The organism is Couchioplanes caeruleus, assembly GCF_003751945.1.
Lineage (GTDB): Bacteria > Actinomycetota > Actinomycetes > Mycobacteriales > Micromonosporaceae > Actinoplanes > Actinoplanes caeruleus.
This window is the reverse complement of record NZ_RJKL01000001.1, coordinates 2,964,813-3,080,155: the sequence shown is the minus strand read 5'-3', so window position 1 is coordinate 3,080,155 and position 115,343 is coordinate 2,964,813. Positions and strand designations below refer to the sequence as shown.

The 115,343-nt window shown below is 71.7% G+C and carries 94 protein-coding genes, 2 tRNA genes and 2 pseudogenes (2 of these 98 cut by a window edge); 59 read left to right on the top strand and 39 right to left on the bottom strand.

From position 1 onward, the window contains the following. The 8 genes in view from EDD30_RS13575 to EDD30_RS13540 are tightly spaced (at most 26 nt apart) and all read left to right on the top strand, a layout consistent with a single transcriptional unit that may run on beyond the window. Positions 1-133, top strand: the final stretch of a protein-coding gene (locus EDD30_RS13575; RefSeq protein WP_071802765.1) for a cytochrome P450 family protein. Its footprint begins 1,067 nt before the window's first position; only the last 133 of its 1,200 coding nucleotides appear in the window; the start codon falls outside the window, past its left edge; it ends in the stop codon at positions 131-133. Then, the gene (locus tag EDD30_RS13570; RefSeq protein ID WP_244945239.1) at positions 130-726 is read left to right on the top strand and encodes an FcoT family thioesterase; all 597 of its coding nucleotides are present in this window, start codon (positions 130-132) and stop codon (positions 724-726) included. The genes EDD30_RS13575 and EDD30_RS13570 overlap by 4 nt, the downstream gene beginning before the upstream one ends. Continuing rightward, entirely contained in the window at positions 723-1,112 is a 390-nt protein-coding gene (locus EDD30_RS13565) for an acyl carrier protein (protein ID WP_084556037.1), read from the top strand. The genes EDD30_RS13570 and EDD30_RS13565 overlap by 4 nt, the downstream gene beginning before the upstream one ends. After that, complete coding sequence (locus EDD30_RS13560; RefSeq protein ID WP_084556036.1) at positions 1,109-7,489, top strand: type I polyketide synthase; 6,381 nt, start codon at positions 1,109-1,111, stop codon at positions 7,487-7,489. The genes EDD30_RS13565 and EDD30_RS13560 overlap by 4 nt, the downstream gene beginning before the upstream one ends. Before the next feature lie 3 nt (positions 7,490-7,492). Further along, positions 7,493-8,932, top strand: a complete 1,440-nt coding sequence (locus EDD30_RS13555) for a beta-ketoacyl [acyl carrier protein] synthase domain-containing protein (protein ID WP_071802764.1) — start codon at positions 7,493-7,495, stop codon at positions 8,930-8,932. Positions 8,933-8,958: 26 nt separating this feature from the next. Beyond that, entirely contained in the window at positions 8,959-10,536 is a 1,578-nt protein-coding gene (locus tag EDD30_RS13550) for a long-chain-fatty-acid--CoA ligase (RefSeq protein ID WP_244945238.1), read from the top strand. 26 nt (positions 10,537-10,562) lie between these two features. Further along, on the top strand, positions 10,563-11,408 hold the full coding sequence (locus EDD30_RS13545; protein WP_071802762.1) for an alpha/beta fold hydrolase: 846 nt from the start codon (positions 10,563-10,565) through the stop codon (positions 11,406-11,408). A 10-nt stretch (positions 11,409-11,418) separates the two neighbouring features. After that, the gene (locus EDD30_RS13540) at positions 11,419-18,441 is read left to right on the top strand and encodes a type I polyketide synthase (RefSeq protein WP_071802761.1); all 7,023 of its coding nucleotides are present in this window, start codon (positions 11,419-11,421) and stop codon (positions 18,439-18,441) included. Between the two features lie 49 nt (positions 18,442-18,490). Here EDD30_RS13540 and EDD30_RS13535 read toward each other — a convergent pair whose 3' ends face one another. After that, a complete protein-coding gene (locus EDD30_RS13535) occupies positions 18,491-19,429 on the bottom strand; it encodes a beta-ketoacyl-ACP synthase III (protein WP_071802760.1) in 939 nt (312 codons plus the stop codon). A gap of 262 nt (positions 19,430-19,691) precedes the next feature. On the opposite strand from EDD30_RS13535, the gene EDD30_RS13530 reads away from it, so the two are divergent. Continuing rightward, on the top strand, positions 19,692-20,222 hold the full coding sequence (locus EDD30_RS13530; RefSeq protein ID WP_071802759.1) for a snapalysin family zinc-dependent metalloprotease: 531 nt from the start codon (positions 19,692-19,694) through the stop codon (positions 20,220-20,222). 45 nt (positions 20,223-20,267) lie between these two features. Here the strand turns inward: EDD30_RS13530 and EDD30_RS13525 are convergent, their stop codons facing one another. Further along, the gene (locus tag EDD30_RS13525; RefSeq protein WP_084556035.1) at positions 20,268-20,585 is read right to left on the bottom strand and encodes an STAS domain-containing protein; all 318 of its coding nucleotides are present in this window, start codon (positions 20,583-20,585) and stop codon (positions 20,268-20,270) included. A 183-nt stretch (positions 20,586-20,768) separates the two neighbouring features. Between EDD30_RS13525 and fxsT the strand changes: the two genes are divergently transcribed. Next, positions 20,769-23,192 carry an FxSxx-COOH system tetratricopeptide repeat protein gene (fxsT, locus tag EDD30_RS13520; protein ID WP_071802815.1) on the top strand — a complete coding sequence of 808 codons (2,424 nt, stop codon included), beginning with the start codon at positions 20,769-20,771 and terminating at the stop codon, positions 23,190-23,192. A 7-nt stretch (positions 23,193-23,199) separates the two neighbouring features. Here the strand turns inward: fxsT and EDD30_RS13515 are convergent, their stop codons facing one another. From EDD30_RS13515 to fxsA, 3 genes are read right to left on the bottom strand one after another with little or no spacing between them, the layout of a single operon-like run. Then, complete coding sequence (locus EDD30_RS13515) at positions 23,200-24,876, bottom strand: putative bifunctional diguanylate cyclase/phosphodiesterase (protein WP_071802758.1); 1,677 nt, start codon at positions 24,874-24,876, stop codon at positions 23,200-23,202. A gap of 46 nt (positions 24,877-24,922) precedes the next feature. Next, on the bottom strand, positions 24,923-26,404 hold the full coding sequence (locus EDD30_RS13510; RefSeq protein ID WP_244945237.1) for an aKG-HExxH-type peptide beta-hydroxylase: 1,482 nt from the start codon (positions 26,402-26,404) through the stop codon (positions 24,923-24,925). A 9-nt stretch (positions 26,405-26,413) separates the two neighbouring features. Continuing rightward, positions 26,414-26,620, bottom strand: coding sequence for an FxSxx-COOH cyclophane-containing RiPP peptide (gene fxsA / locus EDD30_RS13505; RefSeq protein ID WP_084557394.1), 207 nt, complete (start codon positions 26,618-26,620; stop codon positions 26,414-26,416). A gap of 185 nt (positions 26,621-26,805) precedes the next feature. Between fxsA and EDD30_RS13500 the strand changes: the two genes are divergently transcribed. After that, a complete protein-coding gene (locus EDD30_RS13500; RefSeq protein ID WP_071808804.1) occupies positions 26,806-27,012 on the top strand; it encodes a hypothetical protein in 207 nt (68 codons plus the stop codon). Beyond that, positions 27,002-27,397, top strand: coding sequence for a hypothetical protein (locus EDD30_RS13495; protein WP_244945236.1), 396 nt, complete (start codon positions 27,002-27,004; stop codon positions 27,395-27,397). The genes EDD30_RS13500 and EDD30_RS13495 overlap by 11 nt, the downstream gene beginning before the upstream one ends. A gap of 42 nt (positions 27,398-27,439) precedes the next feature. On the opposite strand, the gene EDD30_RS13490 is transcribed toward EDD30_RS13495, so the two are convergent. Beyond that, positions 27,440-27,724: a DUF427 domain-containing protein gene (locus EDD30_RS13490; RefSeq protein ID WP_071808803.1), complete on the bottom strand. Its 285-nt coding sequence runs from the start codon at positions 27,722-27,724 to the stop codon at positions 27,440-27,442. 155 nt (positions 27,725-27,879) lie between these two features. Between EDD30_RS13490 and EDD30_RS13485 the strand changes: the two genes are divergently transcribed. The 3 genes from EDD30_RS13485 to EDD30_RS13475 are packed head-to-tail and all read left to right on the top strand — an operon-like array spanning position 27,880 to position 31,131. Continuing rightward, positions 27,880-28,473, top strand: coding sequence for a hypothetical protein (locus tag EDD30_RS13485; protein ID WP_071808802.1), 594 nt, complete (start codon positions 27,880-27,882; stop codon positions 28,471-28,473). A gap of 34 nt (positions 28,474-28,507) precedes the next feature. Continuing rightward, entirely contained in the window at positions 28,508-29,635 is a 1,128-nt protein-coding gene (locus EDD30_RS13480) for a hypothetical protein (protein ID WP_071808801.1), read from the top strand. After that, complete coding sequence (locus EDD30_RS13475) at positions 29,632-31,131, top strand: hypothetical protein (RefSeq protein WP_071808800.1); 1,500 nt, start codon at positions 29,632-29,634, stop codon at positions 31,129-31,131. The genes EDD30_RS13480 and EDD30_RS13475 overlap by 4 nt, the downstream gene beginning before the upstream one ends. 35 nt (positions 31,132-31,166) lie before the next feature. Here the strand turns inward: EDD30_RS13475 and EDD30_RS13470 are convergent, their stop codons facing one another. After that, positions 31,167-31,835 (bottom strand): SRPBCC family protein, encoded by a 669-nt coding sequence (locus EDD30_RS13470; protein WP_071808799.1) that lies wholly within the window; start codon positions 31,833-31,835, stop codon positions 31,167-31,169. A 132-nt stretch (positions 31,836-31,967) separates the two neighbouring features. Further along, the gene (locus EDD30_RS13465) at positions 31,968-32,822 is read right to left on the bottom strand and encodes a bifunctional DNA primase/polymerase (protein ID WP_244945594.1); all 855 of its coding nucleotides are present in this window, start codon (positions 32,820-32,822) and stop codon (positions 31,968-31,970) included. Positions 32,823-32,972: 150 nt separating this feature from the next. Here EDD30_RS13465 and EDD30_RS13460 point away from each other — a divergent pair, with 150 nt between their 5' ends. Beyond that, positions 32,973-33,842 (top strand): AraC family transcriptional regulator, encoded by an 870-nt coding sequence (locus EDD30_RS13460; protein ID WP_071808797.1) that lies wholly within the window; start codon positions 32,973-32,975, stop codon positions 33,840-33,842. A gap of 155 nt (positions 33,843-33,997) precedes the next feature. Here the strand turns inward: EDD30_RS13460 and EDD30_RS41460 are convergent, their stop codons facing one another. Next, on the bottom strand, positions 33,998-34,300 hold the full coding sequence (locus EDD30_RS41460) for a DUF6334 family protein (protein ID WP_084557380.1): 303 nt from the start codon (positions 34,298-34,300) through the stop codon (positions 33,998-34,000). Here EDD30_RS41460 and EDD30_RS42010 point away from each other — a divergent pair. The 4 genes from EDD30_RS42010 (at position 34,246) to EDD30_RS13440 (ending at position 37,514) form a co-directional block, all read left to right on the top strand. Further along, entirely contained in the window at positions 34,246-34,647 is a 402-nt protein-coding gene (locus EDD30_RS42010; protein WP_071808796.1) for a transposase, read from the top strand. The two genes, EDD30_RS41460 and EDD30_RS42010, sit on opposite strands and share 55 nt — an antisense overlap. 60 nt (positions 34,648-34,707) lie before the next feature. Continuing rightward, complete coding sequence (locus EDD30_RS13450; protein WP_071808795.1) at positions 34,708-35,181, top strand: MarR family winged helix-turn-helix transcriptional regulator; 474 nt, start codon at positions 34,708-34,710, stop codon at positions 35,179-35,181. 495 nt (positions 35,182-35,676) lie between these two features. Next, positions 35,677-36,321 (top strand): ANTAR domain-containing protein, encoded by a 645-nt coding sequence (locus tag EDD30_RS13445; protein ID WP_084556377.1) that lies wholly within the window; start codon positions 35,677-35,679, stop codon positions 36,319-36,321. Next, on the top strand, positions 36,318-37,514 hold the full coding sequence (locus EDD30_RS13440) for an ANTAR domain-containing protein (RefSeq protein ID WP_071805255.1): 1,197 nt from the start codon (positions 36,318-36,320) through the stop codon (positions 37,512-37,514). Before EDD30_RS13445 ends, EDD30_RS13440 begins: the two co-directional genes overlap by 4 nt. 62 nt (positions 37,515-37,576) lie before the next feature. On the opposite strand, the gene EDD30_RS41455 is transcribed toward EDD30_RS13440, so the two are convergent. Further along, positions 37,577-37,699 carry a hypothetical protein gene (locus EDD30_RS41455; RefSeq protein WP_280526147.1) on the bottom strand — a complete coding sequence of 41 codons (123 nt, stop codon included), beginning with the start codon at positions 37,697-37,699 and terminating at the stop codon, positions 37,577-37,579. A gap of 631 nt (positions 37,700-38,330) precedes the next feature. Between EDD30_RS41455 and EDD30_RS13430 the strand changes: the two genes are divergently transcribed. Beyond that, positions 38,331-39,575 carry a DUF805 domain-containing protein gene (locus tag EDD30_RS13430; protein WP_071807784.1) on the top strand — a complete coding sequence of 415 codons (1,245 nt, stop codon included), beginning with the start codon at positions 38,331-38,333 and terminating at the stop codon, positions 39,573-39,575. A gap of 14 nt (positions 39,576-39,589) precedes the next feature. On the opposite strand, the gene EDD30_RS13425 is transcribed toward EDD30_RS13430, so the two are convergent. Next, positions 39,590-40,624: a beta family protein gene (locus EDD30_RS13425; RefSeq protein WP_084556877.1), complete on the bottom strand. Its 1,035-nt coding sequence runs from the start codon at positions 40,622-40,624 to the stop codon at positions 39,590-39,592. Between the two features lie 114 nt (positions 40,625-40,738). Here EDD30_RS13425 and EDD30_RS13420 point away from each other — a divergent pair, with 114 nt between their 5' ends. Next, positions 40,739-42,136, top strand: a complete 1,398-nt coding sequence (locus tag EDD30_RS13420; RefSeq protein ID WP_394328292.1) for an AAA family ATPase — start codon at positions 40,739-40,741, stop codon at positions 42,134-42,136. 431 nt (positions 42,137-42,567) lie between these two features. Continuing rightward, positions 42,568-43,236, top strand: coding sequence for a hypothetical protein (locus tag EDD30_RS13415; protein ID WP_071807785.1), 669 nt, complete (start codon positions 42,568-42,570; stop codon positions 43,234-43,236). A 157-nt stretch (positions 43,237-43,393) separates the two neighbouring features. Here EDD30_RS13415 and EDD30_RS42005 read toward each other — a convergent pair. After that, positions 43,394-43,908 (bottom strand): annotated as a pseudogene (locus EDD30_RS42005) (MmyB family transcriptional regulator). 69 nt (positions 43,909-43,977) lie between these two features. Here EDD30_RS42005 and EDD30_RS38255 point away from each other — a divergent pair. Beyond that, on the top strand, positions 43,978-44,310 hold the full coding sequence (locus EDD30_RS38255; protein ID WP_071807787.1) for a hypothetical protein: 333 nt from the start codon (positions 43,978-43,980) through the stop codon (positions 44,308-44,310). A 10-nt stretch (positions 44,311-44,320) separates the two neighbouring features. Continuing rightward, complete coding sequence (locus tag EDD30_RS13405; RefSeq protein WP_123678274.1) at positions 44,321-48,538, top strand: AAA domain-containing protein; 4,218 nt, start codon at positions 44,321-44,323, stop codon at positions 48,536-48,538. On the opposite strand, the gene EDD30_RS13400 is transcribed toward EDD30_RS13405, so the two are convergent. Then, positions 48,535-50,124 carry a restriction endonuclease gene (locus tag EDD30_RS13400; RefSeq protein WP_071806001.1) on the bottom strand — a complete coding sequence of 530 codons (1,590 nt, stop codon included), beginning with the start codon at positions 50,122-50,124 and terminating at the stop codon, positions 48,535-48,537. The two genes, EDD30_RS13405 and EDD30_RS13400, sit on opposite strands and share 4 nt — an antisense overlap. A gap of 376 nt (positions 50,125-50,500) precedes the next feature. On the opposite strand from EDD30_RS13400, the gene EDD30_RS13395 reads away from it, so the two are divergent. The 5 genes from EDD30_RS13395 (at position 50,501) to EDD30_RS13375 (ending at position 55,064) form a co-directional block, all read left to right on the top strand. Next, entirely contained in the window at positions 50,501-52,261 is a 1,761-nt protein-coding gene (locus EDD30_RS13395; RefSeq protein WP_084556444.1) for an EAL domain-containing protein, read from the top strand. A gap of 60 nt (positions 52,262-52,321) precedes the next feature. Beyond that, complete coding sequence (locus EDD30_RS13390; protein ID WP_071806000.1) at positions 52,322-52,711, top strand: cupin domain-containing protein; 390 nt, start codon at positions 52,322-52,324, stop codon at positions 52,709-52,711. Between the two features lie 162 nt (positions 52,712-52,873). Beyond that, positions 52,874-53,329: a MarR family winged helix-turn-helix transcriptional regulator gene (locus EDD30_RS13385; protein WP_071805999.1), complete on the top strand. Its 456-nt coding sequence runs from the start codon at positions 52,874-52,876 to the stop codon at positions 53,327-53,329. A 50-nt stretch (positions 53,330-53,379) separates the two neighbouring features. Further along, entirely contained in the window at positions 53,380-54,465 is a 1,086-nt protein-coding gene (locus tag EDD30_RS13380; protein WP_071806002.1) for an S-(hydroxymethyl)mycothiol dehydrogenase, read from the top strand. Continuing rightward, positions 54,465-55,064, top strand: a complete 600-nt coding sequence (locus EDD30_RS13375; protein ID WP_071805998.1) for an MBL fold metallo-hydrolase — start codon at positions 54,465-54,467, stop codon at positions 55,062-55,064. Before EDD30_RS13380 ends, EDD30_RS13375 begins: the two co-directional genes overlap by 1 nt. Here the strand turns inward: EDD30_RS13375 and EDD30_RS13370 are convergent. Both EDD30_RS13370 and EDD30_RS13365 read right to left on the bottom strand, forming a co-directional pair. Then, positions 55,061-56,068 carry an MGH1-like glycoside hydrolase domain-containing protein gene (locus tag EDD30_RS13370; RefSeq protein WP_071805997.1) on the bottom strand — a complete coding sequence of 336 codons (1,008 nt, stop codon included), beginning with the start codon at positions 56,066-56,068 and terminating at the stop codon, positions 55,061-55,063. The genes EDD30_RS13375 and EDD30_RS13370 overlap by 4 nt on opposite strands. Positions 56,069-56,132: 64 nt before the next feature. After that, a complete protein-coding gene (locus EDD30_RS13365; protein ID WP_071805996.1) occupies positions 56,133-57,200 on the bottom strand; it encodes a DNA polymerase ligase N-terminal domain-containing protein in 1,068 nt (355 codons plus the stop codon). Positions 57,201-57,282: 82 nt separating this feature from the next. Here EDD30_RS13365 and EDD30_RS13360 point away from each other — a divergent pair, with 82 nt between their 5' ends. Continuing rightward, positions 57,283-57,948, top strand: a complete 666-nt coding sequence (locus EDD30_RS13360) for a helix-turn-helix transcriptional regulator (RefSeq protein WP_123678273.1) — start codon at positions 57,283-57,285, stop codon at positions 57,946-57,948. Here the strand turns inward: EDD30_RS13360 and EDD30_RS13355 are convergent. Continuing rightward, on the bottom strand, positions 57,941-58,333 hold the full coding sequence (locus tag EDD30_RS13355) for a VOC family protein (protein WP_071808545.1): 393 nt from the start codon (positions 58,331-58,333) through the stop codon (positions 57,941-57,943). The two genes, EDD30_RS13360 and EDD30_RS13355, sit on opposite strands and share 8 nt — an antisense overlap. 141 nt (positions 58,334-58,474) lie before the next feature. On the opposite strand from EDD30_RS13355, the gene EDD30_RS13350 reads away from it, so the two are divergent. The 3 genes from EDD30_RS13350 to EDD30_RS13340 all read left to right on the top strand — a co-directional run bounded on the left by EDD30_RS13350 (position 58,475) and on the right by EDD30_RS13340 (position 62,885). Further along, complete coding sequence (locus tag EDD30_RS13350) at positions 58,475-59,584, top strand: FAD-dependent monooxygenase (protein ID WP_071808544.1); 1,110 nt, start codon at positions 58,475-58,477, stop codon at positions 59,582-59,584. Positions 59,585-59,708: 124 nt separating this feature from the next. After that, complete coding sequence (gene ctaD / locus EDD30_RS13345; RefSeq protein WP_071808543.1) at positions 59,709-61,457, top strand: aa3-type cytochrome oxidase subunit I; 1,749 nt, start codon at positions 59,709-59,711, stop codon at positions 61,455-61,457. Positions 61,458-61,592: 135 nt separating this feature from the next. Further along, entirely contained in the window at positions 61,593-62,885 is a 1,293-nt protein-coding gene (locus EDD30_RS13340) for an MFS transporter (protein WP_071808542.1), read from the top strand. A gap of 16 nt (positions 62,886-62,901) precedes the next feature. On the opposite strand, the gene EDD30_RS13335 is transcribed toward EDD30_RS13340, so the two are convergent. The 3 genes from EDD30_RS13335 to EDD30_RS40600 are packed head-to-tail and all read right to left on the bottom strand — an operon-like array spanning position 62,902 to position 67,585. Continuing rightward, positions 62,902-63,486, bottom strand: a complete 585-nt coding sequence (locus tag EDD30_RS13335) for an isochorismatase family protein (RefSeq protein WP_071808541.1) — start codon at positions 63,484-63,486, stop codon at positions 62,902-62,904. A gap of 25 nt (positions 63,487-63,511) precedes the next feature. Continuing rightward, positions 63,512-64,801, bottom strand: a complete 1,290-nt coding sequence (locus EDD30_RS13330; RefSeq protein ID WP_280526146.1) for a nicotinate phosphoribosyltransferase — start codon at positions 64,799-64,801, stop codon at positions 63,512-63,514. Between the two features lie 9 nt (positions 64,802-64,810). Next, entirely contained in the window at positions 64,811-67,585 is a 2,775-nt protein-coding gene (locus EDD30_RS40600) for a helix-turn-helix transcriptional regulator (RefSeq protein ID WP_244945235.1), read from the bottom strand. 442 nt (positions 67,586-68,027) lie between these two features. Here EDD30_RS40600 and clpS point away from each other — a divergent pair, with 442 nt between their 5' ends. The 5 genes and pseudogenes from clpS (at position 68,028) to EDD30_RS13290 (ending at position 70,852) form a co-directional block, all read left to right on the top strand. Continuing rightward, complete coding sequence (gene clpS, locus EDD30_RS13310) at positions 68,028-68,318, top strand: ATP-dependent Clp protease adapter ClpS (RefSeq protein WP_071808540.1); 291 nt, start codon at positions 68,028-68,030, stop codon at positions 68,316-68,318. Positions 68,319-68,358: 40 nt separating this feature from the next. Continuing rightward, entirely contained in the window at positions 68,359-68,865 is a 507-nt protein-coding gene (locus EDD30_RS13305) for a DUF2017 domain-containing protein (RefSeq protein ID WP_071808539.1), read from the top strand. A 132-nt stretch (positions 68,866-68,997) separates the two neighbouring features. Then, positions 68,998-69,500, top strand: a pseudogene (locus tag EDD30_RS13300) (M67 family metallopeptidase). A gap of 66 nt (positions 69,501-69,566) precedes the next feature. After that, positions 69,567-69,881: a MoaD/ThiS family protein gene (locus EDD30_RS13295; RefSeq protein WP_071808538.1), complete on the top strand. Its 315-nt coding sequence runs from the start codon at positions 69,567-69,569 to the stop codon at positions 69,879-69,881. Between the two features lie 5 nt (positions 69,882-69,886). Next, a complete protein-coding gene (locus tag EDD30_RS13290) occupies positions 69,887-70,852 on the top strand; it encodes a PLP-dependent cysteine synthase family protein (protein ID WP_071808537.1) in 966 nt (321 codons plus the stop codon). A gap of 263 nt (positions 70,853-71,115) precedes the next feature. Here EDD30_RS13290 and EDD30_RS13285 read toward each other — a convergent pair whose 3' ends face one another. Beyond that, complete coding sequence (locus EDD30_RS13285; protein WP_143162961.1) at positions 71,116-71,538, bottom strand: hypothetical protein; 423 nt, start codon at positions 71,536-71,538, stop codon at positions 71,116-71,118. Between the two features lie 261 nt (positions 71,539-71,799). On the opposite strand from EDD30_RS13285, the gene EDD30_RS13280 reads away from it, so the two are divergent. The 4 genes from EDD30_RS13280 (at position 71,800) to rdgB (ending at position 75,317) form a co-directional block, all read left to right on the top strand. After that, positions 71,800-72,546: an MBL fold metallo-hydrolase gene (locus tag EDD30_RS13280; protein ID WP_071808535.1), complete on the top strand. Its 747-nt coding sequence runs from the start codon at positions 71,800-71,802 to the stop codon at positions 72,544-72,546. 57 nt (positions 72,547-72,603) lie between these two features. Further along, positions 72,604-73,818 carry a glycosyltransferase gene (locus tag EDD30_RS13275; RefSeq protein WP_084557242.1) on the top strand — a complete coding sequence of 405 codons (1,215 nt, stop codon included), beginning with the start codon at positions 72,604-72,606 and terminating at the stop codon, positions 73,816-73,818. 159 nt (positions 73,819-73,977) lie between these two features. Further along, a complete protein-coding gene (gene rph, locus EDD30_RS13270) occupies positions 73,978-74,706 on the top strand; it encodes a ribonuclease PH (protein WP_071808534.1) in 729 nt (242 codons plus the stop codon). Then, positions 74,703-75,317 carry an RdgB/HAM1 family non-canonical purine NTP pyrophosphatase gene (rdgB, locus tag EDD30_RS13265; protein WP_071808533.1) on the top strand — a complete coding sequence of 205 codons (615 nt, stop codon included), beginning with the start codon at positions 74,703-74,705 and terminating at the stop codon, positions 75,315-75,317. Before rph ends, rdgB begins: the two co-directional genes overlap by 4 nt. Positions 75,318-75,333: 16 nt before the next feature. Here the strand turns inward: rdgB and EDD30_RS13260 are convergent, their stop codons facing one another. The 8 genes from EDD30_RS13260 to EDD30_RS13225 form a co-directional block, all read right to left on the bottom strand. Beyond that, complete coding sequence (locus EDD30_RS13260) at positions 75,334-76,185, bottom strand: ATP-grasp domain-containing protein (RefSeq protein ID WP_071808532.1); 852 nt, start codon at positions 76,183-76,185, stop codon at positions 75,334-75,336. A 196-nt stretch (positions 76,186-76,381) separates the two neighbouring features. After that, positions 76,382-77,026, bottom strand: coding sequence for a fascin domain-containing protein (locus EDD30_RS13255; RefSeq protein WP_143162960.1), 645 nt, complete (start codon positions 77,024-77,026; stop codon positions 76,382-76,384). Between the two features lie 135 nt (positions 77,027-77,161). Then, a complete protein-coding gene (hutH, locus tag EDD30_RS13250) occupies positions 77,162-78,697 on the bottom strand; it encodes a histidine ammonia-lyase (RefSeq protein ID WP_071808530.1) in 1,536 nt (511 codons plus the stop codon). Further along, a complete protein-coding gene (gene hutI / locus EDD30_RS13245) occupies positions 78,694-79,842 on the bottom strand; it encodes an imidazolonepropionase (protein ID WP_071808529.1) in 1,149 nt (382 codons plus the stop codon). Before hutI ends, hutH begins: the two co-directional genes overlap by 4 nt. Continuing rightward, positions 79,839-81,113, bottom strand: coding sequence for a formimidoylglutamate deiminase (locus EDD30_RS13240; RefSeq protein WP_071808528.1), 1,275 nt, complete (start codon positions 81,111-81,113; stop codon positions 79,839-79,841). Before EDD30_RS13240 ends, hutI begins: the two co-directional genes overlap by 4 nt. Further along, positions 81,110-82,288 (bottom strand): allantoate amidohydrolase, encoded by a 1,179-nt coding sequence (locus EDD30_RS13235; RefSeq protein WP_071808527.1) that lies wholly within the window; start codon positions 82,286-82,288, stop codon positions 81,110-81,112. Before EDD30_RS13235 ends, EDD30_RS13240 begins: the two co-directional genes overlap by 4 nt. Next, positions 82,285-83,916: a urocanate hydratase gene (gene hutU, locus EDD30_RS13230; protein WP_071808549.1), complete on the bottom strand. Its 1,632-nt coding sequence runs from the start codon at positions 83,914-83,916 to the stop codon at positions 82,285-82,287. The genes EDD30_RS13235 and hutU overlap by 4 nt, the downstream gene beginning before the upstream one ends. Positions 83,917-83,927: 11 nt before the next feature. Further along, positions 83,928-84,776 carry a MurR/RpiR family transcriptional regulator gene (locus EDD30_RS13225; RefSeq protein WP_071808526.1) on the bottom strand — a complete coding sequence of 283 codons (849 nt, stop codon included), beginning with the start codon at positions 84,774-84,776 and terminating at the stop codon, positions 83,928-83,930. Between the two features lie 83 nt (positions 84,777-84,859). On the opposite strand from EDD30_RS13225, the gene EDD30_RS13220 reads away from it, so the two are divergent. The 5 genes from EDD30_RS13220 to EDD30_RS13205 all read left to right on the top strand — a co-directional run bounded on the left by EDD30_RS13220 (position 84,860) and on the right by EDD30_RS13205 (position 87,449). Next, positions 84,860-85,651 carry an MOSC domain-containing protein gene (locus tag EDD30_RS13220; protein ID WP_071808525.1) on the top strand — a complete coding sequence of 264 codons (792 nt, stop codon included), beginning with the start codon at positions 84,860-84,862 and terminating at the stop codon, positions 85,649-85,651. Positions 85,652-85,694: 43 nt separating this feature from the next. Then, complete coding sequence (locus EDD30_RS40595) at positions 85,695-86,180, top strand: RlpA-like double-psi beta-barrel domain-containing protein (protein ID WP_244945234.1); 486 nt, start codon at positions 85,695-85,697, stop codon at positions 86,178-86,180. Between the two features lie 3 nt (positions 86,181-86,183). Next, complete coding sequence (locus tag EDD30_RS40590) at positions 86,184-86,570, top strand: expansin family protein (RefSeq protein ID WP_244945233.1); 387 nt, start codon at positions 86,184-86,186, stop codon at positions 86,568-86,570. Positions 86,571-86,646: 76 nt separating this feature from the next. Then, complete coding sequence (locus tag EDD30_RS13210) at positions 86,647-87,027, top strand: helix-turn-helix transcriptional regulator (protein ID WP_071808548.1); 381 nt, start codon at positions 86,647-86,649, stop codon at positions 87,025-87,027. A 5-nt stretch (positions 87,028-87,032) separates the two neighbouring features. After that, positions 87,033-87,449, top strand: coding sequence for a VOC family protein (locus tag EDD30_RS13205; RefSeq protein WP_071808547.1), 417 nt, complete (start codon positions 87,033-87,035; stop codon positions 87,447-87,449). Here EDD30_RS13205 and EDD30_RS13200 read toward each other — a convergent pair. The 7 genes from EDD30_RS13200 to EDD30_RS13170 form a co-directional block, all read right to left on the bottom strand. Then, on the bottom strand, positions 87,446-87,964 hold the full coding sequence (locus EDD30_RS13200; protein WP_071808524.1) for a GNAT family N-acetyltransferase: 519 nt from the start codon (positions 87,962-87,964) through the stop codon (positions 87,446-87,448). The genes EDD30_RS13205 and EDD30_RS13200 overlap by 4 nt on opposite strands. Before the next feature lie 23 nt (positions 87,965-87,987). Beyond that, positions 87,988-88,071 (bottom strand) — tRNA-Leu (locus EDD30_RS13195). A 227-nt stretch (positions 88,072-88,298) separates the two neighbouring features. Then, a complete protein-coding gene (gene bcp, locus EDD30_RS13190; RefSeq protein ID WP_071808523.1) occupies positions 88,299-88,769 on the bottom strand; it encodes a thioredoxin-dependent thiol peroxidase in 471 nt (156 codons plus the stop codon). Beyond that, positions 88,766-89,758 carry a hypothetical protein gene (locus EDD30_RS13185; RefSeq protein ID WP_170208268.1) on the bottom strand — a complete coding sequence of 331 codons (993 nt, stop codon included), beginning with the start codon at positions 89,756-89,758 and terminating at the stop codon, positions 88,766-88,768. The genes bcp and EDD30_RS13185 overlap by 4 nt, the downstream gene beginning before the upstream one ends. Next, on the bottom strand, positions 89,755-90,483 hold the full coding sequence (locus EDD30_RS13180; protein WP_071808164.1) for a DsbA family protein: 729 nt from the start codon (positions 90,481-90,483) through the stop codon (positions 89,755-89,757). Before EDD30_RS13180 ends, EDD30_RS13185 begins: the two co-directional genes overlap by 4 nt. Then, on the bottom strand, positions 90,480-90,962 hold the full coding sequence (locus EDD30_RS13175; RefSeq protein WP_071808165.1) for a MauE/DoxX family redox-associated membrane protein: 483 nt from the start codon (positions 90,960-90,962) through the stop codon (positions 90,480-90,482). Before EDD30_RS13175 ends, EDD30_RS13180 begins: the two co-directional genes overlap by 4 nt. Positions 90,963-91,050: 88 nt before the next feature. Continuing rightward, a complete protein-coding gene (locus EDD30_RS13170) occupies positions 91,051-91,590 on the bottom strand; it encodes a sigma-70 family RNA polymerase sigma factor (protein WP_071808166.1) in 540 nt (179 codons plus the stop codon). Between the two features lie 138 nt (positions 91,591-91,728). Here EDD30_RS13170 and EDD30_RS13165 point away from each other — a divergent pair, with 138 nt between their 5' ends. The 4 genes from EDD30_RS13165 (at position 91,729) to EDD30_RS13150 (ending at position 98,054) form a co-directional block, all read left to right on the top strand. Further along, the gene (locus EDD30_RS13165) at positions 91,729-93,381 is read left to right on the top strand and encodes a copper resistance CopC/CopD family protein (protein WP_071808167.1); all 1,653 of its coding nucleotides are present in this window, start codon (positions 91,729-91,731) and stop codon (positions 93,379-93,381) included. 139 nt (positions 93,382-93,520) lie between these two features. Next, on the top strand, positions 93,521-96,988 hold the full coding sequence (locus tag EDD30_RS13160; RefSeq protein ID WP_123678271.1) for a hypothetical protein: 3,468 nt from the start codon (positions 93,521-93,523) through the stop codon (positions 96,986-96,988). 292 nt (positions 96,989-97,280) lie between these two features. Then, positions 97,281-97,871, top strand: a complete 591-nt coding sequence (gene orn / locus EDD30_RS13155; protein WP_071807477.1) for an oligoribonuclease — start codon at positions 97,281-97,283, stop codon at positions 97,869-97,871. A gap of 107 nt (positions 97,872-97,978) precedes the next feature. Next, positions 97,979-98,054, top strand: a tRNA-His gene (locus EDD30_RS13150). Here the strand turns inward: EDD30_RS13150 and EDD30_RS13145 are convergent. Both EDD30_RS13145 and EDD30_RS39085 read right to left on the bottom strand, forming a co-directional pair. Next, positions 98,047-98,388, bottom strand: a complete 342-nt coding sequence (locus EDD30_RS13145) for a hypothetical protein (protein ID WP_143162840.1) — start codon at positions 98,386-98,388, stop codon at positions 98,047-98,049. The genes EDD30_RS13150 and EDD30_RS13145 overlap by 8 nt on opposite strands. Before the next feature lie 285 nt (positions 98,389-98,673). After that, positions 98,674-98,817: a hypothetical protein gene (locus EDD30_RS39085; RefSeq protein ID WP_170047477.1), complete on the bottom strand. Its 144-nt coding sequence runs from the start codon at positions 98,815-98,817 to the stop codon at positions 98,674-98,676. 61 nt (positions 98,818-98,878) lie between these two features. On the opposite strand from EDD30_RS39085, the gene EDD30_RS13140 reads away from it, so the two are divergent. The 3 genes from EDD30_RS13140 (at position 98,879) to EDD30_RS13130 (ending at position 101,667) form a co-directional block, all read left to right on the top strand. Continuing rightward, entirely contained in the window at positions 98,879-99,277 is a 399-nt protein-coding gene (locus EDD30_RS13140) for a RidA family protein (protein WP_071807475.1), read from the top strand. Between the two features lie 456 nt (positions 99,278-99,733). Further along, positions 99,734-99,961, top strand: coding sequence for a hypothetical protein (locus tag EDD30_RS13135; protein ID WP_143162839.1), 228 nt, complete (start codon positions 99,734-99,736; stop codon positions 99,959-99,961). 656 nt (positions 99,962-100,617) lie between these two features. Further along, a complete protein-coding gene (locus tag EDD30_RS13130; RefSeq protein ID WP_143162838.1) occupies positions 100,618-101,667 on the top strand; it encodes a LuxR C-terminal-related transcriptional regulator in 1,050 nt (349 codons plus the stop codon). A gap of 164 nt (positions 101,668-101,831) precedes the next feature. Here EDD30_RS13130 and EDD30_RS13125 read toward each other — a convergent pair whose 3' ends face one another. Both EDD30_RS13125 and EDD30_RS13120 read right to left on the bottom strand, forming a co-directional pair. Further along, positions 101,832-102,704, bottom strand: a complete 873-nt coding sequence (locus EDD30_RS13125; protein ID WP_244945232.1) for a peptidoglycan-binding protein — start codon at positions 102,702-102,704, stop codon at positions 101,832-101,834. A gap of 11 nt (positions 102,705-102,715) precedes the next feature. Beyond that, positions 102,716-103,174, bottom strand: a complete 459-nt coding sequence (locus tag EDD30_RS13120; protein ID WP_071807472.1) for a hypothetical protein — start codon at positions 103,172-103,174, stop codon at positions 102,716-102,718. Between the two features lie 214 nt (positions 103,175-103,388). Between EDD30_RS13120 and EDD30_RS13115 the strand changes: the two genes are divergently transcribed. The 4 genes in view from EDD30_RS13115 to EDD30_RS13100 are tightly spaced (at most 44 nt apart) and all read left to right on the top strand, a layout consistent with a single transcriptional unit that may run on beyond the window. Then, entirely contained in the window at positions 103,389-103,799 is a 411-nt protein-coding gene (locus EDD30_RS13115) for a YbaB/EbfC family nucleoid-associated protein (RefSeq protein WP_084556767.1), read from the top strand. Between the two features lie 10 nt (positions 103,800-103,809). Continuing rightward, positions 103,810-104,706 carry a hypothetical protein gene (locus EDD30_RS13110; RefSeq protein ID WP_071807471.1) on the top strand — a complete coding sequence of 299 codons (897 nt, stop codon included), beginning with the start codon at positions 103,810-103,812 and terminating at the stop codon, positions 104,704-104,706. Between the two features lie 44 nt (positions 104,707-104,750). After that, the gene (locus EDD30_RS13105) at positions 104,751-115,319 is read left to right on the top strand and encodes a WXG100-like domain-containing protein (protein ID WP_148088133.1); all 10,569 of its coding nucleotides are present in this window, start codon (positions 104,751-104,753) and stop codon (positions 115,317-115,319) included. Positions 115,320-115,330: 11 nt separating this feature from the next. Continuing rightward, a protein-coding gene (locus EDD30_RS13100; RefSeq protein ID WP_071808603.1) for a type VII secretion system-associated protein crosses the window boundary here: on the top strand, positions 115,331-115,343 show its 5' portion. It continues 608 nt past the right edge of the window; 13 of the gene's 621 nt are visible here — the first part of the coding sequence; it begins with the start codon at positions 115,331-115,333; its stop codon lies off the right edge, out of view.

Sequence of the window (115,343 nt, the reverse complement as noted above, 5' to 3'; positions counted from 1 at the left end):
CGAGCTGCGGATCGCCCTGGGCGAGCTCGTCCGCCGGTTCCCGAACATCAAGTGCGCCGTTCCGCAGGAAGAGCTCGATTGGCGGCCGTCCTGGCTGATCCGGGTCCCGCGGCAGTTCCCGGTGACCGTGTGAACACAGTGACCCACGCCGCCGGCTCTGTGGTCGGGTCCGGCGGCGCGCACGCCACCGATGAGGAGCTGCTGGCCGCCGTACTGCGCCCGTACCGGGAGAACTGCAAGTATCTGCGGTCGGCGGAGGTGACCGCCGTCGGCGAACCGGCCGACGGCGGTCGGGTCACGGCGCGATGCACCTTCGTGATCCCTGAGTCCTGTTACATCGACGACACCGGACACTTCAACTCGGTCGAGTTCAACATCTGCTACAACCAGATGCTCTACTACACGGTCGCCAAGACCGTGCAGGAACGGCTGGCGGCCCCCTTCTCCCGGTGGACAATGGACGACTACTGGGCCCGGCAGCTCGCCGACTTCCTCATCACCGACTTCCGCAGCTCGTTCAAGCGCGCCATGAGCGGCCGGTACTTCCACGGCGAGCTGGAGATCAACGACATCGCCGAGTGGGGCGGCAGCGACATCCGCGACGCCCTCGTCGTGCTCCGCACCACGTGCCGCTACTGGGACGAGCAGGGCGGTGCGTCGGCAGGAGAGATCCGGGTGGCGATCACCAATCCCCCCGGCGCGACCGCCGAGGACGCGAGGACATGACCGCTGTGCCGACCGAATTCATCACCGCGTTGCAGCGGATTCCCGCGTCCGCCCGCCGTGCGGCCCTGCAGGAGGCGGTGACCGCGGAATTCCGTACCGCCCTGCTGATGACGCCGGAGGAGACGCTGCCCCTCGACGCGAACTACTTCGACCTTGGGCTCACGTCCCTGCGGGTGACGGAAATCAAGCAGCGCCTCGAGGAGAAGCTCGGGTGCGAGGTGGACGCCGCGGTCCTGTTCGCCAGCCCGACCATCGCCGACCTCACGGATAACCTCGTCGCGGCCATGCCCGGGTCGTTCCCGGCCGCGCCCGCGCCGCCGCCGGGCCCGCCCGCCGACCGTAAGCCCCTCGTCGACAGTTTGCTGAAGGACCTGTTCGAAGCATGAGCAGCAGGGAGAAGACCACCATGCCGACGTCCGACCCTGAGATCTTGCGCGAGCTCCTGCTGGAGAAGTACGAACCCATCGCCATCGTCGGGATCGGCGTACGCTTCCCGGGCGGCAACCGCACGCCCGACGGTTTCGCCGAATTCCTGCGCGCCGGCGAGTCTGGCATCGGCCCGCTGCCCGCGGACCGGTGGGACGTCGACCGCTACGCCTCCTCCGAAGGCGGCAAGGGCACCATCCAGGCCTCCGGCGGCGGCTTCCTGGAGGACATGGACCGGTTCGACCCGCGCTTCTTCGGCATTTCGCCGAAGGAAGCCCAGTACATGGACCCTCAGGGCCGTCTGATCCTCGAGACCGCGTGGGAGGCGCTCGAGCACGCCGGCATCGACCCGGTCCGGCTGCGCCGTACCGACGGCGGCGTCTACGTGGGCGTGAGCTGCGTCGACTACTCGCTCGAAGTGGACGCCCTCGAATACTCGGAGCTGGATGCGTACGTCGGCACAGGTACGGCACACAGCGCGATCCCGGGCCGCCTCTCGTACTTCCTGGGCTGGCGCGGGCCCAGCATGGCGATCGACACCGCCTGCTCCTCCTCGCTCGTCGCCCTGCACCTCGCGGTCGAGGGGCTGCGCCGCAAGGAGTGCTCGGTCGCGCTGTGCGGTGGCGTCAACGCGATCCACCACCCGCGCAACCACATCGTCTTCAGCCAGGCCGGGATGCTGTCTCCGGACGGGCACTGCAAGACCTTCGACGACAGCGCCGACGGTTACAGCCGCAGCGAGGGCTGTGGCGTACTCGTCCTCAAGCGCTACTCCGATGCCAAGCGCGACGGTGACCACGTCCTGGCCCTGGTCCGCGGCACCGCGGTCCGGCAGGACGGCGAGAGCGGCGGACTCACCGTGCCCAACGGCTCGGCGCAGGACGCCGTCATGCGCGCCGCGCTGACCGGCGCGATGCTGGAGCCCGCCGACATCCAGTACGTCGAGGCACACGGCACCGGCACATCCCTGGGCGACCCGATCGAGGTCGGGGCGATCCGCTCGGTCTTCGCCGGTTCCCACTCCACCGAGCGGCCGGTCATCATCGGCTCGCTCAAGGGCAACCTCGGGCACATGGAGTCGGCCGCGGGCATCGGCGGCGTGATCAAGACCGTGCTGCAACTGCAGCACGGCGAGGTCTTCCCGCACATCGGCATGCGCACGCCGTCCCGGCACATCCCGTGGTCGACGTATCCGGTGTCGGTGCCCGTCACCGGGCGGCCGTGGGAAGCGGACGTCCGGCGGGCCCTGGTGAACTCCTTCGGCTTCGCGGGCACGATCTCCTCGGTCGTCCTGGAGCAGGCCCCCGCGAAGGCCCCGGACCCCGAGCCGGCCGCGAGCGGCGACGAGCCACATGTGCTGGCCGTCTCCGCGCGCAACGACGCCGCTCTGGAGCGGCAGATCGCCCGGTACCGCGACCACCTCGCGGCGAATCCCGACGTGTCGGTGGCCGACTTCTGCTACACCGCGGGCGTCTGCCGCGCCGACTTCCCGTCCCGTACGGCGGTGGTGGTCCGCTCCAGGGAGGAGCTCGCCGCTGCGCTCGCCGGCCCCGCACCGGCCGCGACGGAGGCCGGTCCGTCCAAGGTCGCCATGCTCTTCACCGGTCAGGGCGCGCAGTACGTCGGCATGGGCGAGACCCTGTACCGCCGCTACCCCGTCTTCCGGCGGTACGTCGACGCGTGCGACCGCCTCTTCGCGGCGCACCTCGGCGAGTCGATCCGCGACCTGATGTTCGGTGGCGACGCCGAGCGCATCAACGAGACCCGGTACACCCAGTCGGCGCTGTTCAGCGTGGAGTACGCGACGGCCATGCTGTGGCGTTCGTTCGGCGTCGAGCCGGACATCCTTCTGGGACACAGCATCGGCGAGATCGTCGCGGCCACGGTGGCCGGGCTCTTCGAGCTCGAGGACGCCGTGCGGCTCGTGTCGGTCCGTGGCCGGCTCATGCAGTCGGTCTCCGAGCCGGGCGGCATGATCGCGGTCGCCGCTCCCGCCGACGAGGTACGACCACTGATCGCCGCAATGCCCGATGTGAGCTTCGCGGCCTTCAACGCTCCCGGGCACTGCGTGATCTCCGGCGGTCGCGACTCGCTCGCGGCCGTCAAGGAATCTCTCCTCGGCCGCGGTCACCGGATCACGGAGCTTGCCGTCTCCCACGCCTTCCACTCGCCGCTGATGCGGACGGTGACCGAGTCCTTCAGGCGTGAGCTGGCCGATCTGCGCTTCGGCGAGATCACCGTGCCGTTCGTCTCCAACCTGACCGGCGAGGTCGCCGACCCGGCTCTGGTCGCCACGGTCGACTACTGGGCACGCCACATCGCCGAACCGGTCAACTTCGCCGCCGGGATGCAGGCCGTGCAGAAGCGCGGTGCGCATGTCTTCGTCGAGGTCGGGCCCGCGCCCACCCTGACGGGACTCGGCCGCCGATGCGCGCAGCCCGGCCTGGGGCACCGTTGGCTCGCGAGCATGCGTTCCGCTGACACGGACGGGACGACGCTGCTGGGGTCGATCGTGACCGCCTACACCGGAGGGCTCGCCATCGACTGGGCCGCCGTCTTCGACGGCACGGCCGGCCGGCGCGTCGACCTCCCCACGTACCCGTTCGACCAGCGGCGGTACTGGCTGCCGATCAAGGGAGGACGCCACGACCGGCGGGCTTCGACCGACCCGGGAGCCGCCCGGCACCCGCTGCTGGGCGACGAGATCAGCACCGCCGAGCAGGCCGCGGCCGGTATCCGCGAGTTCCGGACCCAGATCGGCCCCGACCAGCCGGCGTGGCTCGCCGACCACGTGGTGATGGACCAGGTCGTCTTCCCGGCGGCCGGATACGTCGAGACGGTGCTGGCACTACAGGACGCCGTCTACGGTGAGACGTCCCGGCCGGTGCACGACGTCGAGATCCTCGAACCCCTGCTGCTGGCGGCGGACCGCCTCACCGAGGTCCGGATACGGCTGCGTCCGGCACCCGACGGCGCCGCCGGGGTGGAGATCCTCAGCGTCGACGGAGCAGGCGACGCGGCGATCGAGCGCACGCACGCCCGGGCCGGCATCGCCGCGAGCGCCGCCGGCTCCGCCGAGCTGGAGTCGCTCGGCGAGCGGTTGCGCGAGGTCGCCGCGGAGCGGGCCGGCGACGAGCGCACCGGCGACGAGCTCTATCCGGAGTGGGCCGATCTCGGGCTGATGTACGGCCCGCAGTTCCAGCGCATCGACACGCTGTCCCGGATAGACCCGGAGACCGCGGTCTCGGCGATCCGCGGGCGCGAGACGGGAGGTCTCGACCTTCTGCCACCCGAGCTGCTCGACAACGTCATCCAGACCCTCGGCGGCGTGATCGACGACGGCCGTACCTATCTGCCGGTGCGGTTCGGCCGGCTGCGGTTGTTCAAGAAGCCCAAGGGCGGCATACTGCGGGCGGTCGTCCGCCGTACGGGCGCCGCCGAGACGGCCGGTGACTTCAGCGCCGACCTCCTCCTCCTCGACGGCGACCGCGTCGTGATCGTGGTGGACGGCCTCGGGTTCCGTCAGGTCGCCCAGACCGGGGACCGCACGCGCACCCGGATGTTCCATCGGCCACGCTGGCTCAAGCGGGCGCTGGTACGCCGCGCGGAAGCCGGGGAGCGAAGGCTGATCGTCGTCAACCGGGACGCGGCTGACGCCACCGTGCTGCGCCGGCAGGCCGAGAGCACAGGTACGGAGCTCGTGTTCGCGCCGAACGCCGGCGCCGTCCGCGAGCTGTTGGACGCCGGCACGGCCGACGTCTGCTGGGTGTGGCGTCCGGCCGGGGGAGACCTCGCCGGGCGGTTGCGGGACGAGGCCGAGAGCAACTACCGGGATCTTCTCGCGCTCATCGCCGCGCTCGAAGGACGCAGTACCCGGCTGTTCCTCGTCACCGAGACGGCGCAGCAGCTCACCGGGGATGCCGGCGATGCGGTCGCGGAGCACCTTCCCGCCAGCACGTTGTGGGGCTTCAGCCTCTCACTGTGGTCGGAATACCCGGCGTACCGCGTCACCCTCCTCGACCTGCGCTCGCTGGAGGAAGACGCCGCCGCGCTGCTCGACGAGGTCGTCGCGGCCGAGGACGAGTACCAGGTGGCCTACCGCGCCTCCGGTCGCCACGTGCGGCGGCTCCTGCCGTACTCGCCGGAGCGTGCGGACGCCGGCAACGCGGAGCTGATCGTCCAGGAGTACGGCAGCTTCGCGGGCATTCGCCTCACCCCGGTGCCGGACGTCGAGCCCACCGGCGACCAGATTGCGGTGCAGGTCCGTGCGACCGGCCTCAACTTCAAGGACGTCCTCAACGCGCTCGGCATGCTCAAGCAGTACGCCGAGGACACCGGGCAGCCGTACGTGCCTCTGCCGCTGGGCTTCGAGGGCGCCGGCACCGTCGTCGCCGTCGGACCGGAGGCCGGCTTCGAGGTCGGCGACGATGTGGTCTTCAGCCACATCGGATCCATGCGCCAGCGGGTGCTGGTGCCGTCGGAGTCCGCCGTCAGCATGCCGGCCGGGATCTCCTACGCGGAGGCGGCAGCCCTCCCGACCGCCTACATCACGGCGCACTATGCGCTGCACGGGCTGGCCGGGATGAAGCGCGGCGACCGGGTTCTGATCCACGCCGCGGCGGGTGGCGTCGGTCAGGCGGCGGTCCAGCTCGCGACGGCGGCAGGTGCGGAGATCTTCGCGACCGCCAGCCCGCACAAGCACGGCCTGCTCCGCGAGCAGGGGGTGGCCCACGTGCTGAATTCGCGCAGCCTGGACTTCTCCTCCAAGGTGCTGGAGGCGACCGGTGGCGAGGGCATCGACATCGTACTCAACAGCCTCAACAAGGAGTACATCGAGGCAAGCATGCGCTGCCTGGGACGGGGCGGCCGGTTCGTGGAGCTGGGCAAGATCGGCGCCTGGTCTCCCGAGCGGGCCGCCGAGGAGCGCCCCGACGTCGCGTACCACAACTTCGACCTGAGCGAGTTCCCCGAGGCGGAGCTGCGCCGGATCAACAACGAGATCCTGCGCGAGGTGGTCGACGGGATCGACCGGGGCACGTTGTCGGCGCTACGGACGACGGAGTACTCGCTCGACGAGGTCGAGGAGGCCTTCGGGGTGCTCAGCCGGGGTGCCAACGTCGGCAAGCTCGTGCTGTCCCTGGAGGCCGGGGAGGCCGAGCAGCCGCCGCCGGCGATCCGCCCGGACCGCACCTACCTGATCACCGGTGGTCTGGGCGCGCTGGGTCTGCTCGCCGGACGCAAGCTGGCCGAGCTGGGAGCCCGCCATCTGGCTCTGGTGACCCGGCGTCCGGTCAGCGAGGAAGAACTCGCCGGCCTGCGCTCCCGCATCGGCCGCGACGTCGAGGTGCGGGTCTACCGCGCCGACGTCGCCCGAGCCGAGGACGTGCGCGAGGTGGTCGCCGAGCTCTCCGCGGGAGACTGTCCGCTGGGTGGCGTCCTGCATGCTGCCGGCGTCCTCGCCGACGGACCCATCGCGACAATGACCTGGGAGGACCTCGACACCGTCTTCGGACCCAAGGTGTACGGCACCTGGCACCTCCACGAAGCCGTCGCCGCGATACCGACCGTCGAGTTCTTCACCGCCTACTCCTCCGTCGCCTCGGTCATCGGCTCCGTGGGCCAGGCGAACTATGCGGCCGGAAACGCGTTCGTGGATGCCGCGATGTCCTGGCGCGTCGCGGCGGGGCTCCCGGGAACCTCACTCAACTGGGGACCGTGGGCCGAGGTGGGCATGGCGGCAGAGCTGGACGAGCGGCTCGTCCGCAACCTGGAGGCTCAGGGCACGCGTTTCATCCGGCCGAAGCGGGGCATGGCCGCGCTCGCCACGATCCTCGCGCACCCGGTGCCACAGGCGGTCGTCGGGGAGTTCGACTGGGACAAACTGGCCGGGGGCCGGGCGCCGAATCCGCTGTACCAGCGGCTGGCCCGGCGCACGCAGAACCGCGACGACGCGATCGACCCGGCGGTGCTGCTGGCCCTGCCCCGGTCGGAGCGGCGGACCGCGGTGAACCGGATGATCCGTGGGCACGTCGCCGACGCGCTGCACTTCGACGGCCCCGACGACGTCCCGGCCGACGCGAAGTTCCTCGAGGTGGGCCTGGACTCGCTGGGTGCCGTCGAACTGAAGAACTTCCTCGAATCGTCGCTGCGGGTGGCCCTCCCGACCAGCCTGGCCTTCGACTACCCGTCGATCGGCCTGCTCACCGACTACCTCGAGCAACAGCTCGGCGGCGCGGACTCCACGGCAGAACAGCAGGTGGACGTGGGACCGCACGACGTCACCGACATGTCCGCCGACGAGGTGGCGGCCGAACTGGCGGCCCTGAGGGACCTCTGAGCGATGAAGGACTACATCGAGTTCCTCAACTCGCTGAGCCGCGAGCAACTTGTGCTGACAGCGGCCCGGCAGCACGCCCAGGAGAATCAGGGAATCGCGGTCGTCGGCATGGCGTGCCGCTTTCCCGGCGGCATCAACGATCCCGGGGCGTTCTGGGCGGCGCTGTGCGACGAGCGGGTCGTGCCGGCCGAACCACGCGAGGCGCCGCCACGGTGGAATCCCGCGGCGCAGGATCTCAGTCCGTTCGCCGGCCTGCTCGCCCGTGGTGTGCACGTGGAGGGCGTGGACCTCTTCGAACCGGAGCGCTTCGGGATCGACGAGGAGGAGGCCCGGTACCTGGATCCGCAGCAGCGTCTGCTGCTGACCTGCGCCCAGCAGGCACTCACCGATGCCGGTATCGGTGACACGTCGGGCCGGCGCGTCGGGGTCTACACCGGTGTGAGCACTGTGGAGTTCCCCTTCGCGCACCTCCGCAACGGGATCGGGCCGGACGAGCTTTCGCCGTACATGGGTACGGGGAACGCGCTGAGCGCGACGGCCGCCCGGATCGCCACGGGCCTGCGGCTCAACGGGCCGGTGCTGACCGTGGACACCGCCTGCTCCTCCGCGCTGACCGCGGTGCACCTCGCCGTGCCGGCGCTGCGGCGCGGCGAATGCGACATCGCCGTCGTGGGGGCGTGCCATCTTCAACTCGCCCCGTTCACCAGCGTGGTGTTCGACCGCGCCGGAATGCTGTCGCCCACCGGGCGCAGCCGGCCGTTCGCCAAGGACGCCGACGGCCACGTGCGGGGCGAGGGCTGCGGGGTGCTGGTGCTCAAGCGGCTCAAGGACGTGACACCGGACGAGCCCGGACCGTACGCCGTCATCCGCGGCACCGCGCTGTGGCAGCAGGGCGACCGGGTGGCGATGACGGCGACTCCGGTGGCCGCCCAACGCCGCGTCATGGCGGACGCACTGCGGGCCGCTCGGGTCGATCCCCTCGACGTGCGCTACGTGGAGGCCCAGGCCAACGGTTCCAAACTGGGCGGCGTCATCGAGGCCGAGAGCACCGCGGCGGCCTACGGGCGCGAGAAACCCGGCGCCCCGCCGCTGTACCTCGGCTCCTGCAAGGCCAACCTCGGATACCTGGAGACCGCCTCCGGGGCCGCAAGTCTCATGAAGGTCGCGTTGGCACTCAGCCATGGTGAGATCCCGGCGCAGCCGGGTTTCGACCTTCCCGACCCCGACATCGCCTGGGACCGGCTGTCGATCGGTGTACCTCGCAAGCGGATGCCCTGGCCGGAGTCGGCCCGCCGGGTCGCGGGGGTCAGTTCGTTCGGGTTCACCGGCACCAACGCGCATGTCCTGATGGAGGCCGCAACCGGGGCGCCGCCACGGAGCGGTTCGTCGTCCGGCCCCGTCGCCGGCCGCCGCCTCTGGCCGGAAACGCACGTCTGGTCATGACCAGCCCTTCGCAAGGAGTTCGCCAGGTGTCGTTGTACTACCCGAAGCTGCGTACGTTGCAGCAGACGATCGCCTTCCACGCCGCGGAGCGTCCCGACCATCCGGCGGTGCTGTGCGAGGACCGGAGCGTCACCTACGCCGAGCTGCACCGGCGCAGCAACCGGACGGCACACGGCCTGCAAGCCCTGGGCCTGGCTCCCGGCGCCCGGGTGGCGTTCCTGGCCAAGGAGTCGGAGCACTACTACGACGTCCTCTTCGGTGCCGCCAAGGCCGGCGCGGTGCTGGTGCCGATCAACTGGCGGCTCGCCGCGGGCGAGGTTCGGCACATCCTCGGCGACTCCGGCACGGCGGTGCTGTTCGTCGAGGACGAGTTCCTCCCGGCGGCCCAGCAGGTCGTCGCCGAGCTGACCGAGGCGCCCGTCATCGTCCGGCTCGACGGGCCCGCCGGGCCCGGCACCGGCCTGCCCGACTGGCAGCGCGCGTTCCCGGACGCGGACATCGACGAGGGCGGCGCGTGGGACGACCCGGTCGCCCAGCTGTACACCAGCGGCACCACCGGGCTGCCCAAGGGCGTGGTGCTGGCGCAGCGCAGCTTCTTCGCGGTCCGCGACGCGATGGAGTCCAAGGGCCTCGACTGGATCGACCTGCGCCCCGGCGACGTGAGCCTCATCGGCATCCCGGGCTTCCACGTCGGCGGCATCTGGTGGGCGGCACAGGGCTTCAACGCGGGCGTCACCATCGTGTCGATGCGGATGTTCGTCAGCTCCTCGGCGGTGGACCTCATCCGCGATGCCGGTGTGACCATCGCCTGCGTGGTGCCGGCGATGCTGCAGATGATGCTCGCCGAGCCGCGGGCCACCAGCGCGCACTTCGCCAGCCTCCGCAAGGTGGTGTACGGCGGATCGCCCATCTCGGAGACCCTGCTGAAGCAGTGCCTCGACGAGATCGGCTGCGAGTTCGCCCAGATCTACGGGCTGACCGAGACCGGCAACACGGCGGTGTGCCTGCCTCCCGCGGAGCACGTGGCCGGCAGTCCCCGGCTGAGGGCCGCCGGGCGCCCGTACCCGGGGATCGAGGTCAAGGTCATCGACTCGGTCGGCCGGATCCTGCCGCCCGGCGAGATCGGCGAGATCTGCCTGCGCTCTCCGGCGGCGATGCTGGAGTACTGGGCGCTTCCCGAGGCGACCGCCGAGACGCTCGTGGACGGGTGGGTGCACACCGGTGACGCCGGGCACCTCGACGAGGACGGCTTCGTCTTCGTCAGTGACCGGATCAAGGACACCGTGATCGTGGCTGGTGAAAACGTATACCCCGCAGAGGTCGAGAGCGCGCTCGCCAAGCATCCGGCGGTGGCCGAGGCCGCGGTGGTCGGCATTCCGCACGAGCGGTGGGGCGAGGCGGTACACGCGTTCGTGGTCTTCCGCCCCGGGCGTACGGCGACCCCGCGAGAGCTCATGCTCTTCCTGCGTGGCGAGATCGCCGACTTCAAGGTGCCCACGTCCTACGACGTCATCGGCTCGCTTCCCCGCAATCCCAGCGGCAAGATTCTGCGACGCAGCTTGCGCGATCGGTTCTGGGCCGGAAGGGTCCGACAGGTCAACTGATCGGACAGTCGAGTTGGGAGAGAACCATGGCAGTTTCGTCACTCAGCAGCCGGTTGAACGCCGTCTCGTACGTCGCGCCCCGGCTGGCGGGGCGGCGGGCGTTCAAGCTGTTCATCGAGCCGCTGCGCCGGGCCGAGATCCGGCCGGCGCAGCAGCAGGTGATGAACGCGGCCACGGTGTCCGATCTGGACCACGATGGTGTGGCGGTGAAGACCTACCGGTGGGGCGACGGCCCGCGCCCGGTGCTGCTGGTGCACGGCTTCCAGTCGAGGGCCGCGTCCTGGGCGGGACTCGTACCGGCGCTGCACGAGGCGGGGCTGCCGGTGCTGGCGTACGACGCCCCGGGCCACGGTGACTCCGGCGGGGTGTCGGCGACGATCGTCGACCAGGCTGCGATCATCGCGCGCCTGCAGGAGAAGTACGGCCCGTTCCGCGCGATCGTGGGCCACTCGTTCGGAGTGCTGTGCGCGTACCACGCGATCCGGTCCGGGGTGCGGCCCGAGCGGCTCGTCGCGATCAGCGGCATCAGCAGCTTCGCCTACCTGGCCGACGCTTTCTGCACGCAGATGGCGCTGCGGCCCGCGATCAGCCGCGAGCTGCGGCGGCGCACCGAGATCTACTTCCGGCCGCAGACCGACATCTGGGAGCGGTTCTCGCCCACCTATCGCCCGGAACAGATCGCGATTCCGACGATGGTGCTCCACGACGAGGACGACAAGGAGGTGCCGGTGCTGCACGGGCGGCGCATCGCCGAGGCGTACCCGGCCTCCGCCGACCTGGTCTTGACGCAGGGGCTGGGCCACCGGCGCATCCTCGGGGACCCGGGGGTCATCGAGACGGTGAGCCGGTTCCTGACCAAGACGGACGAGTAGCTGGGAGATCATGAGTAACAACTCCGGTGAGAGCATGCCCGTCGCGGTGGTCGGCATGGCCGCCCGGTTGCCGGCCGCGCCGACACCCGACGACTTCTGGCGGATGCTGACCCGTGGTGGCGATGGCACCGGACCGGCCCCCGCGGGCAGGTTCGGTGCCGCCGACTTCACGGTGCTGGGGCCGCAGGAACGGCGCTCGGTGCGGACCGGCGGCTTTCTCAGCGACGCCGACCGTTTCGACGCCGCGTTCTTCGGGATGTCGGCGCGCGAGGCGGCGGCGACGGACCCGCAGCAGCGCCTCGCCGTGGAGTTGAGCTGGGCCGCGTTCGAGGACGCCCGGATGGTGCCGGGAGGACTCGGCAGTGCCCGTACCGGAGTGTTCCTGGGCGCCACGGCCGACGACTACGCCGCTCTGGTGCGAGCCGCCGGCCTGCTGGACGGCTACAGCTTCGCGGGCCTCAACCGGGCACTTCTCGCCAACCGTGTCTCCCACCTGCTGGGCCTGCAAGGCCCCAGCCTCGTGGTCGACTCCGGCCAGTCCGCCTCGCTGGTCTCGGTTCATCTCGCGTGCGCCGCGTTGCGGGCGGCGGAATGCGATCTCGCCCTGGCCGGTGGCGTCCAGCTCAACCTGGCGGCGGAGAGCTGGATCGCCGCAGCCCGGGCCGGCGTCCTCTCGCCCAGCGGCGCATGCCACACGTTCGGGGCGGCGGCCGACGGCTTCGTCCGCGGCGAGGGCGGCGCGGTGCTGGTGCTCAAGCCACTCGAGCGCGCGGAGGCCGACGGGGATCGCATCTACTGCATCATCCGGGGGAGCGCGGTCAACAACGACGGCCACACCGGGACGGTGACGGCGCCGAGCGTACGGGCCCAGGTGGAAGTCATCCGCGACGCACAGCGCCGGGCCGGGGTGGCGCCCGGCGACGTCGACTACGTCGAACTGCACGGCACCGGAACGAAGCTGGGGGATCGTGTCGAGGCGCAGGCGCTGGCGGCGGCGTTCGAGGAGCGGTCGCATCCGCTGCTCGTCGGCTCGGCCAAGCCCGCCGTGGGCCATCTGGAGGCGGCCGCGGGCATCACCGGTCTGGTCAAGACCGCCCTGAGCCTGTGGCACGGCCTGATTCCCGCCCAGCGCGCCGCCGGACCTGTGGCGGCGCACGTGCCGGCCTCGCTACGCGTCGTCACCGAGAACACGACCTGGCCGGAGTCGGGACGGCCGGGCACGGCGGGCGTCAGCGCGTTCGGCATCGGCGGTACTAACTGCCACGTGGTGGTGACCGGGCACCGGGCGGCGGACCCGGCGCCGCGCCGGCTCGACCAGCGTCCATGGCCTTTCCTGATCAGCGCTCGCACCCCGGGCGCGCTGCGGGCGTACGCCGGGCGACTCGCCGACTGGCTCGCCGCCCACCCGGACGCCGCGCCGCTGGATGTGGCGTATTCGCTCGGCACGACGAGGACGGTGCTGGCGCATCCGGTGGTGGTGAGCGCCGCGCGGCTCGACGACCTGCGGGCTGCCCTGGAATCGGTGGCGCAAGGGCGCGATGTCGACGCCGCCGAACCGCCGGAGGACTGGGACGCCGTCTTCGCCGGGCATGAACCACGCGTGCTCACGTTGCCCGGCTACCCGTTCGAGCGGGAACGGTACTGGTTCGGTGACATCGCGGCGGACCCTGCGCCGGTGCGGCCCGGCGCGGCGCCGGACGACGAGCTTCTCGAGCTGGTGCTGCGTGAGGTGGCCGCCGTGCTCGGGGAGCCCGGCACCGCCTCGCTCGATCCGGCCGCCACCTTCACCGACCTGGGGCTCACCTCGCTGACCGCGGTGGAGCTGCGGGACCGTCTCCAGGAGGCCACCGGTCGGCACCTGCCTCCCGGCCTGGTCTTCGACCGGCCGACACCGGTGGAGCTGGCCGGCCATCTGATGGTGTCGAGCACGCCGGCGGTCGCCCCGGAAGCCGCGCGGACGAGGACCGGCGAACCGATCGCCGTCGTCGCCATGGCGTGCCGGTTCCCGGGCGACGCCGACTCTCCCGAAAAGCTGTGGCAGTTGCTGGCCCAGGGGCGCGATGCCATCTCGGCCTTCCCGGAGAACCGGGGATGGGACCTCGACGCCCTGTACGACCCGCGTCCGGCCCGGCCGGGACGCACGTACGTCCGGTCCGGTGGCTTCCTGCACGACGCCGACCGGTTCGACCCCGCCTTCTTCGGGATCAGCCCGCGCGAGGCGCTCGCGATGGATCCGCAGCAGCGGCTCGTGCTGGAGGTCGCCTGGGAAGCGATCCAGAATGCCGGCATCGAACCGTCGACGCTGCGCGGCACCGACACCGGCGTCTATGTGGGAGCGATGTCGGCGGGCTACGGGCCACGTCTGCTGAACGCCCCCGCGGCCGTCGAAGGGTACGCCCTGACCGGTTCGGCGGCGAGCGTGTTGTCCGGGCGGGTGGCGTACACCTTCGGATTGACGGGTCCGGCCATCACCGTCGACACGGCGTGTTCGTCGTCGCTCGTCGCCCTGCACCAGGCCGCGCGCGCCCTCAGGAACGGCGACTGCTCGATGGCCATCGCCGGTGGTGTCACAGTGATGTCCGAGCCGGGCATCTTCGTGGAGTTCAGCCGCCAGCGCGGCTTGTCCGCGGACGGCCGCTGCCGGGCCTTCGGCGCGGACGCGGACGGCACGGGCTGGGGCGAGGGCGTCGGCCTGCTGGTCCTGGAGCCGCTGTCCCGGGCCGTCGCGGCCGGCCGGCCGGTGCTGGGCCTGCTCGCCGGCACCGCGGTCAACCAGGACGGCGCGAGCAACGGGCTCACCGCGCCGCACGGCCCGTCGCAGGAGGGCGTGGTCCGTGCCGCGCTGGCGGACGCGGGCCTGCGCCCCTCGGACGTCGACGTGGTCGAGGCGCACGGCACCGGCACCCGTCTGGGCGATCCGATCGAGGGACAGGCGCTGCTGAACGCGTACGGGACGGACCGCCCCCGGGACCGGCCACTGTGGCTGGGATCGCTCAAGAGCAACGTCGGACACACGCAGGCGGCGGCGGGCGTGGGCGGAGTCATCAAGGTGCTGCTGGCGATGCGGCACGAGACGCTGCCGCGAACGCTGCACGCCGAGCAACCCACGCCGCTGATCGACTGGTCGGCCGGGGTGATGCGGCTGCTGACCGAGCCGGTCCCGTGGCCGCGGGGCGAGCGGGTACGGCGTGCCGGCGTCTCCTCGTTCGGCATCAGCGGCACGAACGCGCACGTGATCATCGAGGAAGCGCCGGACCTGAGCGACTCCACCGCGGTCGGATCCGGGCCGGCGATGATGCCACTCTCGGCGCACGATGCCGAGGCGTTGCGCGCCCAGGCCGGGAAGTTGCTCGCTCACACCGCCGCGCTGTCCGCGGAGGATCTCGGCGGCCTGCGCGGAGCACTGGCGGCGAGCCGGTCCTCGATGCCGTTCCGGGCGGTGGTCATCGGTGAGCCCGGGCCCGGGCTCCAGGCCCTCGCCCGGGGCGCGACCCACGACAGCCTGATCACGGACCGGGTTCGCCCCGGCGGGACCGCCTTCCTCTTCAGCGGTCAGGGCAGCCAGACGCCCGGAGGCGGTCACGACCTGTACGTCGCCCACCCCGTCTTCGCCGCGGCCCTCGACGAGGTGTGCGCCCATCTCGACGCCGTCCTGGACCGTCCGCTGCGGGCGGTCATGTTCGCCCCGGCCGGGCATCCCGACGCCGCCCTGCTCGACGAGACCGTCTACACCCAGGCCTCGCTGTTCGCGCTCGAGGTCGCCCAATACCGCCTCGTCGAGAGCCTCGGGCTCGAGCCGGACGCGGTGCTGGGACATTCCATCGGGGAGCTCGCGGCGGCGTACGTCGCCGGCGTGTGGTCGCTGGCGGATGCCTGCCGGCTCGTCGCCGCCCGCGGTTCCCTGATGCAAGCCTTGCCCCGCGGAGGCGCGATGGTGGCGCTGACCGCGGCGGAACGGGAGATCCTGCCCCTCCCCGAGGGCGTCTCCGTCGCGGCGGTCAACGGGCCCGACGCGGTCGTCATCTCCGGTGCGGAGGAGCCGGTGCTGGCCGTCGCCCGGCAGTGGCGCGAGCGTGGCCGCCGGGTGGATCGCCTGCGCGTCAGCCATGCCTTTCACTCGGCTCACATGGATCCGATGCTGGATTCCTTCGCCGAGGTGGCCGCCTCGTTGCAGTACCACCCGCCGCGCATCGGCATCGTGTCGAACCTGACCGGCCGGCTCGCCACCGCGGAGGAGATCTGCACTCCGCAGTACTGGGTCCGTCATGTACGGGAGGCCGTGCGCTTCGGAGATGGAATCCGTCATCTCGTGGACACCGGCGTGCAGCGCTTCCTGGAACTCGGCCCGCGCGGCGTGCTGACCGCGCTGGGCGCCCGCTGTCTCGGCGACCCCGACGCCGTCCTCGTGCCGATCAGTCGCGGAGTCGTGCCCGCTCTGGCGCGGCTCTACTGCGCGGGTGCACGCATCGACTGGTCCCGTACGCTCAGCGGCTCGCGCGGACGGCGCAGCGAGATGCCGCCGTACCCGTTCCACCGCGAGCGGTACTGGCTGTCGGGTGCGGTTCCCGCCGCCGGCACGGCGGTCCTGCCCCCGGCGGGCCATCCACTGCTCGGTGCGGTCCTCGAGGTGCCGGGCTCCGAGACGCTGCTCGGCACGGTCCGGCTCTCCCTCGACGCGCAACCCTGGCTCGCCGACCACACGGTGTCGGGAACCGTGGTGGTTCCGGGCGCGGTCTTCGTCGAGTGGACCGCCCACCTCGCCGCCCGCCTCGACCGGGACATCGCGGAACTGGTCATCCAGTCGCCGCTGGTCCTGACCGCGGACGCGCCGGTGGACCTGCGACTGGTCGCGGACCCGACCGAGATCACGGTCTTCAGCGGAGACGATTCGGCGGGCTGGCGGCAGCACGCACGCGCGACGCTCGAGCCGCGCCGCAGGATCGTCTCCGACCGACCGGTGGACGGCATCACCGTGCCGGCGTCCGCGGCCGACGTCGGGGAGCATTACCGCCTGCTCACGGAGCGCGGTTTCGGGTACGGTCCCTCCTTCCGTGCCCTGACCAACGCCTGGCGCGACGGCGACGAGGTACACGCCGATGTCGAACTGCCTTCGCACGTGTCCGGTGACGGGTTCGCCCTGCACCCGGTGCTGCTCGACGCGGCCCTGCACGCGGCCCTGCTCACCGTCGCGGTACGGGGCGACGGCGTCCCCCTTCCGTTCGCCTGGTCCGGCGTCCTGGTGCGGCCCACCAATGCCACCAAACTCCGGGTCGAGGTACGGCCGCAGGGGCCCGATGCCGTCTCGGTGGATGTCACCGACGGCGACGGCACCCTGGTGGCCTCGGTGCGGAGCCTGCTGTTCCGGCCGGTCGACCCGGACCGCCTGGAATCCGCCGCGCCTGCCCGGGACGTGCTGCTCACCGCCGCGTGGCCGCCGGTCGAGACGGACGGCGCGACGGACGGTCCGTTGCCGAGCTGCGGGATCCTGGGCACCGATCACCTCGGTCTCAGCGGTGCGGTGAAGGACGGGTACGCCTACGCCTCCCTGCGCGAGATCGAGAGGGACCTGCGGCGTGGGGCCACGGTCCCCGGCCTGATGCTGGTCTGCGGCGGTGAAGGGACGTCCGAGGCGGACGGCAGCCTGCCCGGCGCGGTGCGCGCGGGTGCCGAACGGACCCTCGCGCTGCTCCAACACTGGCTGGACGACGTGTTCGACCACTCGACGCTGGTCTTCGTGACCCGCGGAGCGGTGGCCACGGAGCCCGGCGCGGACGTGCCCGATCCGGCCGCGTCCGCGGTGTGGGCCGTCGTGCGCAGCGCCCAGGCGGAGCATCCGGGACGCTTCCGCCTGATCGACGTCGACGACGCGTCGGCGTCCGCCGAGGGGCTGCGCCGAGCGCTGGGATCGGCGGAGCCGCAGCTCGCGGTGCGCGACGGCCGGCTACATCTCCCGCGGCTCGCCCCGGCGGGCACGCCGGACCCGGGCCGGCCGCTCGACCGTGACGGCACCGTGGTGATCACGGGCGGCACCGGTGCGCTCGGCGCGCTGATCGCCCGGCATCTGGTGCACCGGCGCGGTGTGCGTCACGTCCTGCTGCTGAGCCGGCAGGGTCCGCAGGCGCCCCTGGCGGCCGGGCTCGCCGCCGAGCTGGGCGCCGCGGCGACCATCGTGGCGTGTGACGTGTCCGACCGTGCCGACCTGGCCCGGGCGCTGCGGTCGGTGCCGGCCGACCTGCCGCTGACCGGCGTGGTGCACGCCGCGGGCGTCGTCCGCGACAGTGTCGTCACCCTCATGACGCCGGCCCGAGTCGACGCGGTCATGCGGCCCAAGGTGGACGCCGCCGTCCACCTCCACGAGCTGACCGCCGGCCACGACCTGTCCGCCTTCGTGCTCTTCACCTCGGTGATCGGGGTGTTGGGTGGGGCGGGACAGGCCAACTACGCTGCCGCGAACGCGGTCCTGGACGCGCTGGCGCACCGGCGGCGGGCGGCCGGGTTGCCCGCTACGGCCATCGCCTGGGGCCCCTGGGCCGGTGGCGGGATGGCCGGCGAGCTGACCGGCACCGATCTGCGCCGGATGGAACGTACGGGATTCGAGGCGCTGCCCGAGGTCCGCGGTCTGGCGCTGTTCGACGCGGCCCTGCACAAGGCGTACCCCGCCGTGACGGCGTTGCGGCTGGCGGGGCGGGCCGGCCCGGCGACCTCGGCCATGTTGCGTCACCTCGCTCCGGCACGTCCCGTCGCGGCGGCGACGCAAGTGACTCCGCAGGCCGACTGGGCGTCCCTCGACGGCACCGAGATCCGAGAGCTCGTCCGGGCAATTGCGGCCGCGGTTCTGGGCCACCAGGGCGCCGAGGCGGTGGACCCGGACCGGGAGCTGTGGGACAGCGGCCTGGACTCGTTGACCGCGCTGGAGTTCACCCAGCGGCTGACGCAGGCGTCGGGGGTGCGGCTGCCGCAGTCGTTCGTCTTCGACAGCCCGACGCCGACGGCGATCGCGGGGCGCCTGGTAGAGCTGCTGGGCTCTCGCTGACGGCATGGGGCCGGGCGCGACGCGCCCGGCCCCATGCGACGGCGCCCGATCACGGACAGCGCACGACCTGCCCGGCGTACGAGAGGCCGCCGCCGAAGCCGAAGAGCAGCACCGGCGCCCCGGACGGAATCTCCCTCCGCATGACCAGCTTGGACAGCGCGATGGGGATGCTCGCGGCCGAGGTGTTGCCGGACTCGACCACGTCGCGGGCGATGACCGCGTCGCCGGCCCCGATCCGCCGGGCGAGCGGCTCGATGATGCGCAGATTGGCCTGGTGCGGCACGATGGCGGCGAGGTCTTCGGGCCGGACGCCCGCCTTGTCGCACACCTGGCGCGCAATTTTCGGCAGCGAGTACGTCGCCCAGCGGAAGACACTCTGCCCTTCCTGCTGGAATGTTCCGTCGCGGCCCTCGATGCGCACCGCCTGTGACATTTCCGGAACCGAGCCCCACACCACGGGGCCGACGTGTTCCTCCTCGTCGGCGACGAGCACGGCGGCGCCGGCACCGTCGCCGATGAGCACGCACGTGCTGCGGTCGGTCCAGTCGGTGAAGTCGGAGAGCCGTTCCACGCCGATGACGATGGCCTTGGTCGCGGAGCCGGTCTTGAGGGCCTGGTCGGCGGTGGCGAGGGCGTGGGTGAAGCCGGCGCAGGCGACGTTGAGGTCGAGCGCGGCCGGGGCGGGCAGCTCCAACCGGCGGGCGACCCGGGCGGCGATGTTCGGCGAGCGGTCGATCGCGGTGCAGGTCGCCACGATCACATAGTCGATCTCGGAGGCCTGCACGCCGCTCTCCGCGAGGGCCTTGCGCGCGGCGTGCTCCGCCATCTCGTCGATGCTCTCGTCGGCGGAGGCGATGTGCCGGGTCTCGATGCCGACGCGGCTGCGGATCCATTCGTCGGTCGTCTCGACCATCTCTGCCAGGTCGTCGTTCGTCAGCACCCGGGCCGGTTGGTAATGGCCGAGAGAGACGATTCGTGATCCGGCCATGGCAACCCCTTGAGTGAATAGGTAAAAACCGCACACCATTTCCATTCGGAAAAGTAATGGGTGCACCGCACCGATGCAACCGCCGCCCAACAGTCGGACGATCCCCTCGGGCGCAGGGGCCCGGCGGCCGCACATTGTGTGATGCCCCTTGAGCATCACGTGACCATGAGGCGGCAACCGGTATGACCTCGTTGCATTGGCAGTCATCGATCAAAAGCTACGGTGTGGGAATTCCCGTCCCCCATCCCCCGGGAGGTCACCGATGCTGCTCAAGAGACTGGCCGCCACGCTGTTCGCGCTGCTGGCGGCGACCGGCGTGCAGGTCGTCGCCGCCGATCCTGCCGCCGCCGCGCCCCGCGTGCTCTACTACGACGCCAGCCAGGCGCGGGAGTTCGTCTCCGTCGTCCACCAGGGCGCACAGATCTGGAACAGCCGGGTCGCGAACGTCCGGCTCGAGCCCGTACCGGCCGGGCGTACCCCCAACATCCGGGTGTACGCCGACAACGGCTGGCCGCGGGCGTACGTGTCATCGCTCGGCAACGGCCGCTGGTACATGGGCCGGGAGGCGGTGAACGACGGCTACCACCCGCCGCGGATCGCCGCTCACGAGTTCGGGCATCTGCTCGGCCTTCCGGACCGTCGGACCGGCTTGTGCAGCGATCTGATGTCGGGTAGCAGCGCCCCGGTGTCGTGCACCAACGCCTACCCGAACGCGGCCGAGGCCGCCACGGTCGACAGCAACTTCCGCACCTCGGTGGCGGCGCCCGCCCGGGAGTTCGTCTGGGTGGAGTGACCGGCTCCGCGCAAGGCAGGGGCCGTCCGGGTGCCGGGCGGCCCCTTACTGCTGGAGTCCGACGACCTCGAGGACGCCGCTGAGGACCAGGATCTGGTGGACGCCCCTTGTCGGGCGGGCCAGGAGGAAGTCGACGCCCTCGTCGCGGGCGCGCTGGAAGCCGAAGATGATCGCGCCGAGGCCGGTGGAGTCGATGAAGGACAGCTCCGACAGGTCCACCACCAGCGTCCTTGGTCGTGCGTCGAGCGCCTCTACGAGGGCGACCCGGACCTGGTCCACGTTGAGCACGTCCACCTCGCCCCGCAGAGCCACGGTAGCCACGTCGGTGTCTCGATCGAGGCTGGTCACAGGTTCGTCGGTCACTGGGGGCCTTCCGCTAAGGGGTGAGGATTGCTCGCGACGGTGGAGACCTCGTGCCCTGCCTTTGCAAGGCGGGACTCACAAGAGCTCGCGGACAACCCTCAACTTCCGCAGTGGCGATGATTCCACGTACGGTAATCGGCAGCATGACAGTAGAGTGCTAGGTCACCAGTGGGGGAGGGCGGCGTGCCGATCCGGGGCGGTCTGCCGCCGCGTAACCCGCGTTTCGTCGGGCGCGAGGAGCTCCTCGCCGACACCCGCGGGCTGCTCGGCAACGGACCGGTCGTGCTGTTGCCTTCCGCCGATCACCAACTCGGTGGAACGGGGCGTACCCAGCTCGCCGTGGAATACGCCTATCGGTACGCGGACACGTACGAACTCGTCTGGTGGATTCCCGCCGAGCAGAACGCCGGGATGCGGGCCGCCCTGGTCGGCCTCGCGAGCGAGCTGAAGCTGCCCGAGGCCCGCGACATCAACCGCACGCTCGGTGCCGTGCGGGACGCGCTGAGCCGGGGGGAGCCGTACCGCAACTGGCTCGTCGTCTTCGAGAACGCCAACCGGCCCGAGGACATCAAGCCCTACCTGCCCAGCGGCGCCGGACACGTGCTCGTCACCTCGCGCAATCCCCGGTGGACCTCCGAGGTGGCGCAGGCCGTGCCGGTCCCGGTGTTCGACCGTACGGACAGCGTCGACTTCCTGCGCGGCCGCAACCCGGAGCTGACCGCGGAGGACGCCGATCGGATCGCCGCCCACCTCGGTGACGTGCCGATGGCCCTCGACCAGGCCGCCGCCGTCCGCACGGCGACGGGCTGGGGCGTCGACGACTACCTGCGCCGCTACGACGCCCGCGCCGCGGAACTGGCCTTCCCGACCCCGATCCGGGTCGCGTGGGGCCTGGCCGCCGACGGGCTCGCCGAGGCCTCGCCGGCGGCGTTCGAGCTGCTGGAGCTCAGCGCCTTCCTCGCCAGCGCCCCGGTCTCCTGGGAGCTGCTCTGGGCGGCGCGCGGGCTCGTCTCGCTGGAGCTGGCCCGGACGGTGCGCATCGAGCGGCGGCTCAAGGCCGCGATCCGGCTGATCGGCCGCTACGGCCTCGCCGACCTCGATCCCCCCGGCGAGAGCCTGATCGTGCATCCCATGGTCCGCGGCATGCTGGGCCAGCAGCTCAGCTCGGAGCGGCACGCCGCCCAGTTGCGGTCGGTCCGCGCGATGCTCGCCGCCGCCGACCCGGGCGATCCCGACGACCCGACGCACTGGCCGCGGTACGCCGCGCTCATCCCGCATCTCGTCCACTCCGACGTCCTCGGCGGCGAGTCCGAGGAGATCCGCCAGCTCGTCGTCAACTGCGTCCGCTTCCTGTACGCCCGCGGCGACTACGACTCCAGCCGTGACCTCGCCACCCAGGCGGTGACCCGGTGGCGGGACAGCCTCGGCGAGACCGACGAGCAGACGCTGCTCGCCAGCTTCCACCTGGCGAACGCGTTGCGGGCGGTGGGGCGTACGGCCGACGCCCGCGCCCTCAACGCCCAGACCCTGCGTTCGCAGCGCGACGCGCTCGGCGAGGACGACGAGACCACCCTGGCCACGGCCAACAGCGTCGGCGCCGACCTGCGCATGCAGGGGCACTTCGGCCAGGCCCGGCAGCTCGACGCGGACAACCTGGTCCGCTACCGGCGGCTGTTCGGCGAGAGTTTCCCGACCGCCCTGCGCTGCGCCAACAACCTTGCGGCGGACCTGCGGCTGCTCGGCGACTTCCGGGGTGCCAAGGCGCTGGACGAGCAGGTGCTGCGGCACCGGCAGACGATCTTCGTGGACGGCCATCCGGAGACGCTGTCGTCACGGGCCGCTCTGGCGTTCGACCTGTTCGGCCTCGGCGACTACGCGGGCGCGGGCGAGCTGCTCGCCGTCGCCGGGCACTTCGACACGCTGGGCGCCGACCATCCGATGGCGATGTGGGCGGGGCGTTTCGCGGCGATGGCGGCGCGGCGCTCCGGGCGTGCCGAGGCATGGGCCCTGGCCACCACCAACGTGGAGCTCTACCGGCAGAAGTTCGGCGACCTGAGTGTCGAGACGCTCGGTGCGATGGTGTCGCTGGCCAACTGTGCCCGCGACGCCGGAGACCTCGACGAGGCCCACCGGCTGCTGGAGCGTGCCGTCGCCCGCTACCACGCGGTGCTCGGCGACGAGCATCCGTTCACCCTGGCCGCCGGTGCGAACCTGACCAGCGTGGTCCGTGCGACCGGGCGGCACACCGAGGCGCGGACCATCGGCGAGGAGGCGCTCGGCGGCCTGCAGCGCAGCGTGGGCCCCGACCATCCGTTCACGCTGAGCTGCGCCAACGGCCTGGCGGCCGACCTGTTCGCCACCGGTGAGGCACAGCGGGCCCGGGAGATCGCCCTGGACACCCTGAGTCGGTCCCGCGGCGTGCGCGGCGCCGACCACCCGGACACCCTGGCGTGCGCGTTCAACGTCGCCCTGGACGCCGGCGACGACCAGTCGGCCCACGCCGCGGTCGAGGAGTTGCAGAAGGCCTACGGCGAGGGCCACCCGACCCTGTCCCGGGCGCTGGCCGGCGTCCGGCTGGAGACGGAGATCGAGCCTCCGCCGCTGTAGGGACGCCTCAGCCGGCGATCGCGGACTGGCGGGCCAGCAGCTCGGTCAGGGCGCCGGCCGGCATCGGCCGGGCGAAGTGGTAACCCTGAGCCTGCGCGCACTCGAGTTCGCGCAGCCGGGAGGCCTGGGTGGCGTCCTCGACGCCCTCGGCGACCGGCGACAGCTTGAAGGTCCGGGCGATCTGGAGCACGGCCTCGGCCACCGACGCGCCCGAGGAGTTCTCCTGCATCGCCTGCACGAACGACTTGTCGATCTTCACGACGTCGACCGGCAGGGTGCCGAGGTGGCTCAGCGACGAGAAGCCGGTGCCGAAGTCGTCCAGCGCGATCCGCACCCCGAGGGTCTTCAGCGCGCCCAGCACCCGGGCCGACTCGACCAGGTCGACCAGCGCGACGGACTCGGTCAGCTCCAGCACGAGCAGCGACGGCGGGAGGCCGGTGCGCTCGAGCACGCTGCGTACCTCTTCGACCAGGTTCGGGTTGCCGAGCTGGCTCGCCGAGAGGTTCACGTTGAGCTCGAAGCCGGGGTTCTGCCGCTGCCAGACGGCGGCCTGCTTGCAGGCCTCTTCCAGCACCCAGCCGCCCAGGCGGGGCAGCAGGCCGAGCGACTCGGCGATGTCCAGGAAGGCGATCGGCGGGATCATGCCGCGCTCCGGGTGGTTCCAGCGGATCAGCGCCTCGACGCCGACCGTACGCTCACCCTCGAGGTCGACGATGGGCTGGTAGTGCACCTCGAACTCGCCGGCGTCGAGGGCGCGGCGCAGGTCCGCCTCCTCCCGGCGGCGGGCCTCGGCCGCGGCGAACTGCGCCGGGTCGAAGCGACGGGCGACGTTCTTGCCCTCTTCCTTGGCCTGGTAGAGCGCCAGGTCGGCCTCGCGCATGACCTCGTCGACGGCCCGGCCGCTGCCGCGGGTGATCGCGATGCCCGCGCTCGCCGGGATGCTCAGCACGTGGTCGCCGATGAGCAGCGGCTGTGCCAGGTCCATCAGGATGCGGTTCGCCACCGTGTCGGCGATCTGGTCGTCGATCAGGCGGGGGAGCAGCACCACGAACTCGTCGCCGCCGAGACGCGAGACGGTGTCGTTGGTACGGACGTTGGCGAGCAGCCGGGACGCGGCCGTGCGCAGCAGCTCGTCGCCGGTGGCGTGCCCGTACGTGTCGTTGACCTCCTTGAACCCGTCCAGGTCGAACAGGATCACGGCGGTCATCGTGTCGTCGGCGTCGGCCAGCGCGTCGGTGGCGTGGTCGAGGAAGAGCTTGCGGTTGCCGAGCTCGGTCAGCGGGTCGCAGGACGCCTGCCGGGCGAGCTGGGCCCGCTGCCGGGTGAGGTCACGCACGATGCTCTCGTTGGAGCGCGCGCCGAGGAACTGCCGGCACAGGATGATCGCGGCGACGGCGACGGTGAGCCACATCAGTCCCTGGCTGATCGCGTCCTGCCGGCCGAACCAGAAGCCGGCCATGAGCACCGCGACGGCCACCGGGACGTAGCGCACCAGCGGCAGGCGGCGGGTCAGCATCATCACCGCGGTGCTGGCGGCCGCCACCGCGGCCAGGCCGGCGACACGGCCGAGCGCGCCGGCGTCCTCGAGGAACGGGGGCCAGGCGAGCAGCAGCAGGGCTGCGAAGATCATGGCGCCGTCCACGCAGAGACGCACGCGATCCATGGTCTTGCCGGTCCGACTCATGATTCACCTCCCACGGGCAGCTTGATCGGCCTGGCGCCGGGAGACTTTAGGAAAGCCAGCGAATGACCGCCAGCGGGTCGGGGTCGTCGCCGTTCTCCGCCGCGGGCGGGCTCAGCCCGTCGTAGGCCGCGGCCGCGAGCTCGGGTGCGGCCTGCAGGCCGCTGGTCAGCAGCATCCCGGCCCAGGCGGCCCGGTCACCCGGATTCCTCCGGTACGCGCCGAGCGCCGTCGCCTCGTCCCCGCGCACGTACGCGACGTCTCCCGCCGAGCCCTCCAGCGGTAGCCCGCGCAGCAGGCGGTGGGTCAGGTCGAGGCGTGAACTGGTCTCCAGGGCCCGCCCCGGCGAGCGGCGCAGGATCGGTGTGACCGAGGGCGGACGCTCGCCGCGCCGCCACGCGGCGACCAGGGCCGCCCGGTCCGCCGGCTCGACGTGCAGGTTACGCAGGCGCCAGCGCAGCCGGTGGTCACGGTTGGCCCCCTCGGCGAGGCGCAGGATCCGGGACGGGACCGGCTCGTCGAGCCACGGCCGCACCTCGGCGCGCAGGGCGCCGACGAACCGCTCGCCGGCCGGGGTCAGGTCCCGCAGCCCGTCCGCGGCGGCGGCCACGGCGGCGCGCCAGCGGGCGAACTCGAACCGGGCCAGCGGGTCGTCCGGCAGGGTGCGCCAGAAGCGGGCGACCGTCAGGTACGCGTACGCGCCGTGCAGGATGCCGGAGGCGGGCCGGGGATCGTCGCGCCAGGGCGAGTAGCCGAGGGTGTCCGGGGCGTCGAGCAGGTCGAACAGGTACTGCACCGCGTTGAGGATGCTGTGCTGGGCCTCGTGCAGCAGCCCGACGGCGAAGGCGGCCGGGTCGGCCGGCTCCGAGATGGCGACGGCCCCGAACGCGTCGGCCGAGGTGGCGCTGATCCCCCGGGAGGCCGGGTCGGCCCGCACCGGGATCACGCTGTCGAGGACCACGGTGAGCACCTCGGCGTCGGGGCGTACCCGCTCGACCAGCAGCCGCCACGCGGCGGCGAACGACTCCTGCCAGCGGGCGAGCTCGTCCGGGGCGAGCGGCGGCACCGGCGGCAGGCCCAGCCGCGCCCGCAGCGGGTCGCTGTCCTCCAGGCGCACCGAGATGCCCAGCCCGTCGTGCTCGGCGGTGAGATGCCGGCCCGGATCGCGCCGCGGATGCGGCGTCAGCGCGTGGGCCGCGAGGTCGCCGAGGTGGCCGACGCCGGCCCGCTCCGGTGCGGCGCCGGCGCGCAGGGCGGTGAGGCAGCCGGTCGCCCAGGCCCCGAAGAGCGGCCGGGCCAGCAGGTCGCGGACCCGGTCGGGGGCCGTGCGATCGGCGGCGGCCAGGGCGGCGAAATCACCCGTACGTGCCGTCGCGGCGATCTCGCGGAGCAGCAGCAGATGCCGGCTGAGCCGGGCACGGCGCAGCTCCTCGAGCGCCGCCCGGTCCGGCCGTCCGGCGCCGAGAGCGGTGAGCGCCGTGTCGCTGAGCCGGTGCGGCAGCGCCGCCTGAACCCCGGTGAAACCTGTCACCAGATGTGCCTACAGGGCCGAGTTGAACCCGGCTATCGGCTCACCCGGATGGGCGAGGTCGTCGGCGAGTCGGCGCAGGCAGTGCGCGAGCGGGCTCTCGGCCGGCAGGTCCGCTTCGGCGCTCGCCGCGAGGTCGGCCAGCGACAGGCCCGAGACGTCGATCATCGCCGACCGCCACTCCGGTGTCGCACCGGTGGTGCTCGTGCGCCCGTCCACGTCCGCCTACCTCCGTCGGATGGTGCTCTTTATCGACCTGCAAGGATCGATGTGTTGCCGCCACATTACGGCGGTCGTCGGGTCGAGTGATGTCCGGGCGTGTCCGCGAGCGGGGTCGCCCAGGTTGCCCCGGCGTGATCTCATAGGACGCCAACACCGCAAAAGTCGGCAACGGAGGACAAATCGTGCTGGGGCGCAACGCCGGGGAAACGGGAGAGCGGGTGCAGGAGCCCATCGAGGACGACGTGACCGAGGAGGGCGGCGCCGAGGACACGCCCGAGTCGCCGGTGATGCCGGCGCCACCGTTCCCCACCTTCCGGAGCCGGCCCACCCTGCCGCACCAGACACCCGGTGTCGGGTTCGAGAGCGGGCGGGACAGCCGTGCACGCTGACGAGTCCCTACCGCACCTGCCGCGCCGTGGACCCGCACCCGCCGTCGAGCGCATGGACAACGCCGAGCTGGCGCGCATGGTCGAGGCGGAGCATCCGTACCGGGGCAAGGCGCTCTTCGAGCTCTGCGACCGGCTCCCGCACGACGACGACGCGGCGACCAAGGTCGCGATGCTGAGCCGGCTGACCTCGCTGCGCCAGGCGCGGCTCTTCGACCGGGTCTCGCTGGCCTGGTCGGCGATCATCGCGCTGCTGGCGGCCGAGACCCCACACGCCCGGGCCTCGGCGTACGAGGCGTTCGCCACGCTGGATCCCGCCGAACAGCGGGACCTGCTGGACTATCTCGAGGTGACCGCCATCGAAGAGGCGCACCCCAGGATCGGTTAGGGCGGTGGCCGGCGCGGGCTGGTGCCCGCACCGGCCACCTTCTCAGACTTCGACCTTGACGTTCTTCTTGAACGCCACGCGATCCCGGACCGCCTTCGCATCCGGCTTGGGATCCGGGTAGTACCACACGGCGTCCTGGGTGACATGCCCGCCGGACTCAAGCGTGTAATAGGAGGCCTTGCCCTTCCACGGGCATACGGTGTGCGTGTCGGAGGGGCGCAACACATCCTCGCGCACGGAAGTGCGCGGGAAGTAGGTGTTGCCCTCGACTACCACGATGTCGTCGCTCTCGGCGATGATCTCGTCGTTCCAGATGGCCTTCGGCATGCTTCGAACGTAGCGCGCCCGTCGCTCTCCGTCTGATATGCGGGGTTTATTCGCCTCCCGGGGGTGAAACGCCGTCGGACATTCGGACATTGCCCCCGCGCCGTACGAAGATCTAAGGTCGATCCGCCCAGGACCCGACTGACGGAGCCCCCGCCATGATCAGTTCGACCACGCTGCCGGGCGTTCGCGAGCAGGCCCGGCACGCGCTGCTGCTCCTCGGGGTCCCCGCGCCCGCCCGGCTCCTCGTGGACGTACACACCGCCCTGTTCGACGGCGACCTGTCCATGTCCAGCCTCGCCGCCGTGCTGCGCGACGAGGAGCGGCACTACGATCCGCACGCGCTCGCTGCGTACCGGATCTGCCCGGCCCTGCACCACGACCTGACCGCGGCCCGCGGGCAGATCACGCTCTCCGGCTGGCCGCCCGCGCGGCGCCTGGTGTCCCCGGCGGCGAACCGGGCCAACGCGCTGGCCGCGGTGGTCCGGATCGCCGAGTTCGTCGCCATCCGCGCACAGGCCGGCGCCGCCGCGCTCGACCTGCTGCGCCGCCTCGCCGACGGCGTTCCCGGCGGGTCCGAGGCCTTCCTGGTGCACGACCCGAGGGCGCTCGCCGACGCCGCCCGCGCCGCCCTGGCCGCGACGGCCGGCGACGAGGTCCCCGAGGCGCTCGAGCGGCGGTGGGACCGGCTCGACGAACGGCAGCGGCTGTTCGGCGTCATGAGCCTGCCCCACCAGCGAGGGCGCGGGTGACGGCGGCGTCGCGACGCTCGAGGCCGGGTCCGGCATGAACGACACTCCCGGCGTGCTCGACCGGCTGCGCGGCGGCGTACCCGCCAAGCGGCACAACGCCCGGACGATCGCCGCACTCACCGCCAACCCCGGGTGCTCCCGGCGCGCCGTCCTCGACGCCGCCGGCGTCGACAAGCCGCGGTTGGCCGAGCGCATCGGCTTCCCGGGAAACTTCGGGCAGTCCCGGTTCGCGCTCGCCCGCGGCAACGGCTTCGAGGCGATGCTCAAGAGGGACGACTGCGCGCTGCTGTTGTCGGTGTTGCGCGAGGTGCTCCACCTCGCGGCGCCCACCGTTTCGTACGACGACCTCGGCGCGGACGACGACGCCACACTGGGGGCGCGCCACGGGCGTACCCGGGAGCTGCTCGCGGCCGCCGCCGGTGCCGCGCTGATCGACCACCCGCTGCTGACCCTCGACGTGGCCGGCCGGCAGGTCTTCCTGGAGCCGGACCTCATCGCCTTCCAGGCCGGCGGCCGCCTGCACGTCGTGGAGATCAAGTCCTTCGCCATCGTCGACGGCCAGGCGGACAGCGCCAAGGTGTCGGCCGCCGCGGTGCAGGCCGCCGTGTACGTGCTCGCCCTGCGCCGGCTGCTCGCCGACCTCGGCCACGACCCCGCACTGGTCAGCCACGATGCCGTGCTGGTCTGCCCCCGTGGCTTCTCGCTGCGGCCCACCGCCGCGCTGGTCGACGTCCGCAAGCAGATGTCGACGCTAACCCGCCAGTTGACCCGGCTGGCCTCGGCCGCCGACCTCGCCGCCACGCTGCCGGCCGGCGTCACCTTCGACACGTCCCTGCCGCCCGAGGAGCTGACCGCCGCGCTGAGCCGGGTCGAGGCGCGCTACGCGCCCGAGTGCCTGTCGGCCTGCGAGCTGGCGTTCTACTGCCGGCACGAGGCCTCGGGAAGCACGGCCACGCTGGGCCGGCCGGTCCGGGACGCCCTCGGCGGCGTCGACACGGTCGAGGAAGCGCTGGCGCTGGCGGCGGGCACCCGCACGCCGACCGAGGAGCAGAGCGAGGCGGCGGCGCTGCTCCGGGCGGCCGCCCGGCTCCGCGCCGAGGCCCTCCTCCCGGCCCAGGACCGGGGGAATTCTCTGATTCCGGGCGGTGGCGCAGGGTCGTGAGCACGCTGACCGCGCTGGCACGGGCGCAGGCTTTCGCGGCGGGGCGGGCTCAGCCGCTTGCCACCGTGCGCCATCTGCACCTGCACGAGCGACCGCTGGTCCTGATCCCGTACGCCATGGCGGGCGAGGCCAACGCGCCCCTCGCGGCCATGGTCGGCACCGCGGAGGACGAGCCGGAGCTGCTGGTGGTGGCCCAGCCCCGCAACCCCGACGACCGGTTCGCCTTCGCCGCGCGGCTAGCCGACGTGCTCGTGCCGTACGTCGACTCGTTCGCCGCCGTCGCCGAGCCCGTACCGGTGGACCGTGGTCGGGACGTGCGCTACCGCTTCACGAACGCGCCGCAAGTATGGGTGCCGAATCCCGGCGGCGTCGACTTCCTGCGGCTCTTCGGGCGTTCCACCCGCTTCCGCGGCGTCGAGGGCGAGTATGCGGTGCCCGCCTCGGTGCCCTTGCTCGGGCGGTGGCTGACCTTCTTCGCCGGCGCCGCCGAGGTGCCGGGCTCGTCGCTGCTGCTCAACGGCGTACAGGCGCTGTCGTCGCATTGGGCGACCGGGCAGAGCAGTGCCGAGGACGCCCAGCTCGCCGCCCTGATGGCCTGGCTGGACCCGCCGCCGGGACGGACCGTCTTCGAGGCCGCGGCGGCGGCCGAGGACCCGGCGGTGACGCCACCCCCCGGCCCCGCGACCGACCCGGCCTTCGACAACCACGTCCTGGCGCCGCTGCTGTCGGCGGCCCAGCCGGACGTCGCGGAACTGTCGGAGGTGCTGCGCGCCCAACTGCTGCCGACCTGGTCGCTCATGTGGCGCGCACTGGGCCTGCTGCGGACGCTGCCGCCCGGCTCCCGGGTCGCCGGACGTTGGGACGCCGACCGGGACTCCTATTCGGGATTCCTGCAGCATCTCGCGGAGGGAGGCCCGCCCCAGCCCCGCCGGGACGGCGCGGTGGCCGCCGCCGCCCGGCTCGCCCGCCTGGAGAACGCCGCCGCCCGGTACGCGGTCCAGCGCGCCTTCGACGACCCGCTGGTGATGGCCGAGCACCGGCTCGCGGGTGCGGCCTTCGCCGGGGAGGTCACCCTGGCCAAGGCCGACCGCGTCGACGACAGCGGCAAGCGGCCGGTGCTGCGCCCGCGGATCATGGTGGTCACGTCGGAGCCGGTGAGGGTGGCGCCGGGCGCCGTGCTGACGTCACCGGCGCGGCCCGCGCAGAAAGCCACGGTCATCTCGGTCAGCGTTGCGGTGAGTTCCGGGGACGGATCGGCGCGGACCGAGGTGCTGCTCGAATTGTCCGGCGGGATGGGGCGCAAGCTGGTCGCCGAGCCGGGCAGCGTGCCGGAGGTGGGTGAGCGGCTGCTGCTGACCACGCTGAGCGAGGCCTATCGTCCCGGCGGCGCGTTTCCGGAGCCGGACCAGACGCCGTGGACGCACGGGGGACCTCCCGCTCCGCGCGATCCTGTCGACGAGGTGATCGAAGAGCCGTCGCAGCTCCCGGATCAGTAGAGCGCGACGGACCGTCGCTGTCCCGGCCGTGGTGGTCAGGGGGCCGGGTCGCCCGCGGTCGTGATCCGTGCCTCGCCGGCGAGCGGTGTCCACCTTTCGGACCAGCGCTTGAGGACCACGTCGAATGCCGCGCCGTCCAGCCCGTAGGTCGAGATGACGATCTCCATGTGCCCGGCCTCGGCGCAGCCGAGATCCTGGCGGCCGGCGATCACCACGAGGTGGCCGTCCCCGTCGACGAGCCAGGCGACCCGCCGGCCGGCCCGGGTCGTGGGGCCGCCGGCCAGCGCCAGCGCCTGCCGCCCGGTGGCCGTACCGGTCAGGTAGACCGTGCGGCGCACACCCTGCGGTTTCTCCTGCAGCAGGTGGCGCAACTGGATCAGGAAGGAGCGCCACCCCTCCTCGATCGCGTCGTACCGGTCGGGATCGCCGGCGTGCCTGCCTTCCCGAACGGCCCGCACCACGGCGTGGTCGTCATCGCCGGTGACCTCGAGATAGGACCCGTCGGCCCAGCCCATCCGCTCGGGTGCGCGCAACGTCGCCTCCTCCACGAAGATGTGGCGGATCTCGGCATCGAGCCCGTCGTAGTCCCACCCGAACCATCGGCGCAGCAAGGCCGGCTGGGTGACGGCCTCCCACACTCTGTCCCGGCCGGCATTCACGGCGATCTCCACGGCGTACGGCTTCGGCGTCAGTTCATCGGTCACCCTCACTATCCTGGCCGTAGCTCCTGGACCACGCCAAGCGATGCTGGTCGATAGCCGGCCGGCCGTGCCTTGCGCGGGATGCTGGCGATGCTCCGCAGGTGCCGGCGTGGTTCGTGACAAGTCGCTGAGCGGTCACGGATGGCTGGCGAGGTTGGTCGGGGACCGGCGGCCGGCGTCCAGTCCGGACCGGATGGTGCGGATCGTCTCGTCCCGGCCGAGCCCCGCCCAGGCCCCGGCCGCCCTGAGCTCACGCGTGACCGTCGCCGCGTCCAGCATTCCGGCGCCGACGAGGCGGCCGAGTGCGAAGGCGGCCCGGTTCAGCGTGTCGTTGCGCGTGCCGACGACGGCGTACGCGACCCGGTGGGTCTCGGCCTCGAGGGCCGCGGCCGCATACCGTCCCGGATGGGCGATCATCGTCGGATCGGCGAGCGGCACGTCGCTGCCGAACGGCGGATCCGGTCCGGCGATGAGCTCCCGCAACGCTTCTGGCGCCGCCGGTGGCTCAACTCCCGGTCGCACGACCCAGTAGTAGTAGGTGCCTTTGACGTGCCGGGAGGGCGGAGCTATCACGTAGCCGCCACACCCGCGCCAGTCGACGCCCGGCAGCACACGGACGCGATTGCCGAAGTTCGCAGGACGGAACCAGAAGTGCCACCCTCCGCCGCCGGTGCGGACCTGAGGACCAGCCGGCAATTCGCCGCCGAGCAGGTGGCGCAGGGCGTGCCAGCCCTCCGGCGAGTCGACATCGGCGACGTCCATGACGATCCCGGTGTGCAGCCCGACATTCGCCTCCGGCCAGCGGGACCACCATTGCGCGATCCGATGTGGATCAATGCTGGCCTCTGTCAGCCCATGGCGCAGCCGGGGATGCTTGCCCGGCCGGTCACATCGGGGGCGACCGCACGAGCACGAGCCTCCCGGCGCGGGCCAGTGGACCGGCAGGACGGGAATCCCGTGCCGGGCATACGCGAGTGCGGCATCGAGCATCATTCGAACAAATGTACTACTGGTTCAGGCGTTGTCGCGGCGTGGGTGCGTCAGTGCTATCGCTGTTCACGGCCCATGATCGGATCGGACCGCAGCGGTCGGGCGCGGGCGGGGTGCCGGCGGCCAGGCTTGACGTCGAAGGGAGGCCTCGTGATCACGGCACTCAACCAGCTTGTCGACCTTGTCGAAGAGCACCTTGGCGAAGAGTTGGATGTCAGAGCTATCGCGAGGGCATCCGGTACGACCGAGTACCACTTGCGCCGGATGTTCTCCTCGTTGGCTGGCATGCCACTGTCGGAGTACGTGCGCCGACGCCGCATGACCATCGCCGCCGCCGACATCGTCCGCGGCGAGGATGATCTGCTCAACATCGCCGTCCGACACGGATACGGCTCGACCGAGGCGTTCGGACGTGCGTTCCGGGCGGTTCACGGCGCCAGCCTTCGTGACGTACGCCGAGACGGTGGCCCCCTTCGCACGCAACCACAGCTCAGGTTCCGCCTGACCGTCGAAGGGAGTATCCCCATGGACACCCGCATCGTCGACCGCCCCGCGTTTCGGCTCGTGGGCCACACGGCCCGGGTTCCGCTGATTCGCCAGGGCACCAACCCGCACATCCAGCAGCACATCACCACACTGCCGAAAGAGGAGAACCTGCGCCTGAAGGCCCTCGGCGACACCGACCCGAGTGGGCTGCTGCAGGTCTGCGACGACCTCGACCCCGACCGTACGGACGGCAGCGAACTGACATACATGCACGGGGTCGCCACTCGCGTGGGTACGCCGGTTCCCGACGACCTCGACACGATCGAGGTGCCGGCCGGCAGGTGGGCGGTCTTCCGCACGACCGGACGTTTTCCAGACGCTCTGCAGCAGACCTGGGCCGCGACCGTGTCCGAGTGGTTTCCCTCCAACCCGTGGCGATCTCGTCCTGGCCCGGAATTCGTGGCGATGCTCGAGCACGCCGACGACTTCAGCACCGCGACCTGCGAGTTGTGGCTGCCGGTCGAATCCACGTGACCGGGTCAAACGAATCCAGACCACATCGAGGCTCGGGCCGGCCCACCTGCCCTTGACGCATACCTGGCGTCCGCTCTCGGTTCTGTCCCTTCTAGCGTGATTGATCTTGCTTAGTGTTCGGGAGGACTCGTTCGGAGGAACTCGAAGTGTAGGCATCAGATGTCGGTGAGATCGGGCGTCGGAGAAGTCTCGCCATCCTCGATGTTGGGGAGTTTCAGTGCCGCTGTTGGTTCCTCCGCGTCGGTGACGTGGCGGAGATACAGGTGCGACGCCATGGCGAGGTACTGAAACGTCGTGGTTGAAGAGGACGGGCCGAGTTCGATCTGGAACGCATCCTCGTACTGTTGCTGGTTACGAAGCAGCCACTGCCAGTCCGATTTGCTGCCGAGGAGGTTGTCCCGCGGTGATCTGCCGGGACCGCGCGAGCTCTTATGCCGAAGGCGCCCGGACCGGAGCACCGGACGCGATCCAGGTGGCCGATCGATTCCACCTCTGGCAGAACCTCGCCACCGCGGTCGAACGCCTGGTCGCCAAACACAAAGGCCGCCTGGTCGAGCACCCCACCACTGCGACCTTCGGAGCCAAAGAAGCTTCCGAAGAGCCACAGGGCGCGATGGCGCAGCGCCGCCGGGCCCATTACGCCTTGGTCTACGAGATGCTCGCGCAAGGAGCCGGGTTCCGGCAGATCGCCAGGCATCTGGGCTGGAACGCCACATCCGCGCAGCAATGGAGCTTGTCAAGACATCCGGACGGCCGATCCGACAGCAGCCCCTACGCGGCCCGAGCCCAGTTGCAGTCCATGTGATCCGCGAAGCCTACAGTTACGTTGATCAACATCGTCCGGCCTCCATGGAGTTGATGCTGTATGAATTCCGGCGCTGTGCCCGCGACCGCTGATCCTTCCGTTGCTGACGATGCCCTTGCCGCACAGCCCATAGGTTATTGGAGTGGTGCCTTGCACAAGGCCGTCGTCAAACAGCTTCGTGACGCGATGGCCACCATCGACGTCTCGCAGCCACAGTGGTGGACTCTCACCCGTGTGGACGTTGATAACGGACTCAGTCGCGAGGACGTGGCAACGCAACTCGAAGACGTCGCGGACAGCCCGTACGAGGTACCTCGTGCCATCGATCAGCTTCTGCACCGCGGTTGGATTGCCATGGATGAAGCCCGACGGCTGTATCTGACTGACGCTGGACGGGCGGCTCAAGGCCGGATCAGGGAGCTGGTGGCAGACCTGCGAGCGCAAATCCACGAGGGCATCTCGGATGAGGAGTATGTCGCAGCGCTCAAGGTCATGCGCCGGATGATCTCGAACAGCGGATCTGCCGCTGGCTGAACGGCCCAAGGGTCACAGCGCCCGCTGGACGCAATTCCACTCGGCAGTTGAGCGCGCGTCCTCGGTAGTCACGGCTGCGGGGCCGGGCGTTCGGGGACTGTTGGCGCTGCTGGCTACGGGTGTTCTCGTGCCGAGCCCCGACGGCCGGTGACTGACTGTGGCACGTCCGCTTGTTCATGCGTGACGTGCTCGACCGGGTGTACTCCGAAGGAACTCGGTTCGCTGCGGCACGGGAGCCTAGAGTGAGGGTGAGCTGCCGTACCGGTTGGGTGCTGTCTCGGTGGGACGCTGGCGCCGGTGATGCCGGGTCTGAATTCGTGACGGTCTGCCGCGGCAGGGATCGGAGGTTTCCGATCATGGCCAGCGTCGGATTGGCAGCACTTCGCGAGGTTTTCGGGGGCGGGTGTGGTCGTGGCTAGCGCCGGTCACCGGCAGCGGGTGGCGCAGTTGGTTGCTGCGCATGGTCCGGATGTGGGCCGGTTGTGTGATGCGTGTGTGTCGGGTCTGCCGGGGGTGGACGGGGCGGGTTTGACGGTGATGGCGTCGGTGCCGGTGCAGCAGGTGCGCTATGCCAGTGACTCGATTAGTACGCGGATTGAGGAGTTGCAGGTCACGTTGGGGGAGGGGCCGTGCCAGGACGCGCATGCCGGGGGTGAGCCGGTTTTGGCTGCTGATCTGGGTGCGGTGGTGTGGCGGCAGCGGTGGCCGGTGTTCACGCCGGGGGCGTTGGGTGCGGGGGCGGCGGCGTTGTTTGCGTTGCCGTTGCGGGTGGGTGTGGTGCGGTTGGGTGTGCTTGATCTGTATCGGTTGCGTCCGGGTGTGTTGGCGGGTGAGCAGTTGGCGGAGGCGTTGGCGTTTGCTGATGCGGCGTTGGAGTTGTTGCTGGCTGAGCAGATGCCGGGCGCGGCGGTGGCGGGTAGTGAGCAGTTGTTCACGCATCGGGCGGTGGTGCATCAGGCCACTGGGATGATCAGCGGTCAGTTGGGGATTCCGATGGCGCAGGCGTTTCTGCGGTTACGGGCGCGTGCGTATGCCGGTGAGCAGGGTTTGGAAGAGCTTGCGGGTGAGGTGGTGGCGCGGCGGTTGCGGTTCGATGAGCCGGACGGTTCGGCTGCCGGTGCGCCGGATTCGTCTCGATGAGCACGGTGCCGTGGGAGGTGGTTGTGAGTAGGCGGGAGCAGGCGGTCGCGCAGGCGTTCGTCGAGTTGTCGGACACGTTGGTGGGCGACTTCGATGTGGTGGAGTTCCTGCATACGCTCGCGGGTCGGTGTGTCGAGCTGGTCGGGGTGCAGGCGGCCGGGGTGATGCTCGCCGATCAGCGGGGTGGGTTGCGGGTGTTGGCGTCGTCGTCGGAGCAGGCTCGCCTGCTGGAGTTGTTCGAGGTGGAGGCCGATGAGGGCCCGTGTGTCGACTGCTATGCCAGTGGTGAGCCGGTCGCTGATCTGGATCTCGACATTGCGGGTTCACGCTGGCGGGGTTTCGCCGTTCGGGCGTTCGGGGCCGGGTTCCGGTCGGTGCATGCGGTGCCGGTGCAGCTGCGGGAGCAGACCATCGGGGTGCTCAATCTGTTCGCGGTCACTCCCGGGGTGTTGTCGGAGGGGGATGCGGGTACCGCGCGGGCGTTGGCGAACACCATCGCTCTCGCGTTGGTGCAGCACCATGCCGTGGCGTACCGGCAGGTGTTGGCCGAGCAGTTGCAGCACACGATGACCAGTCGGGTGGTGGTGGAACAGGCCAAGGGTCTGCTCGCCGAGTTGCTCGATCTGGATTTGGCGCAGGCGTTCGCCGAGTTGCGTCGCCTGGCTCGGCGTACCGGGCGGCGGCTCAGTGACGTCGCCGCCGACATCGCTACCGGCGATTTTGCTTCGGTTGCGCCGGAACCCGAGACCGGCCGCAGCCGGGTCCTGTTGATCCGGCGTATCTATCCCCGCAACGGGACGCGGACGCTGCGTGCGGAGATCCGTAGTGCCGCCGCCCGGCACGGTCTGGCAGCCTCGCAGCAGGCCGCGTTCACCCTGGCCGTGCACGAGGCCGTCGTGAACACCCTCGAGCACGGCGGTGGTAGCGGGCGGCTCATCATGTGGCGCTACCACGGCAGTCTCTACGCCGAGATCAGCGATCACGGCCCGGGTCTGCCCCAGGACTACCAGATACGCGCCGGTGCGCCCTCCACCGGCCCAGGCACCGGCCGGGGCCTCTGGGTGATCAACCGGATCTGCACCAGCCTGGACATCGACACCGGCCCCACCGGCACCCACCTCATGCTGCGCTACGCCCTGAACAGCCCACCACCAGAAGCACTCGGCCCTCCCCCACAACGCATCCAGGACTGACCAGACCCACCCCAACCGCCGCCTGCCGCGTCGAGCGCAGACACCCACCCGTCATGCCCTCCTCATGCAGACGGCTCCCACGTATCGAAGTCCAGGCTGCCGGACAGGGTCACCACCCGCACGCCGTCTCTCACCAGCGCTGCGGAAATCTGGAAGTCAGCTTCGCGGTCGAAAGACGTCGACATCGCTTCCCTCACCTCGGGCGCCTGATGGCTTCACCGGGCGAAGTCACCGCTGCCAACCAGAGGGGCGTCGGACGCAGCACGAGATCAACTGAGAAGGTGGCCGACCAACCGTCGCAACCCTTCCCAGCGGGCGAGGTCAGCGTCGTACCGGCTGGCCGACTAACTGTCAGCATTCGCGATTGCCTCGGCCTGAACAGACCGCATCGGTGCGATCAACGATCGGAAGCGGCCGGTGATCAGGTATTCGACTCCCGCGCGATCCTGGTGCACTCGCGCGAATAGAATCGCCTGGTCACGCTGCCGTAGCAGGAGGCGGCCGTCCACTGCTACGTGGACCGCAAGTCCGGGTCGGGCGCGACCGTCGACCTCGAGCGCCAGGACCGACACGCCGTCATTCGCGCGCCCCACGTCACCTGTCCTGTGCATCAGCCGATCGTAGGCGGCCGCCGCCGCGGCACCGGTCTGGCGAGACGAGCGCCGGCACGGTCGAGGAACGCGTCCCCCACTTGACGTTGCCTTCGACGGCGCCGGAGCTGGAGGGCAGGCCGGCTCGCGAAAGTTGTCTCGCCCACGATGACAGACGTCGACCGGCCTTCACGTCGTAGCCTGATGGACCCGTCGAGGAGTCTGGATGAAGTGGTACCTGTCAGCGCTGCGTAACTATGCAAACGTCAACGGCCGCGCGGGTCGCGCCGAGTACTGGTGGTTCCGCCTGGTCGATGCCCTGATCAGCGCCGCCCTTCTGGGCCTGGCCATCGTGGTGAGCCGGCTGGCGCACGACGGTGCGCCCGCCATCGGCGTTGCCCTCACCGCGGTGTTCTTCCTGTACGCGCTGGTCATGGTGCTTCCCAACTGGGCCGCGAGCGTACGGCGTCTGCACGACACCGACCGTTCCGGAGCGACCCTGCTCTTCGGCCTGATTCCGCTGGTCGGCGGCATCGTGTTGCTGGTCCTGCTCAGTTCGAGCGGCACCCGGGGCCCCAACCGGTACGGTCCGGACTCGACGATGCCGCCGGACGCGTACCAGCCGGGCTCCGCCACGCTGCCGCCCGGCGCCGTGCCGGCCGCCGCGACGTTCGGCTCGGGCCCGCCCGGTCCGGCCCATCCCGCTCAGCCCTACCCGTACCCGCAGGCGCAGCCCTTCATCCAGTCCAAGCCGAAGTTCCTGGCGCGGCTGATCCTCGTGCCGGTGCTGCTGCTCGCCGCGTGCATGTTCGGTGGCCCCGCCGTGATCGACCTGGCGCGCGGCCCCTCCGACGACGGGCAGCCGACGACCTCGGGCAACGCATCCACTCCGCGTGTCGAAGCGTCCGCCGTCGCCCGTGACGGCGCGGCGAAGGTGCACGGTGTCGCCACCGCGGGTTCGCGCCGTAGCGCCTACCCGGTCCGGCAGATCGCCGATCTCACGCGGGTCTGTGACGGCTGGTACTACCCGAAGGCCCCGCGGTACACCGGCCTCGCCCCGCATCCGATCGTCACGGCGTCCCGCAACCGACTGCTCAACGACGCGTGGGAGGTGTCGGAGAACTTCGAGGCGCCGGACGTCGCTTGGCCGCCCGCCAAGGACGCGTGGCGGCCCAGCGATCCGACGAAGGTGCGGGTCGTGGCGTGCGCGGACCGGGTCGCGACCCGGTCCAAGGTGCGCACCTGTCACGTCGACTCGAAGCCGCCGGCCGACGTGACCATGAAACAGGCCGTCTTCAGGGTCACGTTGTACGAGGTGGCCACCCGGAACAAGCTCATGCAGACCCGGATGACCGGCGACAACGAGGACTGCGGGCCCATTTTCATCCTCGTCGACCAGCACGATCAGACGTACACCTCGATCTCGGACCGGCAGATGTGGGAGACGCTCAGGCGATACGTCGAGCATTGAGAAGGCCCGGGACGTCAGAGGCGGGTCAGATGGGCCAGGACGTGGGCGATGTGGTGCGACGTGCTCCACGCCATCCAGCTTGCCGGGCTTCCGCCGCCGCGGGCGCTCCGGGCGCGGCGGGCGATCTCCGCGTCGCCCCAGGAGAAGCGGGCTCCGGCCGCCGGCCAGTGCGGTGATTGGACCAGGGTGCGGCACAGATCGTGGCAGCGGTCGTCACTGCGGCCGCCGCGCCTGGCCCAGCGGTAGATCCACCAGTCACGCTCCGCTGTGTAGCGCAGCGTGGGGAGCTGGCGGTGGTTGATGCCGTTGCGGCGTACGGGCGACGTCACTCCGTAGTCCGCATAGCCGACGCCCGGCTCGCACAGCCGGGCCCACATCCGGGCGTCGAGGCGGCCGACCGTGACCGGTTCGTCGGTCGGCAGGTCGTCCAGATTGGGCGGCATCGCGCCGGCCGCGACGGTGACCGATCGCCACGGTGTCGCCCGGGCCCAGCGCAGCACGTGGCGGGCCCGGTCCTCGAAGCGGTCGGCGTGCGCGGCGCAGGCCGTCTCGGCGAGGTCGATGAGCAGGTCGACGCGCTCCGCCTCGAGTCCCGCCCCGGCCAGCATCCGGTCGGTGGTCGCGGTCGCCTCGGCCGCGTTGCGCGCGTCGATGTGCGGCTGAAGCCGCAAGACCGCCCGCATCAGGTGCATGCGAGCGGCCAGGCCGTTCTCGATCAGGCGGCGACGGCTGTCGTACGCCCGGAGCACCGGAAGCATCGCCACCCCGAGCGCCGCCAGGGCTTCGGCGAGGTCGAGTGGCGGCGAGACGTGCCGGTCCGCGGAGTCCGGCACGGCGCCGAGATCCACGGCGATCGCGCCGGTCCGGGGCGGAAGCTGGCGGACTAGGGGGAGCAGCCTTTCCGAGGGTGCGGCCTCGATGATGGGGGTGACCCGGCGGGCGGCGGCCGCGTCGAGGTGGTGCAGGGCGGCGAGTTCGCCGCGGCGAGGACGCAGGATCGGGCGGTACACACCGTCGTCCGCAGCCTCGGGCCCCGTGAATACGGTCATTCACTCAAAGTAGCGGTATCTCGCGCGCCCGGGCCGTTGCACGATCCGTTCCTCACTTCAGGTGAAGTTTGCGCCTGGCGGATTGTGTCGGATCCCGGCGATACGGTGGTCGCCGTGACCGCGACATCACCGCTGGAGAGTCCCGCTGCCGAGGCGGCCCGGGTCGTCGACGCCGTGCTGCACGACCTCGCCACCTCGCCGCATCGGGGTGTCGTCGTCGACTCGCCACCCGGCGCGGGCAAGAGCACCCTGGTGGTCAAGGCGGCCGGCGTGCTCGCCGCGACGGGCACGCCGCTGATGATCGTGGCTCAGACCAACGAGCAGGTGGACGACCTCATCGCCCGTCTCGGGGTCGCGTCGCCGGAGCTGGGCGTGGGCCGGCTGTCGGCGGTCGACTACGCCGCGACCGAGCGGGTCCGAGCGCATCCGTCGTGCCGGGTCGCTCCCAAGGTCGCCGATCTCGGCGGGCCTCCGGTGGTCATCGGCACCGCCGCGAAGTGGGCGACGATCACCGAGGGCACCTGGCCTTGGGCCATCGTCGACGAGGCCTATCAAATGCGTTCCGACGCGCTGCTCCGCGTGGCCTCCCGCTTCGAGCGCGCGCTGTTCGTGGGCGATCCCGGGCAGCTCGACCCCTTCTCCACGGTGGAGGTCGACCGCTGGACCGGCCTGTCCTGGGACCCGATGCAGAGCGCCGTGGCCGTCCTGCTGCGGCACAACCCCGAGCTGCCGGTGCATCGCCTCCCCGTCTCGTGGCGCCTCCCCGCATCGGCGGCGCCCGTGGTCGCGGAGGCGTTCTATCCCTTCACCGGTTTCCGCGCCGGCACCGCAGCGAACGACCGGCTCCTGACCTTCACCGACCCGAAGCGACCGGGATTCGGCTCGGCGCGACTCGGGCCCGGCTCGGCGACACCGGGATTCGGCCCGGCGTCGACGGCGTGGCAGGGCGGCTCGGCGGCGGAGATCGACGACGTGCTCGATGCGGCGGCGGCGACGGGATGGGGTCTGCACGAGCTTCCGGCGCGTTTCACCGTGCGCACGGACGCCGAGGCGGCCGCGGCCTGCGCCGCGCTGGCGGCCCGCGCCCTCTTCCGTGGCGGCGTCACCGTCTCGGAGGCGGGGACGAGTCCGCTCACCGCGGAGCGCATCGCCATCGGGGCGGCGCACCGCGATCAGGTCGCCGCCATCCGTTCCTTTCTGCCACCGGAGGCCGCCGGCATCACCGTCGACACGGCGAACCGGCTGCAAGGCCGCGAGTATGACCTGACCGTGGTGCTCCATCCGCTCTCGGGCCGCCAGGACGCCACCGCCTTCCACCTGGAGTCGGGACGGCTGTGTGTGCTCACTTCCCGGCACCGGCACGCCTGCGTGGTGGTGGCGCGGGCCGGCATCGCCGAACTGCTGGACGCGCACCCGTCCACCGAGCCGGTGCACCTGGGGGTGCCGGTGAAGTTTCCGGACGGATGGGAAGCGAACCAGGCGATGCTTGCTCATCTCGCGCGTTGCCGGTGAAGTCCGGCTGGCGGGGAGGCGAATCAGACGACGCGTGCCCGCCCGGAGCCGGGTCGATGGTGGCCAGGATGCGGCGTGCCTCGCGGACTGCCGGTGAAAAATTCGCGGTGCGGGACGGGCCGTCTTTGATCACCGTCCGTTGATGTTCGCATCGCCGCAATGCGCTCGAAATATGGGCCGGGTTAACTGTCAAATCGAGGACTGATCCACGAGCCGACATGCAACTTGCACGAGCGGTTCGCCGTGCAAGTTGCATGTTCGCGGGTCGCGGACCTGCTGCTCCGGTGATGCCGTAACAGATTGACCATCTCGTAATGCTTCATTCACCATCGTTTTTGAGATGTCGGTGGAATGCCCTTCCTCTCGATCTTCGGAGGTGGAACTCTTCTAGCGAGACGTAGCGCCAGCGACACGGACGGTGGTGGTACCGAATGCGTCCAGACGTTCTTGTCGGTCCCAGCGAGTGGGTGGTCGAGCAGTTCGGTGACAAGGTCGCCGCCGAGCTCTGGACCCGGGTGCCCGAGGCTTTCAGCACGGCCATCGACCGTGAGGTCAACGCGCACCCCTCGACGACGCAGACCACAGAACGAGTCCTTGCCAACCCGCGTTGGCCCCTGCCGTACGAGGAGCTCGTCCTCTTCCTCGGCACGCTGCCCGGCGCTGAGATCATCAGCGTCCCCAAGTCGGTCTATCAGCTCGTGGTCATCAACGGGCATGTCGTCGTTCCATGGTGTTACGGCCAGTCCGCCCGTGACTCCATGCGCGACGCCCAGGTCGGCCGCTCGTTCGGCCGGCTCGCCCGCGAGCTGCTGCGCCGCTTCGGCCCGCCGTGGCGCCGTTCGCAGGCCGAGGCTCCCCTGCCGCTCGACGCCGTCGACGAGCGCGAGGTGGCCAAGATCTGCGCCGCGATCGCCCGGATCGTGCCCACCCCGGAGGTGGTGATCGCCGGCTTCGCCGGCGCGCCGAATCTGGGCCTCCTGCGTGCCTGTCTCGGCGAGCTCAAGTCCACCGACAACGGCGCGCTGCACTGGAGCCACGTCGACGACCTGCCGCTCCCGCCGCCGGTGATCCCGCGGCCCCGCCGCATGCAGTTCCCCTGACCAGCATCTCCGCCACTGCTCGGGCGCCCGCCGGACCAGGTCCTGGCGGGCGCCGGCCGTTGTGGGGTCGAGCGCCGGAGAGGGCGTCGGTCGTTGCTGGGTCGAGCGCCGGAGAGGGCGTCGGTCGTTGTGGAGTCGAGCGCCGAAGACCACGCCGTCAGAGACGTGCCGACCGGCCGGTCGCGCCGGGTGAGCCCAGGAGCGCCAGCTTCTGGGCGCTCGCGCTGCCCGGCGCCGCCGCGGAGACGACGAGCTCCTGGCCCGGCGCGCCGCGTACCTCGAAGGCCTGGAAGTCGAGCCCGATGACGCCGACCGCGCGGTGCTGAACCGCTTGGCCTCGCGCGTCTTGCCGCGCACCTCGTGCCCGGCCCAGAGCCGGGCGAACAGGGCGCTGGCTCCGGCCAGCTCGCCGACCAACTCGGCCACCCGCGCGTCGAGGGAGTCGTCGGCCTGGGCGATCCGCAGGTTCGCCACGCAGGACTGGGCGGCCCGTTCGTAATCGACGAAGAATTCGCGGCCGACCGGGTCGATGAAGGTCATCCGGGCCAGGTTGTCGATGCTGCCGAAGTCGCGGTAGAGCGCCGACGCGAGCTCGTTGAGCGCCAGTACGTCCAACGTCCGGCCGATGACCACCGCCGCCGTGTGCGGCCATGCTGCGAGCAGTCGGAGCATCTCCGGGCTGACCTGCCGTGGCGGCCTGCTGCGCAGCAGCGGAGGCTGCACCCCGGCGAGGCGGAACAGGTGGGCGCGGGCGTCCTCCTCCAGGTCGAGCGCTCGGGCCAGTGCGTCGAGGAGGACATGTACCCCGGCACCCGGCTGGCGGCGCTCACCGCGATCGACAGCGGCATCACCTGCATGCTCGCCGTGGCCCTGGCACCGACCTCCGACGCCCAGATCGTCCTGGAGACGGCGATCCCGGCCGTGAACGAGGCGCTGGCCGTGGGCGTACGTCCGGGTCTGAGCATCGACGTCGACCTCGCCGCTCTCCGCGCCGAGGTCGAGGAATCGCGCGCGCACATCCTGCGGTCCGCGTCCGGAATCGACACCGCACGGGCGGCGGCAGCCGTCGGATAGTCTGCGAAGAATGCCCGAGCCAGAGTCGCCCACCGTCATTCGGGACCGGGCCGTCTCCGTCGCCGACTACCTGCTCGGCGTGCGGGCGCACATGGAGCGCCCGGCGCGCACCGTGCCCGCGGAGGCGTGGTGGCTCGAGGCGTTGCCGGCGCATCCCGCGTGTGGCATCGGCCCGGCCGCGGACGGTACGACGTGGTTGCGCGTGGGTCTGCCCGACCTGCCGGGCCCGCCACCGGTCCCGGCCGAGCTGCGCCGCCGGCTCACCGACGTCACCCCCGCCGCAGAGCCGGCACTGGCCGACGGGCCGGCGGTGAAGGAGTCCGGCGACCCGGCGACAGGGCCGACCGACGACGGCGGGTTCGCGGCCTGGCGTGACGAGGTGTGGCGGCCGTGGTCGCTGCTCAGCCGCGGCGCGGAGCAGACCCGCACGCTCCACCGCCGGCTCTTCGACCTCATGCACCAGGTCGACATGGCCGCGGCCACCACCGAGCTGGTGTGGGGCCACGGCATCCTCGAGACGGTCGTCGACGGCCAGCGGGTGCGCTACCCGCTGGTCGCGACGCCGGTCGTCGTCGAGTACGCACCGGACCGCTCGCTGATCACCGTGTCCCCGCAGGGGCCTTCCCGGCTGCAGACCGACGCCCTCGCCGGCCTCGACGAGCGCTACCTCGCCCAGCTCATCGCGTTGGCCGGGCCCGCCGGGACCGTCGAGGCCGACCTCTGGGACGACCTCGAGCGGCGCGAGCTGTTCGAGCGGGCGCTCGGCCGGCTCGGGTACGACCGCATCGTCGTGCCGTCGGGAGACACCACCGCCGGGCCGCGCATCGTGGATACGGGGGTGTTGTTCGCACGGCCGAAACAGCGGTTGCTGCGGGGCTTCCTGGAGAATCTGCGCGACCGGCTGCTCGCCGGCGACACTGCGAGCATCGGTGCGCTCGCCGCGATCGTCGCGCACGAGCCGAGCCGGTTGCACATGCCCGACGACCGGCCGGAGCAGTGGCGGCGGGTGGGCGAGCGACTGCTCATGCCGTTGCCGACGAACGAGGCGCAGGAGTCGATCGCCCGGCGGCTCGCGCTACACCGCAACGTCGCGGTGCAGGGGCCGCCCGGCACCGGCAAGACCCACACCATCCGCAACCTGATCTGCCATCTCATGGCCAACGGCAAGCGCGTCCTGGTGGTCGCGCAGAAGGAGGACCCGCTGCGGGTGCTCCGCGACGGGCTGCCCGAGGAGGTGCGCTCGCTGTGCCTGGCCGTCCTCGGGCGTACGACCGATCAGTTGGTGCAGTTGCAGCTCGCCGCGCGCGAGCTGTCCGACCGGGCCGCCACTCTGGACAAGTCCGCCGAGGCCGCGCGGGTCGAGCGGCTCACCGGCCGGCTCGAGGAGGCCGAGCGGGAGCTCGCCCGGGCGCTGGGCGGGCTGCGGGCGATCGCGGAGAGCGAGGCTGCCACCTACCGGATCGACGACGTCGACCTCTCGCCTGTCGACGTGGGCGCGTGGCTGCGGGAGCGGGCCGCGACGCACGGCGGCATCCCGGACGCCGTCGATCCGTACGCGCCGCCGCCGCTGGCCGCGGACGAGTTCGCCGTCCTGCTGGAGCTGGCCGCCATGTCGCCGGCGGACCGGGCCGCGGCGCTGCGGGACCTGCCCGAGGTCGCGGATCTGCCCGACGCGGCCCGGGCGAAACAGGACCGGGCCGACCGGGCGGCGGCCGCCGAGCGGGTGGCACGCTTGGAGATGGCCGGGGTCGACCCGGATTCAGTACGGGCACACGGCTCGAAAGCCCTGGCTGACCTGCTCGACGGACTCCGGGACGCGGTGGCGTGGCTGCACCGGCGCGAGGGCACCTGGACGGACCGGCTGGGCCGGCTGCTCGCCGATCCGCACTGGGCCACCGTGTGGTCCGATCACGTGGCCGCCACCGAGGAGCTCCAGCGATCCCTCGCCGACCTGACCCGCCGCCTCTCGGGCCACCGGATCGCCGTGCCGCCGCCGCTGGCCGCCGAGCCGAAACGTCTCCTTGCCACGCTCGCCGAGGTGCGTGAGCGATTCGCGGCCGGCAAGGGCCTCCACCGCCTGCTCCAGGCATCGCTGTGGAAGGTCGCCGACGAGGTCCGTGTCGACGGCGAGCCGCTGCGCGCCGTCGACGACGTCGACCTCGCCATGGCGTGGATGCGGCGGGCGCAGGCGCAGCGGCGGCTGGGCGAGCACTGGACGGAGTGGATCCAGCGCCTGGCGATCCCGCCCCCCGAGGGTGATCCCGAGGTGTGGGCGGGTGGGCTGCTGGCCGAGGCCGTGCAGTCGCTGAGCTGGGATGCCCGGCACTGGCCGGAGATTTCCGTGCGGCTTGCTGCGCTCGTACCCCAGGAGGAGCTGGATCTCGACGCGGCCCGGCTGGCGGAGGTCGCCACGCTGCTGGACGACAGTCCGGTGATCTTCGAGCTCGACCGGTGGGACTCCGCCGACCGGAAGGTGGCCGACGGTCTGGCGCCGTGGCCGCGGTTGGCTGCGGCTTGGCGCACCCTGGAGGACTGGGACGAGCAGGTGGCGGAGGTCGAGCGGCTGAGGAGCCTGCGGCCGCACGTCTGCCGCTACATCGCGCTGCGGGACCGGCTGGCGGAGGCGGCGCCCGAGTGGGCCGCGCAGGTCGAGGACGGTGCCGTGCCGGCGGTTTCCGGGGCGGCCTGTGTCCAGGCGTGGCGGTGGCGGCAGGCACAGACGTGGTTCGACCAGGTGGTCGGCAGCGTGGATCCGGCGGTCCTGAACCGCCGGGTGGAGCAGGGCCGGGAGAAGATCCGCAAGCTCACCGGCGAGCTCGTCGTCGCCTCGGCGTGGCTCGAGGTCGCTCGGGCCCTCGACGACCGGCGGCGTGCCGCCCTCGCCGACTGGACGACCGCGCTGCGCAAGATCGGCAAGGGCACCGGGCGCAGCGCCGCCGCCTGGCAGGCGCACGCCCAGCGGGCCATGGCGTCCGCGGTGGAGGCCGTGCCGGTCTGGGTCATGTCGGTGGACCGCGCGATCGAGCAGTTCGCCGGCGGCGCCCGCTTCGATGTCGTGATCGTCGACGAGGCGTCGCAGGCGGACCTGTTCGCCCTTCCGGTGCTGTCGCTCGCCGAGCGGGCCGTCGTGGTCGGCGACGACCAGCAGATCGGTCCGCAGCTCGGCTTCGTCGGGTCGGTCGCCGGTCTCATCCACACCCACCTCGGCGATGTGCCGTCGGCGGAGCACTTCGACCCCGAGTCGTCGCTCTACGACCACGCCGTGCGGCGCTCGCCCGAGCGGATCCTGCTCACCGAGCACTTCCGGTGCGTGCCGCAGATCATCGAGTTCTCGTCGCGCCACTACTACGACGGCAAGATCCAGCCGCTGCGGGCGGACCGTTCGGCCCTCGACCCGGTCCAGGCCGTTTTCGTGGCCGACGGCGTACGCGGGCCGCTGGAGTCCTTCGGCGACGTCAACCTGGCCGAGGCGGAGGCGCTGGTCGGCCGGGTCGCGCAGATCGTGGCGGACCGGGCGTACCGGGGCCGGTCGATCGGGGTGATCAGCCTGCTGAGCAGCAGTGGGCAGGCGTCCTATCTGCTGTCCCGGCTCCGGGAGACCATCGGCGAGGACGAGATGGAGGCACGCCGGCTGCGCGTCGGCGACGCGTACGCCTTCCAGGGCGACGAGCGTGACGTCGTGCTGGTGTCCATGGTGGTCTCGGACAACGACGGCCGGCCGGCCGCCTTCACCAAGCGCGACTATCACCGCCGGATCAACGTCGCGGCCTCCCGCGCCCGCGACCAGCTCTGGATCTTCCATTCCGTACGCCCGTCGTCCCTGCTCGCCGACGACGCCCGCGCGCTGCTGCTGCACTACGCGCTGAACCTGACCGCCTCCGGCGCGCAGGCCGACGCGGAGCAGCGCTGCGAGAACGACTTCGAACGCGCGGTGCTGCGCCATCTCGTGGCCCGGGGCCACCGGCCGACGCCACAGTTCCGGATCGGCGGTTACCGCATCGACTTCGTCCTCGATGCGCCCGATGGACGCCGATTGGCGGTCGAGTGTGACGGGGACTCGTACCACGGTCCGGAGCGGTGGGCGAGCGACATGCGGCGGCAGGCGGTGCTGGAGCGGGTGGGCAACTGCGTGTTCGTCCGGATCCGAGGAAGCATCTTCGCGCGCGAGCCGGACGCGGCGCTGCGCCCGCTGTGGCAGCGGATCGAGGAGCTGGGCATCACCGCCTAAGCGGGCTCTTCCTTCTCGATGCGAGCCTTGACTCCGGAATGCTCGGCCAGCAGGTTCAGCAGGGCCGGACCGTCGAGCAGTTCCAGAGGACGGCCCGCCACCGCCTCGTGTGCCTCGGGCTCGTAGCCATCCGTCGCCACGAGGATGCCCTTGGTGGCGCCACTCTCGGCGACCGTGGTGGCCAGGGCGGCCGCCGTGCCGGCCGGGACCACCCGTCCGCGGACGGCGTGGATCACCACCTGGCCGCCGAAGACGGGCCGGGGATCGACCGCCTGCCAGCGGCCGTCCGACGCGGCGCCCATCGCCAGGCCCATGTTGCTGAACAGGTCGGTGAGCGTCTGCTCCCATTCCGCCGCCGGCATGGTGGCCAGGTTGGGGCGGTGGTCGATGTCGGCCAGGACGTTGAACTCCTCGGTGAAGTCCTTGTCCGCCTCGCAGTCGAAGTCGATCACCGGGGTCACATCGTCAAGCTGGTCGGGTGCGTCCGAGAGGCCGGCCTGCAGATGTTTGAGGCAGGCGACCGGGTCGACGCGGCGCAGCTTGATCGCGGCGAAGGTGTCCCGGTCGGTGTACAGCGAGACCAGGCAGGGCCGCACGAAACGGCCGGTACGCCGGTCGATCGTGTCGACGATGCCGTTGAACAGCACCTTCGCCACCAGGCCGCCACGGTCCGCCTCGATGATCTCGTGGACCGTGCGCAGGGCGACCATCGAGATGATCTCCGTGTAGCGGCGGCGGACCTCGGACTCGTCGCGGGGCACGGCCGTGAGGTCGTCGCGGACCCGGTCGTAGCGGTATTCCTTCACCACCGGGACCACCTCGACCGGAGGCAGGTGGTACTCGACGAGCAGGTGCTGCTGCTTGGGCAGGTACGCAAGCCGGAAGTGCTGAGGGAAGTCGTCCGGATACACGGAGTTGCCGAGCACCATGGCGAAGTACTCCACCACCGAGGCCGGATCCGCGTTCGCCACCGCCGTCGCGAACCGGTCCACCTCGGCGTTGTACGCGGTCAGTCTCGCCTCGTAGCGGCGGCGGTTCTCCTCGTACTGCGCGCGGCGGGCCGCCAGTTGGCGCTCGCGGCGCCGCTCGCCCTCCGCCCACTGCGCCTGGGCCTGCTCGAAGGCGCGCTTCGCCTGCTGGAGCTGCTGCTGGTGGGCCCGCTCGCCGCCGAGGAGCTTGCCGACGCCGCGCGGTGCCGGCGGGGCGAAGCTCTGCCATGACGGCTCGGGTGTGGCCCGGCCCAGCGGCCCGGGGTCGAACGGCGGCGCGGCGACCGGCTTCTTGAACCGGTCGAGGTCGATGTGGTCGTCGACATCCAGTGTGGACAGAAGCAGGGAGTCGAGGTCGCTGAGGCGGGCGCGGAGGTCGGCGTTGGCGGCGGCGGCATCGGCCGTACGCGCCTCGGCGTACAACCGGCGGTGCTCGCGCTGCCGTTCCGCGTCGGCGGCGGCACGTTGTGCCGCGGCTATCGCCAGATCCGCGTTGCGCCGGATCAGCTGGCGCTGCTGGGCCGCGGCCGTGCCGGCCCGAAGTTCCGCGGCCGCCTGGGTCGCGTGCGCCCGCTGCATGTCCCGAATGATGCCCATGCGTCGTCGTCCTCGCTCACGTGTCCGAAGGGCCACCATATCCACCGGCTCGTGATCTCGTTACGGCGAGCACCGTTGTGGACGCGGTCCGTGCATGTTGATCGCGGTCGACGGGTAGGGGGGTCGCGCATGGTTCCACAGTCAGCACTGGCAGTAACTGTCCGTCATGGAATTCGTACGCTCCGGACGGCCGCGAGGCGCGGAAGACGCGTCAGCCGATCGGTCGGAATCACCGTCTGATCGGTCGAGAACTGCCTGTTCATTGTTTTGTTGGCCGAGCTGCGAAAACATTGACGCGATCGTCCCCTGTTACATGGAGCGGTGACGGGTCGTAATAGGTCAGGGATATCGAATCAGGGAGAGGGGGCGGGGACGCATGACGGCACCAGACGAACGCTTCCCGCGTCCTCGTGCGCTGCGCGGCCGGCTCTCCCGCCGTCCCCGGCTCAGCCCGAACGCCGGGCCCCGTCCGCCGTACCTGCCGGAGTCGCGCAGCCCGGCGGACGAAGAGGCCTGTTTCACCTATCTGGCGGAGGGCGACCGCATCGTGTGGTCGGACGGCCTCGCCGTGCTGCTCGGCCGCCCGCCGAGGGAGAACGAGGTCAGCCGCCAGCTCCTCGCCCGGCACGTGCACCGCGACGACCGGGCCAAGGCCCTCGGCGCCATCACCCGCGCCTGGACGGCGCGCGAGCCGGTGCGGATCACCCTGCGGCTGATGCACGCCGACGGCGGCTGGTTCGACGTGGACTGCCGCCTGGAGGCCGTCGCCGGCCCCGATGGCACGGTCAGAGGTGTCAAGGGTGCGTTGCGTGATGTCTCCGCCCGTGAGCGGGCCCGTCGCGAGGTCGCCCGGTTGTCCCGCCGGGGGGAGACCGTTCAGGCATCCATCGTCGACCCCGACCCCGCGACCGGCCTGCACACTCGGGCGCGCTTCGCCGACGAGATCGACCGGGCGCAGCGCAGCGGCGGGGGAGCACTGCTCATCGTCCGGGTCGAACCGGACCGGACGGACGGCGTACGGTTCGACCTCAACGCCGACCTGCTGCACCGGGCCGCGCGGGTCCTCGAGGGGCTCGTCCGGCCGGACTGTCTGCTGGGCCGCGTCGGGCCCAACGAGGTCGGCGTCCTCCTGCCGGGAGCGTCCTGGGTCATGGCCCGGCGGCAGGCCGACCTCTTCGTCGAGGCGCTGCGGTCGCAGCCGTTCGTGCTGCCCGACGCGTGGGTGCACGCCCGCGCCTGGGGCGGTCTCGTCCGGTTCCGGCCCGGCGGCGACGCGGGCAGCCACGAGCTGCTCATCGACGCCGAGCACGCCTGGCGGCAGGCGCGCGAGGCGGACCGCCCGCTGACGCTGGTCGCCGACCCGGTGCCGGTGAAGGACCGCCAGGGCTCCTACCGCAACCGGGTGGCCGACGCGCTGGGCACCGACCGTTTCACCCTCTTCGCCCAGCCCATCCTCGAGCTGCAGACCAACCTGGTGCTGCGCCACGAGCTGCTGCTGCGGGTGCTGGACGAGCACGGCGAGCCGCAGTCGCCGATCCACGTGCTCGACACCGCCGAGCGCCTCGACGCGGTCTACGACATCGACCTATGGGTGGTCGAGCGCGCGATGGAGGTCGCGGCCTCGCTGCCCGCGCACTCCTTCCAGATCAACCTCTCCGGGCGTACGGTCGGAGACCCGCGCCTGACCGCCGAGGTCGAGACGCTGATCGACCGGTACGGGGTGAACCCGGAGCAACTGACCTTCGAGATCACCGAGACGGCGCTGATCGGCAACCTGAGCGAGGCCCGCCACTTCGCCGACCGCATCCGGGACCTGGGCTGCCAGCTCGCGCTCGACGACTTCGGCTCGGGATACGCCTCGTTCCGCTACCTGCGGCTGTTCCCCATCGACCTGGTGAAGATCGACGGCGAGTACGTGCGGAACCTGGTGCACAACCCGCAGGACCAGGTGCTGGTGCGGGCGCTGGTGCAGGTCTGCCAGGCGTACGGTATCCACACCGTCGCGGAGTTCGTGCAGGACGAGGCGACGATGCGGATGTTGTGCGAGTTCGGGGTGGATTTCGTGCAGGGCTATCTGATCGGGCGGCCTGAGCCGCTGTCGGCGCTGGGACCGGCTCCCCGCCTGCGCCGCTCCTGACCCCGCGCCGGGCGCGCCCACCACGATTGCGGCGCGACGGTTGCGGGTATCGCCCCTGGCATGGAGCACTACACGATCGCCACCGTTGCCGAGAAGAGCCCGGACTTCCGCCGCGTGCTCTGGACGGGTAAGCACACCCAGCTCGTCATCATGACGATCCCGCCCGGCGGCGAGATCGGCGAGGAGGTCCACGAGGTGGACCAGATTCTCACGTTCGTGAGCGGCACCGGCGAGGCCCGGGTGAGCGGCAAGAACCGCAAGGTCAACCAGGGGGACCTGGTCGTGGTGCCGGCCGGTCACACGCACAACTTCGTCAACGAGGGCCCGAACCCGATGGTGCTCTACACGGTCTACGGGCCGCCGGAGCACGCCGACGGGGCGGTGCACAAGACCAAGGAACAGGCGGACGCGATGGAAGAGGCCGGAAAGGACGAGCCCCCGCAGTCCTGACCGTTCGCGCCAGGAGGCGCCGGGACCGGGTGAGGCCCCCCAGCCAGCCCGATCCCGGCGCCGCGCCGGAACGATACCCTGAGCGATCAAGGGCTTCGATCAACGTTCTGGCTGCTGAGACACCCGGCGTTCGGGCGCGGGCAGGTCCACTAACCTGCAGCCATGGATGAGCCGCGGTGGTTGACGGACGAGCAGCAGCGGACGTGGCGTGCGTTCGTCGAGGTGCTCGTCAAGGTTCCGGCCGCGCTCGAGGGCCAGCTCCAGCGGGACGCGGGCCTGACCCACATGGGATACCTCGTTCTCGCCACACTGTCCGAGCAACCGGATCGCCGCCTGCCCATGAGCCACCTCGCCCGCAAGGCGAGCGCCTCGCTGTCCCGCCTCTCGCACGTGGCGGCCCGGCTCGAGGCGCGGGGCTGGATCCGCCGCGAACGCGATCCCGAGGACGGCCGCGTCCAGATCGCCGTGCTGACCGGCGCGGGCTTCCGCAAGGTCGAGGAGACGGCGCCCGGGCACGTGGAGGCCGTCCAGCAGCTCGTCTTCGACCGGCTGACCGCGGCCCAGGCCGGCCAGCTCGGCAAGCTCTGCGAAGCTCTCCTGCGGTCCCCGGCGAGCTGAACCTCGCTCGATGCTTCGCGCCCAGCCCGCGCGGTGGCAAGGTGGTCGGCATGAGCCAGCGAGTCAACGGAGTCATCGCCCGGGCCAAGGGTGCACCCGTCGAGGTCACCACCGTCGTCGTGCCCGATCCCGGCCCCGGCGAGGCGGTCGTGAGGATCCAGGCCTGCGGGGTGTGCCACACCGACCTGCACTACCGCGAGGGCGGCATCAACGACGACTTTCCCTTCCTGCTCGGCCACGAGGCCGCGGGCACCGTGGAGTCGGTCGGGGCCGGGGTCACCGACGTCGCTCCGGGCGACTTCGTCGTGCTGAACTGGCGGGCGGTCTGCGGCGACTGCCGCGCCTGCCGCAGGGGCAAGCCGTGGTACTGCTTCGAGACGCACAACGCGGCGCAGAAGATGACGCTGGAGGACGGCACCGTGCTGTCTCCCGCGCTGGGCATCGGCGCGTTCGTCGAGAAGACGCTGGTCCATGCCGGTCAGTGCACCAAGGTCGATCCGGCCGCCCGGCCCGCCGCCGTCGGCCTGCTCGGCTGCGGCGTCATGGCGGGCATCGGCGCCGCGATCAACACCGGGGGCGTCACCCGCGGCGACTCCGTGGCGGTCATCGGCTGCGGCGGTGTCGGCGACGGCGCGGTCGCCGGTGCGGCGCTGGCCGGCGCCACCACCATCATCGCGGTCGACACCGACGACCAGAAGCTCGAGTGGGCCCGGGCGTTCGGCGCGACCCACACGATCAACGCGCGGGACGCGGATGTGGTCGAGGCCGTCCGGGAGCTCACCGGCGGCCACGGCGCCGACGTGGTCGTCGAGGCGGTCGGCCGGCCGGAGACGTACCGGCAGGCGTTCTACGCGCGCGACCTGGCCGGCACCGTGGTCCTGGTCGGGGTGCCGACCCCGGAGATGACCGTCGAGCTGCCGCTGCTCGACGTCTTCGGCCGCGGCGGTGCCCTCAAGAGCAGTTGGTACGGTGACTGCCTGCCCACCCGCGACTTCCCCCTGCTGACCGAGCTATACCGGCAGGGCCGGCTGGACCTCGACGCGTTCGTGACGGAGGAGATCCGCCTCGACCAAGTCGAGGAGGCGTTCGCCAAGATGCACGCCGGCGGGGTGCTGCGCTCGGTGGTGATCTTCTGATGGGTGCCCGCGTCGATCACACGGCGACCAGCGGCACGTTCTCCCTCGACGGGGAGACGTTCGACGTGGACAACAACGTGTGGGTGATCGGCGACGACGCCACCTGCGTAGTCGTGGACGCACCGCACTCCGTACCCGAGATCCTGCGGGTGGTGGACGGCCGCGAGGTCGCCGCCATCGTCCTCACCCACGCGCATGACGACCATGTCCGGGTCGCTCCGGAGCTTGCCGCCGCGACGGGTGCGCCGCTGCTGCTGCACCCCGCGGAGGAGGTGCTGTGGAAGCTGACGCATCCGGGCCTGCCGATGCCGGCGCCGCTGAGCGACGGCCAGGAGATCGAGGCGGCCGGGACGACCCTGCGGGTGCTGCACACACCGGGCCACAGCCCGGGCGCCGTCTGCCTGTACGCACCCGAGCTGGGCTGCGTCTTCACCGGCGACACCCTGTTCCAGGGCGGTCCGGGGGCGACCGGGCGCTCCCACAGCGACCGGCCCACTATCGAGCGGTCGATCCGGGACCGGCTGCTGCCCCTGCCGCCGGAGACCGTGGTGCACACGGGGCACGGCCCGGACACGACGATCGGGGCGGAGCGGTTCTAGGCCGCCCGCGCGTACGCGGGAACGGAACGGTCGGTGAGCAGATCGAGGGAGAGCGCGGCGGCCGGGACGGAGGCCGGGGCGCCGACGCCCTCGCCGGTGGACGGATGGAACGACTCGTGGAGTCCGCCGCGGTGCACCAGCCGGATCATCGCCGTACGCAGCTCCTCCGCGGCGCCGAGGTAGCCGTGCACCAGCATGCCGCGCCGCAGCAGCCAGGTGACGTCGATCCGGATCGTCTCAGCGCCCGGCGGGGAGCCGGCCTGCGCCATGATCGCCTCGACCTGCTCCCGCGGCAGATCCGGCAGCAGCAGCGGCATCAGGCCGTCGACGCCCGATGCGGGTCTCAGGACGCCGGTGCGCGCGTCCCGGCAGTGGAAGCTGCGGGTCCGACCGTCGTAGAGCCGCGTGGCGACGGCGTCGGTGATCTTCCGGGCGCGCCGGCGGTGTTCCGTCGGGTCCGCGCCCACGACCGCGGCGAGGTGCACGAGGGCCAGCTCCGCGGCGGCCAGGATCGCGTTGAAGGCCGGGCACTCGACCGCGAAGCCGGGCCGGGGCGCCGGGTCCGCGTTCCACGCCGGGCTGTCGCCGAGCCCCGACTCCCACGGGTGCACGATGCTCGCCAGCCCGGCGCCGCCCGCGTCGCGTCCGCGGGTCAGGAACTCCTGCTGCGCCACCAGCCGCGGGTAGAGCCACGCGAGCTCGGCGCCGGCCTCGTACGCGCACACCGCGCCGTGTGAGGCCGCCCGCCGGTAGACCTCCCAGGCGGCGATCGCCTGCAACGGCGGCCGGACGAGCCCGGCGCCGTTGTGCGCCAGGCGGCCGTCGGGCCACTGCCCCTCGAACAGATGACGCAGGTCACGCCACGCCCGGGTGGGATTCACGTACGCGAGCCCCACGGCGGTGACCGCGACGTCCCAGCTCGTCGGAGGTGCCGAGAGGCTGCGACCGAGGACGGCGACGGCGGAGTTCCAGAGATCGGCGGATTCCGGCAGCGAGTGACTCATGGTGACCGACCCTTCCGCCGAGGAAACCTCATGATCGGGTGGCGGGGGCCTCACTGAAGGAAAATCAGGTCCCGATCGTCAGCCACATGCGGCTGCGGCGGCCCGGCAGATAGGGCGAGTCGAGGCGCTTCGCGACGATCCCGTCCAGGCCCTGGGCCCGGGCCGCGTCCCGGGCGAACTCGCCACCGCCGCTGAAGTAGGGCGGCGTCTGCCAGTGGTCGCCGGCGAGGTCGAGTCCATCCAGGAGCTCGCGGCGCTCGCCGTAGCGGACGAGCTCCACGGTGGAGTGGCCTTCCAGCCACAAAAGGTCGTACACCAGGAAGTGCACCGGCGTGCGCTCGGCGGCCCGGCGTGCGGCCGCGGAGTCGCGCGGTGCCTTGCGCCGGGCGAGCAGCTCCGGCGAGACGGCCGGGCCGTCGAAGGCCACGATCTCTCCGTCGAGGACGGCCTCCAGCGGCGCGATCGCCTCCCCGAGCGGGCGCAGCTCCGGATACCAGGAGGTCACCTCGGTGCCCTCCGCGTCGGTGAGCCGCACCCGGCCGCCGGAGACGTACGCGATGGTGCGGCGGCCGGTCCAGCTCAGCTCGTAGCCCCAGTCGTGGTCGTCCGGGGGCAGGCCGGGGGCCGGGGTCGCGAGCATGGGTGCCATGGCGTCGGGCATGCTCTCCCAGCCGGGTTCCGGCGGGTCCATCCGCCGGACCATCCAGTCCCGGCCGCCGGTCTGGAAGAAGACGTACCGGCCGTGGGTGCGGTCGCCGTGGAATGTGACGCCTATCTCGTCGTCGCGCCACTTGTCCGTCTCGTAGGTGCCGTGGTCGTGGATGGTCATCCGGCCGCCGCCGTACTCGCCGGCCGGGATCTCGCCGTGGAAAGCGAGGTATTCCAGCGGGTGGTCCTCGGTGTGTTTGGCCAGGTGGTTGCGGGCGCGGTCGCGGGGCAACCCGCGCGGGACGGCGAACGACACCAGCACGCCGTCGCGTTCCAGGCGGACGTCCCAGTGCAGGCTGCGGGCGTGGTGCTGCTGGATGACGAACCTGTTCCGGCCGGTCGGGCGGGGCCGCACCCGGGGCACCGGCTCCGGCGTGCGGCGCGCATCCCTCTTGCGCCGGTACTCGTCCAGACGGTCGGCCATGTGCCGATTGTCCGCCGGGACTACACCGTTGTCATTCCGAGCGGGCCGCGGAACTGTCGTACCCCCGTGCCAGGGTCGCCTCATGTACGCCGAATGGGCCTCGAGCCTGCCGCACGTCGTCGCCTGGCGCAGCACGGTGCCGCCGGGCAGCACGATCCAGCGGATTCTGCCTGACGGCTGCCTCGACGTGATCTGGCAGGACGGCGACGTCTTCGTGGCGGGCCCTGACACGACCGCGCAGCTCGCCGCGGCGCCGCCCGGCAGCACGCTGGTCGCGTTGCGGTTCGCCGACGGCGTCGGCGCCGCGGTGCTCGGGGTGCCCGCCGACGAGCTCACCGACCGCCGGGTGCCCCTGGCGGACATGGTGACGCCGGCCCGGGTGCGCCCGCTGGCCGAGGCCGGCGACCCGCTCGCGGCGCTGGAGGACTTCGCCCGGCGCCGATGGCGGACCCCGGACCGGACGATGGTCGCGGTCGCCGCGGGAGCGCGCGCCGGCGTGCCGGTCGGCGCGATCGCCGACTCCTGCGGCCTCAGCTCCCGGCAGCTCCAACGACGATGCCGGGCCGCCTTCGGGTACGGGCCCAAGACGCTCGCCCGGATCCTGCGGCTGCAGACGGCGGTGGGGCTGGCCCGGCGTGGCCGTCCGTTCGCCGACGTGTCGGTGACGGCGGGCTACGCCGACCAGGCCCACCTCGCGCGCGACGTGAAGGCCCTGTCCGGGGTGCCGCTGAGCGAGCTGGTCACGTGAGGGGTGCGAAGAGGTCCACGCCGTTGCCGTCGGGGTCGAGCACGACGGCGTAGCGCTGGCCCCAGGGTGCGTCCCACGGTGCCAGATGGGATTCGTGGCCGGCCTCGACCAGGGCGGCGTGCGTACGGTCCACGTCGGCCGGACCGGCGCAGGCGAAGGCGAGGCTGATCCGTCCGGCGCCGGGAACGACGGAGAAGTCCGGATCGAACGACCGGATGGTCTCATGGGTGTCCCACATGACCTTGACGCCACCGGGCAGGGTGGCTTCCACGTGCGGCGCGTCCTCGGCACCGGCCGGAATGTCGAGGCCGAGCCGGCGATAGAACGCGAGTGACTTTCCCATGTCGGCCACCGCTAGGCCGATCGCAGCAAAGGTAGGTGCCATGAGCGATACGCTACGAGCACGCTGGAGTGTTCGTCTTGAACAAATCGGACGCCGCGATGATCGTGGGTTTCAAGCGTCAGTGGCGCCGGGTAGTGTCTTGGCTCCGACGCGTATCCACCACCCCTCGGAGGCGTTGCTGCGATGACCTTGCGCATCCTGGTCGTGGGCGCTGGTGTCAGTGGTCTCGCCGCCGCCAGGGGGCTGCGGATCGCCGGCTTCCGTCCCGACGTGGTGGAGGAACTTCCCGCCACGATGAGCCCCGGCGCCGGCATCTTCCTGCCAGGCAACGCGTCGCGCGCCATGCGCCTGCTGGGCCTCGACGCGCCGCTGCGGCCCCTCGGCGACCTGATCTTCCGCCAGGTCTTCCTGGACAGCGCCGGTGGCGAGCTCTTCGAGCTGGATGTCGCCGCGCTCTGGGCCGGAGTGGGGGAGTCACGCGCGTTGTCCCGCGCCGACCTGCAGCAGGTGCTGCTCACCGGCGTCGGCGGGGCGGTGCGCTACGACACCGCTGTGCGTGACCTGGCCATCATCGACGGCGCTGCCAAGGTCGAGTTCGGCGACGGCAGCGTCGCGGAGTACGACCTGGTGGTCGGCGCCGACGGGCGGCGCTCCACGATCCGCGAAAAGGCCGGCCTCGGCGGCGCCGCGGTGCCGACCGGGCAGATCGTCTACCGCAGCGTGGTCAGCGGCGGGCCCGTGCTCAGCGACTGGACGGCGTTCCTCGGCGACCGTTGCCAGTTCGTGGCCATGCCGATGGGCGGCCGGCGGCTGTATTGCTACGCCGACGAGACGGCCGAGCCCGGGATGCCCAATCCGCCGGATCCTCGCGCACGGCTGCGCGAGCTGTTCGGCGACTTCGGCGGATGCGTGCCGGCGATCCTCGACGCCGTGGAGAAGGTGCAGGTCGCCCGCACCGACGAGGTGGCGATCGACGCCTGGACCGCCGGGCCGGTGCTGCTGGTCGGTGACGCCGCTCACGCCACCGCGCCGAGCCTCGCCCAGGGTGCGGCGATGGCCCTGGAGGACGCCGTCGTCCTCGGCGAGGTGCTCAGCGCCGCCGGTGGCGACGTTTCCGCAGCCCTGCGGGCATATGAAGGACGCCGGCGGGACCGTTGTGACCTGGTCCGCGAGCAGACCCACGAGCGGGACCGGACCCGGGACGAGATCCCGGTCGAGCGCGACCCTATGCTGCGCAGGCGGGGCCAGCAGATCTTCACCGGTCACTACCGGCCGCTCGTGGAGCCGTTCTGAGACGTGGATGGTCGTTGGTCACCCCGTGCTCGCCGAAGGTCGGCGGGGGACTATTCTGCCTGCGGAGTACGCCTTTGATCTCAGGCGTACGCAGTGGGACGAAACGAGACACCGGAGGACATCCGTGACGACCGTTGCGCCTAAGCCGATCGTGACCCGGCCATGGCCGGTCAGGCAGCAGGTCAAGGGCTCGGCCCTCGCGCGGATCCTGCGGACGACGGACGCGAAGCAGATCGGGATCATGTACATGATCACCGCCTTCGTGTTCTACATCCTGGGCGGGTTCATGGCCCTGCTCATGCGCACCGAGCTGGCCCGGCCGGGCATGCAGGTCCTGTCGCCCGAGCAGTACAACCAGATGTTCACGATGCACGGCACGATCATGCTGCTGTTCTTCGCGACGCCGATCGTGTTCGCCTTCGCGAACTTCGTGGTGCCGATCCAGATCGGCGCCCCCGACGTGTCGTTCCCGCGGCTCAACGCCTTCGCCTACTGGCTGTACCTGTTCGGCGGCACGATCACCATCAGCGGGTTCCTCACCCCCGGTGGCGCCGCCGACTTCGGCTGGTTCGCGTACACGCCGCTCAGCGACGACCTGCACTCGCCGGGCGTCGGCGGCAACATGTGGGTGGTCGGCCTGGCGCTGTCCGGCCTGGGCACCATCCTGGGTGGCGTCAACATCATCACGACGATCATCACGCTGCGGGCGCCGGGCATGACCATGTTCCGGATGCCGATCATGACGTGGAACATCCTGGTCACCAGCCTTCTGGTGATCATGGTCTTCCCGTTCCTGGCCGCCGCGCTGTTCGCGCTGGCCGCCGACCGGGTGCTGGGCGCCCATGTGTTCGACATCTCCACCGGCGGCCCGATGCTGTGGCAGCACCTCTTCTGGTTCTTCGGCCACCCCGAGGTGTACATCATCGCGCTGCCGTTCTTCGGCATCATCACCGAGGTCATCCCGGTCTTCAGCCGCAAGCCGGTCTTCGGCTACAAGGGTCTGGTCGGCGCGACCCTGCTGATCGCGGCCCTGTCGATGAGCGTGTGGGCGCACCACATGTTCGTCACCGGCCAGGTGCTGCTGCCGTTCTTCAGCTTCCTGAGCTTCCTGATCGCGGTACCGACCGGCATGAAGTTCTTCGTCTGGATCGGCACGATGTGGCGCGGCCAGATCAGCTTCGAGTCGCCGATGCTGTTCGCGATCGGCTTCCTGGTCACGTTCCTGTTCGGTGGCCTCTCCGGCGTGCTGCTCGCCGCCCCGCCGATCGACTTCCACGTGTCGGACTCGTACTTCGTCATCGCGCACTTCCACTACGTGCTCTTCGGCACGATCGTGTTCGCGGTGTTCTCCGGCATCTACTTCTGGTTCCCGAAGATGTTCGGCCGGATGCTCGACGACCGGCTCGGAAAGATCCACTTCTGGCTGACGTTCCTGGGCTTCCACGCCACGTTCCTGGTGCAGCACTGGCTCGGCGCCGAGGGCTTCCCGCGCCGCTACGCCGACTACCAGCCCGACGACGGCTTCACCACGCTGAACATGATCTCGACCATCGGCGCGTTCGTGCTCGGCGCCTCGACCCTGCCGTTCATCTACAACGTCTGGAAGTCGTACAAGGTCGGCCAGCTCGTCACGGTGGACGACCCGTGGGGCGCGGGCAACTCTCTCGAGTGGGCGACGTCCTGTCCGCCGCCGCTGCGTAACTTCGACCGCATGCCGCGGATCCGCTCGGAGCGCCCGGCGTTCGACGCCAAGTACCCCGAGCTCGCCGCGGGCGAATCCCTCGCCGGCCCGCCGGAGGGCGGCGCCCGGCCGCTGACCGGCGAGTCCGACGGCGGTGCGACCTACCAGGAAGACCTGAGCGACCACAAGTAGGCACTGACACCAGAAGCCCGCCCCGGCAATCGGCCGGGGCGGGCTTCTTCGTGCCGGGGCCGGGGTGAGCTCCGTCAAATCCGTTGGGAATGTCGTACCCCTGGCGGACACTGTCGGGCGGAGGTTAGGACCGTAATGACACTCACGCCTTACCGGGAGACGCTCGCCCTGCGCGGTATCCCGTCGTTGCTCATCGTGGCGACCCTCGCCCGGATACCCATCACCGCAGGGACGGTCGTGCTCACGCTGCACGTCACCCAGGATCTCCACCTCGGGTACGGCGCCGCCGGCTTGGTCGGCGCCGCCTTCACCATCGGTGGCTCGCTGGGCGCTCCCGTCCTGGGGCGGATCACCGACCGCAAGGGGCTGCGGCCCGTGCTGGTGCTCACCACCGCCGCCGAGGTGACGTTCTGGACCGCGGCGCAGTCCCTGCCGTACTGGGCTCTGCTCGTCGCCGCCCTGATCGGCGGGTTCCTGACGCTCCCCGCGTTCTCGGTGGCCCGGCAGTCGATCGCCGCGCTGGCCCCGGAGTCCCATCGGCTGCCCGCCTTCGCGCTCGACTCGATCACCACCGAGCTGTCGTTCATGGCCGGGCCCGCCCTGGGCGTCCTGATCTCCACGACCGCGGGGGCGCGTGTCGCGATGTTCACCGTCGGCGCCGGCATCCTGGCCTCCGGCATCGGCCTCTACCTGCTCAACCCGCCGATCCGGGGCGAGGACGAGGCGCCGATCTCGGCCGGCGAGCGGGTCCCTCGCAGCGCCTGGCTGCGACCCCGCCTGATCGCGGTGCTGGCCACCAGCAGCGCCGCCACCCTGGTGCTCAGCGGCACGGACGTCGCGGTGGTGGCCGTGCTCCAGCACTCCGGCGAGGTCGAGTGGACCGGGGCGGTACTCGCCATGTGGGCCGCCTACTCGTTGCTGGGCGGCTTCGCGTACGGAACGGTCAAGCGAGGCCTGTCGCCGTTGCTGCTGCTGGCCCCGATGGCCCTGCTCACGATCCCCGTGGGCCTGGGCGGCAGTCACTGGTGGCTGCTCGGGTTCCTCCTGCTGCCCGCGGGCGCTCTGTGCGCCCCGACGATTACCGCCACGGCGGACGCGGTGAGCCGGCTGACCCCCGCCGCCGCCCGCGGCGAGGCGATGGGCTGGCACAACTCGTCTCTGACGGTGGGTGTCGCGCTGGGCGCACCGCTGGCGGGCATGGTGATGGACGCGACGTCGCCGGCCTGGGGATTCGCGGCGGTCGGTGGCGTGGGGCTCGCGGTGGCGTTGCTGGTGCTCCCGGCGGAACTCCGCCGCCGCGGCGCCGAGCCCGAGGAAGCCGCCGAAGGCGTCCCGGCGCGGACCGGAGAGGGCGTCTGGGATCGCGGCGAGGCCGGCCCCGCGGTCGAGTTCCCGAGGCAGGACGACACGCCGGTCCCCACCCGCTGAGCCGGGCGGGCCGGGCTCAGGGTGCGGTGATGACGATCGGGTCGCCCGACGTCCTCACCGCGGCCTCCTCGAACTGCGCCAGCGCCGCCGCCGTGGTCGCCGGTGCGACGCCGGCCGTCAGGTCCAGCAGCACCGTGGTGCCGAAGCCCGCCTCCTTGGCGTCCAGCGCCGTCGCCCGCACGCAGTGGTCGGTCGCGATGCCCACCACGTCGACCTCGGTCACGTCGCGGTCCTGCAGCCACTCCGCCAGGCCCTCGCCGGTGTCGGTGTGGCCCTCGAAGCCGGAGTACGCCGCCGCGCGCTCGCCCTTGTGGAAGACCGCCTCCACCCGGTCCGTGGCCAACGCCGGATGGAACTCCGAGCCGGGCGTGCCCACCACGCAGTGCACCGGCCACGAGTCCACGAAGTCGGGGTGCGAGCTGAAGTGCGCACCCGGGTCGACGTGGTAGTCCTTCGTCGCCACCACGTGGTCCCAGCGGCCCTCGGCGCCGGCGAGCGCCGAGGAGATGGCGGCTGCCACGCCGGCGCCGCCCTGGACGGCCAGCGAGCCGCCCTCGCAGAAGTCGTTCTGGACGTCGACGATGATCAGAGCGCGAGGCATGGTTCCTCCGGGATGCTTCGGCCGGTCAGGTGGTGGGGACGACCGTGACGGGGACGGCCGGGTCTCCGGCCGAGAGCTTGAGCCCCTCCCACGGGATCGAGATCAGGCACTGCCGCAGATGCTCGCGCGACTCCGCCAGCGTCGACGCCTCGGCCACCTCGCCGCCGACCACGAAGGAGCGCTGCAGCAGCCGGTCGTTCGGCTGGTGATCGGGCACGCCCTGGGAGACGACGATCTCCTCGGTGGCCGTGCCGGTGGGCTTGTGGCGGCGGATCGCCGTCTTGCGGCCGCCGACCGTCGCCTTGTTCTCCGAGCGCTTCACCACCGCCCGGCCCTCCACCTCGACCAGCTTGTAGACCAGCCCGGCCGTGGGTGCCCCGGAGCCGGTGACCACCGCCGTGCCCGCGCCGTACATGTCGACCGGCTCCGCGGCCAGGGTCGCGATCGCGTACTCGTCCATGTCGCCCGAGACGATGATCTTCGTTTCGGTGGCCCCGAGGGTGTCGAGCAGTTCGCGGGAGTGCTGGGCCAGGACCGACAGGTCGCCCGAGTCGATGCGGATCGCCCGCAGGTCCGGGCCTGCCACCGCGATGGCGTTGCGGATGCCCTGCGCGATGTCGTACGTGTCCACCAGCAGCGTCGTGTTCTTGCCCAGCGCCGCCACCTGCGAGGCGAACGCGGCCGGTTCGTCGTCGTGGAGCAGGGTGAAGGCGTGCGCGGACGTACCCGTGGTCGGAATGCCGTAGCGCCCGCCCGCCGCGAGATTCGACGTGGAGGCAAAACCCGCGAGGTAGGCCGCGCGGGCCGCGGCCACGGCGGCCTCTTCGTGCGTACGCCGGGAGCCCATCTCGATGATCGGCCGGCCTCGCGCGGCGGTGACCATCCGGGCGGCCGCCGAGGCGATGGCGCAGTCGTGGTTGAGCACCGACAGGATCAGCGTCTCCAGCACCACGCACTCCGCGAACCCGCCGGACACGGTGAGGATCGGGGAGCCGGGGAAGAAGAGCTCGCCCTCGGCGTACCCGTCGATGTCGCCCGTGAACCGATAGTCCGCGAGCCAGGATGCCGTGGCCTCGTCGACGATGCCCGCCTTCCGCAGGAAGGTCACGTCCTCGTCGGTGAAGCGGAAGTCGCGGACCAGCTCCATCAGCCGTCCCTGGCCGGCGGCCACGCCGTAGCGGCGCCCGCTGGGCAGTCTGCGGGCGAACACCTCGAAGACGCTGCGGCGATGCGCCGTCCCGTCCCTGAGGGCCGCACTCACCATGGTCAGCTCGTACTGATCGGTCAGCAACGCGGGAGAGAATGCGGCAGTCACGCCCCTACCCTATTGCGGCAGCAATCGCAGTGCGGGCGCCAGCTCGTTGCGGCCGCTCACTCCGAGCTTGGTGTAGACGCGCTGTAGGTGGTTCTCCACGGTGCGTGGCGACAGGAAGAGCCGGTCGGCGATTTCGCGGCTGCGGACCCCACCCGCGGCCAGCTCCGCGACCTGGCGTTCACGGACGGTCAGCGCCGGCTGGACCGCCAGCAGGGCGGGGGTCCGGAGGGTCTCGCAGCGGGCCAGCAGATCGGCGAGCAGGGTGCTGGCGCCCAGTGCCCGCGGATCCCGATCGGTGCGGAAGATCTGAACCGCGCGGGCGGCCGCCTCAGCCGCGAACACCTGATAGCCGAGTACGGAGAACTCCCGGGCCACCGCGAGGTGCGCCTCGCCCTCCGTGCCGGCGCACGCGTGGCGCACCAGCAGCGGGGTCGCCCGCCCGCCGACGGACGCGGCCAGCTCGGCCATCCGGGCGGCGGCGAGCTCGGGGCTGCCCAGCCGGACGAGGTCGTAGAGCACCAGCAACTCCACCGCGCGGAAACCCGCCGTGCGTAGGCGGGCGGCGACGTCGAGCAGCAGGCGTACGGCCGTCGCCGGATCTCCCGCGCAGGCGTGGGTCCAGGCTCGGGCCTGCTGCCGCCAGGCGTAGTAGAGGCCGGTGGCGTGGCCGGCCCCCGAGTCCGCAATCTCCAGCGACGACCGGGCCAGGGCGTGATCGCCGCGTTGCGCCGCGATGAGGGCCCGGGCGAAGTGGGCGCAGCCGTCGTAGACGCGGGTCATGGCGAGCGCGGCACAGGCCTGCTCCACCGCCCGCAGCGCCTCGTCGGTGCGGCCCGCCAGCCATGCGGCCCGGCACTCCAGCAGCGACACCCAGCCCGAACCGAAGCCGAAGCCGCCGATCTGGGCGAGGGTGGCGAACTCCGCGGTGACGATCCGGTCGATCGCCGGCAGGTCCAGCGAGACGCTCGCCAGCGTGCCCTCGCACATCTGCAGCGCGTACTGCAGGGCCGGGATGTCCCGCCGCCAGGCCGCGCTGTCGGCACCGGCGGTCGTGAGCAGCTCGCACGCGCCGTCGGGGTCGCCGGCGAGCGCCGCCAGGAAGGCGAGTACGCACCGCGCCAGCCCGCGGGCGGAATCGCTCGCCGCCGGGTTGCCGAGGACGCCGACCGCGAGCTCCCGGGCCCGGGAAGCCTGGTCGCACTGGAGGCGGATGAAGGACTCGACGGCGGTGATGCGCGCCGCGTCGGCCGGGTCGGCGTGCCGGGCGGCGGCGAGCGCGTCGGCGGCCTCGGGCCTGCCCAGGCCGAAGAACTCCACCGTCGCGCGGGCGGTGGCCCACCGGGCGCCGTCCTCCGGCGACGCGTCCAGGACCGCCAGGGCTTCCTCGGGCTCGTCCGCGAAGAGCAGCGCCGTGGCCAGCAGCTCGACGGCCGGGCCTGGTCCGCGGGCGCCGGGCTTGTGGATCGCGCGCTTGTGGATGGTGGCGGTCTCGCGGGTGGCGGGGCTGTGGGTGGCGGTTTCGTGGGTGGCGGGGCTGTACGTGGCGGTTTTGCGGGTGGCGGGGCTGTGGGTGGCGGTTTCGTGGGTGGCGGGGCTGTGGGTGGTGGCGTCGTGGGTGGCGGGGCTATGGGTGGTGGCGTCGTGGGCGGCGGACGCCAGGCGGCAGGCCAGGCCGATGTCGAAGCGGGCGAAGGCCTGGGACGCCGCGTCGAGCAGCAGCGCGCCGTTCTGGGCCGTGCCGGAGTCGAGCCGCCAGACCGCGACCCGCAGCAGATCGTCGCGGCGCCGGGCACCGACGGCTTCCACCAGGTCGGCGAGGGTGGCCAACAGCCGCCGGGCGCGGGTGACCGGGCACCGGCGGCGCACGACCTCGCCGTAGAGCGGGTGCGCCAGGCTCACGTCGCGCCGGCGTTCGTCGCGGGTCACCCGGATCAGCCCGCGCTCCTCGGCGGCCTCGACGTCGGCCGGGTCGGCGGCGCGCAGCAGCAGCGGCAGGCCGATCGGCTCGCCGAAGGAGGTGAGCTCCAGGACGTCGCGGACCCCGGCCGTCAGGCTGCCGACCCGGGCGTCGACCAGCTCTGCCAGGCTCGGCGCCAGCATGAGGCGGCCGGTCCAGCGCCAGAAACCGTACGCCGGGAGCAGCTCCCCGCCGCGGACCGCGGCCATGACCAGCTCGCGCAGCAGCAGCGGATTGCCGCCACCCAGCCGGCCGAGCCGTTGTGCGGACCCCGCCTCGACCGGGCCGCCGGTCAGGGCGGTGAGCAGCGCCTGGGACTCGTCGGTGTGCAGCGGTGCCAGCTCGGCGTGGCCGACGAGACCCTCGGTCCACAGTGCGGAGATCGGCGGCGGGACCGGCTCGGAGGTCCGCAGGGTGGCGAGCAGCGTCGCGCCCTCGCGGACGAGCAGGTGCGCCAGCGCCGCCGAGGGCGGATCGAGCAGGTGGGCGTCGTCGACGGCGAGCACGATCGGGCAGTCACCGGCGGCGGTGTGCAGGGCCTCGGCGGCCCACCGCAGCAGCCCGGCGGGGGAGAGGCCGGCGGGCGGGTCCGGCGGCAGGATCTGGGCGAGACCACCGAAGGGCAGTCCGGAACTCGCGATGGTGGCCGAGGCGGAGAACACCGCCCACTTGTCCGTCGGAAGGCCGGTGACCGCCTCGCGCAGCAACCGGCTCTTCCCGATGCCGGCAACCCCACTGAGGATCAGGCCCCGCTCGGACTCGCTGGTCGCGACGCTGCGGAGGCGGGCCAACTCGTCGGCGCGACCGACGAATTCCCAGTGCTCCACGGGCTCAGCATATCGAGATCCATCATCTTCGCGGCCCCCCAGGGTCCCGTGCCCGGAATGAGTATGTGCGGGTAAAACGGTGAGTAATCCGACATCTGTCCCGAGGCGTTCCGGCCGTTTACGGTTCGGCGGTGCCGGCGCGACGTGCCCGGGCCGTGCCTGGCGGGGCGGGCCCGGGCACCTGCACCGGGCCGCGTAACCGGCCTGGTTGCCCGTGGCCGGCCTGGTTGCCCGCGGGCGCTCGGGTGCCTGCCCTTCCGTGCCGGGCGATCGTCGTCCGCGCCGGGCGATTTCCGCGCCGTCGGGCCCTGGACCTGCTGCTTCCCACCCCCTACCGGTCGCTGCCGCGGTCCGGCCCGGCGGGGGCGGAACACGAGATCCGGGCCGCGTCATCCCTCGGCGGCTGGACCCGTTCCCCGGGCGGCGTGGCACGATGGGGGGCATGGCGTTGCCTCAGGTCGCTCCCGTCGAGACGCCGCAGATCGAGGAGGTGCCGGCTGATGACCGGCCGTGGGTGACCATCGTCTGGGACGATCCGGTCAATCTGATGTCGTACGTGACCTGGGTGTTCCAGAAGCTCTTCGGCTACAGCCACGAGAAGGCCGAGAAGCTCATGATGGACGTCCACAACAAGGGCAAGGCGGTCGTGTCGAGCGGCGCGCGGGAGCGCATGGAGATGGACGCCTCCCAGCTTCATGGATACGGTCTGTGGGCGACGGTGGACCGCGCGTGACGTTCGCGCTTGGGATCGATGCTAGGCGGGTGATCGGCTGATGTTCCGGCGCAACGGCAACCAGTGTGTGGCCACCTTCGCCGTGGATGAGGTGCGGGTGCTGCGCAAGGTGGCCGGCGAGGTGGTCGGCCTGCTGATGGACGGTTTCGACCACACCGATCCCGTCGTCTCGCGGCTCTTCCCCGACATCTACCCCGACCGTCCCGACGACTCCGCCGAGTTTCGCCTCTATACCGAGGGGGACCTCAAGACGGGCAAGATCGACCAGGCGGGTGCGATCCTGGCGGCGCTGCCGGACGACGGCCCCGGCGAGGTGCGCCTGGACGGCGAGGAGGCCGAGGCCTGGCTGCGCGCCATCAACGACGCCCGGCTGGCCATGGCGACCCGGCTCGACATCCAGTCCGACACCGACCTCGGCGAGGAGCTCGACGAGGCCGTGATCCACGATCCCGGGTCCAGCCGGGTCTTCCAGCTTTCCGTGTACGCGTACCTGGGCTATCTCCAGGAGTCGCTGCTCAACGCCCTCCCGGAGATCGAGCAGGCGTAGCGCGTGACCACTGCCACGCTCACGTCACGCGCTCCAGGAGCCGCTGCTCAACGCTCTCCGGAGATCGAGTAGGCGTAGCGCGTGACCACTGCCACGCTCACGTCTCGCGCGCGTCGCGGTAATGTGAACGGCGTGCTGACCATCGACAGCGCGATCATCGAAGCGATCGTCGCCCACGCCCGCCGGGACCACCCCGACGAGGCCTGCGGCGTGGTCGCCGGCCCGATCGGCAGCGACCTGCCGACGCGGCTCATCGCCATGGACAACGCGGCGCGTTCGATGACGTTCTACGAGTTCGACTCGATGGAGCAGTTGCGGGTGTGGCGCGAGATGGACGACAACGACGAGGAACCGGTCGTCATCTACCACTCGCACACCGCGACCGAGGCATATCCGTCCCGCACGGACATCTCGTTCGCCGGTGAGCCGGGTGCCCACTACCTGCTCGTCTCGACCCGTGAAACGGATTCCGAGGAGATCCGCTCGTTCCGTATCGTGGACGGTGTGGTGACCGAGGAAAAGGTCAACATCGTGGATGCGACGGTGGACGCGTGAGGAAGAGTGCGGACGGTCTCGCCGTCCAGTCGTACATGTTCGGGCAGAGCCCTGCGTCGGTTTATTACGAGTGTCGCTGAGCGACGACTCCCGACCTGCCCTGAACGTCTCTCGACATCCTCTTTCTTGCTAGGAGCATCACTGCCATGGCTATCGAAGTTCGCGTTCCGACCATTCTGCGCACCTACACCGGCGGCTCGAAGGTCGTCGAGGGCTCCGGTGACACCCTGTCCCGGCTGATCGACGACCTGGACGCCAAGCACTCCGGCATCAAGGGGCGGCTCATCACCCCCGAGGGCGGCCTGCACCGCTTCGTCAACATCTACGTCAACGACGAGGACGTCCGCTTCCTCGGCGCGCTGGACGCCCAGGTCAGCGACGGCGACTCCGTGACGATCCTGCCGGCGGTGGCCGGCGGTGCGCTCGGCTTCGTCGCAGCCGCCGCCCTGCTCGGTAGGTAACCGCCATGGCTCGCTACGAGAGCCTTCTGGACGCCTGTGGGGGCACGCCGCTCGTCGGCCTGCCCCGGCTCGCACCGACGGTGCCCGAGGGGGCGCCGCCGGTGCGGCTCTGGGCGAAGCTCGAGGACCGCAACCCGACCGGCAGCATCAAGGACCGGCCGGCGCTGTTCATGGTGCGCGAGGCGGAGGAGTCCGGTCGCCTCCGCCCCGGCGACACGATCCTGGAGCCCACCAGCGGCAACACCGGCATCTCGCTGGCCATGGTCGCCAAGACGCGCGGCTACCGACTGGTCTGCGTGATGCCCGAGAACGTGTCGGCGGAGCGCGTCCAGCTCCTGCGCATGTACGGCGCGGAGATCATTTTCTCTCCCGCGGCGGGCGGCTCCAACCAGGCGGTCGCCGTCGCCAAGCAGATCGCGACGGAGCACCCGGACTGGGTGATGCTCTTCCAGTACGGCAACGCCGCGAACGCCCGCGCCCACTACGAGACGACCGGCCCGGAGCTGCTGCACGACCTGCCGACGATCACGCACTTCGTCGCGGGCCTGGGCACCACGGGCACGCTCATGGGCACGGGCCGCTACCTGCGGGAGAAGGTCGACGGCATCCAGATCATCGCGGCGGAACCCCGCTACGGCGAGCTGGTGTACGGCCTGCGCAACATCGACGAGGGCTACGTGCCCGAGCTCTACGACGCCACGGTGCTGACCCGGCGCTTCTCGGTCGGCACCCGGGACGCGGTCCTGCGTACCCGCCAGCTCGTCGAGGTCGAGGGCATCTTCGCGGGCTTCTCCAGCGGCGCCATCCTGCACGCGGCGCTCGCGGTGGCCCACGAGGCGGTCAGGGACGGCCGGCGGGCGGACGTGGCCTTCGTGGTCGCCGACGCGGGCTGGAAATACCTCTCGACCGGCGCGTACGGCGGCACCCTCTCCGACGCGGAGGACGCCCTCGAAGGCCAGCTCTGGGCCTGAGAATCACCGAGCTCGGCGGCGCTGGGCCTGAGAACCGCCGAGCTCGGCCTCGGGCCACCGCGCCGGGAAAGCCGCTCCGGGCTGGTGCGGGAGGCGGGTCGAGGCGGGCCGCCCGGTCGAGGCGGGAGGCCGGGGCTGGTGCGGGGAGGCCGGGTCGATGCGGTCGCCGGGTCGATGTAGGCCGCCGCACCGGGGCGGAGACCGCGCCGCGCTCGGAGTGAGACCCCCAGGGCCGGCCTGAGGCCGTCGGGGGCGGGGCCGGACTAGTAGGCCACCGCGAGCATGATGTCCGCGATCAGCGGCACCGCCGCCGCGATCAGCAGGATCCACGGCAGCATCCGCCGGTGGATCGACAGGAACGCGCCCACCGCCAGCGCCACGCTCACCATGCCCAGGAAGGCCAGGACCCACGTGTACCAGCCGGGCACCCCGCCGCCGATCTGCGACAGCAGCCCGCGTACGCCGACGCCCACGCCGGCCAGGCCCAGCAGCGACGCGTAGATGGACATGCCCAGCAGGCGGCGGGTGCCCGGGGCGGGGTCGTCGGCGGCCGGGAAGCGGAACAGGGCCTCGTCGCCGGCGGGCAGCGGAGCGGCAGGGCGGGCGGGTTCCCATCCGAAAGGCACGACCTCCGGCGCCGTCGCCTCGGGTGTCGCGGTGGTGTGGTCCACGTCCGTCGTCGTCACTTTTCGCCCCTTTGCATTTGCCCCGTCTGTCCCCTTCACGGTGTGCAACGGATAAGACTCACGAGGCGTAACGCGACCGAAAATGACCCAGCTCACGCCCGGTGTGACATACGTTGTCGATTTAGCGACAAATCGATCAGACGTTTACGTGACGCGCTGGTCCCGGCGTAGGCTGCGCAGCGTGATTGACTGGTCTGCAATATTTGCCGGTGGTCAGTCGGCAAAGAAGTGGACGACCGAGTGTGAACCAGAGGGACCCGCATGCGACTGACCGTTCTCGGCTGTGCCGGCAGTTTCCCCGGCCCCGAGTCGGCCTGTTCCGCCTACCTCGTGGAGGCCGACGGCTTCCGGCTGCTGATCGACTTCGGCTCCGGCTCACTGTCCGCGCTGCAGCGCTACGCGAGCATCGACGCCGTCGACGCGATCCTGCTGACTCACCTGCACTGCGATCACATGCTCGACGCCTGCACGTACGTGGTGGTCCGCCGCTACGCTCCCGGCGGGCCGCTGCCCCCGCTGCCGGTCTACGCGCCGATGGGCGCCGCCGAGCGCATCTCCGCGGCCTACAGCGCCGAGAACGAGCCCGTCGATGACGTCTACACCTTCTATGCCCTGCAACCCGGCACGTTCCCGATCGGCCCTTTCACCGTCACCGCCGACCGGGTCAACCATCCGATCGAGACCTATGGCGTACGGGTGGAGCACAACGGCCGCGTCCTCGCCTACTCGTCGGACACTGCCCCCTGCGAGCCGTTGCTGCGCCTGGCGCAGGGCGCCGATCTGTTCCTCTGTGAGGCAAGTTACCTCGACGGCATGGCCAACCCGCCCGACCTGCATCTGACCGGCGGGGAGGCCGGGGAGGCCGCCACCAAGGCCGACGTGGCCCGTCTGCTCCTGACCCATCTGGTTCCCGCCTGGGCTTCCGAAGCCTCTACTGTGGAGGCGGCGTGCGCCGCGTACGCGGGTCCGGTGGAGGTGGTCCGACCCGGCGCCCGCTACGATCTCTGAGCCGAGGGGACGGCACCAGCGCACCATCGATTCGATTGTGACCTTGGAGTGCCCTGCATGACCGGTGGATCAGTGGGCGGGCGCGGGCTGCGCATCGTCCGACTGGCGAACTTCGTCTCACCTCGCCCCGGCGGCTTGCGGACGGCCCTGCGCCACCTCGGCGAGGGCTACCGGCGGGCGGGACATGAGCCGATTCTGATCATGCCGGGCCGCGCGCACTCCGACGAGATGACCGACCAGGGTCGCGTCATCACGCTGCCGGGCCATCACCTGCCGCGGACGGGCGGCTACCGGGTCCTGGCGGGGCGCCGCCGGCTGGCCCGCCTGCTCGACGAACTGGCCCCGGACCGCCTCGAGGTGTCCGACCGCGCCACCCTGCGCTGGACCGGCACGTGGGCGCGCGAGCGCGGGGTCGGGTCGATGATGGTGTCCCACGAGAGCCTGGCAGGGCTGCTGGGCGTCTGGGGCATGCCACACCGCGACTCGCTCGCCGACCGGCTCAACCGGCGTACGGCGGAGTCGTTCGACCAGATCGTCTGCACCACCGCCTTCGCCGCCGCGGAGTTCCGCCGCCTCGGCGTGCCCAACCTGGTGGAGATTCCGCTCGGGGTCAATCTGCACCAGTTCCGCCCGAGCCGCCGCGACGCGGTCCTGCGCGAGCGCTACGCCCGGCCCGACGAACTGCTGGTGGTCTACTGCAGCCGGCTCTCCGCGGACAAGCGCCCCGAGCTCGCGGTGGACACCATCGCCGCGCTGCGCGCCGCCAAGGTTCCCGCCGTGCTGGTGATGGCCGGCGACGGATCGCGACGGGCCGCGCTGGCCTACCGTGCGGCGCGACTGCCCGTGCGCTTCGCGGGGCACATCACCGACCGTGACGACGTCGCCGCACTTCTTGCCAGCGCGGATATCGCCCTCGCACCCGGGCCGGTGGAGACGTTCGGGCTCGCCGCCCTGGAGGCCCTGGCGTGCGGCACGCCGGTGGTGGTCAACGAAGGCAGCGCGCTGCCCGAGGTCGTGGGCGAGGCCGGAATGGCCGTGCCGGGCACGCCGGAGGAATTCGCTGCGGGCGTGCGCAATCTGATGGAACGTCCCGAGCCGGAACGCCGCGCCGCCGCACGCTCCCGGGCCGAGCTCTTCGGATGGCCGCAGGCCGTCGACGGTTTCCTACGGGCGCACGGGGCCCGGCCCGCGCCGCGGCCGGTGCTCGCCCGGCAGAGCGCACGGACGCTGCGACCCGCGGTGCCGATCGGCGCCTCGGGCGATGGACTCTGACGGGCGCGTTGTCCACAGGCCGGGCTCTGACGGGCGCGTTGTCCACACGCCCGGCTCCGACGGGCACGTTGTCCACACGCCCGGCTCTGACGCGCACGTTGTCCACAGGCCCGGCACCCGGCGGCGCGCAGAGGTCACGGTCCGCCTAGGCTCTTTGCCATGGCACGCCCCGACGGCCGAGCGCCGGATCAACTCCGTCCCGTGACCCTCACCCGCCGGTGGAGCATCCATCCCGAGGGATCGGTGCTCGTCGAGTTCGGCGACACCCGGGTGCTCTGCACGGCCAGCGTGACCGAGGGCGTCCCGCGCTGGCGCAAGGGCTCCGGGCTCGGCTGGGTCACCGCCGAATACGCGATGCTGCCGCGCGCCACCAACACCCGCGGTGACCGTGAGAGCGTCAAGGGCAAGGTCGGCGGCCGGACCCAGGAGATCTCCCGGCTGATCGGGCGCAGCCTGCGGGCCTGCATCGACCTCAAGGCGCTCGGGGAGAATTCCATCGTCCTCGACTGCGACGTGCTGCAGGCCGACGGCGGCACCCGGACGGCGGCCATCACCGGGGCGTATGTCGCGCTCCACGACGCCGTCACCTGGCTCGCCGACCGTAAGTCGCTGGCCGGCAAGCCGGCCGCGGTCGTGCACCGCTCCATCCAGGCGGTCAGCGTCGGCATCATCGCCGGCGAACCCCGTCTCGACCTCATGTACACGGAGGACGTCGCCGCCGACGTCGACATGAACGTGGTCTGCACCGGCAACGGCGACTTCGTCGAGGTCCAGGGCACCGGCGAGGCCAACGTGTTCCGCCGCGACCAGCTCGATGCCCTGCTCGACCTCGGCGTCCTCGGCTGCGCGGAGCTCGCCGCCGCCCAGCAGAAGGCCCTCGCGTCGTGACCGCCCGCCTGCTGCTGGCCACGGCCAACAAGAAGAAGCTCGTCGAGCTGCAGCGCATCCTCGACGTCGCGCTCGGCGCGGGCGGCATCGAGCTGGTCGGCCTCGGCGACTTCCCGGACTACCCGGACGTTCCCGAGACCGGCCTGACCTTCGGCGAGAACGCCCTGATCAAGGCCCGCGAGGGCGCCTCGCGCACCGGCCTGCCCACGGTTGCCGACGACTCCGGCCTGGCGATCGACGCGCTCAACGGCATGCCGGGCGTCTTCAGCGCCCGCTGGTCCGGCGGCCACGGCGACGACCAGGCCAACCTCGACCTCGTCCTGGCCCAGATCAGCGACGTCCCCGACGAGCACCGCGGCGGCGCCTTCGTCTGCGCGGCGGCCCTGGTCCTACCCAACGGCCGCGAGCACCTCGTCGAGGGCCGCCAGAGCGGTCACATCCTGCGCTCCCGCCGCGGCACCGGTGGCTTCGGCTACGACCCGGTCTTCCTCGGCGACGGCCAGCAGCGCACCAACGCGGAGCTGTCCCCGGCGGAGAAGGACGCCATCAGCCACCGAGGCAAGGCCTTCCGCGAGCTCGCCAAGGTGATCGCCAAGGAGCTGCCCCGCTAGCTGTGTGGCCGATGGATCAGCCGGCGGCGGTGTGGAGTGCGGTGATGAGGGCGTCGGCGGGGGTGGTGGCCGGACGGTCGCTGACCTGCCCGTCGCCGATCTCGACGAGACGCCATCGGCCGTCGGTGTGCCGCACCAGGTCCGCGGTCACGAACGGCAGTCCCAGCTCTGCGATCAGTGGTGCGACGGCCGTCGGATCGAGGTCGGCCGGGGGCTGCTCGCCGGGGGTGTCCGGGTGTGCCGTGACCAGCCAGCAGACGCCGCCGATCCACCACGTGCGGGCCTCCGCGCCGGTGAAGGACTCGAAGCGGCGGAGCACGAATCCGCCGGTGAAGTCGTCGGCGCGGAGTTGCTGGAACCGGCTCGCCACCCGCCAGGCAGTGTCGGAGTCGGCGACGTCGTGGATGAACGCGGCCTCGTGCCAGTGATGCTTCATGGACTTGGTGTAGTCGCGCAGCACCGCCGGACCGGACCTCAGGACGGCGCACGCCCGGTCGAAGTCGCTCCGCTCGGCGCCCTGTGTCCACACCGTCTCGGGGGTGGCGGCCTGGACCGTCGCGTACCAACCGGGAAGCTCATGTCCCCGCCGATACTGCTCGGCGCTCGTCCGCAACACCACATCGCGGGCCGCCAGGGCCGTGGCCAGTGCCGCGTACTCTTCCGTGCGCAACATCCATCCCCGATAGACCGCATCACGACCGGCTGGAACCCGCGCGACGGCAGCGGCGTGGTCGCCGCCGCGGACGAATGCGTCATGGTCGATGACGGCCACCTCGAGTGCGGCCCCACGGGCCGCCGCGGCCTCGGCCGCGAAATGTTCGTCGGGCCGGCGCGGTCGTAGCGGATCTCCAGGTACGAGCACCATCATGCGTCCATGATCGAGGACCGGAGGTGCGGCGACGCCTCCGGGTTCAGGTTGCCGACCCTCTCCCGGAGGCTCGTCGGATCAGCCCAGCGCTTTCAGGGCCGATCGTGATCGGAGCGAACCCGTGCATTCCGGTCGCGCCGCAGGTCAGCCGGGTGCCGGGGTCAGGGCGGTGGCCCGGACCCCGGCAGTCGGCCGATCACCAGTAGTACAACTCCCACGGTCCGATCACCGTGGCGCGGGCGCGGAGCATGCCGTTGTCGCCGGCGCTGTAACCGATCTCGGTGGAGACCCACCGGGCGTTGCCGTAGGCGTACATCGAGAACCAGTTCCCCGGTCCGAAGGTGGTGTAGTACTGCTCCCAGGGCCCGACGATCGTGGCGCGGGCGCGGAGCATGCCGTAGTCGCCGGCGCTGTAGCCGAGCTCCGTCGACACCACGCGGCCGGTGTCCTGGGAGGCCCAGTAGGTGTATCCGGTGACGTTGTCGCGGCACACCACGTAACGCTCCCACGGGCCGACGACCGTCGCGCGGGCGCGGAGCATGCCGTTGTCGCCCCCGCTGTAGCCCTTCTCCATGGAGACCCAGCGGCCGTTGGCGTTGGCGTAGATGGCCACGTTGTGCCAGCAGAGGATGGCCTGGGCGGCCATGTTGTGCCGGGCGGCGATGGACTTGCGCTGCTGTTCCACCACAGCCGAGCCCTCTCCGTACGGGATGAGCACGGCCGTCGAGGCGACCGGGGCGGGCTGCGGTGCGGGAGCGGCGGCGGCGGGTGTGCCGCCGACTCCGACGGCGGTCAACGCGGCGAGCACCAGGGCGGCCGCGGCGCGGGTGAGCATTCTCATGGTCTGCTACCTCCCATCGCGGAGGCGGCGGCGGGGGGTCCGCGGCCATCCTCCGTGCTGATTGATATCAGTCGATGGGGCCGCGGATCCCCGCTATGTCCTCGATCGATCACTGTGAAGAAATATGTGACGTCCTCAGTGGAGGGTACCGATTTCGGTCTCGATTTCCGTTCGCAGCGCCCGATCCGCGATGACGGCGCGCGCCTGTTCCATCACCGGGGCGAGGTAGATGTCGGGGCCCGGCTCGCCCGCGAAGGCCGATATTGCCGCGACCGCGGCCCGGCCCGCCGGTGACGGGGCCAGCGGCGCGCGGAGCTGAATTCCGCGTACGCCCGAGATCAGCTCGACCGCCAGCACGCTGGTGAGGTTGTCCAGGACCGTGCGCAGCTTCTTCGTCGCCGCCCAGCCCATCGAGACGTGGTCCTCCTGCATGCCGCTGGTGGGCAGCGAGTCCACCGACGCGGGGCTCGCCAGCCGGCGGTTCTCCGCGACGATCCCGGCCGCCGTGTACTGCGCGATCATCAGGCCCGAGTTGACGCCGGCATCGGGGGAGAGGAACGGCGGCAGGTCGCGGGAGCGGGCCACGTCGAGCAGCCGGTCCACGCGGCGTTCCGCGATCGCGCCCACCTCGGCCGCGGCGATGGCGAGGAAGTCCGCCGCGAAGCCCAGCGGCGCGCCGTGGAAGTTGCCGGTCGACTCCACCCGGCCGTCGGTGAGCACGACCGGGTTGTCCACCACCGAGCGCAACTCCCGTGCGGCCGTGGTGCGGACGAACTCCAGCGTGTCCCGGGCGGCGCCGGCCACCTGCGGGGCGCAGCGCATCGAGTACGCATCTTGCACCGCATGCGCGAGGTCGTCACGATGCGAGTCCATGATGGCCGAATTCTGCAGCAGCTTGGAAATGTTCGCGGCGGACGCGGCCTGGCCCGGATGCGGGCGGATCGAGTGCAGCTCCGGCAGGAACGGCCGCTCCGAGCCGAGCATGGCCTCGATCGCCAGCGCGGCCGTCACGTCGGCCATCGCGAACAGATGCTCGGCGTCGTCGATCGCCAGCAGCAGCATGCCGAGCATGCCGTCGGTGCCGTTGATCAGCGCCAGGCCCTCCTTGGCGGCCAGGTCGAGCGGCTCGAGGTGGGCGGCGTGCAGGGCCTGCGCGGCGTCGATGCGGGCGCCGTCCTTGCCCAGCACCCATCCCTCGCCCAGCAGCACGAGGGCGCAGTGGGCGAGCGGCGCCAGGTCGCCGGAGGCACCCAGCGAGCCGTGCTCGGGCACCCACGGCGTGATGTCGTTGTTGAGCAGGTCGACGAGGCCCTGGGCGAGCTTCGGGCGGACGCCGGACAGGCCCAGCGCGAGCGAGCGCACCCGCAGCAGCATCATCGCGCGGACCACCTCGCGCGGCATCGGGGCGCCCACGCCGGCCGCGTGCGAGCGGATCAGCGCGTGCTGGAGCTCGGCCCGGCGTTCCGGCTCGATGGACGTGTTCGCCAGGGCGCCGAAACCGGTGCTGACGCCGTACACGGGGCGGCCGGAGGCCTCGATGCCGTCGACGATGGCGCGGCTGCGTTCCATGGCCGCGACCGCGGCCTCGGAGAGCTCGACCTTCGCGTCGCGCCGGGCGACGGCGAGAACGTCGGCGGGGGTGATGCCGGTGGGCTGGACGATGACTCTCATTGGGGCACTCCGTCGTGCAGAACTGTGCTGATCAGGGGAACTCCGGGCCGGTAGGCCAGGTGCAGATGGGAGGGGGCGTCGAGGACGACCGCGTCGGCGCGGGCGCCGGGGCGCAGCACTCCGATGTCGTCGCGGCGCAGCGCCCGGGCGCCGCCCACGGTCGCGGCCCGGACGGCCTCCGCCGGCGTCATGCGCATCTCGCGGACGGCGAGGGCGATGCAGAACGGCATGGATGATGTGTACGACGAACCGGGGTTGCAGTCGGTCGCGAGGGCGACGGTCACGCCGGCGTCGAGCAGCCTCCGCGCATCCGGGTACGGCGACCGCGTCGAGAACTCGGCGCCCGGCAGCAGCGTCGCCACGGTCGACGACCCGGCGAGCGCGTCCACGTCCGCGTCGCTCAGATGCGTGCAGTGGTCGGCGCTGGCGGCGCCCAGCTCCACGGCGAGCCGCACGCCCGGACCGGCGGTGAGCTGGTTGGCGTGGACGCGCACGCCCAGCCCTGCCTTCAGCCCGGCGGTGAGGATCTGCCTGGTCTGCTCGCCGTCGAACGCGCCGCGCTCGCAGAACACGTCCACCCACCGGGCGTACGGCGCGACGGCGTCCAGCATCGGGCCGGCGACGAGGTCGACGTAGTCGTCGGGCCGGTCGGCGTACTCGGCCGGGACGACGTGCGCGCCGAGGAACGTGGTCTCGTCGGTGAGGTCGCGGGCGATGCGCAGGGCGCGGACCTCGTCGGCGACCGTGAGGCCGTAGCCGCTCTTGACCTCCACGGTGGTCGTGCCCTGCCGCCGCATCTCGGCGACGAGCCGCCGGGCTGCCGCGCCCAGGTCGTCGTCGGAGGCCGCCCGGGTTGCGGCGACCGTCGTCCGGATGCCGCCGCCGGTGTACGGCTCGCCGTTCATCCGCGCGGCGAACTCGGCGGCGCGGTCCCCGGCGAAGACCAGATGCGCGTGGCTGTCGACGAAGCCCGGCAGCACCGCCCGTCCGTCCGCGTCGAGCCGCTCGTCGGCCGCCGGGGCCTGCGCGGCCGCTCCGACCCACGCGACGCGACCGCCGTCCACGACGAAGGCCGCGTGGTGCAGCGTGCCCAGCTCGTCGTCGCCGGTGAACAGCTCGCCGATGTTGGTGACCACGAGACTCATGAGAGTGCCTCCCGCAGGGCCGCCGGCACGTCGAAGCCGGTGTGCCGGCCCTCGTCCACGATCATCCGCCCGTCCGCGACGACGTGGGTGACATCGGCGTTGGTGGCGGCGAAGACCACCCCGGAGGGGTCGACGCCGGCGGTGCGTACCGAATCGAGCGTGACCGCGATCAGGTCGGCCCGTTTGCCCACCGCGATCTCCCCGGCGTCGTCCCAGCCGAGCGCGGAGTGCGCGGTGGCGGCGGCGAGCAGCTCGCCCGCCGCGAAGTGGCCCCGGCGTTCGGTGGCCAGCCGCTCGTCCAGCTCCACGCCGCGGGCCTCCTCGAACACGTCGATGACGGCGTGGCTGTCGCTGCCCAGGCTCAGCGGCGATCCCGCGTCGGCCAGCGCCCGGCCGGGCCCGATGCCGTCCGCGAGGTCCCGCTCGGTGGTGGGGCAGAGGCACACCCCGGTGCCGGTGCCGCCGAGCAGTTTGATGTCGCCGTCGCTGAGATGCGTCGCGTGCACCGCGGTGGTGCCCGGACCGAGGACGCCGTGCCGGTGCAGCAACTCCGTCGGGGAGCAGCCGTGCACCGCGCGGCACTGCTCGTTCTCGGCGCGCTGCTCGGAGAGGTGCACGTGCAGCGGTGCCCGGCCGGCGAGGCCGTCGAGGAAGCGCACCGGCACGGCCCGTACGGAATGCAGCGCCGCACCGATCCGCACCCCGTCGCCGTCGCGCAGCCAGGCGGTCCGGGCGGACCAGCCGTCGAGGTCGCCGTCGCCGAAGCGGCGCTGGACGCCCTCGAGCGCCTTACCGTCCACCGTGGACGTGAGATACAGCGTGTCGAGCAGGGTGATCCGGATGCCCGCGTCCCGCGCCGCCCGCACCACCGCGTGGCCCATCGCGTTCGGGTCCGCGTAGGGCTTGCCGTCCGGGGCGTGGTGCAGGTAGTGGAACTCGCCCACGCACGTGATGCCGGCGAGGGCCATCTCGCCGTATACCGCCCGGGCGAGTGCGTAGTAGCTGTCCGGGTCCAGTCGCCCGGCCACCTCGTACATCCGCTCGCGCCACGTCCAGAAACTGCCCCGATCGCCGTGCGTACGCCCGCGCAGCGCCCGGTGGAACGCGTGGGAGTGGGCGTTGGCGAGCCCGGGCAGCACGAGGCCGGGCAGGCGCGTGCCGCCCGGGGCGGCGCCGGGCGTGACGGCGGTGAGCCGTCCGTCGGCGACCTCGACGGCGACGTCGCGCTCGACCCGTCCGCCCATCCACGCCAGGTCCGCGAAGTACCTCATGTCAGCGCCTCGAGAACCTTCGCGAGAGCCTCGACGCCCGCCGCGCAGTCCTCGTCCGGTGCGTGCTCGGCGGGGGAGTGGGACACCCCGGTCGGGTTGCGCACGAACAGCATCGCGGTCGGCACGTGCGCCGAGAAGACCCCCGCGTCGTGCCCGGCCCCGGTCGGCAGGATCGGCGCGCCGCCGAGCAGGCCGGCGATTCGTTCCGCCAGCGCCGTGTCGAACGCGACCTGTGCGGTCACCGACTCGGCCGTCACGCCGACCTCGGTGCCGTCGCGGCCGGCCCGGTCGTGGGCGCGCTTGACGATCGCGTCGACCACACCGTCCAGGGTGGACTCCTCCGCGGCCCGGGCGTCCAGCCAGCCGCGCACTCGCGCCGGGATGGCGTTGGTGGCGTTGGGCTCGACCTGCACCCGGGCCATCGTGGCGTGCGCCCCGGACAGCCGGGCCTCCTTGTTGGCGGCCAGCACGGTGTAGGCGAACGTCAGCATCGGGTCGCGCCGGTCGGCCATCAGGGTGGTGCCGGCGTGGTCGCCGCGGCCGGTGAAGTCGAACCGCCAGCGGCCGTGCGGCCAGATGGCGCTCGCCACCCCGACCGGCACGTCCAGCGCCCGGCCCTGCTCGATGTGCAGCTCCACCAGCGCCGACACCCGGCCCACGAGGTCCGGGCGGGCGCCGGACGGGGTCGCGCCCAGCGCCTCGCCGAAGCTCACCCCGTCGCGGTCGGTCAGCGCAGCGGCCTTCTCCGGGTCGACCGCGCCGGTCAGCAGCCGCGAGCCGAGGCAGGGCAGCCCGAACCGGCCGCCCTCCTCCTCGACGAACGCGGCGATGCCCAACGGCCGGCCCGGGGCGTACCCGTCGGCGCGGAGCCGGTCGACGGCCAGGAACGCGCTGACGATGCCGAGCGGCCCGTCGTAGCCGCCGCCGTGCGGCACCGAGTCGAAGTGCGAGCCGGTCAGCACGGCGCCGGAGCCCCATGGCTCGCCCCACCAGGCGAACAGGTTGCCGTTGCCGTCCTCGGTGACCTCCAGATCACGCGCGGCGGCGTGCGCCCGGAACCAGTCCCGCAGGGCCAGCTCCGGTTCGGTGAGGGCGTATCGCAGGTAGCCGCCACTCTCGGCCCGGCCGATCGGCGCGATCTCCGCCCAGAGGGCGGCGAACTGCGCGACGCTCATCGCTTCATGGGGATGTGGACGCCGGCGGCGGCGGCCGACTCGTAGCCGGCGTCGACGTGCCGGATGACGCCCATCCCCGGGTCGTTGGTGAGCACCCGCTCGATCTTCTGCCCGGCGAGGTCGGTGCCGTCGGCGACGCAGACCTGCCCGGCGTGGATGGAGCGGCCGATGCCGACGCCGCCGCCGTGGTGGATGGAGACCCAGCTCGCCCCACTGGCGGTGTTGACCAGGGCGTTCAGCAGCGGCCAGTCGGCGATGGCGTCCGAGCCGTCGAGCATCGCCTCGGTCTCCCGGTACGGCGACGCCACCGACCCGGCGTCCAGGTGGTCGCGGCCGATCACGATCGGGGCCGACAGCTCGCCGCGCTTCACCATGTCGTTGAACCGCACGCCGGCCTTGTCGCGCTCGCCGTAGCCGAGCCAGCAGATCCGCGCGGGCAGGCCCTGGAACGCGACCCGCTCGCCGGCCATCGTGATCCACCGGGCCAGCGGCTCGTTCTCGGGGAACAGGTCGAGCACGGCCCGGTCGGTGGCGGCGATGTCGGCCGGGTCGCCGGAGAGCGCGGCCCAGCGGAACGGGCCCTTGCCCTCGGCGAACAGCGGCCGGATGTACGCCGGCACGAAGCCGGGGAACGCGAACGCCCGGTCGTAGCCCCCGAGCTGGGCCTCGCCGCGGATCGAGTTGCCGTAGTCGAACACCTCGGCGCCGCCGTCGAGGAAGCCGACCATGGCCTCGACGTGCTTGGCCATGCTGTCCCGGGCCCGGTCGGTGAACTCCTCGGGCTTGGTCCGGGCGTACTCGTCGGCATCGGCGAGCTCGACCCCGATCGGGACGTAGCTGAGCGGGTCGTGGGCGCTGGTCTGGTCGGTCACGATGTCGATGGCCACGCCGCGGCGCAGCAGCTCGGGGAAGATCTCGGCCGCGTTGCCGACCACGCCGATCGACACGGCGCGGCGCTCGGCCTTCGCGGCGAGCGCCTGCGCGACGGCGTCGTCCAGGTCCTTCGCCACGGTGTCCAGGTAGCGGTCCTTCACCCGGCGGCGCAGCCGCGACTCGTCGACGTCCACGATCAGGCAGACGCCGCCGTTCATGGTCACCGCGAGCGGCTGGGCGCCGCCCATGCCGCCGCAGCCGCCGGTCAGCGTCAGCGTGCCGGCGAGGTCGCCGCCGAAGCGCTTGGCCGCCACCGCGGCGAACGTCTCGTACGTGCCCTGCAGAATGCCCTGGGTGCCGATGTAGATCCACGAGCCGGCGGTCATCTGGCCGTACATGGTGAGGCCGAGCTTCTCCAGGCGGCGGAACTCCGGCCAGGTCGCCCAGTCGCCGACCAGGTTGGAGTTGGCGATCAGCACGCGCGGCGCCCACTCGTGGGTGCGGAACACGCCGACCGGGCGGCCGGACTGCACCAGCAGCGTCTCGTCGCCCTTCAGCTCGTCGAGCTCGCGGACGATCGCGTGGAACGACGGCCAGTCGCGGGCGGCCCGGCCGGTGCCGCCGTAGACGACGAGGTCGTCCGGGCGCTCGGCCACGTCCGGGTCGAGGTTGTTCATCAGCATCCGCTTGGCGGCCTCCTGGGACCAACCGTTCGCGGTGTACGCCGTGCCGCGCGGCGCGCGTACCTCAGGCATGCCGGACTCCTTCATGCTTCGAAGATGTGGCGGCGGTTCGCCGTCGCCTCGAACTCCTCCAGGCGGCGCTGCGCCGTTTCCGGCGCCGCGTCGCACATGGCTTGCAGCAGCACCATGGCCATCGCCATGGGGCCGGTGTGCAGGTCGAACACGAGCTGGGTGCCGACCGGCGCGGGCAGCACCACGTCGGCGGCCTCGGCGACCGGACTGACCGCAGAGTCGGTGAGCGCGACCACGGCGAGGCCCAGCTCCTTCGCCTCCCGGATCGCTTCGAGCGTCTCCCGCGGATAGCGCGGCAGGACGATGGCCAGCACCGCGCTCGCCCCGGCCGCCCGCGCCTGGTCGAGGCGGTCGAGCAGGATCGTGCCGCCGCCGTCGAGCACCCGGACGTCCGGATGCACCTTCGCCGCGAAGTATCCGAAGTATCCGGCCAGCGGCGCCGCGGCGCGCAGCCCGAGCACGGGCAGCGGACGGCTGCCGACGAGCATCTGCGCGGCCCGCTCGACCGCGCTCAGGTCGCCGAGCTCGTCCGCCATCCGCTCGAGGCGTCGGGTCTCGGCCCGCAGCGCGTCCTGCATCGGGTTCTCGCCGGTCTCCGGCGGGGTGGCCGGCACCGCGGCCAGCGCCCGCAGCTCGCGCCGCAGGGCGGGATAGCCGGCGTAGCCCAGCGCCATCGCGAACCGGGTCACCGACGGCTGGCTCACCCCGGCGAGCTCCGCCACCTCTGCGGCCGACAGGTATGCGGCCGACGGCCCGTGCTGCACGAGACTGTGGGCGATGCGCCGCTGGGTGGGGGTGAGCCGGGCGCCCTGAAAGAGCCCGAGCACCCGCCCGCCCGTGCCGACCGCTGCTTCATTCACGTACGCAGACTATGCATAAAAACTTTCACTCCGCTAGTGCCACGCCTGGATTCGCCCGTGCGCGGCTGTGCGAGGCTGGCCGGATGCGGATCGCTTCGCTGCACACGTACCCGCTCAAGGGTTGTCATCGGCTGGACCACGAGGTGGCGGTGACCGAGCCCTGGGGTCTGGCCGGCGACCGTCGGTGGATGGCGGTCGACCCGGACGGTGTCGGCATCACCCAGCGTGAGGCGCCCGCCCTCACCCGACTGCACGCGGTGCCGCGTCCCGGCGGGATCTCGCTCAACGGCTTCGACGTGGCCGAGCCGGCCGGCGGGCCGCCGGCGACGGTCCGGGTCTTCCGCTCGCAGCCCGAGGTGACCGCCCGGCTCGCCCCGGCCGCGGCGGCCTTCCTGTCGGACTTCCTGGGCCGTGACGCACGGCTGGCGTGGCTCGCCGACCCCACCGCGCGGCGGATCCGGCGCCATGCCGAGGAGGGCGACCGGGTCAACCTCGCGGACGGGTTCCCGGTGCTGCTGACCAGCGAGGCCTCCCTCGACGCGCTCAACGGCCGGCTCGACGAGCCCGTGCCGATGACCCGCTTCCGGCCCAACCTGGTCCTTGCCGGCGCCGATGCGTGGGCCGAGGACAAGTGGGTGGGCGGCCGCCTGCGCATCGGTGACACGACCTACCGGGTGGCCGAGCCGAGCAACCGTTGCCTGGTCATCACCATCGATCAGGAGACCGGCGAGCGCGGTGGCGAACCGCTGCGGACCCTCGGCCGGTTCCGGCGGCGCGACGGTGGGCTGCACTTCGGCGTCAACCTGATCCCGGACCTCCGCTCAGGCGAAACGGGTGTCATCCGGGTGGGGGAGTCTGTCTTAAGCGTGTCTTAGGAACGTTGCCCGCGGCCGTCGAGGCCCCGGAGTATGCCTCAGCGTGACAGCTCACCGCCTCCTGCGTCCCCGCTGGCTCGCCACCGGCGGCGCGGTGCTCCTGGCCGGCGTCCTCGGTGTGGCGATCCTGCTGCAGAACGGCGGTGGCGCGTGCGCGGCCCCGCCCACCAGCGCCAAGCGCCAGGGCAAGGCCACCTTCTACGACCTCGCGGGCACGGTGGGCAACTGCAACTTCGCGCCGCCCGCCGACGACCTGTACGTGGCCCTGGGCCGCAGCGAATACTCCGAGGCGCTGTCGTGCGGCAGCTACCTCGACGTGACCGGCCCCAAGGGCACGGTACGGGTCAAGGTCTTCGACTCCTGCCCCGAATGCACGCCCGGCTGGCTGGACCTGAGCCGCACCGCCTTCAAGAAGATCGCGGACCCGGTGCAGGGCATCGTGCCGATCACCTACAAGGCCGTGCCGAACGCGGCCACGCCCGGGCCGCTGAGCATCACCTTCGCCGAGGGATCGTCGCAGTACTGGTGAGCCGTGCTGATCGACAACCACGCCAACCCCATCGCCTCCGTGAGGGCCAAGGGGCCGGGTCGCGACTGGATGACCGCCTCGCGTACCGACTACAACTTCTGGATCATCGATCGGAACACCGGGAACGGGCCGTTCCAGATCGCGATGACCGACATCTACGGCAGAACCGTCACCGCGAAGGACGTCAAGCTCGTCCCGAGGAAGAAACAGGCGTCGACGTCCGCACCGACCGCCGCCAAGGCACCGGCGCCGAAGAAGAAGGCGAAACCGGCAGCGAAGCCGAAGGCGTCCCCGTCCGCCGCGCTGGAGGCCCCCGCGCCGCAAGCGCCCGTGGCGGACACCGGCGAGGACCTCGCGCTGGCCGCCGGGGCTCCGGCGCCGAGCTGTTAACCGCCCGGGCGGTTCGTGGAATGCTGGGAGGGTGAACCGGGACGACCTCGTCCGGCTGCGCCGGGCCCGCGATCGGATGGACCGCGACTTCGCCGAGCCGCTGGACGTGCCCGCGCTGGCCCGGGGAGCCCTCATGTCGCCGGGACACTTCTCGCGCAGCTTCCGGGCGGCGTTCGGCGAGACGCCGTACAGCCACCTCATGACGCGGCGGATCGAGCGGGCCAAGGCGTTGCTGCGCCGGGGCGACCTCACCGTCACCGAGGTCTGCTTCGCCGTCGGCTGCACCTCGCTCGGTTCCTTCAGCTCCCGCTTCACCGAGCTGGTCGGCGAGACCCCGAGCGCCTACCGGGCCCGGACCCACGAGACCGGGGCCGCGATCCCGGCCTGCTTCGCCAAGATCCTCACCCGGCCGGTCAGGAACGGAGAAGCCCGCGCGGCCTCGCCGAACGTATCGTGAGCTGCATGGACATCAAGGTTTCGCACTGCTTCATCACGGTCGACGACCACGACAAGGCGCTCGGCTTCTATCGTGACGTGCTCGGTCTCGAGGTCCGCAGCGATGTCAAGTTCGAGGGCATGCGGTGGGTGACGGTGTCCCCGCCGAGCCAGCCCGAGCTGGAGATCACCATCGAGACCCCGGACTCCAACCCCAGCTCCTCGGCCGAGGACAAGCGGAAGCAGTCGGAGCTGCTCGCCAAGGGCATGCTGCGCGGGCTCATCTTCGTCACCGACGACGTCGACGCCACCTTCGCGCAGATCCGTGACTCCGGCGCCGAGGTGCTGCAGGAGCCGGTCGATCAGGCGTACGGCGTCCGCGACTGCGCGTTCCGCGATCCGGCGGGAAACATGATCCGCTTCAACCAGCCGCGGAAGAACTAGCGCAGGTCCAGCCACATCTGCAGCTCGTCCCGGTCGTCGTCCGGTGCCACCCGGAGGGCGCCCGGGACCCGGCCGGTCTCGGTGTAGCCGAGCTTCGCGTAGAAGGCGTCCAGCCCGTGCCCGTCCCGGACGGTGACCTGGAGCCCGGTCAACCGCATGGCACGGCCGACGGCCTCCGCCTCTCGCATGAGCGCGGCGCCGTAGCCCCGGCCCTGGCTGCCGGGCAGCACCATCACCCGCTTGAGCACCCGCCAGTGCGCCTTGAGATCGAACCGGTTGTCCACGATGAAGAGCACGGCGACGGGCTCTGCGCCGTCCATCCCGACGAGCAACCGGTCGACGCCCGCCTCGACCCCGGCGAACGTGGCCTCGGCCATCGGGCGGACGTCGTCGACGGTGACGGGCGCGACGAACCCGATCGGGCCGCCCGCGTTGGTGACGTCGGTCCAGAGCCGGACGATCCGCTCCCGGAGGTCGGCGGTCAGCGGCGGGTCGAGCAGGAAAGACAGCGCCAACGCGTCCTCCTGCGCGAGCTGGGTGCGGAAGGCGGGACTTGAACCCGCACACCCTCACGGATACGGGCTCCTAAGGCCCGCGCGTCTGCCTATTCCGCCACTTCCGCCCGACGGGCCCGGGTGGGCCGTCGATCCCAGCAGTCTAGACGCTGGCCTGCGGATCCACCGCCCCGGCAGGGCCCATCGCCCCGGGCGCACGGCACGGCGGCCGCCTCGCGGATCCAGGCCGCATGACGGCCGCCGTGGGCCGGGGGTCCGCGGGAGGTGCTCAGAGGCGGAACACGCCAGACTTATCGGCATCTCGCCCCGGGATCCGCGAACTTCGCCCCGGAAGTCAGTCGAGACCCAGATCCCGCCGGAGCTTCGCGACGTGCCCGGTCGCCTTGACGTTGTAGAGCGCCTTCTCGATGGCGCCGTTCTCGTCGATCACGAAGGTCGAGCGGATGACGCCGGTCACCGTCTTGCCGTAGAGCTGCTTCTCGCCGAAGGCCCCGTACGCCGTCAGCACGCTCTTGTCCCGGTCGCTGACCAGGGGGAACGTGATCGCGTCGCGCTCGCGGAAGGTGGCCAGCCTGGCCGGGGTGTCGGGCGAGATGCCGACGACCTCGTAGCCCGCGGCCTGCAACGAGGCCAGGGAGTCGCGAAAGTCGCAGGCCTGCTTGGTGCATCCCGGCGTCATCGCCGCGGGGTACGCGTACAGCACGACCTTGCGGCCGCGAAGATCCTTCAGCGTCAGCGTGCCGCCACTGTCGGTGGGCAAGGTGAAGTCGGGGGCCGGATCACCCGGCGAGAGACGCTCAGTCATGCGTCCGAAGATATCCCCGCCGGAGCGGGGGAACGCAGGCGCAGCAGGGCGGAAACGGCCGCGCCGGCACCGGCGCCGAGCGCGACGAGCACCGCGGCGCGCGGGACCCAGCCCGGTCCCGGGAAGTTGACCACGGCCTGGGCGAGGACGCCCGCGTCGCCCAGGCCGCCGAAGATCGCCAGCGCGGTCCCGCCCAGGAACGCCAGGAACGGCGTGCGTCCGAGCAGGGTGGCGGCGCCGGCGGCCGTCGCGACCGCGGCCGCCCCGATGACCGGTGCCTGCCCGGGTACGCCCAGAGTCGCGCGCGTCACCGCGTACCCGAGGGTGATCATGCCCGCGACCAGCGTGACCGCGCCCACCCAGCGGAAGCGGCGCAGACCGATGGCGACCGTCGCGACGCCCAGCGCAGCCGCGCCCAGCCACCAGGCCCACGTGGCCGGCGGGGGCTCCCACGTCAGCGTTCCGCGCACCTCGAAGGGCGCCACGTCCTGACGCAACGGCACCACCCAGTCCCGGAGCCGATGCGCCCGGGTCGGGTCGGCCTGCGCCTGCGGCGGCAGGCCCGGGCTCAGCCAGTAGGTGCGCTGGTCGTGCCAGCGCACGGTCCGCTCCGCGGAGACCCGCTGCCACTGCGGTGCGGCGGCCGGGGAGGCATGCGTCGGTACGGTCGCATCACCGGCCAGCGTCTCGTTCATGTACGTGGCCGGCGAGTTGACGTTCTGGTACGTGCCGTCCGGCCGCACCTCCAGGTACGGCTCGCCGGAGTAGCCGAGCACCTCGACCGTGCGCCCGGTGTCGTTGACGAGCTCGAGGCGGGCGCCCGCCTCCACCGCGCGTACGGTCAGGCCCGGCACCGGGATGCTGAACCCGGTCACCTCGGTGCGGTAGGCGGTGGCGTCGGGCGCGTCACCGCCGTGCGCGGCGGCCGGGCCGGCCGGCGTGAGGACCACGCCGGCCAGCACGGCCAGGAAGAGGACGCCGCGTCTCATGCGCTGGCCGCCTCCACCGCGGCGGCCAGCGCCTGCGGGGTCGGACTGTCCAGTTTGGTGCCCGCGACCAGCACGGAGGGCGTGCCCGTGATCCCGCGCGACGACGCGGTGTCGGTGACCTTCGTGGCCCAGGCCGTGTAGGTCTTGCCGGTGATCGCGTCGGCGAACGCCTGGTCGGTCAGGCCCACCGATCTGCCGATCTCGATCAGCTTCGCGTCGTCGAGACCGGCGCCGCCCTCCGGGGGCTGCTGGGCGAAGAGCGCCTCGTGGTACTCGAAGAACTTGCCGCCCTGCGCCGCGGCCGCCGACGCGCCCGCGGCCCGGGTGGAGTACTGCGTCGAGGAGAGGTGGTCGAGAATGGCGATGGGGTGATAGCGCACCGTCACCTTGCCGGCGTCGACGAGCTGCGTGACCGTGGGGCCGATCGCCGTCTCGACCTTGCGGCAGAACGGGCACAGGAAGTCCTCGTAGATGTCGATCTGCACGGGGCCGGTGCCGCGGGCGAAGGCCGTGCCGTCGTCCACCGCGGCGGGCGGGACCGTCAGCTTGCCCGCGTTGGCCTTCTCCTGCCCGGCGGCGACGCCCCAGCCGATCAACCCCGCCATGACCAGCACCGTGACCACGCCGACGGTGGTCCAGAGCGTGACCTTGCGGCGGCGCTCCCGGGCGAGCTGCTCCCGTACCACCTGCTTGGCCTGTGCCCGTTTCTTGTCACCGTTGCTCACTGCCCGTCCCCCATCAGGATGCCGTCGATCGAAAAGCGGGTCCGCGGCCGCCACAGCAGGAGCCCGGCGAGCAGGAGGAAACCGGCGTCGCGGGCGATGTCCCACCCGTACGCCGGGTCGGCGCCGGCGCCCAGCTCGCCGCCCGTGCTGAAGCAGCCGCAGTCGATCTGCAGGCCGCGGGCCCACGCCGAGACGATCCCGGCGATGAAGATCAGCAGCAGGGCGGCGGAGAGGCCGGCACTGAGGCGTACGGCGAGACCGGCCAGCAGGAGCAGCCCGAGGGCGATCTCCAGGAACGGCTGGACGGCCCCGATGACCTTCGCCACCTCGTACGGAAAAAGCTGGTAGGCGTTGACCGCGCGTCCCGAGGCGGCCAGGTCGCCGACCTTCAGCCCGCCGGCGATCAGCCACACCGCGGCGAGGCCGAGCCGGGCGGCCGTCGAGATCCACGGCCATGCCGTCCGCGTACGTGTCTCCATGCTCACGCCCCTTAGTCGACGCGGGGCGTCGCCAGGTTCCGTTGTACCGCCTGGGGATTTGCTGTGTGATGGGCCGAAAGACCCTGGATCAGCTAGCGCGGGCCTCGGCGACCGCGGCCATCAGCTCGTCGCGGGCCCGCGCCACCCGGGAGCGGATGGTGCCGACCGGCACGCCCTCGACCTCGGCGGCCTCCGCGTAGGACAGGCCGAGCAACTGGGTGAGCACGAACGCCGTCCGCCGCTCCTCGCCCAGCCGGCGCAGCAGGTCGTTGCTGCCCAGCCGATGCGCCGGGTCGGGGTGCAGGCGGTGATCCGCGAAGGCCTCGGCGGCCAGGCGGGCGTCCAGCCGGCGCCGCCGCACCACACTGCGGAGGTGGTCGGCGCAGGTGCGCCGGGCGATGCCGAGCAGCCAGGTGCGCACGTGCGCCCGTCCCTCGAACCCGGGCAGCGCCTTGAACGCCCGCAGGAACGTCTCCTGCGTCAGGTCGTCGGCGGAACCCGGGTCGACCAGCGCGGCCGTGAAACGCCACACCTCGGCCTGGGTGGCCCGCACCAGAGCGGACTGGGCGCCGGCGTCGCCGGACCGCGCCCGGAGGGCGAGCACGGTCAGAGAATCGCTGGCTGTCACGACCGCACATCGTACGCGGTGGAGAATTGTCCTACCGGGCGGGAACTATCGGGCCCGGGCGTCCGACTGTTCTTCGTCCGTCCGCGCCCGCGCGACCACGTTGTCGTGCCCTTCGAGCCATCGGGGAGCATTGCTCGCATGACCGTTGATCGACGCCGGGCTTCGGCGGCCCTGACCGGGCTGCTCCTCGGGCTCCTGGGCCTGCTCGCCGGGCCGGCGAGCCCGGCCAGAGCCCATGCCGCGCTGGTCGCCAGCGACCCGGGCGCCAACACGATCGTCCCTGACGCGCCCAACCGGGTCACCCTGACCTTCAGCGAGTCGGTGCAGCTCATCGCGGGCAAGATCCAGGTGCTCGCCCCCGACGGCAGCCGCGCCGACCAGGGCGAACCGCAGGCGGCCGGCGGCACGGTGACCATCCCGCTGCGCTCCGGCGGCGCCCGCGGCACCTACCTGGTGAGCTACCGCGTCGTCTCCGCCGACAGCCACCCGGTGGCGGGCACGCTGACCTACTCGGTGGGGGCGACCTCCACCCCGCCGAGCGAGTCGGACGCCGCGCAGGCGGTCGACCCGGTCGTGCGCGCCCTCATCCCGGTCGGCAAATACCTCGGGTACGCCGGCCTCGTGCTGCTCGTGGGCCCGGTGCTGGTGCTCGCGCTGCTGTGGCCGCACCGGCTCTCCCGGACCGGGCCCGCACGGCTGGTCTGGACCGGCGTGGGCCTGGTGCTCGCCGGCACGGTGCTGGGGCTGTGGCTGCAGGCGCCGTACACGACCGGCAGCGGGCTCTTCGATGTCTCCGGCGGCGACCTCCAGGCCGTGCTGGGCAGCACGTTCGGAGCGGTGATGCTGGTCCGGCTCGGCGTCATCGCCGCGGCGGCGTTCCTGCTGCGCCCCCTGCTGCGCGGCGACGGCGGCGAGTCCAAGGCCGACCTGGCCCTGCTCGGCGTCCTCGGCGTCGCGGCGCTGGCGACCTGGCCGTTGACCGGGCACCCGACCGCCTCGCCGGTGGCCGGCGTCTCCGTCGTCGTCGACGCGATCCACCTGGCCGCGATGGCGGTCTGGCTCGGCGGGCTGGTGATGCTGACCGGCTTCCTGCTGCGGCACGCCAACGAGGGCGAGCTCGGCGCGATCCTGCCGATCTGGTCCCGCTGGGCGGCCACCGCCGTCGCCGCGCTGATCACGGCGGGCGTCGTGCAGGCGCTCATCGAGGTCGCGTCCTTCGAGAACCTCTTCGAGACCACGTACGGGCAGCTGATCCTGGCCAAGGTCGGCCTCGCCGCCGTGGTGATCGCGATGGCGGCGTTCTCCCGCAAGCTCGTGCGCAGCCGCAGCGCCGAGACCGGCCCGCGCACCCTGCGCCGCGTGGTGCTCGCCGAGCTGGCGGTCACGGCGATCGTGCTCGGCGTGACGGCGGCGCTCGTGCAGATCCCGCCGCCGCGCACGGCCGAGGCGGCCGAGACCGGGGCCACGTCCAGCACGATCACGCAGACGGTGTCGGACAGCCGGGTGTCGTTGCAGGTGGACGTGTTCCCGGCCACGGTGGGCAACAACTCGCTGCACCTGTACGCGTACACGCCGGACAACAAGCCGCTGCCGGTCGTGGAATGGACCGCCACGGCGGCCCTGCCGTCCAAGGGCATCGAGCCGATCGAGGTGCCGCTGCTGCGGATCACCGACTTCCATGCCATCGGGGACATCGCGCTGCCCATGGCGGGGGAGTGGACGTTCAAGTTCACCGTACGCACGAGCGAGATCGACCAGTCCACGCTGACGGTGAAAGCCAAGATCTCCTAGCGCGCGTCGTCGCGAGGGCCGGTCCGCGCACGCCGGCCCTCGCGTGTTTTTGCTCTCCCCAAGGTTCTTTCAGCGGCACCCTTTATACCGGTAGGGGCTGAAGTAACCGTTTATCCATTTTGGTGTTATTTCGGTCTGTATGGTCTGCCGCAGTACCACCGAGAAGGGGGAGATCGAGATGCGGGTGCTCCGCACGATCCTCGGCATGCTGTTGCTGACCGTCGGCATCCCGGCACTACTGGTAGGCGGCGCCTTCTGGGCCGCCATGCAACACCGGGATGCCGGAGGCGCCTTCAGCGGGACGATGCAGCGAGTGGCGACCTCCGGGTACGCCATCGTGGTCGACGACGTCGACACCCTGCTGCGCAAGGACGCCCCGTTCGCCCGCCTCGGCGACACCCGGCTGCGCATCACGGCCGCCTCCTCCGGCGCCCCGGCCTTCGTGGGCATCGCACCCCGCGGGCGGGCCGACGCGTACCTGGCCGACATTCCCCGCGTCTCCGTGTCCGAGATCGACCTCGGCACCGGAGCCCTCCCGGTGACCGGCAAGCTGGTCCCCGGCACCCGCGCCCCGGAACAACTGCCGGGCCGCGAACGCATCTGGATCGCCGCGGGCACCGGAGCCGTCGACTGGAACCCCACCGAGCTGCGCGGCACCGAATACAGCCTGGTCATCATGAACCCGGCGGCGCAGCCCGGCGTCCGCCTCGAATCCACCGCGGGCGTCCGCCCCGGCTGGCTCAACCAGGCCACCTGGTCCCTGCTGACCGCCGGGAGCATCCTGGTGATGATCGGCATGATCGTCCTCGGCTGGCCGTCCCGCCGCCGCGAGGTCGTCTACATCGTGGAGCCCAGCCAGGTCCCGGACCTGATGCAGGCGATCGGCGCCCCGCTCCCGCTGAGCCGCGTCGGCGGAGGCCGCCATTCGGCGACCCACCGCCCCCGCACCCTCGCCGACTGCCAGCCCCGCAGCCGCCCGCCGTCGCTGACCTGGCCGCCGTCGTCGTCGAAGAACCAGCCGTCGGCCCGCGGCCCGGCCATCCCGATGCCGGCCTCACCGGCGGTCGCTCCGTCGGTGCCCGCGGCCGCTCCGTCCTCGCCGGCGGTCGGCCCTTCGGCGCCGGTCGGCGTGCCGGCGGTCGGGTCGCCCGGCATGGTGCCGGACGCCGCTGCCGTGCCGGTCCCGGCGGGACCGGTCCCGGTGATCGCGGGCTCGGCCCCGGCGCCGGTCGCTGCGGGCTCGACCTCCGGTTCCACGACGAGCACGGTGGCCCCGTCTTCGCCCACGGTGGCGCCGGCTGTTCCTTCGCCCGCGTCTCCGCTCCCTTCGCCTGCTTCCCCGGCGTCCACGGTTCCGTCGCCGGATTCCGGGGCCTCTTCGTCCGCTCTTTCGTCGGACCCCTCGGCGTCTTCGCCGGTTCCGTCGCCGGCGCCCTCCTCGGTTCCTTCGTCGGTTCCTTCGCCGGCGCCTTCATCGGTTCCTTCGTCGGTTCCGTCGCCGGCGCCGGGAGAGCCGCTGGGCCTGATCACGCCTCGGGCCACTCCGGCACCGGCCCCCGTGGCCGGACCAGCGCAGGCAACCTCGCCGGACCCGCTCTTCGGCCGTGGCCCGAACCGGGCCGCCCGCCGCCGGACCACACCCCAGCCCACGGACCTGCCCATCTTCGAGGCATCCGCGGTCGGAGCCTGGGTCGCCGAAACAGCGGCGGCCCGAGCCCGCGAAACAGAGGCCTGCGCGGTGGCCGCCCTCAACGTTTCCCGCAAAGCAGCATCCACCGCCGCGGCGAAGCAGCCAAGCACCCAGCCCACCGACGCCCAGTCACCCGTCACCACCGATCCGGCCGCGGCCGGTCCCGACGCGACTAGTTCGGCTCCCGTTCGCCCGGCCTCCTCCGGCCCGGTGAAGGGCTACGACGTCTTGGTGGTCGGTCTCTCCGTGGCCTCCGCGACGGATGAGCCGGTGCGCACCGAGACCGCGAGCGCCTCCAAGCCCGCTGGGTCGGGCACGGCGGTGCGCACCGAGCCCGCCGAGCCCACCAGGCGCGCCGAGCCCGCGGAGGCTGCCCAGCGCGTCGAGCCCGCTAAGGCCGCTGAGCCCGCTAAGGCTGCTGAGCCCGCTAAGGCTGCTGAGCCCGTCAAGGCTGCTGAGCCCGCCAGGCGCGTCCCGGCCGAGGCCGCTCAGCGCGTCGAGGCCGCCACGCCTGTCGAGCCCACCAAGGGTGTCGAGGGCGCCAAGGCTGCCGAGCCCGCCGACCGTGCGGACACGGCTGAGCCTGCCCCGTGCGCCGAGGCCGCTCAGCATGGAGAACCCGCCGAGTCCGCAGATGAGAAGGGTGCGTCGGCCGGCACCGTCGGCGCCGCGCCGAAGCCCACCGCGCCTGCCAAGAACCCGCCGCGGAACGCCCTCTTCGGCGGGCCGCCGGCGAACGCCTGGGCGGCGACCGGCCTCACCCGGGCCGACTCCGGCCGGGTCGGCACGACCACCGGCACGCCCAAGCCCGACGACCAGGCTGCACCGAGCAAGCCCGCCAGCCCGGCCGCACAGGACAAAGGTGCCAGCCCGACCGCACAGGACAAAGGTGCCAGCCCGGTTGCGCAGACCAAGCCCATCAGTCCGGCTGCATCCAGCGGATCCACCGGCCCGTCTGTGCAGGACAAGCCCGTCAGCCCGGTTGCGCAGGGCAAGCCGGCTGGTCCGGTTGCGCAGGGCAAACCGGCCGGTTCGGTGGCGCAGAACAAGGCTTCCGGTTCGGTTGTGCAGACCAAGCCAGCCGGTCCGGTTGTGGGGGACAAGGCTGCGGGTTCGGCAGAGCATGGCGGGTCGCAGAAGCCGGCTCCGGTCAATGCGGACACCACGCCCACGCCGGCCAGGCCGGTTTCTCCGGGGCCGGTCTCGCCGACGAAGCCTGCCGCACCGGCGCCGGTCAGTCCCGCGCCTGCGCCCTCGCGGCCCTCGGTTCCCGGGCCTTCGCGGCCTGCCGAGCCGGTCCGCGAACCCGTGCCATCGGGGAAGACCGAGGCAGCCGGGGTCGCTCCGGCGGCTACTGTGCAGCGCCCTTCGGCGTGGCCGCCGGTCTCCTCCGGCTCGGGTGAACCTGCATCCGGCTCGGTCCGCGCCGCCGCGAGTCCTACGGGTGCCGCGGATGCAGCGCCGAAGGTCGAGACGCGGATCGCCGGGCAGCGCACCGAGCAGGCTCAGCCCGCGGACACCAAGCCGGAGCAGCACACGGACGCGGACGTGAAGCCGGAGCAGCGCACCAACGCGGACGCGAGGCCGGAGCAGCGCACCAACGCGGACGTGGAGCCGGAGCAGCGCGCTGGCCTTGATGTGAGGCCGGAGTCGAAGGCTGTCGCGGATGTGCAGCCGGAGCAGGAGCAGATCGCCGGGAAGAATTCCGGAGAGGCGTCGAGCACGCGGCAGCCTGTCAAGCGCGGGTTGTTGGGCAGCTACAAGGACGAGGTTGCCGAGCTGTTGGGCGGTGCGAAGGCCAGGCGTCGGCGCAATGTCACGGCGTCCGGGTTGCCGGCTCCCGATCCGGACAGCCAGGAGCCTCCTATCAAGGTGACTCGGCCTTCTCGCCGGGGTCGCGGGCAGGCCAAGGACTGATCGGAAGCCTCGGGCGCGCAGCCCGGGGCTTTCTCGTTCCGCAGGAGGGCGGTACCGAAAGGGCCCTCCGCGCTGCCGACGCGGAGGGCCCTTTACCGGGGGAAACGGAGTAACCGAAGGGGGGCTTCGTCCGTTAAGCCCAGTTTAGCCCCTACCGGGGCGAACTGGGTAGTCCTGGTGTCAAGACGGGCAATCTAGGGTGAATCCGGACGCCTGGGCGCGTTGAGTATCGAACAGGTGGGTACGACCGGGCGTCCCGCACGTCACCAGTTCGTGCGCGTAGGCTGATCCTGTGGCGGATCTTCTGGTATGGATCGACTGTGAGATGACCGGGCTCGACCTGGGCAAAGATGCTCTGATCGAGGTGGCCGCGCTCGTCACCGATCCCGATCTCAATATCCTGGGCGAAGGTGTCGACCTCGTCATCCACGCCGACGACGCCGCGCTGGACGCGATGCCCGAGGTCGTGCGGGAGATGCATGCCAAGTCGGGCCTCACCGACGAGGTGCGTCGGTCCACGGTCACGATGGCGGAGGCCGAGGAGGTCGTCCTGTCGTACGTGAAGCAGTTCGTGACCAGCCCGCGCACCGCCCCGCTCTGCGGAAACTCGATCGCGACCGACCGGGGTTTCCTGGCCCGCGACATGCCGACGCTGGACGACTTCCTGCACTACCGCATGATCGACGTCTCGTCGCTCAAGGAGCTGGCCCGCCGCTGGTATCCGCGGGTGTACTTCGGGCAGCCCCAGAAGGGCCTGGCGCACCGCGCGCTCGCCGACATCCGGGAGAGCATCCGCGAGCTGGAGTACTACCGGCGCACGATGTTCGTGCCGCTGCCGGGTCCGGACGTCGACCAGGCCCGGGCGATCGCCTCCGAGCTGTAGGCCCGCCGCGCCGCGCCGGACGGTAACCCGGTCGACGGCGGGGTGGGGAGTCCGGCTATGCTTGTCCGGCGCCCGCTGCGGAGGTCATCCTCCACAGGCGGAACATGGTGGTCGTAGCTCAGCTGGTAGAGCACCGGGTTGTGGTCCCGGGGGTCGCGGGTTCGAGTCCCGTCGATCACCCCAAGGAAAGAGCAGTCAGAGCGCCGGATCGCGGAAGCGGTCCGGCGCTCTGCCGTTCAGGTGTCCGATTTTGGGAGCAGATTGGAGCGGCGGCTCCCAGTGGGAGCGGGCGGGGTGGGTCGAAGAGCGCCATCAGGGCCGCGTGCAGGACCGGGACTGCCGAGGTCGGCGACAAAGCCGCGCGAGCCCGCAGCGCCGCCATCCAACGCTCTTGCAGTGCCTCGCGGATCTCGTTGAGCATCCGGTCGGTGACGTGGCTGTAGATCCCGCGCGTGCCCGGCACCTCGTGGCCCATCTGCTGTGACTGCGCGACGTACGGGATGCCGTCCTCATCCATCCAGGTCTGATACCCGTGCCGCTGGCCGTGCGGGGTCAGGCCAGGCAGCACGGGCAACCACGACGCTAGGCGCGACTCGTCGGTGACACGGGGACGACCCCGGCCCTGCGGCGGGGTGTACGGCTGGCCCGCTTCCGCTGCCGGCCATGGCGGCAGAGGCTTGCCGGGCCATGGGTGCCGGTGGTCGACCAGGACGGGCATCCGCGGCCGCGTGGTAGAGCGTTGCGGGTACCAGCCGTCGGCGGCAGGCCGAAAATCCTCTCGCTGAAATTTGACCGCCGGTAGTTAGGTGATCTCAACAAGGTAGGTGCCGGTGCTCGAAGTGGGTGAGTACCAGGGCGGCTTCGCGATCGGGTCGACGGCCTGATCGTCAGCGTAGAGCGCGGCTAGCGACGGAGAGGTGGGCCGGTCGATCTGCAGCGTGCGCATCCGCTGGTGCTGGCGTGAATTCGGTGGTTCAGCGGGCGGCGGATGTGGCAGCGTCGGCCTCATGTCTGTGGAATTGATCCGCGCCAGCCGCCTGACCGATGCTGTCCCGTATGCCTACGCCTCGGTAGTCCCCGCCGGTGCCCGGCTTGTGCACACCGCCGGCGCGTGCCCGATCGACGAGCACGACCGGGTTGTAGCGCTCGGTGACGTCGCCGGGCAGGCCCGGCAGGTCATGGACAATCTTGAGGTGGCGCTGCAGGCGGCAGGGGCTGTGCTGACAGACGTCGTGCGGACGGCCGTCTACGTTGCGAGCACCGACCAGGCGGACCTCGTAACAGCCTGGAACGTAGTGCGCGCCCGGTTCGGCGACCACGACGCGCCGAGCACCTTGCTCGGCGTCACGGTGCTCGGCTACCGGGGCCAGCTTGTCGAGGTCGACGCCGTTGCCGTAACGAAGTGATCTTACCGAGGTAGATGTCCGCGCTCGAATTGGGTGAGCACAAGGGTGGCTTTCACGATATCGCCGATGCGGCTGGGACTGCGGTGATGTGCTGCAGGACGCGCCGGCGGCCCAGCAGCAGGGCGAAGCCACGTTCGCCGAGCGCCCGCATCGCGCGGAGCAACCGGAGTACCGCACATCGATGACGTTGCCCTTGCGGCTGATCGTCTTCGCGTTTGGCGCTCGTTGCCGCGCTGCAACCGAAGCTGGCTACCAGGACGGGGCCTCGTCGACCGCCTCGACCAGAGTTGTCCGTTTCTGGGGCCGCAGTGCTCGATCGTCGGCGGGCCGCAGAGGTGGCCCGCGCGAGGGCGGTCGATCACTACTCGCGTGGCGCCGCCGCCGTGGCCGAACTACAGCGCGGTAGTTCGATCTACGACTCGTCAACCCCTCTGACCTGCGCGTACCGTCGCCAGGGTGAGTCCGGTGATCGAGTTCGTCATGGAGACCCCCGACGCAGCCTGGCGTGTCGAGGTCGTCCGGCGGGGTCGGACCCGGTGGTACCGGATCGTGCACGGCGACAACGAGCTCGACTGGCTCAGCATCGCGGCCGTCCAGCGCGTCCTCACCGAGGCCGGCATCGACATGGCCGACCTGCAAGAGGTGACAGGGCCCGCCGCAAGCGCGGAACACGGCGTCGCCTGAGCTCGCCCGCATGCCACTGTGGGGCCGGCCGAACTCATGGCCCAGCGTCGGCAGACCGCGATCCCGGCCCTCGGCTGTTGGCCGGGTCCTGCGAGGGTGCTGCATCCCGCACGCCGCCGCGCTCCGGACCGGGGCAGGAACGAGAGAACGCCGTTGCGAATTCCACGGGGGAAGAACTCGCAACGGCGTGAGACCTACCTTAATCGATGATCTGTCAATCGTCCATATCGGCGTTCGACATTGCCCCAACGGGCATCGGAATCCGGCGTTCAACGGCCGAACGTGCAAGGCCAAACTGTCGCCACGGCCGGTCGCTGTCCGGCGGCCAGTGGTCGAAGCCCGGCGCCAGCCAGATCGGCACGGCCGAGCCGGCGTTCGACCGGCCGGAACGCGCACCCGAACCGTCATCGGCCGGATGAGCCGATCGGCGCTGTTTCCTCGACGTTGCCGTACGTCGATGAATCCTTGCCGTGCTTGACCGAAATGTATCTATAGTGAAGGTAGGTGGTGAGCGGGCAGGGGCAGGCCAGCTGAGGAAGGCTCATGGGTCGTGTTCTGCACATTCGACTAGGGGGCACATCGGAGCCGTCGTGGTGAGCCGGAACGGTCGTCCTCGGCCGGTGCGCGCGCCCCACTCCGGCAACGCGCGTGCGCCCGTGCACCACTCTGGACGCGCTCGTACGGCCCCGTACGGCGTCGTCGCCGAGCTCACCGAGATCGTTGCCGCGCCGGAGCCCATCACCGCCCGTGCGGAGGCCGTCCTGACCACGCTGCGGCACCGCTTCCGGTTCGACGCCGGCCGGATCAGCCTGCTGGACCCCGAGCGCCGGATCCAGCCGACGCTGATCAGCCACGGCTATGACCAGCGGACCCAGGATTATCTTGAAGGGCGGGGCCTCATCCACGACGTCGAGGTCGTCGGCCTGCACCGGCATGCGGCGCCCGTACGGATGAGCTCGCTGCCCGTCCCGCCCGCCGAACTGCCGGTGTGGGCGGAGTATCTGCGCCCCGCCGGGTTCCGGGAGGGAATCGCCGTACCGCTGCGGACCGCCGACGGCCGCTATCTCGGGTTGTTCGGGGCTTGCACCGAGGCGGCGACGCCGATATGCGACGCGACGTGCCGGCTGCTGGCCCGCGTCGGCGGCCTGGTCGCCCACGCCGTCGATCCGATGCGGACCATCGCCGCCATGGCCGGGCTCGTCACCGACGCCGTGGCCGGTGTGATCCTCACCCGCGGCGGCAACACCGAGGCCCTGCCCGGCCTGCCCGGGCACCGCCTGCTCGCGCCCGGATCGCCCGTCCTGGAGGAAGCCACCTCCTGCTACCGCGACGGCGACAGCCGCGCCGGGTTTCTCACGCCGACCCGTCCGCCGGACCCACCCGGCTACCTCAAGGTGACAATGCTCGCCTGCGTCGACCAGCTTCCGCACCATCTCACCGCCGTCGTCGTGCTGCACCCGGCCGGCGATCTGCATCACCTGTCCCACCGGGAGATGGCCACCCTCGGGCACCTGATCACCGGCGGCACCCCGGAACAGATCGCGGCCGTCCTGCACATCCCGCTCTCGTCGGTCATCGCGTCGCTCGAGCAGGCCCGTACGAAGCTCGGCGCCCGCAGCTCCGCGGCCGCCGTCATGCGCGCGGCCGACCTCGGCCTCTACCTCCCGCCCGCGACGGCCTCGGGGTGCCCACTCACGCCCGAGTGAGCACCCACAATGAGGCCGCAACGCGGGACGTCGCGCCGTCACGCCGGCCGGGTCGTCTCCACCCCGGCGAGCGCTGTGCCATCAAGGCCGCCGCGCCTCCGTCCAGCCGGCGTTGTCCGCCCAGCGGCGGCGCCCGGTCAGGCGTTGTCCGGTCAGGCGCCCGGTCAGGCGGACGTGGCGCGGCGGTACTTCTCCCACCAGGTGAAGGCCGTGCGGTAGGCCGAGGGGGTGTCGTCAGCGGCGTGGTTGGCCAGCCCGTTACGACCGAAGTAGTAGTCGTGGATCTGGCGGGCGGCCGGCGCAGACAGGTCGGGGTCCGAGACCGCGACGGCGTGGATGTGGTGCGGCCAGGATCCCTGGGAGGGGGTGCGCCACCAGGCGGCGAAGCCGACCGTTCGCAGCGCCCGTACCGTCTCCCAGCGTTGGGTCGTCGTCAGGTTCGTCACCGCGATGTCGACCGCGCCGCCGCCGTCGTGGGTGCCGGCGGAGGTCGGGTCCGACGTGCTGTAGGAGCCCTGGTCGAGTACCAGGTTCCACGTCAGCCGGGCGTCGGCGGCGGCCAGCATGTCGCGGGTACGGGCGTTGACCTTCTTTCCCCCGTACGTGGTGGAGGAGCCGGCGGCGAGCGTCCGGGTCACCGTGAACCGGCCGTCCCCGAGCTTGGCCAACGAGGTGGCGCCCGGGAGGCCGTTGGCGTCGATGCCCGAGAAGCCGAGGGAACGCTGCCAGGCGGCGTACGCGGAGATGGTGGAGGTCCCGTAGTGCCCGTCGACCGCACTCGCCGCGAGCAGTCCCTTGACGTTCAAGGCCCGCTCCACCTCCCGGACGTGGGTGGCCGCGCCATCGGTAGGGCCGGTGCCGTCCTTGGGCGGATCGACCTGGGCGGCGAGGAGGACCATCTCCATGTCCACCGCCGGAAGTGCCGAGGCCTCGCCCGTGACCAGCATGCCGCCCACGGTCGCCACGACGCCGACGGCGGCGCCGCGCGACAGCAGCCATCGCCTCGACCGGCCGGTGCCGGGTGCGCGCTCATTCATGATGGCTTCCCTCAACTGCAGTGGACGCGGTCGTAGCCGCTGTAGCCGCCGCCGCCGGACGTGTCGAAGCTGCCCCAGATGTCGATGCAGGCGTTCGGCGCGTGGACGTAGAGCGGCCCGGCGTACTTGGTGAAGTGCTGGCCCGGTTCCTGGCCGTCGCTCTGCCAGGTGCCGCCGCTCTTGCGGACGCCGACGGCGATGTCGTTGGACCACCCGGTGATGACGCTGTCGTTCACCCGCGACATGACGCAGTTGTAGCCGTTGGTCCGGTTGTAGTAGACGTCGATGTACCCACCGGTGCGAGTTCGCCAGTCGATGGACCATGACTTCAGAAACGCGTATGCGCTGCCGCACTTGTTCGTCCGGGGAATGGCCTGGGCAGGGGCGGTCGAGAGCCCGACCAGGCCGCTGCTGACCAGCGTGACGGCGCCGAGCATGGCGGCGGTCCGGGTGCGGAGGGTCTTTCGCATCGTGGGGCATCCGTTCTGTCTGGGGAGGAACTCCGACCACCACACCAGGACCCGGGCCTGCGGAACAGGTGGCGAAGCGGCCACCAATTCCTCCCCGTACCGATGGACGCAAGGGCATGTATCAATGTGCTCCCGTCCCTTCCGGCGGCTTCGGCCTTGAAGGTTTGCTGCGGCCGCCTGTTCACTGACGGGACCTTGCCAGGAGGTGAGCCCGTTGTCCGACTACACCGACCGGCAGCTCGAGCAGATGCTGGACGACTACCAGCAGCGCCGGCACACCCTCGCGGACCTGCATCAACGGGTGCAGGCGATCACGGGAACGGCCACCTCGCCACGGCGCGAGGTCACGGCGACCGTGACGCACACCGGAGCCGTCGTGGACATCTCGTTCTCCGGACCCGGCTATCGCCGCCTGCCGCCGCGAGAGCTGTCCGACCTCGTCCTGCAGACGATCGTCGCCGCGCGGGAAAAGGCCGTGGCGGAAGCGGCGACACTGATGGCCCCCGTCCTGCCGCAGGGCATCGACGCCCGGCAACTGTTGGCGGGCCGGCTCGGCTTCGAGGACCACGCGCCGTCCGCCGGCCCACGCATGTCCGGCATCGTCCGCGATCAGCTCGAACGGTGAGGGGTCCCGCATGCCCGAAGACTTCTACGTCGACGCGGATGGGCTCAGGAACCAGACGAGGCCGTACCAGGACGCGGCCGACGAGTTCGCTCAGCTCAAGCAGCGGGTCGCCGACTTCGAGAAAACGTACGGCGACGCGTACGGCAACGATGATCTGGGTGAGAGGTTCACGCCCAACTTTCGGGCGGTGATCGCGTACCTTTCCGGCTCCGTCGACGGCGTCGTGGTGGCGCTGGACATCAACGCCGACGGGCTGCGCGTCACCGCCGATCATTTCGACACCGTGGAAGAGGACGGCGTTCACAACGCAACAAAGCTGGCGAACGGAATGCCGACGGTGGGTGGTCGGCAGGGTCGCACCGGTGGCCCGCCGGGCGTGTGCCGCCAGCAGGTCGCCGGAGCGGAGCATGAGCAGGGCGAACACCTTGCGGAAGTGACCGCTGTGCGGCAGGCACTCCCGGAGGGCTGGGTGGTGGGCACGAAGGCGGCGGATGTCGTGCAGGGGAAGGAAGCGTTGGCGATCGACCACCCGAAGGAGCGGGTGTGGCAGGCGCTGTCCGATGAGATCCCCCGGGAGCGGGTGTGGCGGGCGCTGTCCGATGAGATCCCGCGGGAGCGGGTGCTCGGCGCGGCGCCCGCGGAGGCCGGTGGGTATTCGGAGTCGCGGTACGGGCCGATCGCGCGGTACGAGCAGGACGCGAAGCCGGGACAGTTCTACTTCGTCGACGCGGACAACCCGATCTTCCGTCCCGCGCCGGGAGCGGTGGTGGACCCGACGAGGCCCGCGGACGAGTGGGGCCCGCACTACATCAATCCCGACAACAGCGTTCCCCCGCGTCCGATGATCGTGGCCAAGCCCGTCCCCGCCGAGGGGCCGTGCGGCCCCGGCGAAAAGCCGCGTGGATAGCCCTGCGAAGGCACTCCCCGAAACGACCGTGAAGCGAGCCCGGCATGCCTGACATGGTCATCCCGGACGACCCCGAGTGGGCGTGGGCGTACACGGCTATTCTCTACACCTCGGGCGAGGAGTGGCCGAAGGCCAACGAGCCCGAGCTGCGTGCCCTCAGCGACGAACTGGACACCTTCGCCAACGACCTGTTCAGGGCCGCCACCGGCGTCAACGCGCTCGCCGGCAACGTCTTCGACTCGCTCAACGGCGAGACCGCCGAGGCCTTCTACGCGGCCAACAAGAACGTCATGAGCTCCATCCCGCAGAGCGCGTTCCTCGCCAGGGACCTGGCGGTGCGTACGCGGAACTTCGCGCTGGACACGGAGCACACCAAGTACACCGTGACGATCGCGATGTTCACCACCGTCCTGGACATCTACCTGGCCTTGGCCTCGGGTTTCCCCGCCCTCGTGCCGTTCCACATCGCCACCGGTGGCGCGATCGTCCGGGCGCTGATCCGTGGCCTCAAGCTCCGGCAGGCGGCCTCGGCGGGCCAGAGAGTCCCCATCCCGCCGGTGCCCAAGCCCAAACACGGGGGGCCACCGCCACCGGGTTCCAGGTCGCCGGATGGCCCGCCGTCGGGTTCGAGGTCGACCGGCGTTCCTCCGCCGGTGAAGGACTCCTCCTTCCCGCATGTGATCAAGGAGATCGGCGAAGAGGCGATCGAGGAGGCGGGCGACGAAACGTTCGAGAGCCTGGCGGCCTACGCCGTGCAGGCGGCCGAAGGAAACCCCCACGAGGTCGACGCCAAGGATCTCGCCATCGGCGCGGCTTTCGGGGCGGCGGGCGGCGCCAACGTCGCCGCGTTCAAGCAACTCGCTGACCGGCTCGCTCCGAAGTTCAGCAAGTCGGCCACCGGCGAGGGCACCATCGAGGCCGCCGGCGAGCTGCCCACCGAGGCGCTCGCGATGGGCGTCTTCGGCGGCGACTTCGGCAACCTCGGCGCGACCGCCGTCTCCGCCTTCGGATCCGGCGCCCTGACGAAAGTCGCCGAAGACCTGAGCGCGGCCCTGGGCGGCGGCGCCAATCCGAATGACGGGGCGGGCGGCGGCGACGGCGAGATCGACTTCGGCGGAGATGACGCCGCGGGAGATGACGCCGGTGAAGGTGGCGGCGCGGGAAGTGACGCCGGTGAAGGTGGCGCCGGTGGGGGAGACACTGGCTCGGATTCGGGGAGCCAGTCGGCCCCGCCACCGACGGAGCATGGGGGACTGCCCGGCTTCGGCTCCGGTGCGCCCCCGGCAGGTGCGGATACGTCACCGCGTGGGTCCGACTCGGACGGTGCGATACGGCCCGATCAGTCCGGCATCTCCCGGCCGGGCTCCGGCCAGGTCCCGTCCGACGAGGCGCCGCCCACCGACGCGACGCCCGGCAGGAGAGAACAGGACAGCGGTTCCGCGCCCGGCCGGGGAGGGCAGGACAGCGGCTCTGCGCCCGGCAGGGGTGGAACCGATACCGGTGCGGTGCCTGGCGAGGCGGGGACGCCGAGGTCGGGTGGCACGTCGCCTGTGGCGGGTCAGCCCGTGACCGGTCAGTCCGCCACCGGCTCGGCAACTGGCAACAGCACGAGTCCGGCACTCGGTAACGGCGCGGATTCGGCCAGAGGGGAAAGCACGAGCTCCGAGGTAGGCCGCAGCACGGGTCCCGCGGCCGAGGCGGCGCGGGAGAGCGACGGCGCGAATTCGGCTACTGCGGGAAATCCAGCAACATCGGCTTCGCCGGCGGGACAGCTTGGTGGGCAGCCGGCGGGGCAACCTGGCGGGCAGCCGAGTTTGGGTTCGGGCGGCCAGTCGATTGCTCAACCCGGCGGACAGACGTCCTCGCCGGCGGGTGGGCAGTCGGGTTCGCAGCAGGGTGGTGGGCAGACGTCCGGCTCGCAGCAGCCGGTGAACCCGAACACGGGCACTCAGCAGAGCACCCCTCCCTCCGAGAAGACCATGCCGGCCTCCGTCGAGGGACCGTCCGGCCTGGACGGCCACTCAGGCCCGGAGCAACGGGCGAACCACGCCGAGGTCGATCCCGCGCCCGGCGAGTCGGGTCAGGCCGCGGTCGAGACGCCGGTTCGGGATGCCGGGACGAGCATGTCCGACGACGCGGCGACTGGTACCCCGGATCGCGATGCTGCGCCGCCTCCGCCGGTGCAGACGGTCCGGGCTACCACCTATGACGCGGTGGAGCTACCGGGCGCCGATCGCGGTGTGCCCCCGGTGGTCGCCGATTCCTATCGGGCCGCCGGGCTGGAGGTGCCGACCGAGGCGCGGCCTCAGGTGGGACGGATCGACGGGCTGATCGCGTACGACCACGGCGTCCGGGCCGACGGGCAGCATGCTTTCACCGTACGCGTGCATCTGAAGCCTGAGGACGACGTGGCGCGAGCGGAGCAGCAGGCCGTGGAGCAGAGGGTGCGTGCTGCCGTGGACCGCGTCTTCAACGGCGGCGGGCGGGTGGCCGTCGCCGTCGAGTTCGTCGGCGATTCCACCGCGGCGCACACCACGATCGGGTTGTCGAGCGGTCCCGGCGTGATCACGCAGACGCAGTGGCCGACGACCGGTTCGGGCCTGGAGCTCGCCCACGAGATCGGCCACTATCTGGGGCTGGCCGACGAGTACCGGGACGACCGCGAGTTCGGCCGGGTGCTGTACGGCTCCGGCGACGAGGACTCGCTGATGGGTACGACGGATCCGACCCGGAATCCGGACATCACCGACCGTCAGGTCGACAAGATGATCGAGACGGTCGGCACCGCGGCGGTGTCCACGGAGGACGACCACGGGGACGCGCTGGGCTTCCGCGCGGCGCCGCAGGCGGGCGACTCATTCGTGAACGAGAGGTTCGCCGACTTCGCGGCGAACCGGATCCACATCGATGCCGCGTCGTATCCGTTGGTCCGCGACCAGCTCATCGACGCGGCGCGGAACCCGGGGGTCACGATCGAGGACATGCGGGCCTCGATGGGCTTCGTGGTGAACATGATCATGCCTGCGTCGAACGTGCACGAGCTGGGTGCGGTCATCGACGCGATCACCGCCGGAATGCGCCATCCCGGCCAGGTCGCGTTCGTCGTCGGCATCAACACCCGGACCGGCAATGCCGGCCGTGAGCTGAACAATGCGGTCGCCACCGCCGCCGAGATCGTCGAGCAGTCGCCGTACCCGATCGCGATCGTGGGACACGCGGTGGGCACCGCCAAGAGCTTCCCGTTCGGTGCGGCGCGCAACGCGGTACTCAACAGCGTGGAGACGACGCAGGCGATCGAGGCGTTCGCCGCGCGGGGCCTGTACCCGTACGTGTCGATCCAGGATGCCGACACGGAACCGCGGAAGACCGTGTCGGGAGAGCACATCTTCGACCGGGTGCAGGACGAGACGGCGTACGCCGAGGACGTGGACGACGCGTTCCACGCGGGATCGGACTACGCGATGAGCGACGGATCCTACGGCGGGGAATCGTCGCGCCGGTGGTTGAGCCGGCCGCTGATGATGACCGGCGGGTACCGGCCCGGCGACCGGCACAAGCTGGTCACCGACACCCGGCGGCGGCTCAGGGAAGGGCGCAGCGAACTCAAGAGGCAGATCCCGGAGCTCGAGAACCAGGTCGACGAGGCCGAGCTCCGGGCCGACCGCGCGGCGGAGGAGCTGGAGGAGCTCGAGCGGCTCGACCGGTCGGGAATCCGGGTCCGCGGCAGGGATCTGAAGGCGGCGCAGGAGGCGCTCAAGCAGGCCACCAGCACGCTACGGAGCGCCAAGGGCGCGCGGACGAGCGTGATCAACGATCTGGCGAAGACCAAGAGCGCGATACGGCAGCTCGACACCCACGACGGCCGGGTGTCGTTCTACGGCGACTTCGAGCAGGCGATCGCGGACGACATGGCGACCCGGAACCGGCAACGGAACCTGAACTCGCTCCTGCCGTACGCCCCGGAACCGAACCTGTTCGTGGACGGCGTCCTCGTGCGCGGCGACCGGAAGGTGCGCTTCTCGGAGGGTGGCGGTGGCGAGTACGCGAAGCTGAGCGAGCACCTCGGCCGGGCGTACGCCCGCGAGCTGAAGGCGGCGTACGGGGACCCCGACGAGGCGGCCGGCGCGGCCCAGAACAACCGGCATCCGACCCGGGAGGAGGCGTTCCGGCTCGACTACGAGGGATGGGCGGTGCCCACGGACCTGTCCCGCCTGGCCGCCGACTTCATCAGGGGCAAGCCTCTGCCGCAGACGCACACCACCACCCAGAAGCTGGGCGACCGGTTCTTCGGCTACGACGAGGACAATCGGACGGAGTCCGGCCCGAGCAACGCCAAGTACGCCAAGACAGGCACGCACTTGGGGCCCTTCAGTCAGGCCCAGGGCTCGACGCCGAACCCGTTGGTCAAGCCGTACCGCCGCACGGCGGCGATGGTCAAGCAGCACGGCGGTGACAAGAAGCTGAAGCCGCGCAAGTCGTTCGAGTCCTACCTCACCTCGACGCAGCGCCGGGATCTCGGCGACCACCCGATGAACACGCTGGCGCCGCAGCTCACGGCGGGCATTCCGCCGGAGCACAAGGTGTACGCCGCCCGGCAGCTCGCCCTGTCGAACACGGCGAACACCATCCGCCAGGACTTCGCCAACGCCGCGGCGACCCTCGCGGCGGCCCGGGCCGACTGGCAGTACCGGTACGCCCTGCAGCCCGGACAGCAGCAATCGGTCCGCCCGAACTCGATCTACGACGCGCTCGCGCAGGTGCAGGGATTCTCGGCGGACACCATCCGCGACCGGGTGCTCGGGACGCCGCTATCCGACACGCTCGTCTCCGAGCTGGCCGACCGGCGGCTCATCGCCGACTACGAGTACGGGCACTTCGTCGACGCCGCTGTCTCCGCGCCGCGGGTGCTGCACCCGAACGCCGGCGCCGAGCTGGACGGGCTCTCGGACGACGACTGGCGACTCGAGATGGTGCGGCGGCTGGCCGCGCACGACGTGCTGACCGAGGCGATCGCCGCGGAACTGAACATGTCGATCGTGGTGAACGGTCCGTACTCCAAGATGCAGCATTTCGTGCCGGGCGCCCCGGGGACGCTGTACCTCGACCGCTGGATCGACGACCGTGACCGGGTGACCTACCGCCCGGCGGAGTACTCGCCGATGCGGTCGGCGCCGGACGGGGCGCCGGTCGCCGAGGTCGAGCGGGATCCCCGGCGTCCGGAGCGGGTCGATGCGCCGGTGCCGCGGGAACGGATCGACGCGCTGCGGGATTCGGTGGTGCCCCGGCGGGCGGACTCGTCGGCGTTCGACGTGAAGCCGGGCGAGGCGGCGTCCGGAGTGCCCGACCGGGTGCGCGAGTCGTACGAGGCGATGGGCCTGCCGGCGCCCGAGGCTGCGCGGCCACAGGTCACGGGGGTGGAAGGGCGGATCGCCTACGACTACCGGAAGCTATCCGGCGGAGTGCACGACTTCACGGTGAAGGTGCATCTGCGGCCACGTGGCGACACGACGCGAGAGCAGCAGGCCGACGTGGAGCAGCGGGCCCGATCCGCCGCCGAGCAGGCGTTCAACCAGGGCTTCCAGTTCGCTGACGGGCAGCTCAACGTCAACCTGGAGTTCGTCGGGGATCCGGCCGAGGCGCATGCGGTCATCGATCTGCACGGCGAGACGACGATGACCCAGATGCAGTGGTCCGCGGCGGCCGACGACCTGGCCTTCGCCCACGAGATCGCGCACTTCCTGGGGCTGGGCGACGAGTACGTCGACGAGCGGGTGTTCCACCGGGATGCGCACGCCCCTCAGGTGCACAGTGCCTCGTCGATGATGGCGTCGACGGATCCGAGCTCGTCGCCCGGGATGATGCAGCGGCACCTGGAGGAGATCGCACGGACGGCGGAGGCGTCGCTGTCGCCCGATCGCGGTGACCTTCCCCCGCCCGCCCACGACCCAGTGACCGCCGCCGACCTGGACATGCCCGCGCGCCCGGCGCCGCCGACGGCCGCACCCGGCGTCTCGGCAGACCACGCGGTCACCACCCTGGCCGACTGGGGCTTCGACCTCGCCGCCTCGTCGGAGGTCGCCGCGCAGTTCGCGCACCACCACCGTGACGCCGCCCTCAGCGACCATTCCGCCGAAGTCCTGGCGTCACCGGTGCTCCGGGACGCCGTCCAGCGAGTGGACCGGGGACTGTCGCAGTTCTCCCCGGACGTGGCGGCGCGGGTACGCGCCTTCGTCCGCGACGGCGTGGTCTCCACCGCCCTGGCGCGGACACAGGCCCACCACGAGGTCACGCCGTGGACGCCGCAGCAGCTCGACGCCGTGATGGTGCATCTCGCGCACGAGGTGGAGCAGGGCCACGACCCGCTGATGGATCCGGCCTCGCCGCTGCGGGGGACCGGCTATGACCCGGCCGAGTCCCTGCCGCAGCGCACGGCCCGGCTCTGGACCCTGAACCTGACCCCGGACGGTCGCGCGAGCCTGACCCGGGACCCGTTGTTCGATCGGATGATGCGGTCGCCGGCCGCGCTCGACGCGGCCCTGACCGGTGCCGTGGGACCCGACGAGCAGCGCTTCCTCAACACCTGCGATCCCGCGGTGACCAATACGCTCCTGCGGTCCGTGGCGCCGACGATCGCCGGGCAGGTGCTGCTGGGCCGTGACCTCGCCACCCAGATCGAGGCAGCCGCCGAGGCGGTCGGTCGTCGGTATCCCGACCTGCTGACGCAGCGCGACCAGCGGTTCCCCGGGCGGACCCTGGGCGGCCTCGTCGACGAGCGCCTGGCGCAAGCGCGGGAGTCCTTCGACGGCCTGGAGCGCCGGGCGCACACCCTGCTCGGCGACGGGGAGACCGATCCGTCCGCGTGGGCCAAGCTCAGCGACGAGTGGGGCCGGTCGATGCAGAAGCTCGGCGGCGTCGTGGACCTGGTGGCGGTCGCCGGTCCGGCCGGAGGACCCGGCCCGGACGGGAAGCTGTCCGTTCCGGTGCTGAGCAAAAAGCTCTTCGACAACCATTGGCTGCTCAGCGCCGCGCTCTCCCTCCCGCTGGCCGCCGACCGTCCGGCGCGACGCAAGCAGGGCGTCGACGGCGACACCTACCGGCGGTCCGCGGCGCGACTGCTGGATCAGGAGGCGGCGCCGTCCGGATTCCGGCCGGGACGGCTGAGCGCACCGCTGGGCGGCGACTTCTGGGGCCGGTTGCACCGCGCCGGCCCGCAGCCGGTGGGTATCGCCGGCCGGTTCGGTGGCCACGCGGTCGCGGTCGGCGCGGTCCGGGTCGGGGGAGAGCTGGCGTTCGTGCTCAGCGACCCGAAGGACACCGAGGCGAAGGTGCTCTCCCCGCGGGAGCTCGACCAGTGGGTGAGCGGCAACCGTTCCGACATGCCGCCGGTGCCCGACCTGCCGGTGCCGGCCACCTCGGCACCCGGGCAGCCGTCGCAGATCCCGGCGTTCGTCCCGCCCGGCGACATCGTCACCGACTACCATCTGACCCACGGTGACACGCCGCCGTTCTCGCGCCGGTTGATGGACGCGGACGTGCACGACCGCGGGGCCGGGTCGCCGTTCCCGCGTTACGTGGTGCAGCGGCCGCTGGTGGTCGACAAGCACCCGCCGTTGCACGTCTCCGAGGACCGGACGGTGGCGATGAACGCCACGGCCGACGGACAGCGCAACGAGTTCTACACCACCGCCGCACGGGTGGAGCAGCTCAACGAGATCCTCCGCCGTTCCGGCAAGGTGACGCTGAAGACCGTCCCGGAGAACACGGTACGGGTGGGCGACGGTCCCGAGTTGGTCATGGTCCAGCCGGCGAACCCGCCGCAGACCGACGTCTGCCGCGACTTCGCCGCGGGCGTGCTGGGCGGCAAGCCGTCCCATGTGGTCCTGCGCCCGGATGGCCGGGCGGTCCCGGGCACGGCCCAGGTGGCGCCGATCAACTCGGGCGACGGCATGGAGATCACCGGCACCCACCATCTGGCCGAGCATCTGACCACGGCCGCCCGCACCGGCCGCCCGGAGGAGGTCAGCACGTCGTCGGCCCGGGACGCCATCGGGCAGGACGCCCGGCCCGAGGGACGCCGGGGCGGGGCGCCACGTCCAGGCCGCGAGTACGGCCTGACCGTGCACAGCAACCCGGCGATGAACGACGCGGCGCGCGCGATCGGCGTGAACCAGTACGCCCGATCCCAGGTCGGAGAGGCGTACCTGACCCAGTCCATCAGTGACCGCGGCTCCGATGAGGACACGGGTTTCGCCGTCGACCACTCTCAGGAAGGTAGACCGGTCCGGCTCGCTGGGGCGTACGGCTACCACTTCGCCGCCGTCGTGGCGGAAAGCAGCGACGGCACCGTGCACGTCACCCTGGAGAACGAACGGCGGGGTATCGACGTTGCCGCCGTGGACGAGGCCCTGCGGCTCAATGCCGAGCACTACGTCAACGATGGCGTACCCACCGGCGTCGACGGCTCCGACGAACTCGCCGACAGCCTGCCCGGGCTGGCTCGGTACCTCGACGATCCCGCTGCCTTCGCGGAGCATGCCAGGCCTGTCCGCGAAGCGCTGCTCGGCCGCTCGCCGGAATACGGCAAGGAGAGCGACCTGTGGCAGTTCCGCATCTGGGGCGAGGACGTGCCGAGCTCCCACTTCGCCGCCAACCAGGAGTCGCCCTACTTCGTGAATCCCCTGACCACCGTGGTGGTCGGCGGTCACACCGGCGGCACCCGGCCGTTCGCCGTCGACTTCGAGGAGGGCTCCCGCGAGATCACCGGGGAACCGCTCGGCCTGGGCACCTTCACGACCGCTGTCGCTCGTGAGGCCGAGTGGCGTTCCCGCAACGGACTACCGCAGCTCAGCGTCGTGGTCGAGGGTGGCGGCAACGGCCCGGCCGTGCCGCTCGCCGGCGGGCCGGCCGAAACCGATGCGGGCCTGGCCCGTGCGCAGGCCGTCGCCCGAGTCGTCCGCGACCGGCTGGACGCCGCGCCGGGTGATGCCGCCCGCCAGGTCCCGGTCCGGAGTACCTCGCGCGGCCGGCGGCCGGCCGCCTACGACCCCTTGCAGGAACCGAATCGGCCGTCGGCGGAGAAGCTCCAGCGTCGTACCACCGCGAGCGTGCGCCGGCCCGCCGCGCCGGACCAGGCCGAACTGGGTACGCGGCCCGCGCCGGCCTCGGATGCCGCGGTGCCCGGGAGTGCCTCGTCGAGCCCGGCCGGAACCGGTTCCCCGGCCGGCGGCGAGGCGCCGCCCCGGACGGACGCGCCCGCCGACACGCGGGAGATCGCCGCCGCCCGGGGGGCGACGCCGCCGCGGACCGTCACCGCCACCGTGTACGACGCGGTCGAACTACCGGTGAAGGACCACGGCCTGCCCCCGATGGTCGCCGAGTCCCACCGTCTCGCCGGAACCGATCCGCTGCCCGCGACAAAGATCCAGCCGGCCACGACCGTGTCCGATGCCGCCGCCGCGCGGCCGCGCCCCCGGCTCGGCCACGTGCGCGGGATCATCGGGTACGAGCACCGCACCCTCACCGTGCCGGGACCCGGCGGCCCGCGGAAGGTGCAGGACTTCACCGTCGAGCTGAACCTGAAACCGCAGGACCCGGAGGCCGAGCGCGACCTGCGCGCCCTCAAGGAACGGATCCGCGCGGCCGTCGAGGCCACCTTCAACGCGGGCTACCGCATCGGCCCCGACGGCGACCAGTTCCACGTCCACGTCGACTTCGACGACGAGGCCGGTCACCCCGTCGACGTGTACGGAGACCAGCGCGACATGTCCCAGACCGAGTGGTCCACGGCAGCCGGCGACCTGAAGTACGCCCACGAGATCGGCCATTTCCTCGGCCTGTACGACGAGTACGGCGACACCGCGCTGCGCGACCACGACGGCAACCTCGTGAAGCGCGTCTTCCACCGCGACAGCGGCTCGGCGAACGTACACGACGACGCCTCGATCATGGCCACCACCGACCCGGCCGCCGCACCGCAGCTCCACCGGCGGCACCTCGACACCATCGCCGACCTGGCCGGACAGTCGGGCATTCCGGACCGGCTGTCCGTACCGCCGGACAGCCCGGGCTCGGACGAGTTCCTCGGCGACCGCCCCGCGCTGGGCATCGAGGTCGAGTCCAAGCAGCCGCTGATCTGGACCGACCGCGCGAACACCGAGCCCCTGACGTACGGCATGGCCCACGGCGACGCGGAAGGCGTCGACATCCGTGTCGGCGACCAGACCGTCACGGTCGACGGCGAACAGTTCGCCCAGCTCGTGTACCAGGCCCGGGTGATCCAGGAATCCTGGGCCGGCATGCGATCGCCGATGCTGGTCACCGCGTGCGCCTTCGGGGCGTCGGACGAGCCGGGTTCCCTCGGGGCGGACTTCTTCGCGACGATGCGGCACCTCGGCCACGAGGCGGACGGGCACGCATTCACCCACGAGGCCATCTTCCGCAGGCAGGAGTGGGAGAGCGCGGTCGGCGTGCTCGGCAACGGGAGGCTGCGCACGTGCTCCGCCCGTACCGATGAACCGGGGTCCGAATGGGACCCGGACGACCGGCACACGGAGTTCCGTGACCGCAACGGCACAGTCATCGGCGTCCCGTATCCGGGCCGGGTGGACGAGTGAGAGGACGGACGATGCAAGAGAGCT

Bases quoted from the DNA above. Each gene is read 5' to 3' on its own strand.
- EDD30_RS13105 (WP_148088133.1), top strand. From the start codon at position 104,751: ATGCCTGACATGGTCATCCCGGACGACCCCGAGTGGGCGTGGGCGTAC.
- EDD30_RS13380 (WP_071806002.1), top strand. From the start codon at position 53,380: ATGAGCCAGCGAGTCAACGGAGTCATCGCCCGGGCCAAGGGTGCACCC.
- EDD30_RS13295 (WP_071808538.1), top strand. From the start codon at position 69,567: ATGGCTATCGAAGTTCGCGTTCCGACCATTCTGCGCACCTACACCGGC.
- EDD30_RS13400 (WP_071806001.1), bottom strand. From the start codon at position 50,124: ATGGGCATCATTCGGGACATGCAGCGGGCGCACGCGACCCAGGCGGCC.
- EDD30_RS13440 (WP_071805255.1), top strand. From the start codon at position 36,318: ATGAGCACGGTGCCGTGGGAGGTGGTTGTGAGTAGGCGGGAGCAGGCG.
- EDD30_RS13540 (WP_071802761.1), top strand. From the start codon at position 11,419: ATGAGTAACAACTCCGGTGAGAGCATGCCCGTCGCGGTGGTCGGCATG.
- EDD30_RS13360 (WP_123678273.1), top strand. From the start codon at position 57,283: ATGTACGCCGAATGGGCCTCGAGCCTGCCGCACGTCGTCGCCTGGCGC.
- EDD30_RS13335 (WP_071808541.1), bottom strand. From the start codon at position 63,486: ATGCCTCGCGCTCTGATCATCGTCGACGTCCAGAACGACTTCTGCGAG.
- EDD30_RS13175 (WP_071808165.1), bottom strand. From the start codon at position 90,962: ATGGAGACACGTACGCGGACGGCATGGCCGTGGATCTCGACGGCCGCC.
- clpS (WP_071808540.1), top strand. From the start codon at position 68,028: ATGGCGTTGCCTCAGGTCGCTCCCGTCGAGACGCCGCAGATCGAGGAG.
- EDD30_RS13340 (WP_071808542.1), top strand. From the start codon at position 61,593: ATGACACTCACGCCTTACCGGGAGACGCTCGCCCTGCGCGGTATCCCG.
- EDD30_RS13260 (WP_071808532.1), bottom strand. From the start codon at position 76,185: ATGATGGTGCTCGTACCTGGAGATCCGCTACGACCGCGCCGGCCCGAC.
- EDD30_RS13290 (WP_071808537.1), top strand. From the start codon at position 69,887: ATGGCTCGCTACGAGAGCCTTCTGGACGCCTGTGGGGGCACGCCGCTC.
- EDD30_RS13490 (WP_071808803.1), bottom strand. From the start codon at position 27,724: ATGCCGAAGGCCATCTGGAACGACGAGATCATCGCCGAGAGCGACGAC.
- EDD30_RS13355 (WP_071808545.1), bottom strand. From the start codon at position 58,333: ATGGCACCTACCTTTGCTGCGATCGGCCTAGCGGTGGCCGACATGGGA.
- EDD30_RS13235 (WP_071808527.1), bottom strand. From the start codon at position 82,288: ATGAGCGTCGCGCAGTTCGCCGCCCTCTGGGCGGAGATCGCGCCGATC.
- EDD30_RS13535 (WP_071802760.1), bottom strand. From the start codon at position 19,429: ATGGCCGGATCACGAATCGTCTCTCTCGGCCATTACCAACCGGCCCGG.
- EDD30_RS13210 (WP_071808548.1), top strand. From the start codon at position 86,647: ATGGACCGCGACTTCGCCGAGCCGCTGGACGTGCCCGCGCTGGCCCGG.
- EDD30_RS13530 (WP_071802759.1), top strand. From the start codon at position 19,692: ATGCTGCTCAAGAGACTGGCCGCCACGCTGTTCGCGCTGCTGGCGGCG.
- EDD30_RS13350 (WP_071808544.1), top strand. From the start codon at position 58,475: ATGACCTTGCGCATCCTGGTCGTGGGCGCTGGTGTCAGTGGTCTCGCC.
- EDD30_RS39085 (WP_170047477.1), bottom strand. From the start codon at position 98,817: ATGCGCACGCTGCAGATCGACCGGCCCACCTCTCCGTCGCTAGCCGCG.
- EDD30_RS13305 (WP_071808539.1), top strand. From the start codon at position 68,359: ATGTTCCGGCGCAACGGCAACCAGTGTGTGGCCACCTTCGCCGTGGAT.
- EDD30_RS13365 (WP_071805996.1), bottom strand. From the start codon at position 57,200: ATGGCCGACCGTCTGGACGAGTACCGGCGCAAGAGGGATGCGCGCCGC.
- EDD30_RS13275 (WP_084557242.1), top strand. From the start codon at position 72,604: ATGACCGGTGGATCAGTGGGCGGGCGCGGGCTGCGCATCGTCCGACTG.
- EDD30_RS13120 (WP_071807472.1), bottom strand. From the start codon at position 103,174: ATGCGAAAGACCCTCCGCACCCGGACCGCCGCCATGCTCGGCGCCGTC.
- EDD30_RS13385 (WP_071805999.1), top strand. From the start codon at position 52,874: ATGGATGAGCCGCGGTGGTTGACGGACGAGCAGCAGCGGACGTGGCGT.
- EDD30_RS13565 (WP_084556037.1), top strand. From the start codon at position 723: ATGACCGCTGTGCCGACCGAATTCATCACCGCGTTGCAGCGGATTCCC.
- EDD30_RS13395 (WP_084556444.1), top strand. From the start codon at position 50,501: ATGACGGCACCAGACGAACGCTTCCCGCGTCCTCGTGCGCTGCGCGGC.
- EDD30_RS13165 (WP_071808167.1), top strand. From the start codon at position 91,729: ATGACCGTTGATCGACGCCGGGCTTCGGCGGCCCTGACCGGGCTGCTC.
- EDD30_RS13560 (WP_084556036.1), top strand. From the start codon at position 1,109: ATGAGCAGCAGGGAGAAGACCACCATGCCGACGTCCGACCCTGAGATC.
- EDD30_RS13465 (WP_244945594.1), bottom strand. From the start codon at position 32,822: ATGCTCGATGCCGCACTCGCGTATGCCCGGCACGGGATTCCCGTCCTG.
- EDD30_RS13425 (WP_084556877.1), bottom strand. From the start codon at position 40,624: ATGACCGTATTCACGGGGCCCGAGGCTGCGGACGACGGTGTGTACCGC.
- hutI (WP_071808529.1), bottom strand. From the start codon at position 79,842: ATGAGTCTCGTGGTCACCAACATCGGCGAGCTGTTCACCGGCGACGAC.
- EDD30_RS13545 (WP_071802762.1), top strand. From the start codon at position 10,563: ATGGCAGTTTCGTCACTCAGCAGCCGGTTGAACGCCGTCTCGTACGTC.
- EDD30_RS13185 (WP_170208268.1), bottom strand. From the start codon at position 89,758: ATGAGACGCGGCGTCCTCTTCCTGGCCGTGCTGGCCGGCGTGGTCCTC.
- EDD30_RS13415 (WP_071807785.1), top strand. From the start codon at position 42,568: ATGCGTCCAGACGTTCTTGTCGGTCCCAGCGAGTGGGTGGTCGAGCAG.
- EDD30_RS13375 (WP_071805998.1), top strand. From the start codon at position 54,465: ATGGGTGCCCGCGTCGATCACACGGCGACCAGCGGCACGTTCTCCCTC.
- rph (WP_071808534.1), top strand. From the start codon at position 73,978: ATGGCACGCCCCGACGGCCGAGCGCCGGATCAACTCCGTCCCGTGACC.
- EDD30_RS13485 (WP_071808802.1), top strand. From the start codon at position 27,880: ATGATCAGTTCGACCACGCTGCCGGGCGTTCGCGAGCAGGCCCGGCAC.
- EDD30_RS13370 (WP_071805997.1), bottom strand. From the start codon at position 56,068: ATGAGTCACTCGCTGCCGGAATCCGCCGATCTCTGGAACTCCGCCGTC.
- hutU (WP_071808549.1), bottom strand. From the start codon at position 83,916: ATGCCTGAGGTACGCGCGCCGCGCGGCACGGCGTACACCGCGAACGGT.
- EDD30_RS13430 (WP_071807784.1), top strand. From the start codon at position 38,331: ATGAAGTGGTACCTGTCAGCGCTGCGTAACTATGCAAACGTCAACGGC.
- EDD30_RS13405 (WP_123678274.1), top strand. From the start codon at position 44,321: ATGCCCGAGCCAGAGTCGCCCACCGTCATTCGGGACCGGGCCGTCTCC.
- EDD30_RS13280 (WP_071808535.1), top strand. From the start codon at position 71,800: ATGCGACTGACCGTTCTCGGCTGTGCCGGCAGTTTCCCCGGCCCCGAG.
- EDD30_RS13555 (WP_071802764.1), top strand. From the start codon at position 7,493: ATGAAGGACTACATCGAGTTCCTCAACTCGCTGAGCCGCGAGCAACTT.
- EDD30_RS13205 (WP_071808547.1), top strand. From the start codon at position 87,033: ATGGACATCAAGGTTTCGCACTGCTTCATCACGGTCGACGACCACGAC.
- bcp (WP_071808523.1), bottom strand. From the start codon at position 88,769: ATGACTGAGCGTCTCTCGCCGGGTGATCCGGCCCCCGACTTCACCTTG.
- EDD30_RS13160 (WP_123678271.1), top strand. From the start codon at position 93,521: ATGGTCTGCCGCAGTACCACCGAGAAGGGGGAGATCGAGATGCGGGTG.
- EDD30_RS13515 (WP_071802758.1), bottom strand. From the start codon at position 24,876: ATGAGTCGGACCGGCAAGACCATGGATCGCGTGCGTCTCTGCGTGGAC.
- EDD30_RS13480 (WP_071808801.1), top strand. From the start codon at position 28,508: ATGAACGACACTCCCGGCGTGCTCGACCGGCTGCGCGGCGGCGTACCC.
- EDD30_RS13390 (WP_071806000.1), top strand. From the start codon at position 52,322: ATGGAGCACTACACGATCGCCACCGTTGCCGAGAAGAGCCCGGACTTC.
- EDD30_RS13240 (WP_071808528.1), bottom strand. From the start codon at position 81,113: ATGAGGTACTTCGCGGACCTGGCGTGGATGGGCGGACGGGTCGAGCGC.
- EDD30_RS13450 (WP_071808795.1), top strand. From the start codon at position 34,708: ATGAATTCCGGCGCTGTGCCCGCGACCGCTGATCCTTCCGTTGCTGAC.
- EDD30_RS13255 (WP_143162960.1), bottom strand. From the start codon at position 77,026: ATGAGAATGCTCACCCGCGCCGCGGCCGCCCTGGTGCTCGCCGCGTTG.
- EDD30_RS41455 (WP_280526147.1), bottom strand. From the start codon at position 37,699: ATGTCGACGTCTTTCGACCGCGAAGCTGACTTCCAGATTTCCGCAGCG.
- EDD30_RS13125 (WP_244945232.1), bottom strand. From the start codon at position 102,704: ATGAATGAGCGCGCACCCGGCACCGGCCGGTCGAGGCGATGGCTGCTG.
- EDD30_RS13220 (WP_071808525.1), top strand. From the start codon at position 84,860: ATGCGGATCGCTTCGCTGCACACGTACCCGCTCAAGGGTTGTCATCGG.
- EDD30_RS13110 (WP_071807471.1), top strand. From the start codon at position 103,810: ATGCCCGAAGACTTCTACGTCGACGCGGATGGGCTCAGGAACCAGACG.
- hutH (WP_071808530.1), bottom strand. From the start codon at position 78,697: ATGAGAGTCATCGTCCAGCCCACCGGCATCACCCCCGCCGACGTTCTC.
- EDD30_RS13140 (WP_071807475.1), top strand. From the start codon at position 98,879: ATGTCTGTGGAATTGATCCGCGCCAGCCGCCTGACCGATGCTGTCCCG.
- EDD30_RS13145 (WP_143162840.1), bottom strand. From the start codon at position 98,388: ATGGATGAGGACGGCATCCCGTACGTCGCGCAGTCACAGCAGATGGGC.